Here is a 106939-nt window from a genome sequence, read left to right on the forward strand (position 1 = left end):
TGTCAGTTCCTACGTGGGCGAAAACAAGGAATTTGCACGGCAGTACCTTTCCGGCGAGCTTGAAGTGGTCCTTACCCCGCAGGGGACACTCGCGGAAAAGCTCAGGGCCGGGGGAGCAGGAATCCCGGCTTTTTATACTCCCGCGGGCGTTGGTACCCAGGTGGCCGACGGCGGGCTGCCGCAGAAACATGCCAGCGACGGGACGGTGCAGATCGCCTCTGCGGCCAAGGAAATCCGGTCATTTGCTGGAGTCGACTACGTCCTGGAAGAAGCAATAGCTCCCGACTACGGGCTTGTGCATGCTTGGAAGGGGGACAGACACGGCAACCTGGTCTTCCACGCCACAGCTATGAACTTTAATCCGCTGTGCGCCATGGCCGGCGGCATCACCATCGCAGAAGTTGAGGAACTGGTGGAACCTGGCGATCTTGATCCCAACCACATCCATGTACCAGGGATTTTTGTCCAACGCGTCGTTCTTGTTGACACAGTGGAGAAACGGATCGAGAAACGGACAGTGTCGGCGGTGGGCGCGGATTCTGGTGGGCCTGGGCTGCGCGAAAACATGGGAGGGCGGCCATGAGCCAGGGATGGGACAGGAACCGGTTGGCTGCGAGGGTGGCCCGCGAGCTGGAGAACGGCCAGTACGTGAATCTTGGTATTGGCATGCCAACGTTGATTCCCAATCACATTCCTGCTGGCGTGGAAGTGGTCCTTCACTCCGAGAATGGAATGCTCGGCGTGGGTCCCTACCCGCATGAAGACGAGGTCGATCCGGACGTGATCAACGCCGGTAAGGAAACCGTCACGATCGCCACTGGCGCTGCATTCTTCGACTCAGCACTGTCCTTCGGGATGATCCGTGGCGGGCACGTTGACGTCGCAGTCCTGGGCGCCATGGAGGTTGCTGCCAACGGCGACCTCGCCAACTGGATGATCCCAGGGAAGATGGTCAAGGGTATGGGCGGTGCCATGGACCTGGTTTTTGGCGCCCGGCGGGTGATTGTCATGATGGACCATGTGGACCGCAATGGGCGGCCAAAGATCGTGGCGGACTGTACGCTGCCCCTCACGGGAAAAGCCTGCGTGGACCGGATCATCACAGATCTGGCAGTGATCGACGTCACCCCCGCAGGCCTGGTGCTTCGGGAGTTGGCACCCGGCGTCAGCACAGCGGATGTGGTGGCGGCCACCGGCGTCGAACTTCATGTCGATCTGCTGGCCAACAGGGCGGACGGGGTGAGCGAAGCATGAAAGATGGTAGGCCGGAGGGTGACCAGGGCAGGACGCGAGTGGTGGAGCAGCGCGGGCTTTACTTTGATGAACTCGAAAAGCAGGTCACGTATGCCCACCGCCCGGGTCGGACCATCACCGAAGCGGACAACGTCCTTTTCACCACCATGACAATGAATACCCAGGCCTTGCACCTGGACGCTGCGTGGAGCTCTGGCCAGCCCTTTGGGCAACGCCTGGTCAATTCAATGCTGACCCTCGCCACCATGGTGGGACAGTCTGTCGCCCAGCTCACGCAAGGGACGATCGTGGCCCAGCTGGGCCTTACTGGTGTGTCGTTTCCGCACCCGATGTTCCATGGCGACACGCTCTATACGGAGACAGTTATTACCGACCTGCGACTTTCCGCCAGCCGCCCCGGCCAGGGCGTGGTGACCATGACGCATACCGGCCGCAACCAGGATGGCGTGGTGGTGGCCCTGGCACAGAGAAGTGCCCTGATGTGGACCCGTGAGGCCCATTCCGCCGAACATGGCCACAACGGAGATCACCGGTTGGCTGACTCCTCCGGTCTTGGGAAAGGCAGAATGGAATCATGACCTTCGCCCTGGGCCCTGCGCTCCTTTTCTGTCCTGCCGACCGTCCGGATCGTTTTGCAAAAGCTGCCGAGCGCGCTGATGCAGTGATCCTTGACCTGGAAGACGCTGTGGCTGCAGAAAACAAGCAGCGGGCCAGGGACGCAATCCTGGCGCAACTGGATGGGGCGCCAGCGGTGCCAACCCTTGACCCAGCCCGGACGATCATCCGCATCAACCCGCCCGGCACATCGGATTACGAACAGGACCTGCGTCTCCTCGCCCAGACCCCGTATCGAACTGTGATGCTCGCGAAGGCAGGGCACGCGGATCATGTCCGGTCACTGGCGGATTTTTCGGTGATTGCCCTGTGCGAGACGGCAGCTGGCGTCGTTAATGCCGCAGCCATCGCCGCCGAACCCAACGTGAGTGCACTCATGTGGGGTGCCGAGGATCTGCTTGCGTCGTTGGGCGGTACCTCCAGCAGGAGACCGGATGGTTCCTACCGCGCAGTGGCCAGCCACGCCCGGTCCACTGTTCTCCTGGCGGCTGGCGCCGCGGGGAAAAAGTCCATTGACTCCGTCTACGTGGACATTGCGGATTTGGACGGGCTGGGCGAGGAAGCGCTCGACGCCGTAGCATCCGGTTTTGTGGCCAAGGCCTGTATCCACCCCGGTCAGGTCGCCGCTGTCCGCGCAGCGTTTGCGCCCTCGCAGGAAGAGGTGGCCCATGCCCGCGAGGTGCTGGCCGCTGCGGAATCATCCGGTTCTGGGGTGTTTAGGCATCGCGGGAAAATGATTGACGGACCCATCCTGCGCCATGCGGAAGAGCTGCTCCGCAGGGCAGGCCAGCCCTAGCTGTCCCCAGGCAACCAGGGGCAGTAGGACGGACGCGGCTGCGCCTGGAGTGCGGGATACTTGAGGAATGCAGCAACGGAAAATCGTTCTTCTTGGCTCCACCGGCTCTATCGGCACCCAGGCGCTGGACGTCGTCGACGGCGCCCCGCACCTGTTCGAGGTCGTGGCCCTGAGTGCAGGGGGTGGGAACCTGGGTCTGCTGGCGCAACAGGCTGTGCATACGCGGGCACTTGCCGTGGGCACAGCCGAGGGGGATGCCTCCCTGCTCCGGGAACTCATCCGCGATGCAGCGTCGGCAGCTGGAGTGGCTGGCTATGATCCGCAGCTTTTTGCAGGGCCGGATGCCGCCACCGCGATCGCCAGTATTCCCGCCGACGTTGTCCTCAATGGCATCACTGGCTCCATTGGCCTGGCCCCGACCCTCGCAGCACTCGCATCTGGTTCCGTGCTGGCGCTGGCGAACAAGGAATCCCTGATTGTGGGCGGTTCCCTCGTGAAAGCTGCGGCAGCACCGGGCCAGCTGGTACCCGTGGATTCGGAGCATTCGGCTATTGCCCAGTGCCTGCGCGCGGGATCCCGCAGTGAGGTCCAGAAACTTATTTTGACGGCCTCTGGTGGGCCGTTCCGTGGCCGGACCCTCGCGGAACTTGCACACGTGACGCCCGCACAAGCACTGGCCCATCCGACCTGGGCCATGGGTCCCATGGTCACGACGAACTCGGCCACATTGGTCAATAAGGGCCTTGAAGTCATAGAGGCGCATCTGCTTTTTGATGTTCCACTGGACCAGATCGACGTGGTGGTGCATCCGCAGTCGGTGGTGCACTCCATGGTGCAGTTTGTGGACGGCTCGATTATTGCGCAGGCGTCGCCGCCGGATATGAAGCTGCCTATTGCACTGGGGCTGGGTTGGCCGGACAGGGTGGCGCAGGCTGCGGATCCCTGCGACTGGAGTTCTGCTGTGAGCTGGACCTTCGAACCGCTGGATTCGTCCGCATTCCCGGCCGTGGGGCTCGCCAAGGATGCAGCCAAGCAGGGCAGCACGTTCCCAGCAGTGTTTAACGCTGCCAACGAAGAAGCCGTCCATGCCTTCCATGCCGGGCGGATCGGTTTCACTGCGATTGTGGAGACCATCGAGTCAGTTCTCAGTGAACACCCAGGCTCCTCGGAGCTGAGCATAGAGTCAGTGTTGGATGCTGAACAGTGGGCACGCGCGCGGGCCCAGGAATGTTTGGCCAACAGCGCGCAGAAAGCAGCGCATCGTCCATGAGCCCCGTTGTCCTCTTTATCCTAGGCGTCGTTTTTGTCGCCATTGGTGTTGCTGTTTCCATTGCCCTGCACGAGGTAGGGCACCTGTTGCCCGCAAAGCTCTTCCGGGTCCGGGTCACCAAATACATGGTGGGTTTCGGTCCGACGCTCTGGTCCCGCCGTAAGGGTGAGACAGAATATGGTGTGAAAGCCATTCCCCTGGGCGGCTACGTTGCCATGATCGGCATGTACCCGCCCAATGCTGAAGGCGGGACAGTCCGGGCCTCAAGTACGGGAATGTTCCAGACGCTGGCCAGTGATGCGCGGTCAATGGCCCATGAGGAAGTCCGGCCTGAGGATAAGGACCGGGTCTTCTACCGGCTTGCTGCCTGGAAAAAAATCATCATCATGTTGGGCGGTCCCGCCATGAACTTGTTGATAGGCCTGATTCTGACGGCAGTCCTGCTGATGGGTTTTGGGGTGGCTACCTCAACCACCACGCTGGCGGACGTTTCCAAATGCCAGGTGGCGGCAGGTGAGACAGTGGATCCCAACTCAGCTGATTGCCAGCTCACGCCCGCGGCCGCCGCCGGCCTGCAGCCGGGGGATACCATCGTGTCCTTCGATGGTACGGGTGTCACGCAATGGGATTACCTGAGCCAGCGGATCAGGGAGTCCGCGGGCCGTGAAGTTGGTATCACTGTGGAACGCAACGGTGCTGAGGTGAGCACCAGCGTCACCCCGGTCCTGACTTCGCGTCCGGTCATTGGTCCGGATGGTCGCCAGGCGAGCGACGATACCGGGTCGCTCCTCTACCAGGACGTCGGTTTCCTCGGCATTGGTGCGCAGACCGCACTGGAACCACAGCCGGCGTCGGCCGTGCTGCCTGCGGCTGGCGATAATATCCGCCAGGTAGCTGGCGTGGTGCTGAACCTGCCAGCCCGCGTGGTGGGTGTTGCCCAGGCGGCCTTCAGTGACGAGCCGCGCGATCCCAACGGTCCGATTAGCGTTGTCGGTGTGGGGCGGGTGGCAGGCGAGGTGGCCGCCATGGAGCAGGTGCCCGTTGCGTCGAGGATCTCGGCCCTGGTGGGCCTGCTGGCTGGACTGAACTTCGCGCTGGCTGTGTTCAACCTGATCCCATTGCTTCCCCTTGATGGGGGGCATGTTGCGGGGGCGCTCTACGAGGCCGTTCGGCGCCGGATCGCCAGACTCTTCGGCAGGCCTGATCCTGGTGCCTTCGACATTGCTAAGCTGCTGCCCCTGACATATGCCATGGCGGTCCTCCTGCTGAGCATGAGCGTACTGCTGATCTACGCTGACATTGTCAAGCCGGTTAATCTCTTCTGATGGGGAAACCGTTTATGGCTGATTTTCCAAAGTCAGCCATAAACGATTGATTATTGATCATCTGCCACTTATGGTTGACCCATGTTTGTTCTCACGATTGACCAAAGAGGCAGTACAAACGACATTGACCGTGTCCCCGATCTCCTGCGGGCATGTGCGGCGCTTGGAGCGCCAGGATTCGAACGTTCCGTCGGGGATGAAGTCCAGGGTGTCATCAGCAGGGCGGATCAGGTCGTGGATATCTCGCTGGCCGTTCTCCGGACGGGGAATTGGTACGTGGGAATTGGGGTCGGGTCCGTCGACCTCACCGAAGGGCAAAGCCCCCGAGAAGGCTCTGGCACTGCCTTCCTTGCTGCCCGCAAGGCAGTCGAGTCAGCGAAGACGGCGAGTGGAAACGTTCCACTGTCGGTGGTCGCTGGAACACTGGATCCCACGGTAAAAACGCCGAGCGCTGCGACAGTATCAGGCGCCAACGCGCAGGCGGTCCTCCGCCTGCTTGGGCGGTTGGTCCAGGAACGTACCCAATCACAATGGAAAGTGGTGGACACCCTGCTTGCACTCCAAAAAGAAGCGTTGGCTCCAGAGATACCCTTGCCGTCTGGCTCAGCGACCAGCATGCTGGCGGTCCACGGAACACAAAAGATGGCTGCGGTGGAACTGGGCGTCACGGAACAAAGCATCAGTCGGTCCATCAGCCGGTCCGGATGGCCGGATGAGGCAGCCGGGCGGCCCGCAGCGGCACAGCTGTTGAACATCACGGACCAGCAGGTCCTCGGCGGCGCAGCTGCACACCTGGAGGGGAATTCATGATTCAAACCCTGTGGATTTTCCTGGCCCTGGTTGTGTCTGGTGGCGTCGGATGGCCGGTCACCAGCATGGTTCTGCACATTGCCCGAAGCATCGATGACAAGGACGACGCCGGCCAGGTCGCGGGTGAGGACATCACCGATCCAGCGGCGGACGTTACGGTGGACCTGCCGCCACGGGCTGACGGCCGTGTCATCCCGGGGCACGTGGACAGTGAGCCTGCTTCTCCTTCAGGAGTGCGCATAACCACCACAAGAATCCTTCGCGGAGGTGCCATCATTGGCATCCTTGAGCGATTGGGCGTCTGCCTGGCCATCCTGACCGGCCAGCCGGTGGCTATTGCCTACATTGTGGCCATCAAGGGTCTTGGCCGGTTCGCCGAGCTGAAGGAAACACCCGCGGCCGCGGAACGTTTCATCATAGGAACCCTGGCTTCCATGCTCTGGGCTGCAGGTACGGCAGCACTCATCAGAGTGCTCTTCCTCACGTGAAAATAGCTCTCCGCCGTGGGCGTAGCGGAGCGCACGGGACCGCTATGGGATGGTACGGGGGTTAGGGTATTCGTATGATTGTTTTTGCTGTTGAGTACGTCTACGTAGCCGATTCCACTGCCGCCAGAGACGAACACCGTCTCCGGCACCGTGAATGGACGGCGAACCTCGTCGCGGAGGGCGCCCTGCTCGCCAGCGGTCCCTACGGAGATGGAACGGGTGCGCTGCTGATCTTCCGCGCGACGGATGAAACCGCCCTCAATGAACTCCTCAAACAGGACCCCTTCGCTATCGAGGGCGTCATTGCAGGCATTCGGAGTACTGAATGGACGCCTATCTCCGGTGCCCTTGCGGCGCATGCATCCTGAATTTCAGGAACTCAACCTTCTCATTTCTACCAAGGAGTCCTAAGTGACCTCGATCAGCCTGGGAATGCCGTCAGCCCCACCCCCCGTCTTGGCTCCGCGCCGCAAAACCCGGCAGATCAAGGTGGGCTCCGTGGGTGTCGGCTCGGATTCGCCCATCAGCATCCAGTCGATGACAACAACGCCCACCACGGACATCAACGCAACTCTGCAGCAGATCGCCGAACTGACCGCGACAGGCTGCGATATTGTGCGGGTGGCATGTCCCACATCCGATGACGCAGACGTTCTCCCCATCATTGCCCGCAAGTCACAGATTCCTGTGATCGCAGATATCCACTTCCAGCCCAAGTATGTTTTCGCGGCCATTGAAGCCGGTTGTGCTGCGGTCCGCGTGAACCCGGGCAACATCCGGAAATTCGATGACCAGATCAAGGAAATCGCTGCAGCAGCGCGCGATCATGGCACCTCCATACGGATCGGCGTCAATGCTGGCTCGCTGGAACCCTCCATCCTGAAAAAGTACGGAAAGGCGACGCCTGAAGCGCTGGTGGAGTCGGCAGTCTGGGAAGCTTCGCTGTTCGAAGAGCATGGTTTCCATGACTTCAAGATCTCCGTCAAGCACAATGACCCGGTGATCATGGTGGCGGCCTACGAGATGCTCGCCGAAAAGGGCGACTGGCCCTTGCACCTTGGCGTCACCGAGGCTGGCCCCGCATTCCAGGGCACAATCAAATCTGCAACGGCCTTCGGCGCTCTTCTTTCCCGTGGCATCGGTGACACCATCCGCGTGTCCCTCTCGGCTCCTCCCATTGAGGAGGTCAAGGTGGGCAACCAGATTCTGCAGTCGCTGAACCTGCGCCCACGCAAACTGGAAATCGTTTCCTGTCCTTCCTGTGGCCGTGCCCAGGTTGACGTGTACACGCTCGCAGAGCAGGTCACGGCAGGCCTTGAAGGTATGGAAGTGCCGCTTCGCGTGGCAGTCATGGGCTGCGTTGTTAATGGTCCGGGTGAGGCTCGTGAGGCGGACCTCGGAGTAGCTTCCGGAAATGGCAAGGGCCAGATTTTTGTGCGCGGTGAAGTCATCAAGACCGTGCCCGAGGATCAGATCGTTGAGACACTGATCGAAGAAGCAATGCGCATAGCCGAGGAGATGGGGGAGGCCGATGGCGAAGATGCTGTCAAGGGTGGCCCCGTGGTTAGCGTCTCATAAGGAAGGGACGGCTACGTCGGGCATCTCGGTCCGGGTCCTTGGCGGGGCGGACACCAAAGCACTGACGGAACTGGCTCACCAGGATCCAGTGACAAACGTGTTTATCCTGGCTCATCTGGAAGCTACCGGATCGGCTGCCGTGACGTCTGCGGGCGCTGGGGTGTTTGGTATTTTTGACAATGCCACCCTCATTGCTGCCTGCTGGTGCGGTGCCAATCTTGTGCCGGTCCAGCTGCCGCCCGAGCTCACGGGAATGGTAGCCGGAGCCATCCACGCTTCCGGGCGCCGTTATGCATCGGCCTTTGGGCCGGCAGATACTGTCCTGGCGCTGTATGGCCACCTTGAGCGACTGGGCCACCAGGCACACGAAGTCCGGGAGGACCAGCCACTGATGACGATCAGTGGCCCGCCGCTGATCGAGGCCAATGCGTTGCTTGCCACGGGCAGGATGGCGGATTTCAACCAGATATTGCCGGCCTGCGTTGCGATGTTCGAGGAAGAAGTTGGCTACTCGCCGTATCTTGGGGGGCGGGAATTCTACAACCGCAGGGTCGAGGGGCTCATCCGTGAGGGCCACTCATTGGCCTATGTCACGGAAGCGGGCGACGTCATCTTCAAAGCTGAATTGGGTGCCGTGACGCAGTGTGTCACGCAGGTCCAGGGTGTCTGGATGAACCCGGAGCATCGCGGACTCGGGCTCAGCGCCGGCTACATGGCGGGCGTTGTCCGCCATGCCCAAGCATTTGCACCCATCACCAGCCTGTACGTCAATTCGTACAACACCAGGGCCAAAGCCAGCTATGAGCGAGTAGGTTTCACAACGGTGAACACGTTCGCCACAGTGCTTTTTTAGCTGCACAGTTCGGCACGGGATGGGGACGTGATCAGCATTGCATCGGGATGTGAAGCGTCCTGGTCGTCTCGACGGCTGGCAGCTGCACCGCGAAGGCGCAGCCCAGTGGTCTGGGGGGACCCTCCGGAGCAAAGTTAGGCGCTGGGCTTTGATTCCAGTCCTGGAAACTGGGCGAAAACCTGGGCCATAACTGTGGAATGGCATGAGGATTTTTCTTCACCTCTAGCCAGCATGAAATCAAGCGCATATATTGCAATAAGCTGCGCCGTTGGGGCGGCGCATGCACGGAAAGGAAAGATCCCCTGGCCGTCGGCAATGACCTTGTCAGAGCATCGTGAAAGAAATTCGACGAGAAGTCAGCGATTCAGAGTTTTGCTTCCAGAGCGTTCGCGCATGCGGGCGATGTGGAAGCTGAAACGTGGGCATCGTTACTGTCCTCAGCTGGGGAGCGCTGAGGTCTTGGCCTCGACTGGATCCGGGTGAACCTCGAAGAACGGATGCTCTTCATCATTGAGCCGGCTGGGAGCCGTGCCTGCCACACCATGACCAGCCTTCAGGGGCCAGGGGCTCGGTGCGGGGGGCGCGGCTTCTTCCAACTCCTGGCCCGTCACGGAAGTTGGTCACCCAGCCGGTAGATTGGTATGAGCAGAATTACCGGCGCCGCTTTCCGGCGGCCTTTTTACCAGGAACGGATTCCTACCCGTGGTCACAAGAATGTCCAAGCTTTTCCTGCGCACTCTGCGCGAAGACCCCGTCGATGCAGAGGTGGCCAGTCACCGGTTGCTGGTCCGCGCCGGGTATATCCGCCGTGCGGCGCCAGGAATTTACACCTGGTTGCCGCTGGGCCTCAAGGTCCTGCGCAAAGTCGAGGGGATCATTCGGGAAGAAATGGATGCCATGGGCGCCCAGGAAGTTCATTTTCCCGCATTGCTGCCACGCGAACCCTACGAGGCAACCAACCGGTGGACCGAATACGGCGAGGGGCTTTTCCGGCTGCAGGACCGCAAAGGCGCGGACTATCTGCTTGCCCCCACGCACGAGGAAATGTTTACCCTGCTGGTCAAGGATCTTTTTTCGTCCTACAAGGACCTGCCCCTGAGCCTTTACCAGATCCAGAACAAGTACCGCGATGAGGCACGTCCCCGGGCTGGATTGCTCCGCGGCCGGGAATTCATCATGAAGGACTCCTACTCGTTCGACGTCGACGATGCCGGCCTGGAAGCCAGCTACGCCGCGCACCGGGCCGCCTACCTCAAGATCTTTGCGCGATTGGGTCTTGAAGTGGTCCCTGTCTCGGCGACAGCCGGGGCAATGGGCGGTTCCCGCAGCGAGGAGTTCCTGCACCCTACTGACATTGGTGAGGACACCTTTGTCCGTTCAGCGGGCGGCTATGCCGCCAACGTGGAAGCGGTCACCACTGTGGTTCCTGCAGACATCGACTTCACTGACGCACCGCCAGCGCGTGTGCTGGACACCCCCGACACTCCCACGATCGATACGCTGGTTGCCGCAGCGAATGCCGTTGCAGCCCGTGGAGAGGCCGACGGCGGGCCCTGGACTGCGTCTGACACGCTCAAGAATGTTGTTCTTGTTGTCACCCTGCCCACCCTTGAGCGGCAGGTGGTTGTCATCGGCGTCCCAGGCGACAGGGCTATCGACCTGAAGCGTGTCGAGGCCACCATCGGTGAATTTTTGCCCATCGGCGGTGAACTCCGGATTGAGGCTGCAGGCGAATCCGACCTGGCCAAGCACCCGCTTCTGGTTAAAGGCTATATTGGTCCGGGCCTCACGACCGAGCACGCTGTTTTGGGCCTTGAGGGGTCCACGAAGCTGATGTACCTGGTAGATCCCCGCGTCGTGGCTGGCAGTAGCTGGATCACCGGCGCAAACACGGCCGGAAAGCACGTTTTCGGCTTGGTAGCTGGCCGTGACTTTGGCTGGGACGGCGTCATCGAGAGCACCGAGGTACGAGCAGGCGACCCCGCCCCTGACGGGTCAGGGCCGCTGGAAACTGCACGGGGTATCGAGATGGGGCACATTTTTGCCCTTGGCCGCAAATACGCTGCTGCCCTTGACCTGAAAGTCTTGGACCAGAACGGCAAGCAGGTTGTTGTGACAATGGGTTCGTACGGCGTTGGGGTAACGCGTGCTGTGGCTGCCTTGGCTGAGTCGAACCACGATGACAAGGGCCTTATCTGGCCGCGGACAGTGGCGCCAGCAGATGTCCATGTCGTGGCAGTAGGGCGCGGCGAGGAGATCTTCGAGACGGCGGAGAGGATTGCCGCTGAACTGGAAGCTGCTGGTCTGGATGTCATCCTTGATGACCGGCCCAAGGTTTCTCCAGGCGTCAAGTTTGGAGATGCGGAGCTCCTTGGTGTCCCGACCATTGTTGCTGTTGGTCGCGGACTGGTGGACGGTGTTGTCGAGATCAAGGATCGCCGCAGCGGTGTCGCAGAGAATGTCGCCGTTGATGCTGCTGTCACTTATGTGGTGACGGCGAGCCGCTCACAGTGATCTCCGGGCTCGAGCTCGTCGAGCCCGGAACGCTGGTCCTTATTGTCGTCGCGGGATTTGCTGCGGGCTGGATTGACGCGGTGGTGGGTGGCGGAGGGCTGTTGCAGCTGCCTGCCTTGCTCTTGGTGCCCGGGATTACGCCCCTGCAGGCTCTTGCGACGAATAAGATGGGATCTATTTTCGGGACGACCACCAGTGCCGTCACGTTTTACCGTCGGGTCAAACCGGACCTCACGACCGCGCTGCCCATGGCGATCATTGCCCTGGCGGGAAGCTTTGGGGGCGCAATCCTGGCAGCACAGTTGCCCTCCAGTGTCTTTAAACCGATCATCGTGGTTGCACTCGTCGCCGTGGCAATCTTCACTGCCGTTAAGCCGAATATCGGGGGTCTTACAGCCCTGCGCCATGAAGGCCGTCGTCACTATGTCGTGGCGTGTCTGATTGGTGGAATTATCGGGTTTTACGATGGGCTGATCGGGCCGGGGACGGGATCATTTCTTATCATCGCCCTCGTGTCGGCGATGGGTTATGCGTTCCTGGAGGCCAGTGCAAAGGCGAAGATTGTCAACATGGCAACCAACGTTGGTGCCCTGCTGTTCTTCCTCCCGAACGGTTCCCTGTTGTGGGGACTGGGACTTATCCTCGGCGGTGCCAACATGGCCGGCGGCTATCTCGGCGCAAGGACAGCGGTAAAACAGGGCAGTGGATTCATTCGGGTGGTGTTCCTCATTGTGGTGGGAGCGCTGATCATCAAACTCGGGTATGACGTCTGGTCAGAGAACTTCAGGTAGCACTGGCGCGCGGGTCGCCGGAGCCCGACCCATCCACCCGCAGCGTCAGCACCCACGGCCGTTGTGAGCGCCTCAGCGGCGTGCGGTCGACGAGCCGGGTGCCGACAGCTGATGAGGGTGGGGGAGCCCGGGAAGCGCCCGCCCGGCCAGCGTGCTGGCAACCCAGAGTGAACGCTGCAAATCCGACGACAAAGCGGGATCGGCTGCGTAGCTGAGTGCGTTGTCCACTTCCCGAACTATTGACCAGGCCCGGGCACGATCCGCATCGAGTCCTGCCGCGGCACAGAAAACGGTCACGCGGTCGAGGACGGCACGCTCCGGATTCCGCGCCGGGTAGTCCTGGAGCCTGTTCCACAGCACGGGGGCGACAGCGAATTCAGCCTCACCAATCATGGGCTGCGGATCTATTGCAAGCGCTTTATCCCAACCATCGCCCAAGGGCGCAACAATGTTGCGGAAGTGCAGGTCCGTATGCACCAGAACGTCCCGACCCGAACGCCTCCCGACGGCTCCGCGTGTCTGGCAGACCTCCAGCGCCGCCTCCAGGAGCCACCGCGGGAACGGGCGTCCCAAGTCCTCCCACGATGCTGGTAACTCATCGGTCCATTGTTCGGCCCGGGCCGCAATATGTTCAAAGTCCGCCCATTCGGGACGTTCGCCTTGTTCAATGCTGATCCGGCGCACTACTGAGCCCCACACCTCTATGGCAGTAGGGAATGGCGCCTCCTGCAGGGACCGATCTCCGTCGAGTCGTTCCAGCAGTAGCGTTGCCGATTGTGGATCAGCAGCAAGCAGCCGGACTGCTCCGAGGCCGTCCCAGAGCGCCAGGGCGTGATGTTCAAGAAGGACCTCCGGGTAGGGGTAGGCGATCTTGAGCGCTGTTCGGATTCCGTTGTGCAGCACCGGAAAGACCAGGGCGCAGTGCCCGCTCCAGGGTTCAGCGCCGCGGGGAAGATCTAGGTCGAGTGACCAGCGGTCCATAGCGACAGAGAGTAGCGCCGGGAGGGAATCCAACCAGGCTCGGTGTGGTGCCGTTCGTGAGTAACGATGACGGAACGCGGCTGGGATTGGCACCCGGAGCCCCGCCCTCATGTGGTCAGCAACCCGACGTCGGACGATCCACTGCATAGCAGGCGCCCGGTCCGCTTGGCGGCCGGTGGCAACGCTGACAAAACCCTCCCGCAGGACCTCATTTGCGCCCCACATCGCGGCGGATGGAATCCTGAGCGTCGCCGGTAAAACCGGGAAGTTCCTCAGGTGTCGAACCCCAGGACTGCGCCCTGTCTGCAGCGGCGAAGAGCGCCGCGGTGGCCCATTGACGCAATGGAGCCTCACTTGTTCCGATCAGATCCCCCAGTGCAGGCAAGCCCGCATTTTCCATTGCACCAAGGCTTGCCGCGGGAACGGCAATGGCGCTCGGGTCCAGGGCATATCCGGCCCTTGGGGCCGGCAGGGATACACAGTGCGCTGATCCCAGGCCGGTGGCATCCTGAAGCAATGCCTCATGACTGCCCAGATAGCTTTCGGCAATAGCAGCGATGGGAACCGGCAGACGTGGCAAGGCGACCTGATAGGTGTAGACAGCGGCCTGAGCCTGTTCCACAACGGCGGCCAGGGAGGTGCTCAGCGTCGCTCCGGGGGCGGCGCCATCGGCAGTCTCCTCCGCTGCCGAACTGGCGCTGGATTCCCCGGATGCAGGGCAGGAACTAGGGCTATCGAGTTCCTGGCCGATAGGAGATGCTGCTGGCGAGACAGCAGCGGGGCGTCCGGGAGCAGTCGCTCCGGAGCTTCGAGCCAGCGATTCCGCAGCCAGCTGCTGGGCCACCCCGGCTGCTGCGAGCATTCTGGCAGTTCCGGGATCTGCGCGAACAGCATCGTCCAGTCTCCTGTTGGCACTTTGGGTGAGTGCCGTCACCAGCGACTCAGTGCTAGCACCCGAATCGGCAGCAGTGACCGCCCCGGGAGCATCAGCCAGCGGTACGGGACCGGACGGCGCGGCAGTAGCTGTTGGCGCCCCCGACGGGCCAGTGGGCACCGGGACACTGGCGGTAGTAACCGGCGCAGGTTCTCCGTCGCGTCGCAGCGCGCCAACGTGGAGAGTCAGCAACGTCACAAGGGCTTCTGCCCGGCCGTTCTCAGCGTCATCTCCGTGCTTGGCGCCCTGCACCCGGATGGCCAATTCCAAAAGGTCCTGTGCGTCTGTGGCGGCATCGAGTCTGGCCAGCTCGGAACCTGTTGGCACGGGCGGCGGCGGGGGATTCCGCACAGTTACTGTGGCGCCCAAGAGCAGCACCGAAACGGTAAGCAGAGCGGCGCTGACGCCCCGAAAAATTGCCACCGAACCCCGATCTCCTCCGCGCTTGTCATTCACAACACACCATGCTGCCATGCACAACGGCCCGTTTTGTGCACCAGGTGGCCAGGAAAATCGTTACGCTAGTAGCTACAACAACATCTAGCGGAAGGCGGCCGGCATCGTGAACAATGCAGAAGCCACGGCTTCATCGGAACCTACCGGAACGGGTGGGGCAGACGCCGCACCCGCTGATACCCAGAATGCCTTACGGCTCCGGTCACTCCTTGAGCCCCCAGTCAGTGCCAACGGGCTATACCTCGAGGACATCAGCCTTCACGTTTCTGGCAGCAGCAAGGTCGTCCACGTCGTGGTGGACCTTCCCCAGGAAGAAACAGGCGGCGTAAGCCTCGATCAAATTGCCGAGATCTCGCGCGTCCTGGGTGACGTCCTGGACGAGGATCCGGTCTCGGCCAGTCAACCCTACGACCTTGAGGTCTCCTCCCCGGGAGTCTCTCGACTCCTGACCGAGCCTCGGCACTGGTACCGGGCACGGGGGCGCATGGTCAGGGTCAATGTCATGGAGGGCGAAAAATTCACAGGGCGGCTTACCGATGTCACGGACACCAGCGTCACGCTGACCCCTGAGATTCCGGTTAAAAAAGGCATGAAGCCCAAGCAGGGCAGCCCTGTCACACTCCCCTTCGGCGGGATCCGTAATGGAAAAGTCGAGATCGAATTCAGCCACCTCCCTGAGGCCGGTCTGGAAAATGAGCACAACGGACCCTCTGAGGAGGCCTGATGGATATTGACATGAGCGCGCTGAGAATTCTGGAGCGCGAACGCGAGATTCCACTGGATCTCCTGATTCCGGCCATCGAGCAGGCCTTGTTGGTGGCGTACCACAAGTCGCCCGGTGCCTTCGAGAGCGCGCGCGCCGAACTGGACCGCAAGACAGGTCATGTGACCATCTGGGCAGTCGAGATTGACGACGACGGCGCCCCGATCGGTGAGTTCGAGGACACGCCCACAGGATTTGGGCGCATTGCGGCAAGCACGGCACGCCAGATCATCCTGCAGCGCCTCCGCGATGTTGAGGACGACAACGTCATTGGCGAGTTCAAAGGTCGCGAGGGTGAGCTTGTCGCGGGTCAGATCCAACAGGGCACCAACCCCTACATGATCCAGGTAAACCTGGGAGCCGTGGAGGCACTCCTGCCGCCGCCCGAACAGGTTCCGGGCGAAAAGTACCTTCACGGACACCGCCTTCGCGCATTCGTCGTGGATGTCCGCCGCGGTACCAAGGGCCCGTCCATCACACTGTCTAGGTCGCACCCCGGGCTGGTCCGGAAACTCTTCGAACTGGAGGTTCCAGAAATTGCCGATAACTCCGTCGAAATTGTGGCGCTGGCCCGTGAGGCCGGACACCGCACCAAGATGGCAGTCAAGGCAAACATCCCCGGGGTCAATGCCAAGGGTGCCTGCATCGGCGAGATGGGCAGCCGTGTGCGCGCCGTCATGACCGAGCTGAACGACGAGAAGATCGACATCGTTGATTTCAGCGAGGATCCAGCGGCGTTTATTGCCAGCGCGCTCTCGCCCTCACGCGTGAACTCAGTCACGATTGTCGACGAAGCCGCACGCTCCGCCCGCGTTGTTGTTCCCGACTACCAGCTGTCACTGGCCATCGGAAAAGAGGGCCAGAACGCCCGGCTTGCCGCAAAGCTGACCGGCTGGCGAATCGACATTGTCTCGGATGCCGCACCGGCTCGCGAGTCCTGACAGCCGCTGGAGTCCATCCTGTTCACGGCCGGTTGCGGAACCTTCCGCAACCGGCCGTGCCACGCTCCATGGTTCGGCCACACCGCCCCCCAGGGGCTAGAATGGAATATGACCGTGCCCCCGGGCCGGTGTCCGCGTGCCTGCCGCACGTCGTCCAGGGTGTGACTACCGTGGTTCAGATGGTGGCATGCACCCGCTGTGTACGTAGGAAGTTGATGAACGTGGTCCCACTGAGTGCGGATGCCCATCAGCCCCAGCGCACCTGCATCGGATGCCGTAAGCAGGGGTACCGGTCAGAGCTGGTCCGGCTGGTGGCCTCAGGCAGTGATTTGCACACTGTACTGGTGGACACACGTCGCCGGATGGCCGGCAGGGGTGCATGGCTGCACCTCAACGCATCGTGTCTGTCGCTGGCGGTAAAGCGTCGCGCTTTCGGAAGGGCCCTGCGGGGTGCCTCTGAGATCACCGACGTTGAACGCCATTTCGTGGCAGGCATCGACTCTGCGGACGTTTCGACGCCCGCGGTTCACAATCGTCCAACCTGAAAGCGGGTCAGAAATCTGATGGAAACCCGATGAGTTCCCACCGATGAGCGCGTAACGATGACAACTTTGTTGCGCTCTGCAATGGGCCTGTACGCTGCATCCGCAGCGGGGGCCCGTATCAAGAAGTAGACGGTTCGTGCCTGGCTCGGTGCGGACCGAGACAGGAGAAATGTGGCCAAGGTCCGCGTACACGAGCTCGCCAAAGAGCTCGGTATCACTTCCAAAGATGCAGTGTCCAAACTGCAGGAACTGGGCGAATTCGTTCGTTCCGCGTCCTCAACAATTGAGGCGCCCGTTGTGCGCAAGCTGCGCAACGCCTATCCAGATGCAGCCCCAGCGAAGGCAGCCCCGGCCGCCGCGCCCAAGGCTCCAGCGCCCGCATCAGAGACCAAGCGTGCACCCGCACCCGGTCCGGCGGCGCCCAAGGCACCGGCTCCCGCTGCTAAGGCAGAAGCCCCTGCTGCTCCGGTAGCGCCGGCTGCTACCACCCCCCAGGCCGAGGCACCGGCTGCCCCAGCTGCACCCTCACCAGGTGCCAAGCCAGGCGCACGTCCGGCACCCAAGGCTGAAACGCCTGCTGCTCCGGCGCGCTCCGGCGCGTCGGCACCCCGACCGGGCGGCCCCCGCCCCGGCAACAATCCCTTTGCTACGTCACAGGGCATGCCCCGTGGCCGTGGGGGCGATGGCGACCGCGCTTCCCGCCCTGGAAATAACCCGTTTGCACCTTCCCAGGGCATGCCCCGCTCCGGCGGACGTCCCGAAGGGGATCGTCCAGGTGGCCCCCGTCCGGCAGCAGGCACTGGCGGGCCGCGTCCAGGCGCACCCCGTCCGGCCGCTGCAGGAGCCGGTGGACCCCGTCCTGGCGCTCCTCGCCCCGCAGGGCCTCGCCCGGCAGGTGCTGGCGGCAACCGCCCCACGCCAGGAATGATGCCAAACCGTACTGAGCGTCCCGCGCCTGCAAGCGCTGGGCGTCCGGGTGGCGGCGCACGTGGGCCAGGGCGCCCAGGTGCTCCCGGAACCGGCGGACCAGGTGCCGGTGGCGGCGCTCCCGCAGGCGGCGGGTTCGGCAAGGGTGGCCGCGGTCGCGGTGGCACCCAGGGTGCCTTCGGTAAGGGCGGTGCAGGCCGCGGAAAGCAGCGAAAGTCCAAGCGCGCAAAGCGTCAGGAACTCGAGCAGATGAGTGCTCCGTCGTTGGGTGGCGTTAGCGTACCCCGCGGTGATGGCAACACCATTGTGCGACTCCGTCGCGGTTCATCCATCACGGACTTCGCCGACAAGATCGAGGCGAACCCGGCAGCGCTTGTGACAGTTCTCTTCCACCTCGGTGAGATGGCGACTGCCACCCAGTCCTTGGATGAAGAAACGTTCGCACTACTTGGCGAAGAGCTGGGATACAAGCTCCAGGTTGTTTCCCCCGAGGATGAAGAGCGTGAACTGCTCTCCACCTTCGATATTGACTTCGATGCAGAACTTGAGGCCGAAGGCGACGACGACCTTGAGGCCCGGCCTCCAGTTGTCACTGTCATGGGCCACGTGGACCACGGTAAAACCCGCCTCCTTGATGCCATCCGCAAGTCGGATGTCATGGCTGGCGAACACGGTGGCATCACGCAGCACATTGGTGCGTACCAGGTCTCGCACATGCACGAAGACATTGACCGGAAGATTACCTTCATTGATACCCCGGGTCACGAGGCGTTCACCGCCATGCGTGCACGTGGTGCGAAGGTCACTGACATCGCCATCCTGGTTGTCGCAGCAGATGACGGGGTTATGCCCCAGACCGTTGAGGCGCTCAACCACGCACAGGCAGCCAATGTCCCGATCGTCGTTGCAGTGAACAAGATCGACAAGGAAGGCGCCAATCCTGAAAAGGTTCGCGGCCAGCTCACTGAGTACGGCCTTGTTCCTGAGGAATACGGCGGCGACACAATGTTTGTCGAGGTTTCTGCCCGCCAGAACCTCAACATCGATGAACTACTTGAGGCTGTTCTGCTCACCGCAGACGCTGCCCTCGACATGCGTGCCAACCCGAACAAGGACGCCCGCGGTATCGCCATCGAAGCAAACCTGGACAAGGGCCGCGGTTCCGTGGCCACGGTCCTGGTACAGTCCGGCTCCCTGCGGGTGGGCGATACCATCGTCGCTGGCACGGCGCACGGCCGCGTCCGTGCAATGTTCGACGACGACGGCAGCGCGCTGACCGAGGCTGGCCCGTCCCGCCCCGTCCAGGTGCTGGGTCTTTCCAACGTCCCACGTGCAGGCGATACGTTCTTCGTGACGGCTGACGAGCGCACAGCCCGCCAGATCGCCGAGAAGCGCGAAGCAGCAGACCGCAACGCTGCGCTGGCCAAGCGACGCAAGCGCATCAGCCTGGAAGACTTCGACCAGGCCGTTGCCGACGGCAAGATCGACACCCTTAACCTCATCCTCAAGGGTGATGTATCAGGTGCCGTGGAAGCTCTTGAGGATGCACTCCTCAAGATCGACGTCGGTGAAGGCGTGCAGTTGCGGGTCATCCACCGCGGCGTGGGTGCCATCACCCAGAACGACGTCAACCTGGCAACAGTGGACAGCGCCGTCATCATCGGCTTCAACGTCAAGCCCGCCGAGCGAGTTGCTGAACTGGCAGACCGCGAAGGCGTGGACATGCGCTTCTACTCCGTCATCTACGCAGCAATTGATGACATTGAGCTGGCCCTCAAGGGCATGCTCAAGCCGGAGTACGAGGAAGTCCAGCTGGGCACCGCAGAGGTCCGTGAAGTGTTCAGGTCTTCCAAGTTCGGCAACATTGCTGGCTCGATCGTTCGCTCCGGTATCATCCGGCGTAACGCGAAGGCACGCATCAGCCGAGACGGCAAGATCATCGGCGAGAACCTCACCGTTGAGACGCTCAAGCGTTTCAAGGACGACGCAACCGAGGTCCGGACGGACTTCGAGTGTGGTATCGGCCTTGGTTCGTTCAACGACATCAACGAGGGTGACACCATCGAGACCTTCGAGATGCGCGAAAAGCCGCGCGTCTAAGGTGTTGTCCAGGGGCGGGGCCGTCGGATTTTTCGGCGGTCCCGCCCCTACGCCGGGCGGCAATGGATCTTGGATCCAGTGCCGCCCGGCTTCGGCAGGCCCGATGCCACTCCCAGGCCGCCGGCGAAATCCCAGTGGAGTCCGTCGTTGACTCCCCGTAGTGCGTGGCAGAAAACTGAAACGATCGACCCCGCCCACCAGGCGCCGTCGTACATCCAAATTTTTAGGAGTGGAAATGGCTGATCCCGCACGGGCTGCCAAGTTGGCGCAGCGTATCAAGGTTGTTGTTGCCGAAGCCCTAGGCCGGAGGGTCAAGGATCCCCGGCTCGAGGGAATCACCATCACTGATGCCCGCGTGACGAACGACCTCCAGCACGCCACGCTGTACTACACGGTGCTGGGCGACCAGGAGCTCCAGGACGATGCTGCCAAGGGGCTTGAGAAGGCCAAGGGCGTGCTGCGTCAGGAAGTGGGCCGCAACGTGACTGTCCGCCTCACTCCGACCCTGGAGTTCGTCGCTGACCGGATCCCTGAAGTTGCGTCCAACCTTGAGGAACTGCTCCGTGAGGCCCGACGTCGGGATGCGGAAGTAGCCGCCCTGGCCGAAACAGCCAAGCACGCGGGTGACGCCGACCCATACAAGAGCGCTGACGAAGAAGACGACGAGAAATAGGACGTCCGCTGGGAGGGAAGCCCGGATGGCCAGAAGATTTTCTGGCCATCCGGGCTTTGCCTTATGTCCAGCCTGACTTTTCAACCCACCAGCGTTCAGCCCGTCAGCTCGCGGGTAGGCGTTGTGGCAGGCGGGAAAGACCCTCGAGAAGGTCCCGGGTGGGACCGCACAAGGCAATCCGGACCCAGCCTTCGCCAATGGAACCGAAAGCAGTTCCCGGGGCGAGCGCGACCTTCGATTCCGCAAGGAAAGTCCTGGTCCAGGTCCGGACATCGCCACCGCTGACATGGGAGACGTCCGCCCAGAGATAGAAGGCTCCCTGGGCATCGAGGAACTGGATGCCCAAAGAACGCAGGACTGCCGAAGCAGCGTCCCGGTTGGTGCGGTAGTGTTCACGCGCCTGGACGACGTAGTCCTGGGAACCCGTCAGGGCTGCCAGTGCAGCGTACTGCGAGGGAGACGCGACGCAGGACACTGTTGCCTCCATGATGTTGTTGGTCAGTTGTTCCAGTCCTGGCGGACAGATCAGGGCACCAATACGAAGGCCTGTCAGTCCGTAGGTCTTCGACAGCGTCAGTGAGGTGAATACCCGGGCTTCCCCGGGTACGTCGCTGTCGAACGCGGCTGGGCTTACATGGGGCACATCAAACGTGAAAGCTTCATAGCAGTCATCCGCGATGATCCAGAGGTCATGACGACGCGCAAGATCTACCAGTTCCTCAGTTCGTTGTGCGCTGAGGACCGCACCCAGGGGATTGGATGGGGAGTTCAGCACCAGCACTCGGGTGCGGTCGCCGATGAGTCTCTCCACATCCTCTATCTGGGGCTCGAAGTCCTGTTCCGGGTAGAGCGGATACTCCACCGGAACTGCCTGCAGCAGTCGCCCAGTCATGGCAAAGGTCGGGTACCCCGGATTGGGGATCAGGATTTCGTCGCCTGGCCCGAGCAGCAGGCTCATGGCCAGATGCAGTCCCTGTTGGGCTCCAGCAACAATATGGACCCTGTCCGCAGCCACAGCGGGCGCCCCCGGACCGCTGCGCTCCCGCTGCCTCGCTGCGAAGGCCTCCCGCAGGGCAGGTAGTCCGGCGTTGGGCGTGTAGTTCGTCTCATCGCGGTCCAGGCACGCAATTCCGGCATCCAGGATGTGCCGGGGGAGCGGGAAGCCCGGTTCGCCAATCGACAGGACGATGGCACCAGGGGTATTCCAGGCTGCTTCGGTGATCTCCCGGATCTGATTCGCGGGAACTGAACTGATATGTGCGGCGAGCTCTGGCATGACAGCCATCCTAACTGTCACCGTCTCAACTACCTGAGCTCTCCAGATATACTCGGAAGCGTGCTTTCTGGACTGGTGATAGTGGACAAACCGCAAGGATGGACCAGCCATGATGTGGTGGGTCGGATGCGGCGGCTCTCGGGCACCCGAAAAGTGGGTCATGCAGGGACGTTGGATCCCATGGCAACCGGTGTCCTGGTCATTGGTATCAACAAGGCCACACGCCTCCTGACCTATATTGTGGGTACCTCCAAGACCTACACGGCCACGATTCGCCTTGGCCAGTCCACCATTACCGATGACGCTGAGGGTGAGGTCACCTCAACCCTGAGTGTGGGGGGAGTGCTGGACAAGGCAATCCACGATGGTGTCGCAGTCCTCCGGGGCCCCATCTTGCAGGTGCCCAGCAGCGTCAGCGCTATAAAAGTCAACGGTGAACGCGCCTACGCCCGCGTGCGATCGGGTGAGGACGTTAAGTTGGCGCCGCGCCCCGTCACGATCCATCGCTTCGACGTGCATGACATCCGCCGCGACGCTGGCCTGGATGTGGTCGATCTTGATGTCACAGTCGAGTGCTCCTCAGGAACCTATATCCGCGCGCTTGCCCGTGATCTTGGGACGGCACTTGGCGTAGGGGGTCATCTAACTGCGCTCCGCCGGACCCGGGTGGGACCCTATTCCCTTGATCAGGCCCGAACGCTGGAGCAGTTGGCCGAGGAACTCACTGTCCTTGATATCTCCGACGCTGCCCGTGCCCTGATGCCAAACCGCGAACTGACGGAGGAGGAATCCACGGAAATTTCCTTTGGGAGGCGGATTGCTGCTGGCCCTACCGAGGTTCAGGCCACCGCGGAGGCGCCGGCAGCAGCCTTTGGTCCCGATGGGAACCTGGTGGCACTCCTTGCTGACAGCGGTAACTCCGCAAAGCCCGTGCTGGTCTTCGCACCCGACAACGAACGGCGCACCAGCTAGGTATGGACGCATATTTTTACATCATCCTTGGTGTTGGGCTGCTCTCGACGATCATCTGCCTTACTGCTGGGCTGCTGAAAAAAGCTCCCAATGACACCACAATCCTCTCCGTTGCGGCGGTGGAAGTTGCTCTGCTTGTTTATCTTGTGGGGTCAGTTATCCGTGTCATTGCTGGTGAGAATATTGCGGGGGAGGCATGGGAGTTCTGGGGTTACTTGGCAACAGCTTTGCTGCTGCCTCCCATTGCTGTGTACTGGTCCATTCTGGAACGGACACGGTGGAGCAATTTTGTCCTGGCCGCCGTCGGGGTTACCGCTGTGGTCATGGCCGCGCGGATGAATCAAATCTGGTACTGAAGTGGAAGAAGGTCCTCGCATGAGCCCACGGCCCATTGATCCGGCCAGCGACGCTACCGCTGACAAGCCTCGTAACACCCGCAATACGGGCCCCGGCAGGCTTCTCATCGCCGTCTATGCCGTTTTTGCGATTTCCGCCACAGCACGCGCCGGGTACCAGATCCTTACCAAGTTCGGCGAGGCGCCGCTGGCGTATACCCTTTCGGCCTTCGCCGCTGTGGTCTACATTATTGCGACGGTCTCACTGTCCAAACCTGGCGTTACCTGGTTCAAAGTCTCCGTAGCGGCACTCGTGGTGGAACTTGTTGGCGTACTGGTGGTGGGTGCCCTCAGTGTGTTCGATGCGGTGAACTTCCCGCACCAAACCGTCTGGTCACTGTTCGGGCGAGGCTACGGTTTCATTCCACTGCTGCTTCCCATCCTGGGACTGATTTGGCTCTACCGGCGTCGTCCCAGTGCCGTCCACCGGGCGCCCGCAGGAACCCAGGACACTGCGCCGTAGACAATTCTGGCTGCTGCGTGAATGCGGGTAACCTTAGATAGTCCCGGAACCGGTTGGCTTCCAGGGGCACGTCAAAAAAGTCGTTAGAGGCGAGGGTGATGGTCCACATCTGGAACGATCCGTCTGAGGTCCCAGTGGACTTTGGGCCATCGGTTGTGACATTCGGAAACTTCGATGGTGTCCACAGGGGACACCAGCAGGTGCTTTCCCAAGTCATCCGGACTGCCAAACGCAACCGCGCCAAAGCCGTGGCAGTGACATTCGATCCGCATCCGTCAGTGATTCATCGACCGGACTCGGCTCCGGAACTCATCATGGGCCAGCAGGATAAGCTCCAGGCAATGTCGGCCCTGGGTATCGACGGCATCTTGGTGCTCAGATATTCGCTGGATCTGGCGCAGCTCACCCCTGAGGAATTTGTTGACAGTATCCTTGTTGGTTCCCTGCATGCCGAGCATGTCGTGGTGGGCCATGATGCGCGGTTCGGTCGGAACAATAGCGGCGACCTCGACACCATGAAAGAGCTAGGACTGCGCCTCGGATTCGAAGTCCAGGTGATCAGCGAGTTTGGTTCAGAGGGGTACCCGCTGCACGCCGGGGGTGGGGATAGTCGTCGATGTTCCTCCACCTGGATCCGTGAAGCCTTGCAAGACGGCGACGTTGCCACTGCCGCGTCTGTCCTTGGCAGGTCCCATCACATGCGCGGGGAAGTCGTCCACGGTGCGGCACGCGGCCGGGAACTGGGCTTTCCTACGGCGAACCTATCGGCCGGTGCTACCGGGCTGATCCCAGCTGATGGTATCTATGCCGGCTGGCTTGTAGACCAGGCGGGTACACGCTGGCCTGCTGCGATATCCGTTGGATCGAATCCCACGTTTGAGGGCGTCAGTCGACAGGTCGAAGCCCATGTGATTGACAGGCCGGACGAGGCCGTGGAGGAGTTTGACCTCTATGGGCAGAACGTGTTGGTGGAGTTCGTGGCACGGCTCCGAGGCATGGTTGCCTACACCGGTCCCGAGGCGTTGATTGAGCAGATGAGACTTGATGTGGCACAAACGCGCGAGTTGTTGCTCACTGCAGCGACCTAAGCGCTTCTCGACGCGACTCAACTCCCTGGCTTGACGGGCTGAGGGTCCGATCACACTGGCAGGGCGTGTTTCGACAAGATCACGGGCGTGCCGGTAAGCTCGGGAGTGGAATCGGCTGCAGTCCGTGGTGGCTGGTTCCTGTTGTGCAGCACGAATCCGATGATTTGGCAGCCAACGCACCCGGCAGTGACCTACTGAATCGGGCCTCACGGCACATCTCAAGGAGTTATTGTGGCACTTGACGCCGCTGTAAAGCAGTCCATCATCAAGGATTTCGCAACATCCGAGGGCGACACTGGTTCACCCGAGGTCCAGGTTGCAGTCCTGACCCAGCGGATCAAGGATCTGACTGAGCACATGAAGGAGCACAAGCACGATTACCACACCCAGCGCGGTCTGCTGGGCATGGTTGGTCGTCGTAAGCGCATGCTTGGCTACCTCAAGAACACTGACATTGCCCGCTACCGTGCGCTCATCGAGCGCCTCGGCCTGCGCCGCTAGTCAGACTTTCGGAAACGGCCCGTCCTCTCTGGGGCCGGGTCGTTTCCTGTACTGAAAATTCCATAGGAGGATCAACCGCATCACGCATTCGCGGTCCTCGGTAGTGATTCCCGGGAACGGTGTCGACGGTCTTCGAGGACCGTGCACGCCGGCCCGTGGGTCTCGATCGATGACCGGGTGCAGTGCAGGACAGTAGACAGATGCTGGCCTGGGTTGATGCGGCTGGACTCCCGTTACCCAAAGGAAACGGAGGTGACTCTCTTGGAGGGTCCCGAAATCCAGTTCTCAGAAGCCGTCATTGACAATGGCCGCTTCGGCAAGCGTGTAATCCGCTTTGAAACAGGCCGTCTTGCCAAGCAGGCAGCCGGCGCCGCCATGGTCTACATTGACGATGACACAGCACTTCTCTCCGCCACCACCGCAGGCAAGCACCCGCGCGAAGGCTTCGACTTCTTCCCCCTGACGGTGGATGTTGAAGAGCGCATGTACGCCGCAGGCCGTATCCCGGGCTCGTTCTTCCGTCGCGAGGGCCGTCCCTCCACCGAAGCAATCCTTGCCTGCCGCCTCATGGACCGCCCGCTGCGCCCAGCCTTTGTCAAGGGCCTGCGCAACGAAGTCCAGATTGTGGTGACAGTTCTCGCCATCAATCCTGACGAGCTCTACGACGTTGTGGCAATCAATGCTTCGTCCATGTCCACCCAGCTCTCCGGCCTCCCGTTCTCCGGCCCCATCGGTGGCGTGCGCGTGGCACTGGTCGCAGATGAGCACGGTTCCCAGTGGGTTGCTTTCCCGAAGCACTCACAGCTGGAAAACTCCGTGTTCAACATGGTCGTTGCCGGCCGCGTTGCAGGCGATGACGTCGCCATCATGATGGTTGAGGCGGAAGCGACTGACAACTCCTGGAACCTCATCAAGGAGCAGGGCGCCACCGCTCCCACGGAAGAAGTTGTTTCTGAGGGCCTGGAAGCTGCCAAGCCGTTCATCAAGGCACTCTGCGACGCGCAGGCTGACTTGGCTGCACGGGCTGCAAAGCCCACTGTCGAGTTCCCCGTCTTCCTTGACTACCAGGACGACGTCTACTCGGCCGTTGAGTCCGCCGCAGCTGACAAGCTGGCCGCGGTCTTCCAGATCTCGGACAAGCAGGACCGTGACAACGCTTCTGACCAGCTCAAGGATGAGGTCACCTCATCACTGGCCGGGCAGTTTGAAGGCCGCGAAAAGGAACTTTCTGCTGCTTTCCGCGCGGTCACCAAGCACGTCGTGCGCCAGCGCATCCTGAAGGACCAGGTCCGCATTGACGGCCGCGGCCTGACCGACATCCGCCAGCTCACCGCCGAGGTCGAGGTTCTTCCTCGCGTCCACGGATCGGCGATCTTCGAGCGCGGCGAGACCCAGATCATGGGTGTCACCACGCTGAACATGCTCAAGATGGAACAGCAGATCGACTCGCTGTCACCCGTCACGCGCAAGCGCTACATGCACAACTACAATTTCCCGCCCTACTCAACCGGTGAGACCGGTCGCGTCGGTTCGCCCAAGCGCCGTGAAATTGGCCACGGCGCCCTGGCAGAACGTGCACTCGTGCCCGTGTTGCCCTCACGCGAGGAATTCCCCTACGCCATCCGTCAGGTATCTGAGGCACTCAGCTCGAACGGTTCCACGTCGATGGGTTCAGTCTGCGCATCGACGCTGTCGATGCTCAACGCTGGCGTTCCGCTCAAGGCGCCCGTCGCGGGTATCGCCATGGGCCTCGTTTCCGATGAGGTAGACGGCCAGACCCGCTACGCGGCCCTCACCGATATCCTTGGAGCCGAAGACGCTTTTGGTGACATGGACTTCAAGGTTGCAGGTACTTCTGAGTTCGTCACAGCCATCCAGCTGGACACCAAGCTCGATGGGATTCCGGCTTCAGTCCTGGCAGCAGCACTGAAGCAGGCGCGCGAAGCCCGCCTGCATATCCTCGAGGTTCTCAACTCTGCAATCGATACACCGGACGAGCTCTCAGAGTTCGCCCCGCGGGTCATTGCCGTGAAGATCCCCGTAGACAAGATCGGCGAGGTCATTGGGCCAAAGGGCAAAATGATCAACCAGATCCAGGAAGACACAGGTGCTGACATCTCCATCGAAGATGACGGCACTGTCTACATTGGTGCAACCAACGGACCATCTGCCGACGCAGCCCGGTCCGCCATCAACGCCATAGCGAACCCGCAGGTTCCGGAAATCGGCGAGCGTTACCTTGGTACGGTCGTCAAGACCACTACGTTCGGTGCGTTTGTGTCGTTGACCCCGGGCAAGGACGGCCTCCTGCACATCTCGGAGCTGCGCAAGCTCGCCAATGGTAAGCGCGTGGACAACGTTGATGATGTTGTCTCGGTGGGCCAGAAGGTCCAGGTCGAGATCACCAAGATCGATGACCGCGGAAAGCTCTCGCTTTCGCCAGTGGTTGCTGACGAGGATGGCGCTTCCGACGCCGCCGCGCCGGCTGAAGGTGCTGATTCCTAGGAGTCGCACCGGGACAGTGACTATCGCTGCCCTCTGAAATGGCGGGACCGGTGGATCATCCACCGGTCCCGCCGCTGTCACCAAGGCATCCGTCACCGGCTGCCGCTCTGAAAGGCCCCAATGACTGTCGTGCCCCTGCCCCTCGCGCAAACCCGGACTGACGAAACGCTGGTCCACGGTGTTGACGGCGGCGCCCAGGTGAGGCGTTCCGTCCTCCCCGGCGGCGTGCGTGTTTTGACTGAATCAATGCCCGGGCAACGCTCGGCGACGATCGGTTTTTGGGTGGGAGTAGGTTCCCGCGACGAGGCGGATGGTCAGCACGGTTCAACACACTTCCTGGAACATCTGCTTTTTAAGGGCACCCAAAAGCGAACAGCACTCGACATTGCGTCAGCCTTTGACGAGGTCGGTGGTGAGTCCAATGCGGCTACAGCGAAAGAGAGCACGTGCTACTTCGCCCGGGTCCTCGACACAGATCTCCCTATGGCAATCGACGTCATTGCCGACATGGTCTCCGGTGCTGTCCTCGATCAGGAGGAGCTGGAGCAGGAACGTGATGTGATCCTCGAGGAAATCGCAATGGACAGCGATGACCCCACGGATGTAGCCCATGAGCACTTTGTCGCATCGGTCCTGGGCCGTCACCCCCTGGGACGTCCCATCGGCGGTACGCCGGATGCCATCATGGCCGTGTCGCGCGAGTCTGTGCAGGACCATTACCGGCGCTACTATCGCCCCGAGGAATTGGTCGTCACCGCGGCTGGTGGCCTCGACCACAACGTTGTCTGTGGCCTTGTCATGAATGCCCTGCAGGCCGCCGGCTGGGAACTTTCGCCCGAGGCCGCTCCGGTACCACGCCGTTCCACCGACCCTGCTGTCATCACTGGTACCGCCGGCCTGCACGTCGTGAAGCGAGCAGTGGAGCAGGCCAACATCATTATGGGCTGCCCATCAATCGTTGCCACCGACGGCAGGCGTTTTGTCATGAGCGTCCTGAATGCGGTCCTTGGCGGTGGCATGTCCTCCCGGCTCTTCCAGGAGATTCGGGAAAAGCGCGGCCTCGTGTATTCGACCTACTCTTTCGCCTCTTCCTATGCTGACGCCGGGTACTTTGGAATGTACGCTGGCTGCTCACCGTCAAAGGTTCCCCAGGTCCTAGCGCTGCTGGGTGCCGAGCTGGACAAGCTTGCCGACCAGGGAATCAGCGACGAGGAACTGCGGAAAGCTGTTGGTCAGCTCAGTGGTGGAATAGTCCTGGCGCTGGAGGACACCGGGTCGCGCATGTCCCGACTGGGCCGGGCGGAGCTCGTTGCGGGGGAGTACCAGGACATCGATGAGACGCTTCGCCTCATCAACGCTGTGACGGCCGCCGAGGTTCAAGAGCTCGCCCGGGAGCTCGCTGCGGCACCGCGCACGGTAACGGTGGTTGGGCCGTTCGACGAGACTGAGACGTTCGCCCTCTAAGGCATTCCTACCGGACAGCCGGCGGCCGGTGGTCCCAACGCCGGTGGCTGTCCGGGACTGCGTGGCTCAGCCGCCGGCGAAGGGCGGCAGCACGTCCACTACGTCAGCGGGGCCAACAAGGGCTGAGTGATCTCTGATTGCCACGCCATTGAGCAGGAAGCTGCTCCTTGAAAAGACGCGCTCTAGCGGCGGAGTGCCGGCTGGAACCGCCGAGCGCGACACCGACAGGGCCGCGGAGATCACATCGGCTAGGGTGGCGGGTTCAGCGAGCGTGAGGGTTTCTTCCTCGGAACCAGCTGCAGCCTTCGCGGCAGCGAAGTAACGCACCATCATTGCTCAGCCGCCAATCGCGCTCATGCTGCGCTCTGGCTGCACGAAGTCCGGCGCATCCAGGCCCACGTGGTCCATGCCGTGCGCTTTCGGCTTGATCCACATCGCATCCTGCCACCGACCTGCCAGCTCCTCGTCGCTTGCGCCGGAGCGCAGGAGGCCCAGGAGGTCAAACTCTTCGCGGGAGAAAAGGCAGCTCATGATTTTTCCCTCTGCCGTGATGCGGGTGCGCCGGCAATCGGCACAGAACGGTTCCGTCACGGAGGCGATAATCCCGACGGTACCCAGCAGTTCGCCCGTGGCGGATTCCGTTCCGTGCCCCGTTGTTCCTGCCACCCGGCGGCGAACCTCAAACCGTTCAGCGGGTGCTCCGTCGCGCGCCCGCGGGTCGGAGCTTAGGACGTATTCGGTGCTGAGGAGCTTTCTAATGTCTGCTGCAGTGATCATGTCGCTACGCGTCCAACCGTGATCGGCGTCGAGCGGCATCTGTTCAATGAACCGCAGTTCATAGCTTTTTGACAGCGCCCACGTCAGGAGGTCGACGGCGGAGGTGTCGTTGATTCCTCGCATCAGGACAGCGTTGATTTTTACTGGTCCCAGCCCGGCATCCCACGCAGCATCAATTCCGGTCAGGACCCGGTTGAGGAACGGGCGCCGGGTCAGCTTGGTAAAGGTTTCTTCGTGCAGCGAGTCGAGTGAGACATTGATCCGTGTCAGGCCGGCGGCCTTGAGCGCTGCCGCTTTCTTGTCGAGTCCTACACCGTTGGTGGTCATGGAGATCGGGAGGTCAGGATGGTTGCGGCGAATGGCACCAACGATGTCCAGGAGGTCCGCACGCACAAGGGGTTCGCCACCCGTGAGTCGAAGTTCCCGCACCCCAAGGTGGTCAACGCCGATCCTGACTATTCGCTCAATCTCTGCAGCATTCATCACGGCCTGCTTTGAAAGCCATTCAAGTCCTTCTGCAGGCATGCAGTAGGTACAGCGGAGGTTGCACTTGTCAGTCAGGGAGAGTCGCATGTCCGTGGCGCGGCGGCCGTACCTGTCAGCCAGCCCGGCAGGCGCATACGATGGTCGTGCTGGTGGAACTCCTGGTGTGGTGGCCGCTTCAGCAGCCCCCGCGGTGTCCCGGGGTTTGGGCATGCCCAATTCAACGCTCATACCCTCAGGCTACGCCACCCCACCTCGGCAAACAGCGGTGGCCGGACTCTTCCCAGACAACGAACCTATGCTTGAGGGGTGAATATAGCGCAGCAGGACAGGCCAGGTCGCGGGCAAAGATGGGCGGCGGCTTCAGGTATTGTCGCGGCGGGTTTCGCTGCAGGCGCAGGGGAACTCCTCGCCGGGATCGTCAGCCCATCCGTTTCGCCCGTGACAGCTGTGGGCGGGGCGGTGATCGATGCTGTCCCCGGGCCCGTCAAAGACTGGGCAATCTCCTTGTTCGGCACCGGCGACAAGGCTGCGCTGTTGGTGAGCATGGGACTTGTCATGGCTGCCGTGGCAGCGAGTGCCGGTGTTCTGGAATATCGGCGCCGGTTTGTCGGGTTCGCCATTTTTGCGGCCATGGGGCTGATTGGGTTCTTCAGTGTCCTCACCCGGGCACAGATGACGGTCGGTGCCACCTTTGTTCCGCTGATGGCCGCCGCCGTGGGCATTGCCATCCTGCGGATGCTCCTTTTGCTGCTGAAGAAAAAGGAGGCCGACGCCGCTGCTCCTGCACGTGCGGCGGACGCACAGGTCGCGGTCGATGCTGTCCGTCCACCAGCGTCCCGGCGACGGTTCCTGCAGGCTTTCTGGATTACCACCGCTGTCACTGCCGTTGGTGGAACGTTCGCTGCCCTCTGGCGCGGAGCCTCAGCAGCCGTCGCCGAACGTCGTGCGGGCATCACGCTCCCTGTACCGGCGTCACCCGCCCCCGCAATCCCGACGGGTGCAGCGCTCACTGTGCCCGGTATCACCCCGCTTGTGGTGCCAAACGATGATTTTTACCGGATTGACACGGCGCTCTCTGTTCCGGCGCTCGACCCCGATACGTGGCGGCTCCGGGTGACAGGCATGGTTGAACGTGAGGTGGAAGTGGATCTGGCGACCATTCTCGCCAAGCCCCTGCTGGAACGCCATGTCACTATAGCCTGCGTGTCCAACAACGTCGGTGGTGACCTGATTGGCAATGCCAAGTGGTTGGGCTGGCCCATCAGGGAATTGCTGGCCGAAGCCGGACCACTGGACGGCGCTGACATGGTGCTTTCCCGTAGTTCCGACGGCTGGACCGCTGGCACGCCGCTGAGCTCGCTCACAGATGACCGCGATGCCCTCCTGGCCGTGGGCATGAACGGCGAGCCGTTGCCACTGGAGCATGGGTTCCCTGCACGCCTCATTGTGCCAGGGCTGTTTGGTTACGTGTCCGCTACCAAATGGGTTGTGGAACTCAAAGTCACCAGGTTCAGTGACGATGTCGCCTACTGGACCACCCGAGGCTGGTCCGAGCGCGGCCCGGTCAAGCTCTCGTCCAGGATTGACGTTCCAGCACTCCGCAAGAGTGTCTCCGCCGGGACTGTGGCCGTGGCGGGCGTGGCCTGGTCACAGCACACGGGCGTCAGTGCCGTGGACGTGCGGATCAATCGAGGAGACTGGCAGCCGGCAGAGCTGGCTCCGGCGATTTCCAAAGACACGTGGGTTCAGTGGCAGGCGTCCCTCGACCTCTCGCCCGGCAGCTACGAGCTGCAGGTGCGCGCCACGGACCGCAACGGAGTCCAACAGGTGGAGGAAACAGCGCCTGTGGTTCCGGACGGCTCCACTGGATTCCACACCATTACAGTGGACGTACAGCAGTAGCCCACTGACGGAAGGCCACCATGGCGCAGCACTCTCACCAGCACGCATCGGCAGCGGCCGTGGTGGACCACCGAGCCCGAGTGAGGGCCATGCTGGAGCCGCTCCTCAGACGACAACCCGAGACGGTTTCCCTCACTGATGCGCTGGGTCGTGGGCTAGCTGAAGACGTCCAAGCGCCGCTGAGCCTGCCGCCGTTTGCCAACTCGCAGATGGATGGGTTTGCCGTACGGAGCGCTGACCTGGCAGACGGCGGTGCGGAACTGGAGGTGGCCGCGCCGATCCCGGCGGGTGCCATGCCAGCGAGGCTACTGGCCGGGACTGCGGCGCCCATCATGACAGGCGCGGTGCTTCCGGAAGGTGCTGACGCCGTCGTCCCGATTGAACGCGCTACCCCGGATTCCTTCCCTGCCCCTGGCAGTGCTGTGACAGTCAGGCTTCCGGCTACGCCGGTGGGCATGTACGTCCGTCATGCGGGCAGCGATATTCCAGAGGGGGCCACAGGGCTGGTATCCGGTACGTTCCTGGGGGCCCGCCAACTCGGACTTCTGGCAGCCCTTGGAATACCGAGCGTCCCAGTGCACCGGCGGGTCAGGGTTCTTTTGGTCACGACGGGGGATGAAGTTGTGGCCCCAGGAGACATCTTGCCGCCGGGGAAGATCTATGACGCCAACGCCACGCTCCTCGCTGCAGCTATGCGGGAGGCGGGGCTCGATGTGCTCTCCACCGGGATTTCTAGCGATAATCCGGAACACCTGGCGCATCTGTTGAGGAGCCACCAGGACGACGTTGACCTGGTGGTGACCACCGGCGGTGTCAGCAAGGGAGCCTACGAGGTTGTCAGGCAAGCGCTTGCAGATGAGCCCGTGGAATTCCTGCACGTTGCCATGCAGCCGGGCGGTCCCCAGGGTGTTGGAACGGTGTACGGACTGCCGTTCCTTGGTTTTCCCGGAAATCCCGTCAGCTGCCTGATTTCATTTGAAATGCTCCTCCGCCCTGTCCTTGCCGACCTTTTCGGGTCTCCCCAGCCCAGGACCAGCCTGCGGGCCACACTCTCAGAGGACCTGGTCTCGCCAGACGCCAAGCATCAAATCAGGCGGGGCATTCTCAGCTCGGACGGAACCATAGCCCTTGAGGGTGGCCAGGAATCACACCTGGTCAGTGCCCTCGCCAGATCCAACGCCCTGGTCCATATCCCGGTTGGGACTGCTGTCCTGCGCCGTGGCGAGGAGGTGGAAGTATGGATGCTGTGACGACTGAGGAGAATTTTCATGGCTTGACCCACCTACGGACCGACGGGACGGCCCATATGGTCGATGTCTCGGGGAAAGCTGAGACGTCGCGGGAGGCTTCTGCTGTGGCCACGGTCCGCAGTACGGTAGAAGTCGTGTCCCTCCTTGGATCGGGAGACCTACCCAAGGGTGACGCGTTGGCTGTTGCCCGCGTAGCAGGCATCATGGCGGCAAAAAAAACTCCTGAGCTGATACCTCTGTGCCACCCCCTCCCGCTTTCGAAAGTCAGTATCGACTTCGATGTGGCTGGCGATTCCGTCACGGTTTTGGCAACCGTCCGCACGCGCGGTGTCACAGGTGTGGAGATGGAGGCGCTGACAGCTGTGAGCGTTGCTGCCCTGAGTGTTTACGACATGATCAAAGCTGTTGACAAGCATGCAGTTATTACAGATATCAAGGTCGTGGCCAAGAGCGGCGGCAAGAGCGGAGACTGGGCACTGTGAGCCACCAGCACGATTCCACCCCATCAGCAGATGCCGGCAAGAAAGCGGCGGACAAGGAATTTACTGACGACGGCGGTGCGGCGACTGCCGCAGTCCATGCGCCAGGCGCGCACAAAGCCGCTGGGCATTCGCACGGCCCCGTCGGTGGCAGGGCAGGCATTGTCATTGCGTCCACCCGGGCCGCCGCAGGGATCTACCCTGACGAAACGGGGCCCGTCATCGAGGACTGGTTGACGGAGCACGGCTTTGACCCGCAGCCGGTTGTTGTTGTGCCCGACGGAGGTGCTGTCGGCGCCGCGATCCGGGGCCTGCTGATGCTGGACCCAGCTGTCATCATCACCAGCGGCGGAACGGGCCTTAGTCCTGACGATGCCACACCTGAAATGACAGCGCCTTTCTTGGATCGGGAGATCCCGGGGATCATGGAGGAAATCCGGCGGGTAGGGGCTACCAAAACTCCCACGGCCGTGCTGAGCCGTGGCCATGCCGGAGCGGCAGGTACGACGTTCATCATCAACCTTCCCGGTTCGCCCAAGGGGGTCATGGATGGTCTCGCGGTCCTGGACCCCATCATTGACCACCTCTGCGGTCAACTGCGGGGTGGACATGGGCACTGAGCAGCCCATCAGCGTCCTGCACGCTGTGTTGAGCGCAACTGAAATTTCCGTTCAGACTGCCACTGAAGCTGTCGATTCCGCCACTGCGGGTGCGGTGGTCAGTTTCAGCGGTGTTGTGCGCAATCACGACGGCGGCAGGTCGGTGGAGCGCCTCAGCTACACGGCACATCCCTCGGCGGAGCATGTCCTTGCCGAGGTTGTGGCTGAGGTTGTGGCACGCCACAGCGACAGCTCCGGTGCGGCCGGCTCACCATCCGGGGCAGGTGGGAAGATCCGCATTTGGGCCGCCCACCGGGTCGGTCCGCTGCAGATTGGCGATGCCGCACTGGTGTGTGCGGTATCTGCTGCCCATCGTGGCCAGGCCTTTGCTGTCTGCTCCGAGCTGGTGGATCTGATCAAGGAGCGGGTTCCCATCTGGAAGGAGCAGTTTTTCACTGACGGCTCCGTCGAATGGGTTGGCGCCGGGTAAGAGCTCCCCGGCCCGCTCGGCTTGGGGTTCACTGCGCGCTCGGCATGGGTTCAGCCGGCATGGATCTGCGCATGGCCAGTGCAGGACTCAGACGTGCGCCCGGTAGGGTTGATGGCATGACTGAACAACTTCCCGTAGCCATCCTCGGTGCCGGAGGCCGCATGGGGACCGAGGCCGCAAAGGCCGTCGAAGCCGCAGCGGATCTTCGGCTCGTAGCGGCACTGGGCAGGGGAGACTCCCTGCAGATGCTAGCTGACTCAGGGGCCGCCGTCGTCGTGGATCTTACCGTTCCGGACAGCACCGAGGAGAATGTGCGCTTTGCCGTGGAACATGGGATCCACGCAGTTGTCGGAACTACAGGATGGGATACCCATAGGTTGGGGCGGCTGGACGCCCTACTCGCGGATCATCCTGGAATCGGTGTCCTCATTGCCCCCAATTTTGCGCTTGGATCGGTCTTGGCTTCGGCTTTTGCCGCGAAAGCAGCCGAATACTTTGAGTCGGTAGAGATCATTGAGTTGCACCACCCGAAGAAGGTGGACGCGCCGTCGGGCACAGCTGTCCGTACGGCGCAGCTGATCGCAGCCGCTCGATCGGCTGCCAACATCCCGGCAGGTCCTGACGGCACCCAGACAGCACTTGATGGTGCCCGTGGAAGCGATGTTGATGGCGTCAGGGTGCACAGCGTCAGGCTGCGCGGCCTTGTGGCCCACCAGGAAGTCCTCCTTGGCTCCGCTGGCGAGCAGTTGACCATCCGCCATGACTCTTTTGACCGGGCTTCCTTCATGCCTGGTGTCCTCCTGGGCGTTCGGCAGGTCATGGCGAATCCAGGGCTGACCGTTGGGCTCGACGGCTATCTGGATCTGGGGCTCTAGGGGTGGCAAACTTCCGGGACATTTTTGTTGCCAACCGGACCAAGATCTGGGTTGGTGCCGTCACCCTGCTCCTGGTGTTCTATCTGGTGGTGACACTCCAGCGTGCAGTTCTTCTGCTGTGGGACCCTGAACCGGCAGCCAGGGCAATCGGTGCGGCATACCTGGTATTGCCCGTCATCGGCGCCTGGGCTCTGATTCGCGAACTCCTGTTCGGGGCCCGGACAGAACGCATGGCGAAAATCCTAGAAGCCGAAGGCGGTTTGCCGGTGGATGATCTACCGCGCACCCCGGCTGGGCGCATTGTTCGAGAGGCTGCCGATGCGGCTTTCGGGAAATACCGCGAGGAAGCCGAGGCTGCGCCGGAGGACTGGCGTTCGTGGTTCCGCCTGAGCTGCGCCTACGACGTCGCCGGTGACCGGAAACGGGCAAGGGCCGCCATGCGTGACGCGGGCAGGATGTTTGCTGCGAAGCGCTAGGCGTTCCTGTTCCGAAGTTACTGGGCCTTGCCGCACCTGCTACTTGCGGACTGCCGCGGGTTCCTGCCCGCCAAGGTTGCGGGCTGCGTGGGCCAGCCATTCCAGGGGGCCCCGCCAATTGAGTGCAATAAATATCATTCCCACCAGGACTGCTGTTGCTGCGTGGGCAAAGTACACCCCATCGTCGGTCCAGCCCGGTGGCAGCGGCTGCCGGTAGGCGGCTGCCGCTGCCCATACGTGGGCGGTATAGAGGGTCAGCGTCATGGCACCAGCGCCACGCAAGGGCAGCAGAAGGTCCAGGTTGAGCCAGCGGGCCAGAACGCCAATCAGCAGAAACACTCCGAGGACGGCTACGGCTGTAGAAGCTGTATGGAGCAGATCAAGGGTTGTTCCGGAGTGCGGCGCCGCTGAGGCAAGCCACCACCACGAGCCCTGCTGATCTACCCCCGTCATATTGACCTGCAGCAAGCTTTCGACCGGGTAGCGGGGATCGGCGAGGACGGCTTCCACCGCCTGCCGCCCGCCTGCATCCTCCATCAGGAACGTACCCAACGCTTTGGCAGCGATGGCTACGACGGCTCCTGATGCCAGCAGAATCACGGGCATCGCCTTGCTGGCCAGGGAGAGCCTTCCTACTGCCAGACCCACCAAGAAATAGCTGATCCACTGCAGCACCGGGTAGTAGCCGGTGAAGAAGACGTCTGCCAGCAGTGCTCCGGGAGTCGCCAGGTCATCCCACACCGGGTTATGTCCGAGTTGCAGGGGAGGGTCAGCGGCGAGCAGCCAGGGCCTTGTCAGATAGGCCAGGACGGGGGACACCAGGATCCAGCCGAGGGCCCACCCGAAGAGCGGCTTGGCGCGCAGTCCAAGGAAGGGCAAGGCACAGAGGAACAGAAAAGCGTAGTTGACCAGAATAATGGCGAGGTTCACCTCCAGCGACCCCAGCGTCAGGCCGATGACAGCGATGACGAGGGCCCGCATGGCAACGCCACGGCGCGCAGTGCCGAGAGCGGATCCCTGCCTGGGTATCTCCCGACCCGTGGATAGCGCCAGTCCCACGCCGGCAAGAACCGCAAAGAGCGCCGATGCCCGGCCCGAGAACACAAGACCTATCCATGTAGGAGTCAGGGTACTGTCCGATTCGAAGATAGGGAGGAGATGGGTGGCCATCATTCCCAGCAGCGCAAGCCCACGTGCAGCGTCCACTCCGTGCAGGCGTCCGCCAGAAGAACTGCCGGACGTGGCTTTGGGTTTGCGGGGAGTGCTTCTGGCAGTCATGAGGTGATGCTCTCACACACAGCTGCCTCGGTTCATATGGTGGTGCGTCCTGGCCGAAAAAAGATCGACCGGCAGCTGGTATTCGAATATATGTTCGAATACACTGGGGGCATGGAAGCTTACAGGCGGCAGGTCCGTGACTCGCACGGTTCAGGGGAATATGGTGCCAGGCGGGATGTTCACCCCGCGCAAGGTGCGCCACCCACGCGTCGGGTGGTGGCTCCGAATGGCCAAGAGAGGTCCCGGGAACGAGAGGGTGGCTTGTTGCATGCCATGAGTCCTGGCGTTGTGGACTTCCTTTTCCGTCAGCTCATCGGTGGCGGAACTGAGGAAGACTCTGTGTGGCTTGAGGAGGGATCGTCGCTGGATTCACAGCAGCCCGGTCCCGAGCTGGCCAGGCGGCTCGCGGAGACGGACGTTGAAGCGCTCACGCCCACGGAACTCTTCATCTATGTCAGGGCGGCACAGCGTCTTGCGGACTGGTCAGCGTCCCTGCGTGCCGCGGCGCAGCTCCGATACTGTGCCCAGCCGGCAGAACCCGGCGCTAGCTCACAGGACCTTCGGTAGGTGGGGAGACTGTGGGGCAGGGCTGTAGATTGATCCTTCTCACTGTGTGCCCATTGTCCTAACCAGCCACGGACAGGGTAACGTTTTTCACATGGCTGACACTGACCTTCGCACGCACGCCCTTGGCACCCTCGTAACTGCGATGGTTACCCCCTTCACTGACGCTGGCGAAGTGGACTACAACCAGGCCGCAGAGCTTGCCAACAAGCTGGTCGACGATGGCTGCGACGGTCTGGTCGTGACAGGTACCACCGGCGAGACGTCTACGCTGACTGACCAGGAAAATGTGGGAATGTTCCGGGCCGTCAAGGAAGCGGTGGGCGACCGCGCGGCCATTATTGCCGGAACGGGCACGAATGACACCGCCCACTCTGTCCAGCTATCGCAGAAGGCTGCGGCACTGGGCGTGGACGGACTCTTGCTGGTCACCCCCTATTACAACAAGCCAAGCCAGGCTGGTCTTTACGCCCACTTCAACACCGTGGCCTCGGCTGTGGACGTTCCCGTCATGCTGTACGACATTCCCGGTCGATCCTCGATCGAGATAGCGCCGGATACCATGATTCGCCTGGCGCAGCACCCAAACATCATTGCGGTCAAAGACGCCAAGGCTGACTTCGTTTCCGCAGCCCGTGTCATGGCCGAAACCGATCTTGCTTTTTACTCAGGAGACGACGGGCTGACGTTACCCTGGATGGCTCTTGGTGCCGTTGGCCTGGTTGGCGTAACCACCCACGTAGCAACGCGCCGCTTCCGGGACCTGATTGACGCCGTTAACGCCAACGATTTTGACCTTGCACGGAAGATCAACGCGGAGCTGCTGCCCGTGGTCCGGGCAACCATGACCCGGGTCCAGGGCGCCGTCGCAGCAAAACAGATTCTTAAATGGCAGGGAGTCCTGCCCAACTCGATTGTCCGTTTGCCCCTCGTGGAGCCGGATGAAACCGAGATCACAATCATCCGCGAGGATTTGGCTGAAGCCGGGCTGGTGTTCCCCTGAAGGAAGCATTGGCACCGTTCGGCCGAGAAAGTAGAACACTATGACCCAAACAGCCCTCCCAGGCCTCACCACTCCGCCGCGACTGCCCAAGGGAACGCTGAGGATTGTCCCGCTTGGCGGCCTCGGTGAAATCGGCCGCAACATGGCGGTCTTTGAGATCGATGGCAAGCTTCTAATTGTCGACTGCGGCGTCCTCTTTCCGGAGGAGACCCAGCCGGGTGTCGATCTGATCCTCCCTGATTTTTCTTACATTGAAGATCGTATGGATGACATCGTTGCTGTGGTTCTCACACACGGCCACGAAGACCACATCGGGGCGGTTCCTTATTTGCTGCGCCGCCGTGCGAATATCCCGCTCATTGGTTCGCAGCTGACGCTGGCGCTGATTGAAGCCAAGCTACAGGAACACCGGATCCGACCCGTGACGCAGGTTGTCGTCGAGGGCCAGGTGGAGAAGTTCGGTCCGTTTGAGTGTGAATTCGTTGCAGTCAACCACTCCATCCCCGATGCGCTTGCAGTGTTCATCCGCACGGCGGGTGGAACTGTTCTGCACACCGGTGACTTCAAGATGGACCAGTTGCCACTGGATGGCCGGATCACCGATCTTCGTCACTTCTCGAAGCTGGGAGAGGAAGGCGTGGATCTCTTCATGTCTGACTCCACTAACGCCGATGTTCCTGGCTTCACCACTGCTGAGAAGGAAATTGGCCCCACGCTGGAACGCCTTTTCGGACAGGCCAGTAAGCGCATCATCGTTGCGTCCTTCTCTTCCCATGTACACCGCGTGCAGCAGGTCCTCGACGCCGCCGTCAAGCACAACCGAAAAGTGGCCTTCGTGGGCCGCTCGATGGTCCGCAACATGGCCATTGCAGAGAAACTTGGTTATCTCGATGTGCCGCAGGGGCTCGTCGTCGACATCAAAAACATCGACAACCTTCCGGACAACCGCATTGTCATGATGTCTACCGGTTCACAGGGCGAACCGATGGCTGCGCTCTCACGCATGGCCAACGGCGATCACCGTGTTGTTGTCGGCGAAGGCGACACAGTCATCCTGGCTTCGAGCCTGATTCCGGGCAACGAAAATGCTGTGTACCGCATCATCAACGGATTGCTGAAGCTCGGTGCAGACGTCATTCACAAGGGCAATGCGAAAGTGCACGTCTCGGGACACGCAGCCGCAGGCGAACTCCTGTACTGCTACAACATTCTCGAACCGCTCAACGCCATGCCCGTGCACGGAGAGACTCGGCACCTTATCGCCAACGGCAAGATCGCCATTGAATCCGGGGTTCCGGAAGCAAGTGTGATCCTTGCGGACAATGGAACAGTCATTGATCTCCGTGACCACCAGGCCGACATTGTGGGCCAGGTTGAAGTTGGCTTCGTCTACGTGGATGGGTCAAGTGTTGGTGAGGTCACTGACGCTGACCTCAAGGATCGTCGCATCCTGGGTGATGAAGGGTTCATTTCCATCATCACCGTTATCAACCGCACCACCGGCAAGGTGGTCTCCGGACCGGAGATCCACGCCCGCGGTGTTGCTGAGGACGATGCAGTCTTTGACGAGATCATTCCGAAGATCAACGCGGCCCTCGAAGAGGCAGTGCTGAGCAGCCCCGATCACACGGCCACCCAGCTGCAGCAGGTAGTCCGTCGCGTCATGGGCACATGGGTCAACCGCAAGTTGCGCCGCAAGCCCATGATCATCCCGGTCGTTCTGGAAGCCTAGGAAGCAACTGAGGAATTCCCGGGGCTGTCGCAACGCCAGCCCCGGGGCCTCAATCCGACAATCCTCTACCCTCCTCCGGTACCGTGGGAGGTATGGCAACTCGTACCACCCCCGCGCCCAAGGGCAGCACAAGCAGTAAATCCGGCGGCGCGGGCCGTAGCTCTGGCCCCTCGCGTTCCCCCCGCAGCGGAGGAACGGGTGGCACCTCACGAACCAAAGCGTTGCCGGTCACCGTGGAACGCCAACCGTGGCCCATCCGGGTGATCGGTGGCGCCTGGCAGGGCTTGGCCCATCTGGTGGGCGGGGGAGTCCGGCGGATTGGCCATGACGTCAGTGGGCTGCCTCCCGAGGAACGCCGGGATGGGGCCGCTCTCTTCAACCTGGTCTTGGCTGTATTTATCGCCACGTTTGCCTGGTGGGGATTGACTGGCTGGTTCCCTGACGCGGTCTACAGCGTGGTCAACGGAACTTTCGGATGGATCTCCCTTCTCCTGCCCCTCATGCTGGCAATCTGCGCAGTGCGCCTGTTCCGCCAGCCCGTGGATGGCCGGTCGAACAACAGGGTAGGCATCGGCTTCCTTATGATGGCGTTCGCGGGAACCGGGCTGGCCCACATCATCGGCGGCCAGCCTTCCGCCGTAGATGGTTTTGACGGCCTCCGGCAGGCAGGGGGAATGCTGGGTTTCCTGGCTGCCTCGCCCCTGGCCGCAATCCATCCTGCTGTCGCAGTCCTGGTGTATTCAGCACTCGCTTTTGTGTCTCTCCTGGTCCTGACCGCAACACCGTTCGGGTCTATACCGCGCCGAATCCGCGAGGGCTACGAGCACCTGATGGGACTCGACCTCCAGGACCCCATGGACGCCAGTTCCGGCCATGACCGCAGCTATCTTGAAGAGGAAGCTGGTCAGGCTGCGGTAAAGAAGAAGCGCCGCAGGCTCTTTGCCAAGGATGACAGTTCCGAAGCAGAACTTGATGGATACGTAGGGGACGAAGCCTTTGAACGTGCCCTCGTGGAGGACGAGGCCAAAGCAGCAGCCGCGGCAGCACTGGCTCCAGGAGTCAAGCGTCCCACTCAGGCCGAGATTGCGGTGGAGAAGATCAAGGCTGCACAGGGTCTGGGAAGCGCCGCGGGTGTTGCAGAAGGTGCCACCGAAGCGATCCCCTTGGTTCGCCAGGCGGCTCTGGCTCCGGCCCCGGCTGCTCCCGTTCCAGCCAACCCGGTCTCGCCAGCGCCTCCCCCCACTCCCATTCCACAGCGTACTGAGCAGCTTTCCCTTGCCGGCGACGTGACGTACACGCTGCCGGCGTCGGACTTCTTGACTCCAGGATCGATTCCCAAGGAACGTACGGAAGCCAATGACGCCATTGTGGCTGCCCTCACTGACACCCTGCAGCAGTTCAATGTTGATGCCACTGTCACAGGTTTCAGCCGCGGGCCTACCGTAACCCGCTATGAAATCGAGCTCTCGCCAGGGACCAAGGTGGAGCGCGTCACGGCCCTCTCCAAGAATATTTCCTATGCCGTTGCATCAAGTGACGTCCGCATCCTGAGCCCCATTCCCGGCAAGTCAGCCATCGGTATCGAGATCCCCAACACGGATCGCGAAACTGTGTCACTCGGAGACGTGCTGCGCAGCCATAATGCGCGCCGCACGGAGCACCCCATGGTGATGGGTGTGGGCAAGGACGTTGAAGGCGGCTACGTGGTCGCAAACCTAGCCAAGATGCCGCACCTGTTGGTGGCGGGTGCCACGGGAGCCGGTAAATCCAGCTTCGTTAACTCCATGATCACGTCCATCCTGATGCGATCCACCCCGGACGAAGTGCGGATGGTCATGGTTGACCCCAAACGGGTGGAACTTACTGCCTACGAGGGTGTTCCGCACCTGATCACCCCCATCATCACGAATCCCAAGAAGGCTGCGGAAGCACTGCAGTGGGTGGTCCGTGAAATGGATGCCCGGTACGACGACCTCGCCAACTACGGCTTCAAGCACATTGACGACTTCAACAAAGCGGTCCGCGCGGGCAAAGTGGTGCCCCCGTTAGACTCCAAACGTGTCATCAAGCCCTACCCCTACCTGCTCGTCATTGTGGACGAGCTTGCGGACCTGATGATGGTTGCACCGCGCGATGTGGAGGATTCCATTGTGCGAATCACCCAGCTTGCCCGCGCCGCTGGCATCCACCTGGTCCTGGCAACGCAGCGACCTTCCGTAGACGTCGTAACGGGTCTGATCAAGGCGAACGTGCCGTCCAGGATGGCCTTTGCGACATCCTCCGTCACAGACTCCCGTGTTGTCCTCGACCAGCCTGGCGCCGAGAAGCTGATCGGCCAGGGTGACGCACTCTTCCTTCCCATGGGCGCATCAAAGGCCATGCGAGTGCAGGGTGCCTGGGTTACTGAATCCGAGATCCATCGGGTAGTGGAACACGTCAAGGGCCAGCTGGCGGCTACGTACCGGACCGACGTTGCAGCAGAAGCGCCAAAGAAGCAGATTGATGATGACATCGGGGATGACCTTGAGGTCCTGCTGCAGGCCACTGAGCTTGTGGTCACCACGCAGTTCGGCTCGACATCCATGCTGCAGCGTAAATTGCGGGTGGGTTTTGCGAAGGCTGGCCGCCTCATGGACCTGCTGGAATCCAGGGGAGTGGTGGGCCCATCCGAAGGGTCCAAGGCCAGGGATGTATTGGTTAAACCCGATGACCTCGCAGCGGTCCTTGCGGCCATGAAGGGGCAGTCTGGTCCGGTAGCGGCAGATTCCACCACAGCCGCTCTCAGCGAGAACGCCAACGCCAACATTGCCAGAGGCGGCTACGCAGAGGATCTCGTGGCCGCGGATCTAGATAATCGATCCCAATCTGTTGAGTATTTTGACGGCGCTGATTCCAGCAGCGAAAACGACGATGGTCAGGAAGATGCTTGGTCGCTGACCGGGCGGTAGCCTTGAACAGTGACTAGCACTGAAGCTCCCGCAGGATCGAGCAGCTCCAACATCTGGAACCTTCCGAACATTCTGACGATGGTCCGCATCGTTATGGTGCCGTTTTTTGTCTGGTTCCTGCTTCTGGATGCTCCTGACCTCGCTCCACAGTCGGGGCCATGGCGATGGATTGCGGTCGCGGCGTTCATGGTTGCGATCTACACGGACAAGCTCGACGGCGACATCGCCAGGAGCCGCGGACTGGTCACGGACTTTGGTAAGATCGCCGATCCCATCGCTGACAAGCTCCTGATCGGTTCGGCACTGGTCATGCTCTCGGTTCTGGGTGAGTTGCCCTGGTGGGTGACAGTTGCCATCCTGGTCCGTGAGTGGGGCATTACGGCACTGCGGTTCTTCGTGATCCGCTACGGGGTAATGCCTGCTTCCAGGGGCGGGAAGCTCAAGACGGTCGTTCAGACTGCAGCTATTTTCTTCTACCTGCTTCCCCTAGGGTCGTTTGCCCCGTGGCTAGTCTGGGTGGCCTTTGCCATCATGATGATTGCCTTGGCTATTACTCTTTGGACCGGCATGGAATACGTAGTAGCGGCATTAAAGTTGCGGCGGGAAGGTCGCCGCGCGCCGTCGGCAACACCCGAATGAATCAGCCAGTGAAGCCGGAGCGTCAGGACGGTGGGCAGGGCGAAACCCTTGAGGCGGTGCTGGTTCGACGTGCTGCAACAGCGCATCTCACTCTTGCCACTGCCGAATCCCTCACTGCTGGGCTGATCGCTGCGACCATCGCCAACGTTCCTGGCTCATCGGCGGTCCTTACCGGCGGAGTTATTTCCTATGCCAGCACCGTCAAAGCTGCCCTGCTCGGAGTGCCACAGGACCTGTTGGACCGGGTCGGTTCGGTGGATGCAGCGGTGGCCCGTTCCATGGCGGACGGTGCCCGCAGCGCCTGCGCGGCGAATATCGGCGTTTCGGCTACGGGTGTCGCGGGCCCTGAGCCGCACGACGGGAAGCCTGTAGGTACCGTCTTTATTGGCATCGCCACACCCAAAAAAACAACAGCCCGAGAGTTCAATTTTTCAGGCGACCGGCATCAGATCAGGGAACAGTCAGTGCAGGTCGCTTTGGAACTGGTTGTGGATTTCCTGAAGGACCAGCTCAGCGCAGACCAGAAGGCGGGAACAAATCCCGGTGACCGGTAGTTGTTATATTGTGTCGCCTCGGAGCACCGAAGGCGCCTAGGATGTTAATTGCCCGGCCCACCATATGGTGAGCCGGACCTATGAGGGAGCAAAGGCATACAAATGGTAAAGCAGCCCGTATCCGTTAACGGCGTTGTCCGCTGGAAGGATGTGGGCCTCGCCGATCATGGCAAGACTGAACCCAAGGAGCGCAAGATGGTTGTCCTTCGCCACGAAATTGGTGATGTACTGCGCGATGTACGCCAACGTCAGGGACGCACTCTTCGTGAAGTCTCGCACAGCGCCAGGGTTTCGCTGGGCTACCTGAGCGAGGTGGAGCGTGGTCAGAAGGAGGCATCGTCTGAGCTGCTGTCCTCGATCTGCACGGCTCTCGAGATCCCGCTGTCGCACATGTTGCGTGAGGTAAGCGACCGTGTGGCCGTTGCAGAGGGCGTTGCAGTGCCGGACACCGTTCCCCAGGAATTCTCTCAGCGCTACGGCCAGGACCTCGACACCGAATTTTCAAAGGAAATGCTCTCGGGAGCACACTAGTTCCGAATCAGCTCCTTGCGCGGAGGCCTCCACTTAGTAACCCTTGGTTACTGGCTGGAGGCCTTTTTGCTGAGTACCCCGTTGGTCCTTATGGCTCTTCGCACCGCGTCAGTTGGGCGAATCGCTCGGAAAACCATCGCGCTCGTAGGTTGCATTGAGCTTGGCCATCGCCTCAGCAAAGTCCCTGAGCTCAGCCAGCGGCCACTCGTGCAGGCGTTCCCTGAAGACTTGTTGCCGAGCATCTTGGACATCATGCATCTTGGCCTCGCCTTCTGTGGTCAGTGTAAGGATCTGGGCGCGACCGTCCTTGGGATCGGCTTCCTTGGCGATGAGTCCAATCTGTTCGAGGAACGCAATCTGACGGCTCACGGAGGGCTTTCCGACGCCGATGAACTGGGCCAAGTCCGTCAGGCGCATGGGACCCTCCCGGCGGAGCACAGCGAGCAGTCCGTAGGCGGCGGGTTCCATGTCGGGATGGACTTGGCGTGATAGTTGCTGTGAGACTGCACGGGCCCTGCGCCAGAGCACGCTGAGTTGATGTTCCACAGAGTTCACTGCACCGTCTACGGCGTCCTGCGCGGACCCAGGAGCTGGCAGAGGGGCGTTGTCAGAAGGGTTGCTCATGGCAACCAGTCTAGAGTCGGCCGCTCGTGAGAGACTCATCAGGTGAAAATCAGTGACTTCTGGCGTCTGATGGATGACGAATTCGGGCCGGCGTACTCCCGCGTGCTTGGCGGCTCCCTTGTACTTGCTGGAGTGGGCGGCCGCACAGCGCAGCAAGCGTTGTCTGCTGGAGTAAGTCCCAGGTCCATCTGGCTTGCCGTATGCGATGTCCAGGATGTTCCAGCGGAACGTCGGTTGGGCCGGGACGTTAGGCCGAGCTCGTCCTGACCGAGCGTCCATGTCCTGCCAGCCGCCGGGCAGACACGCCGCAAATCTGTTCGAATATTTGTTCGGATAAAGCTATTCTTTTAACACGGGTTATCCACACGCGGATTAGACCGGGTCCAGACTGTCGGACCCTGGCAGTACCGTCGTAGGTAACCAAGAAGCAGGCCGAAATGGCCGCTCCACAGCGATACAGCATGAGAGGTGCCAACCATGGCCGCAGCCCCGGATCGTCAGAAAGCGCTGGACGCCGCACTGGCCCAGATCGACAAGCAGTTTGGCAAGGGGTCGGTAATGCGCCTCGGTGACGAGGTGCGTGCACCCATCGAGGTCATCCCGACCGGCTCGATCGCCCTGGACATTGCTCTGGGCATCGGTGGGCTGCCCCGCGGTCGTGTCGTGGAAATCTATGGCCCGGAGTCCTCAGGTAAGACGACTGTTGCACTGCACGCGGTAGCCAGTGCCCAGCGGCTCGGTGGAATCGCGGCCTTCATCGATGCCGAGCACGCGCTCGACCCCGAATATGCAGCCAAGCTCGGCGTTGATACTGACGCACTCCTGGTCTCCCAGCCGGACACCGGTGAGCAGGCGTTGGAGATCATGGACATGCTGGTGGGCTCTGGCTCCATTGACATCGTCGTCATTGACTCGGTTGCAGCACTTGTTCCCCGTGCGGAAATCGAAGGCGACATGGGCGACAGTCACGTCGGCCTCCAGGCACGGCTTATGAGCCAGGCGCTCCGTAAAATCACTGGCCGTCTGAGCCAGACGAAGACGACTGCGATCTTTATCAACCAGCTCCGCGAGAAAATCGGCGTCTTTTTCGGATCTCCAGAGACAACCACGGGTGGCAAGGCGCTGAAGTTTTATGCGTCCATCCGGATCGACGTTCGTCGCATCCAGACCCTCAAGGAGGGGACGGACTCTGTTGGCAACCGGACGAAAGCCAAGATCGTCAAGAACAAAATGGCGCCGCCCTTCAAGATCGCCGAATTCGACATCATCTACGGTCAGGGCATTTCCCGTGAGGGTGGCATCATCGACATGGGCGTGGAACACGGCATCATCAAGAAGTCCGGTTCGTGGTTCACCTACGACGGAGATCAGCTGGGCCAGGGCATGGAAAACTCTCGTCGTTTCCTGCGAGACAACCCCGAGCTTGCCGATGAGCTGGAACGTCTCATCAAGGAGAAGCTCGGCGTTGGCACCAAAGCGGCCGAGGTAGAAGAATCACCGAAGCTGAAGGCAGTTGACGGCTTCTAGGCGCGGGGGCGTAGAGCGTGCGGGGTCAGGAGCCACGGCGATGGATCCAGACCCCGCAGCCACGGCGCGCGCCATTGTTCTCCGGCAGCTCACAGCGTCAGCCAAAAGCAGGCAGCAGCTGACACGCAAGCTGCTTGAACGTGAAATCCCTGAGGATGTCGTTGAAGCTGTCCTTGACAGGTTTGAGGAAGTTCGGCTCGTCGATGATGCCGACTTTGCCGAAACCTGGGTGCGCAGCCGGTTTGCTGGACGTAAATTGGCTCGGAGTGCGCTCCAGCGGGAGTTGCAGGAGAAGGGGATCGCTGAAGACACCGCAGCAGCCGCGCTTGAGCAGGTATCGGATGTTGATGAAGACGCTGCCGCCAGGATATTGGTAGGCCGCAAGCTCAAGGTCCCGGTCCCCGATGACCGGGCGGAGCGGGAGAAAGTCACGCGACGGCTAGTTGCCATGCTGGCGCGCAAAGGGTACAGCCCGTCCATGGGATTTCGGATTGTGAATGAATCCATTGCTGCTGTCACCGACGCGGAGAATCCCGAAACCTGAAGAGAAGCAGCTGGGACGAGTCGCTTAGTATAGGACGCCGGTCTCTGCGCCCTTGTGCCGAAACGTCACCAGGGGTGCTGGCTTGCGGGCGTACGGAGCGCCCGTGACTGTCCTGGGTGTGGTCAACCATGCTGGCACTGCTTAACAGTGGTGCCGGGGGTTGCCCCCGCCCGTGCCCGGTCCATCAGCTTCACCCGGTAACCTAGATAGGTGAGTTTGACCATTCCTGCCCCAGTTGACAATACATTCCCGCTTTCTACAGAAACTGGTGAACCGCCCCGGACGTACCAGGTCCGAACGTTCGGCTGTCAAATGAACGTCCATGATTCGGAGCGGATGTCCGGACTGTTGGAAGAAGCAGGGTATGTGCCGGCGGGTGACGGATTCGCCGATGTCGTCGTCTTCAACACCTGTGCTGTCCGTGAAAACGCCGACAACAAGCTCTACGGCAACCTCGGAATGCTTTCCTCCGTCAAAGAAGCCAATCCCGGTATGCAGATTGCCGTTGGCGGGTGCCTGGCGCAAAAGGACAGGGAGACCATCCTTCGGAAGGCCCCATACGTCGATGCTGTGTTCGGGACCCATAATGTGGGGGCGTTGCCCGCACTCCTGGAACGTGCGCGACACAACAACGAGGCGCAGCTTGAGATTCTTGAAAGCCTGGATGTCTTTCCCTCGACACTGCCCACCAAACGGGACTCGGTTTACGCCGGGTGGGTCTCGATCTCGGTGGGGTGCAACAATACCTGTACCTTCTGTATTGTCCCGGCGCTGCGTGGCAAGGAAAAAGACCGCAGGCCTGGCGATATCCTCGCCGAAATTGAGGCTCTGGTGGCTGACGGCGCCATTGAAGTAACGCTACTGGGCCAGAACGTGAATTCCTACGGCGTGGAGTTTGGCGATCGGCAAGCTTTTTCTAAACTCCTGCGGGCCTGCGGACAAATTGAGGGATTGGAGCGAGTCCGCTTCACCAGCCCTCACCCAGCGGCATTCACGGATGACGTCATCAGCGCGATGGCTGATACACCTAATGTCATGCCCCAGCTTCACATGCCGCTCCAATCCGGATCGGACTCGGTTCTCAAAGCCATGAAGCGGTCCTATCGATCCACGAAGTTCCTTGGCATCTTGGACAGGGTCCGTGAACAGATTCCACATGCAGCTATCTCCACCGACATTATTGTGGGATTCCCCGGTGAAACGGAGGAGGATTTCCAGGCAACACTTGACGTGGTGGAGGCATCCCGGTTTGCCACGGCGTTTACCTTCCAGTACTCCAAGAGGGCTGGTACTCCCGCAGCAGACCTTCCAGACCAGATCACAAAAGAAGTGGTCCAGGAACGTTTCGAACGACTGACAGCTCTCCAGGATCGCATCGCTGCGGAGGAGAATGCCAAGCAGGTGGGTCAACGCGTAGAGGTCATGGTCACTGCCCAGCAGGGCCGGAAGGCCGAAGAAACCCACCGGCTCTCCGGCCGTTCCCGGGATCAGAGGCTGGTGCATTTCTCCGTTCCTCGTGGTGCCACGGTTCCGCGTCCTGGAGACTTGGTCAGCGTGACGATCACAGGTGCAGCAGCGTTCCACCTAGTGGCGGATCCGGAGCTTGCAGACTATTCCCTGCGGAAGTCAAGGGCTGGGGACGCCTGGGATCGGTCCCAGGCCGATTCCTGCGGCGCACCTGCCCCTGGACAGTCCGCTTCTGCAGGGGGAGTATCCCTAGGAATGCCAACGCTGCCTCCCCGCGCAGGCTGAGTGAAGGGCGCAGCGCCAATGAATTCGGCATCGGTGATATCGGTCGTCGGGCCCACGGGAACCGGTAAGTCAGCATTGGCACTGTCATTGGCTGAGATCCTTGACGGGGAAATCGTCAACGCGGACTCCATGCAGTTCTACCGCGGAATGGATATTGGTACAGCCAAGGTCAGCGTTGCTGAACGCAGGGGCATAGCTCATCACCTCCTGGATATCCTTGACGTCACGGAAGAAGCCAGCGTGTCGGACTTCCAGCGCCAGGCACGCCAGGCCATTGCAGAAATACAAGGGCGGGGTAAACGGGCCATCCTCGTGGGCGGCTCTGGTCTGTATGTTCGTGCAGTGTTGGATGTCCTGGAATTCCCAGGCACGGATCCACGTATTCGGCAGCGGCTGGAGGTCGAGGCAGAGGCTCATGGAATGGCTGAATTGCGTGCGAGGCTACAAAGAGTGGACCCCGCGTCTGCGGAGCGCGTGGCAGATGACAGGCGTGTGATCCGCGCCCTTGAAGTCCATGAGGTGACAGGCAAGCCATTCAGTTCCTTCATGCCGGTCCGGGAGTACATCCAGCCCACAGTCCAGATAGGGCTGGATATTCCGCGGCCTGTCCTGCACGAGAGGCTGTCTACCCGGGTAAACCAGATGGTGGACCAAGGTCTTGCCGACGAGGTGGAGCGGCTGGACCAAAGGGGCCTGAGGACGGGAAAGACGGCTGGACGTGCGCTAGGTTATGCACAGTTCCTGCGGGTGCTCGACGGTGAGGCTACCGTCGCAGCAGCCGCTGAGGAGACAATCATCGCCACGCGACAGTTTGCCCGCAGGCAGTCCACCTGGTTCCGGGCAGATCCTCGCATCCGGTGGTTGGATCCCCGTGAGGACGATGTAGTGGATCAAGCGGCAGCTCTGTGCTTGTAGGCTTGGGCCATGGATTCGATCGCCACTTCCACACTCAATCATTCCACCGCAGGACTCTCCGGGCTCGCCTTCTCCAAGGGCCACGGAACCGGCAATGATTTTGTCCTGATAGCCGATCCCGAGGGGATCCAGGCTCTTCAGCCCGAGCACGTCGCAGTGATCTGTGACAGGCACCGCGGGATAGGTGCCGATGGCCTGATCCGCGCCGTGCCATCCGCGTTGCTGCCCGAGGGCCGGGGCCTGCTGGAGTCTACTCCGGAAGCTGAATGGTTTATGGACTATCGCAACGGTGATGGCTCCCTGTCAGAGATGTGCGGCAATGGTGTGCGTGTATTTGTCCATTTCCTGCGCGAGGAAGGACTCATCACGCTGGAGGATGGGGATTCACTGGTGATTGGAACACGCGGTGGTGCCAAGACAGTGGTGCGGACCGGGGACCACTACGCGGTGGACATGGGGCCGTGGGAATTCATTTTTCCCGGTGACGCCGCGGCCAAGGCCATGGATTCAACGGTGAGTGCAGAAGGTCTCGACGTTGCCCGTCCGGCGCTGTCGATCAGCATGGGCAATCCACATACGGTCGTGGCTTTGGCTGAACTCGCCGAGCTGGAGGCAACCAAACTGTTTACTGCACCGATGGTGGATCCGTTGCCTGTAGACGGCACGAACGTGGAGTTCGTAGTGCCGGCGGACCCTCTGGTGGAACACGGTGTCGGGGCGATCACCATGCGTGTGCACGAACGCGGCGTTGGAGAGACGCAGTCCTGCGGAACCGGCGCGTGTGCTGCAGCTGTCGCAATCCGGCACTGGGCCGGGCCAGGCGCACCCGAGGCTTGGACGGTGGCGGTACCCGGCGGTCAGGTCGGTGTGAAGTTCTTTGCTGGCCCTGGGGGCCACGAGCACGTGGAGCTCAGTGGCCCAGCCGTTATTGTTGCTCGGGGAACTCTTTCCTGACACGCAGGATCCTGAACGATTTTGCTGTGCTATCGCGTGTAACGCCGTAGCCGGAGCCCAGCGTCTGGGCGAGCCACTTCTGCAGGGAATCTGCGCCGAGGTTCTTTTGGACAACCAGCCAAGCATTCCCGCCCGGGCTCAGTCGCGGCAACCACATGAGCAATAGTTCATGGAGGCCTTCCTTGCCAATCCGAATGGGTGGGTTGGACCAGATCGTGTCAAACGTCAGGGTCGGGTCGATCGATTCGGGGGTCCCGGTGATGACATTGGGCAATCCCAGCGCCGCGGCGTTGTCCTTCGTCAAGGTGAGGCAGCGTTCGTTGACGTCGACCGCATAGACCCGGCTTTCGGGCGAGTGCAAGGCCATGGTCAGCGCTAGGGGCCCCCACCCGCAGCCAATGTCGAGAAGATTCCCTGACGGGGCCGGCGCGGGTACATCAGCCAAAAGAATGGCTGTTCCCTTGTCGATCGCGTCCGGGCTGAAGATACCTCCAGAGGTCTGCAACGATCGTGGTTTGCCGCCGAGTTCAACTGTCAGGGGTTTACGGGTGAAGGGACCGGCTGGCGAGCTTGTAAAATAATGTGCTGACTCCATAATTGGTCAGAATAGTTTGCCCACGACCCCCTTGGGAAACGCCAGGCACCAAGGTGACATTCGCCACGTCTGCTAGGCTGGGCATCATGTTCATCATTCTTGTATAGCTGACGTGGGCCCTGCCCTCCAGTAGCGACGCAGGCAGACGCCTTCCGCAGCCACATTGAAGAACCCCTCCCCTCAGGGCCACCAAGCCTCTAGGACACCTGACGCGTCCTTTGCTGAATCGCTCTCAGCCTTCCTCGCATCCGCTTCCGCTGGACCCGATGCTGAGTCCTCCAATTCGCCGTGTTCCTGCATCTGCGTGGCCTACGTCCCCAGACAGGAGTTACTCCAAGGGAGTTCCATGCCCCCTCGTCCTCAGCCCAGCGCGAATTCTGCCTCGCATGAACCAAAAGCGCACTATTCTGGAATAGCTAACCCTTCTAAGGAGACCATGAGCAGTCAGAACAACACCGGGTCCGATTCCTCCGATCAGGACATGAGTCCGCAGGAGATCCAGGAAGTCATTGACCGGATCCTGTCCAAAGACACGCCAGCGGCCGCAGTGACGCGATCAGTTGACGGACGGGAAGGTCTCCTGGGTAAGGCCCAGGCCATATCGCACCGTGGCGACGGCCATAACGAATACGACGGCGACCAGCAGGATCGCGACGAGCGTCGAGCCCTTCGACGAACCGCCGGGCTCTCCACGGAGCTTGAGGACGTCACGGAGGTTGAGTACCGCCAACTTCGCCTGGAGCGCGTGGTGCTAGCTGGACTGTGGACTGAAGGCACCCTTGCGGATGCGGAAAATTCGCTCCGGGAACTCGCAGCCCTCGCAGAAACTGCGGGCTCCGAGGTCCTTGATGGGTTGGTGCAGCGTCGCGCAAAGCCCGATCCGGGGACCTTCCTGGGCTCGGGCAAGGCGCAGGAACTCAAGGACGTCGTCATGGCAACTGGTGCCGATACCGTGGTCGTTGATGCCGAGCTTGCACCATCTCAGCGCCGCGGACTTGAGGACATTGTCAAGGTCAAGGTCATTGACCGGACAGCACTGATCCTAGACATTTTCGCGCAGCACGCCAAGAGCCGTGAGGGCAAGGCCCAGGTTGAGCTGGCCCAGCTCGAATACCTCCTGCCGCGACTCCGTGGCTGGGGAGATTCAATGTCTCGGCAAGCGGGCGGGCAGGTGGGCGGCGCCGGTGCTGGTATGGGCTCGCGTGGTCCGGGTGAGACAAAGATCGAACTAGACCGTCGGCGGATCCGCACCCGGATGGCCAAACTTCGGCGGGAAATCACCGCGATGAAGCCGGCCCGCGAGACCAAGCGCGCCAACCGCCGTCGCAATGCTGTTCCCTCCGTTGCAATCGCCGGTTACACCAACGCCGGTAAATCGTCGCTTCTGAACAGGCTGACCGATGCCGGGGTACTGGTGGAAAATGCGCTGTTTGCAACACTTGACCCCACTGTCCGCAAGGCTGAAACTGCTGACGGCCTGAACTACACACTGGCTGACACAGTGGGTTTTGTCCGCTCCCTCCCCACGCAGCTGGTCGAAGCGTTCCGTTCCACCCTTGAGGAAGTTGCCGACTCAGACCTGATCCTGCACGTTGTTGATGTCTCGCACCCAGATCCGGAAGGCCAGGTGGCGGCAGTTCGCGCTGTCTTTAGCGAAGTGGATGCCCGCAAGGTCCAGGAGATCATTGTCCTGAACAAAGCGGACGCGGCAGATCCGTTTGTGGTGGAACGCATGAAGCAGCGTGAGCCGCGCCATGTCGTGGTTTCTGCACGTACTGGAGAGGGTATTGCCGAGCTGCTGCAGCTCATCAGTGAGTCGATTCCGCGGCCCACCGTCCGGATGGATCTCCTCATTCCCTATGACCGGGGAGACCTGATCAGTAAACTCCACGTGGCGGATGCTGAGATTCTCAGCATTGATCACATCGAGGCCGGAACTCACGTCCTTGTCATGGTGCGTGAGGGGTTGGCAGCGGAGCTCGACTCTTTTGCTACCCATGCCTGAATCCGCAATGACGTCATCTCCGACACCCGGCGAGAAAGTCGTTCTTGATCTTCTCGACCGGGCTGTCGAGGCGATGGGGGGCCAGAGCCGCCCTGGCCAGCACGAGATGGCACGGCAGGTGGCCAGGTCTATCAACACTGGGGATCACCTGTTGGTCCAGGCCGGGACAGGGACAGGGAAATCTCTTGCGTACTTGATTCCCCTCATTGCCCACTCGCTGGTCAGCAGCAAGCCAACACTCGTTTCCACAGCTACGCTGGCCCTGCAGACGCAGATCGTGGGACGGGATCTTCCACGGCTACTCAAGGCCATCACCCCAGCGCTTGAGCGGCCCGTCAAGGTTGCCCTGGTTAAGGGACGTGCCAACTATGCCTGCCGGCACAAGCTGGAGGGTGGATTTCCCTCCGAAGAACCTGCCGAGGGGCAGCTTTTTTCGCTCGGTGAAGACACCAGCGTTCCACATTTTGCTGCCGCAGCGAGCGGTCCCGCTTCCCAACTTGGCAAGGAAGTGGCTCGGCTGCGCGAATGGGCCCAGAAAAGTCCCACGGGGGATCGGGACGAGCTTTTGCCTGGTGTGACGGACAAGGCCTGGCGGCAGGTGTCCGTGACCTCCATGGAGTGTCTAGGCGCACAGAAGTGCCCTCTCGCGGCCGAATGTTTCAGCGAGATAGCCCGCCAGGATGCAGCAGAGGCCGACGTCGTCGTGACCAACCATGCCATGTTGGCTGTGAGTGCCTTCGAAGGCTTGGCCGTGCTGCCGGAATACGATGTCGTGGTAGTCGATGAGGCCCACGAACTTCAGGACCGCGTTACCGGCGCCGTCACAGGTCAGCTCTCTGTTGCGATGGTCCATGCCGCAGCCTCAGGGGCCCGGAAACACACGGCCATTACCGTTGATGCCCTCAACGCGACAGCCCTTCAGCTGGAGCTGGCACTTGCCGGCGCCCCCAACGGCCTTCTACCCAATGGCCTTAATTCGGAACAGCTGGATGCAGTTGACCAGCTTCGTGATGCAACAAGGGCTGCACTCTCTGACTCCAAGGGAGACAGCTCGGTCACTGCTGACGGTGGCAGGCAGCTGGCCCGTTCCCGTTTGATGGTTATCCTCGAACTTTGCGAACGGTTGCTTGCCGCAGTGGAGAACCGTGAGGTGGTTTGGTTGTCCAGGGCCTCAAGTTTTGAGCCCCAGCAAGGGTATGCACAGCCCGACGATTCAGCTCCGGCGCTGGTCAACGTGGCGCCCCTTAGCGTGGCCGGCAGGCTCAGGGAAGGACTCTTTGCTGATCACACAGTGGTGCTGACATCCGCAACCCTGGCAATTGGCTCAGCCTTTGAACCAGCAGCAGGTGGGCTTGGACTGGTCGGTTCCGGCGCACCGTCATGGACAGGAATAGATGTCGGTTCCCCCTTCGACTATCCTCGCCAGGGGATACTCTACGTCGCGGGTCACCTTCCCAAACCTGGGCGGGGCACGTCCCCAGAGGCACTTGATGAGTTGGAGGCACTCATCCGAGCATCCAACGGCGGGGCGCTTTGCCTGTTCTCATCACGCCGTGCAGCGGAGGAGGCTGCCGAGGAAATCAGGCTCCGGCTCAAGGTCAAGATTCTCTGTCAGGGCGAGACCTCCATGGCTGCACTGGTCAAGCAATTCGCTGACGAGGACGACACCTGCCTGTTCGGCACCATGTCCCTATGGCAGGGTGTGGACGTCCCAGGAGTCTCGTGCCGCCTAGTGGTGATTGACCGAATTCCCTTCCCGCGGCCGGATGATCCCCTCATGACAGCGAGGTCGCGTTCCGTGGCACAAGCCGGCGGTAACGGCTTCATGGCAGTTTCTGCAACGCACGCCGCGGTGCGGCTGGCCCAGGGGGCTGGTCGACTGATTCGATCAACAGGAGACAGGGGAGTCGTGGCAGTGTTGGACCCGCGGCTCTCCACCGAACGCTACGGTGCATTCCTGCGAGCTGCACTTCCGCCGTTCTGGAGCACCACAGACCCCGAAACGGCGTACTCTGCCTTGGCGCGGTTGTCTGATTCCAAAGATGCACCAAAGCCCTAGCACGACCCTACGGCCCTGCCTGGGCGTTGGCGGTGGGCTGTGCATCTTGCGTGCTGCCGCACCTGAGGACTTTGGCCCGAAGAGCCCCAGTTTCTAGAGTGAACGAAGTACCGAGACAACTTTCCCCATAATGCTGGCGTGGTCGCCGAGGATGGGTTCGTACTGGGTGTTCTGTGGCAGCAGCCAGGTGTGTCCATCGCGCTGGCGGAACGTTTTTACAGTGGCCTCATCATCCAAGAGGGCCGCGACAATATCGCCGTTGATGGCGTCGCTCTGACGTCGGACCACAACCCAGTCGCCGTCGCAGATAGCCGCGTCCACCATCGAGTCACCAGCAACGCGGAGCATGAACAATTCGCCCTGGCCAACGAGCTGACGTGGAAGTGCCATAACGTCCTCCACGGATTGTTCCGCCAAGATGGGCCCACCGGCGGCGATGCGTCCAACCAGCGGCACCATGGCCGTATCAAAGGAGCTTGGCAACTGTGTCACTGAGGCGGCATGTCCCTTCTCAGCCCCGGCTGCCGCGTCCGTTACGCCTCCAGCAATCGATTCGAGGGTCAGTGGCATCAGGATTTCCATGGCCCGAGGCCGTTTGGGATCCCGGCGAAGGTAGCCGAGCTTCTCCAATTGTGAGAGTTGATGCGTGACGCTGGAGAGGCTGGCAAGACCCACAGTGTCACCGATTTCGCGCATAGACGGTGGGTAGCCATTGTCATTGACGGATCGTTGGATTGTCTCCAGGATTTTCTTCTGCCGGGGAGTCAGGCCTTTGGACGGCCGGGGGCCCTCCGGGCCTCGAGCTGCCGGGCGTCCGCCGGTGGACTGTGCTGCTGCCATCTGGCCAGTGCCCTTTCTTGCGTCTGGTCCACAACAGGAAGTTATCTGGCCGGAGGTGACGCTGGGGCCCGCGGGCCCCAGTCAAAATGTCATACCCCGGTGATCAACTGCTGTTGCGGTTGTTCTTGACTCCCAACGTAGGTCAGGTAGCAGCTGTTTTCAAACATTTGTTCTAGCGAGTCTCGACAATGTTCGTCTATAGATGCTAAAAATAAGTATGCAAGGTTCGAATATGTGTTCGAATGATTGAGTGTGGACTGATCGAAGGTGTTCGTCCCGGTGTTCTAAGATCGCAGGCCAACGTCACCGATTTGAACGCGCGGGCAAGCGGACGTCCAAGTGCATCAGCACGTGATGCTGCCGGAAAGGGCAACTCCGTCATCCTACTGAACACATCGGGCAGCACCTACGGTCCAGGAGGACTCAGAACATGTCAGTAGTAACAGTGATCCACCGATCCGGCTCTCCATTGTCAGCGCGGCACCATTCGTTCAGTCAGGCGAGCACATCACTGAGCTTTGGCGCGCACCGCCCGGGGCGGGCCACTGCCGCATTGCGGCTTACCCGGCGAGGAAGGCTGGTCTTCATCGGCCTGCCCCTGATGCTCCTCGCTGCTGGCATGATGATGCTGGCCGTATTTCTCAACGCACCGGCTCAGGCATCGAGCAGTGTTAGCGACCTCGGCGTCACTGCAACAGTTCCGGTTACGGTCCAGTCCGGTCAGTCTCTGTGGAGCATTGCCGCGGCAGTTGTTCCAGAGCGGGATACCCGTGACGTGATAGCTGACATTGTCCAGCTCAATAACCTGTCAGCTGCCGATGTTCACCCGGGGCAGGAACTCTTCGTCCCAGCGAATTAGGCATCGTTCCGGCAGCTGGTTTCCTGCGGGCGGTCATGCTGTCTTAAACTAAGTAAGTGAATGACCAGCTTGAACGACTCAATCGACTTCCACTTCGTGCCAATCTCCGGGGTATCAGCCCTTACGGGGCTCCCCAGCTCGACGTTCCCATCCTGCTCAACGTCAACGAGAACACCCACGGAGTGCCCCTCAACGTCAGGGAAGCAATCACGGCTGCAGTCACTGAAGCGGCCACTGGCCTCAACCGTTACCCGGACCGGGAATTCACAACGCTTCGCCAGGATCTCGCAGACTACCTGGGACACGGTCTAGGCGCGGAGAATATCTGGGCAGCCAATGGCTCCAACGAAGTGCTTCAGCAGATCCTCCAGGCATTTGGTGGTCCCGGCAGAAGCGTCCTTGGGTTCCCGCCGACGTATTCCATGTACCCCCTCCTAGCGAGTGGCACGGACACGGAGTACCTGCGCGGGGTCCGTGCGGATGACTACGGGCTCAGTGCAGAAGACGCTGCCCGTCAGGTCCGCGAGCTCAAGCCCAACATTGTCTTCCTCTGTTCGCCAAACAATCCCACCGGGACTGGGCTTGGCCTCGATGTTGTCGAACAGGTCTACGCCGCTGGTGCAGAAAGCCAGACAATAGTTATTGTCGATGAGGCCTACCATGAGTTCGCCCACGACGGAACGCCCAGTGCGCTCACGCTCCTAGAGGGCCGGGAACGTTTGATTGTCAGCCGTACCATGAGCAAGGCTTTCGCCCTAGCCGGTGCACGTGTGGGTTACATGGCGGCCGCTCCTGAAGTCACTGACGCCCTCCGCCTTGTCCGGCTCCCGTATCACCTGTCAGCAATTACGCAGGCAACGGCGATAGCTGCACTCACCCATCGTGAGGCCCTGATGGCTGATGTCGAAGACATCAAAGTTCAGCGGGACAGAATTGTTTCAGAGTTGACCAGGCTCGGGCTGAAGCCTGCAGCCTCTGACTCCAACTACGTGTTCTTCGGTGGACTTGCGGACCCCGGGACCGTCTGGCAGCAGCTATTGGACGCCGGAGTGCTCATCCGCGACGTAGGTATTCCAGGTCATCTGCGAGTAACTGCAGGCACGGAGCCCGAGACGACGGCGTTCCTTGCCGCACTGGCTGAGATTTTGGACCACGCCCCGGAGCTTCGGTCCTAGACTTGAAGGTACCGCCCACGCCCACCAGCTTTCCCCCTCCCGCTAAAGGACAACCCGCCATGAGCAACAATGGTCAGGCCGCAGCGCGTTCGGCGCGCCTGGAACGAAGCACCAGTGAATCTTCGGTACTTGTGGAGATCAACCTCGACGGATCGGGGATCTCCGACATCAATACGTCGGTCCCGTTTTACGATCACATGCTGACGGCCCTCTGCAAGCACTCATTGATTGATCTGACGGTCAGGGCGACAGGCGATACCCACATCGACGTCCACCACACCGTCGAGGACGTCGCCATCACGCTGGGGGAAGTACTGCGGACGGCGTTGGGAAACAAGGCGGGGATTCGTCGTTTTGGTGAAGCAACCGTGCCGCTCGACGAAGCCTTGGCCCATGCGGTCGTGGACGTCTCGGGACGCCCCTACCTAGTGCACGGTGGGGAACCAGCGGGGCAGGAGTACCACCTGATCGGTGGCCACTTCACCGGGTCCCTGACGCGACACGTTTTTGAAGCCATTACACTCCACGCCGGCATCTGCCTCCACATGAAAGTCCTGGCTGGCCGGGATCCGCACCACATTGTGGAGGCTCAGTTCAAGGCATTTGCCCGTGCCCTCCGGGCTGCTGTGGAATCCGACCCACGGGTGGACGGAATTCCTTCAACAAAGGGTGCACTGTGACCGGCAAAATTCTCCAAGACGGCGCAATCCTTGATCCTAGTGCGACAGTGCGGCAGGTATCTCCAGACGGAAAACCGACTGTGACAGTTCTGGACTACGGCTCCGGCAATGTTCGTTCAGCTGTCCGGGCACTGGAACGCGCTGGTGCACAGGTACTCCTGAGCTCGCGGGCAGAGGATGTTCTCAGCGCAGACGGTCTGGTTGTGCCGGGCGTCGGTGCCTTTGAAACAGTCATGAACGAGCTCACCTCAGTGGACGCAATCAGGCTCATTGGGCGAAGGGTGGCAGGTGGCCGCCCTGTACTGGCAATATGCGTTGGTCTTCAGGTTCTCTTTGAGGCCGGCGTGGAACATGGTACTGAGGTTCCCGGTTTTGGCGAATGGCCAGGGAAGGTGGAACATCTTCCTGCGGAGGTGGTTCCGCACATGGGCTGGAATACCGTCTCGGTCCCGGAAGGATCGCGACTTTTCGCCGGTGTGGAAGATGAGCGGTTCTACTTTGTCCACTCCTATGGAGTACAGACGTGGGATTTCGACGTGATAGCTCCTTCTATGGCACCTCCCCTTGTGACGTGGTCCGAGCATGGCGCGCCCTTCATCGCGGCCGTCGAAAATGGCCCGCTGTGTGCCACTCAGTTCCACCCGGAAAAGTCCGGTGATGCTGGTGCCCGACTCCTGCGCAACTGGGTGGAGTCGCTGCAACGCCCCACTGCGTCCGCAAAGGGTGATTCCTGAATGTGGTCGATCGTCCTCATGGGACTTGCAGGCCTCCTGGTAGGAGGGGCGCTGTCGTTCCGACAGCAGGCACGCCCCCTGTGGACGCAGGTTTCTTTTTTTGTGTTGGCAGGAATGGCGCTGTTGGCTGCCTACCTCCTGACGCTGCCCGCCGCATGAGGGCAGAACGACCATTTCCCCAAGATGAGAGGACGTACCCAATGAGTACCCCCACCGAACTCCCGGTTCTTGAGCTCCTGCCCGCCGTCGACGTCGTTGACGGTCAGGCCGTCCGACTTGTCCAAGGCGAGGCCGGTAGTGAAACATCCTATGGAACGCCCCTCGACGCCGCGCTCAACTGGCAGCGCCAGGGCGCAGAATGGGTCCACCTGGTGGACCTGGATGCAGCCTTTGGCCGTGGTTCCAACTCAGAACTCCTGCGGGACGTAGTCAATAGCCTTGACATAAAGGTAGAGCTCTCCGGCGGTCTGCGGGATGATGCCAGCCTTGAAGCTGCCCTTGAGTTGGGGGTGGAGCGGGTAAACCTTGGGACCGCAGCCCTTGAGGACCCGGAGTGGACCGCCCGGGTCATCACAAAATTCGGTGACAGGATCGCCGTCGGACTTGATGTTCGGGGAACCACGCTCGCGGGGCGTGGCTGGACCCGGGAAGGCGGTGACCTCTGGGACGTTCTGGCACGCCTAGAAGATGCTGGGTGCGCACGGTATGTAGTCACTGACGTCACCAAGGATGGCACCCTGAAAGGTCCGAACGTGGACCTGTTGCGCCAGATGGTGGAGAAGACGGGCAAGCCTGTCGTTGCGTCGGGAGGTATCTCCAGCCTTGCCGACCTGGTGGCACTCCGGGCCCTTGTGCCCCTGGGCGTGGAAGGTGCAATTGTGGGCAAGGCCCTCTACTCCGGCGCGTTCACGCTGCCACAGGCCCTAGATGTTGCCGGACGCCGTTGAGAGTCCGGAGACCGTGACATCGATGCCATCTGAATTTCCCCCAGGCCAGGGGAGCAGTGGCAGGCATCTGCCCGGCCACATCGCAGCGGCACTCGCCGGAGCAGGCGGCCGCACTGATTCAGCAGGCCAGCCCTGGGCTGGTCGAAGTCTTGAGGGTTCCGACGGCGCCATCCATAATTTTGAGGACGACGACGGCACCCCGGATCCGGGATACTCCACGGCCGTAGCTTCGCTGATCGCCGGAACGGGATCGGAATCGAAAGTGGTGGAGGCCTTGTCCACGGCTCGCGTGTTTGTCCCTATCGTGGCGCAGTTGGCCGAAGAAGCAGTTGGCCAACACCATCTGAGCGTGGACAAGCAGGCAGATATGGCGCTCGTGACCCTGACTGCCGCCGATGGCCGGCGGGCCCTGCCGGTCTTTACATCAACGGCGGCCTTGGCAGCGTGGTCTTCTGAGGCTAGGCCGGTAGCTGTCTACGCGGCGCGGGCAGCCCTCTCGGCCGTTGCTGAGGGAGCCGAGTTGCTGGTCGTAGATCCAGGAGCCGAACTGACTTTCGTGGTCCGTCGGCCGGCAGTGTGGGCTCTGGCCCAGCAGCATCCATGGGTGCCTGCCTACGAGGATCCGAACCTGGCCACCATAATGGAAGAGGGACTTTCCCAGGCCAGGGCCGTCCGTCGGATGGAGTTGCGGCCCGGCAATGGAATCGCCGCGCAGACGAAGTCCGGGATTTCCGTGGGTGGTGGGGGAGCGGGCCCGGAGCTCTCGATCGTTCTCTACCTTGAGGAAGGACTGGACGCATCCGCGGTCCAGGCGCTCGTGGCTGGGCTGAACACAGCGTGGTCAGAGAATGTAATGTTTGGTGAGCGTGTGGACTCGATTGACCTCAAGCTCAGGCGCGCAGCCCCGTAGCTGCCCACCGGATCGGGCGATCTGCCACCGGGGGCGGCGGATATAAAGGACCATCCGTGAATTTTGCCCTCTACCGCGACATCCTGTCCATCAAGCCCATCCGACGGTTGATCACCGTTGGCATGATTGCGCGTATTCCCCATTCGGCGGCAGGGGTCATGCTGACGCTGCACATTGTTTTGGCCCTCGGCCAAGGTTATGCCGCGGCAGGCGCCGCGGCTGCAGTGATGACAATCGGAATCGCCGTGGGTGCGCCATGGCGTGGACGCCGCGTCGATACGGTGGGGTTGCGGAGGGCGCTGATTCCTTCGGTTGTCTCCGAAGCCGTCATCTGGTCGATCGTTCCGCACGTCTCATACCAGGTGTTACTGCCCCTGGTCTTCGTCGGTGGGTTGCTGACGCTTCCCATCTTCAGTGTGGTCCGTCAGTCACTGGGCGTTCTCGCCACAGGTGATCAACGCCGGACAGCTTTTACGCTGGACTCCATCAGCACGGAATTGGTTTTCATGGTGGGCCCAGCAGTTGGAGCCGTCGTGGCTACGAGCGGACTGACAGTCGTGGGGCTCACTGTGGTTGGGGTTTCGACATCGCTGGCAGGAATCTTTCTTATGTGGTTCAACCCACCCACTCGGTCAGTTCGCCCTGCAGGAATGAAAGACGTCGGCCTCAGCGAACGTGAGGAGCTCGCGGCCGCTGAGCTCGCAGTTGTTTCTTCTCCGGCGCATCCACAGGAAGCTGCCGCGGAGTTCGGGCCGGTGGGTCGCAGAGCACGGCTGCGCTCTCGGGTCGTTGGAAACTTCTCCTGGTTTACCTCAGCAGTGGCCGTGGTGTTCACCGTGGCGGCTGGCACGGGAATGGTCCTCAGTGGAAGTGACGTTGGGATTGTTGCCGCACTGGAGCTAGGGGGGCATCAGGGTGAAATTGGAATTGTTTTCCTCTTCTGGTGCGCTGCTTCAGTGGTAGGCGGGCTGCTGTACGGTGCCATGCACCGTCCGCTGCCCCCCATTCTCCTCCTCCTGGGAATGGCGGGATTCACCATTCCCATGGGGCTTGCGCAGGACACGTGGACGCTGGCACTCTTGGCGATACTTCCAGGCCTGCTCTGCGCGCCAGTCCTCTCCGCGGCCTCGGAAAAAGTGGCTGACCTGGTGGCAGAGGATCGACGGGGTGAAGCGATGGGCTGGTATGGTTCCGCACTCACTGGCGGGGTGGCTTTCGGAGCGCCCCTGGCTGGCATCTTCATCGACTGGATCGGCCCTGGCGGGGGGTTCTATTCAGTAGGTGTTGCCGGTGTCCTGCTGTGTCTGGTCGGGTTGGCCCTCCAGGCGAGGCGGCGCCGGAGGGCCACCTTGCCACACAGCGGCTAGCAGTCGGGCCCTGGACGATCCCTAGTTGACTGCTCCGGTGAACTTTTCGCCCGGACCCTTGCCCGGAGCATCCTGGATGCTGGACTCCTCGCGGAAGGCGAGCTGGAGTGAACGGAGCCCGTCGCGCAAAGGACCGGCGTGCTGTGAGCCAATTTCCGGTGCAGCTGCTGTGACGAGGCCTGCCAGTGCAGTGATCAGTTTGCGGGCCTCGTCGAGGTCCTTCAGCTCAGCTGCATTGACGTCATCGGCCAGGCCCAACTTAACCGCAGCAGCGCTCATCAGGTGAACGGCTGCGGTTGTGATGACCTCGATGGCCGGAACCTCGGCGATATCGCGGATCTGGGAAGCAACGGTCTGCTCTTCTGCTGGCTGGTACACATGCGAATTGCTGTCTTGGCTACTCATACTGGTAAGCTTGTCACAGACCGACTGAATGTCGTTACTTCGCGCTCTTGCTTCCTCGCCCACAAGTGTGGCTGCTGGACAGGGGCCAGGGAAACGTTTTTCAGTTAGCAAGCGGAGTTCTCTCCCACCCGCGTCAACCGATTTACCTGGAGTCCAGGAAGCAAGGTTGCCGGGTACGGTCGGGCATCGGTTCATTGTGAACTGGTCTACGCGCAGTACTCTTGCCGCGTTCCCGATCTTCGAGGCCTTCTATTGCTCCGGCAATAGGGGGCCTTCTCTTATTTCCGGTGGGATACCCACAACGAACACAGGAGCTTTAACATTAGCGAGCCAAGAATCAATGAGCGTATCCGCGTCCCCGAGGTGCGGCTGGTCGGTCCTGCAGGTGAACAGGTAGGAATCGTCCGAATCGATGATGCCCTGCGCTTGGCTGCCGAGTCCGATCTTGATCTCGTTGAAGTTGCCCCGCAGGCGAAGCCTCCGGTGTGCAAGCTGATGGACTTCGGCAAGTACAAGTACGAGGCCGCTGTCAAGGCACGTGAAGCCCGGAAGAACCAGACCAACACGGTCCTGAAGGAAATCCGCTTCCGACTCAAGATTGACACTCACGACTACGAGACCAAGCGCGGTCATGCCCTTCGCTTCCTCGGAGCAGGAGACAAGGTCAAGGCAATGATCCAGTTCCGTGGCCGTGAGCAGCAGCGTCCAGAGATGGGCATCCGCCTGCTCCAGCGCTTCGCGGACGACGTTGCTGAAGTAGGCGTTGTTGAGTCAAGTCCCCGCATTGATGGCCGCAACATGGTCATGGTTGTAGGACCGTTGAAAAACAAGGCCGAAGCAAAGGCAGAGGCTCGTCGCGCCACCCAGCGTGCCGAAGCCAAGGCTGAGAACGAAACCAAGTCTTCTGGTCGGGTGGACACTAGCGGCTCGGATAATGCGCCGTTTACCCAGTCTCTTGCCGACCTTCTTCCTGAAGGCTACGAGGTCAACACTGAGCCTGCTCCGGTTGCTCCTCCCGTGAAGGAAACGCCAGCTCCGGCTGCCGAGTCCGTCCCCGCTGAAGAGGGCGCTGCTGCGGCCACGGAAGAAAAGCCGAAGCCGGAGACTGCGAAAGTCGCTCCCAAGGCAACGGTCGCTCCCAAGGCGGCAGCTCCCAAGGCTGCAGCCGCAAAAACGGGTGCACCCAAGGCCGCCGCGCCCAAGGCGGCTGCACCGAGGGTTGCTGCCTCGCCGGCTGCCCCAAAAGCTGCTGCACCTAAGTCAGCTGAAGCTCCGGCTGCAGCACCCAAGCCTGCAGCAACTCCCAAGCCGGTGCCGCGTCCAGCTGCGCCGAAGCCCATGGGTAAGCCTGCGGCGCCCAAGCCGGCGGCGAAGAAGACCACCTAGCTCACAGCCGGAGGGGGCCTTCCCCGTCCGGCATGAAACCAGCGTGTCTGCCTCCAGGGGCAGTATGCGCGATAGAACTGCAGGCAACGCCTGCGGACATGTAAGGAGATCGGTTCCCATGCCGAAGATGAAGACCCACAGTGGTGCCAAGAAGCGGTTTAAGCTGACAGGCAGCGGCAAGCTGCGTCGCCAGCAGGCAAACCGTCGTCACTACCTGGAACACAAGTCGAGCCGACTGACCCGCCGTCTCGCTGGCGACAAGATCGTCTTCAAGGGTGACGCCAAGGTCATCCGCAAGATGCTCGGCATCTGATTCCACGTTCCTGATGGGCTGCTGATCGGCAGCCGTCACCTCACCACCCTTCTCAGGCAGGCCGGGAAACAGTCCACGCAGCCTGGGATAAGAATTTTGAAGGAGTACGCACGTGGCACGTGTGAAGAGGGCGGTAAACGCCCACAAGAAGCGCCGGGTTATTCTCGAGCGGGCAAAGGGTTACCGCGGACAGCGGTCACGTCTCTACCGCAAGGCCAAAGAGCAGCTGCTGCACTCGTTTGTGTACAGCTATGGTGACCGCAAGAAGAAGAAGGGTGACTTCCGTCGTCTTTGGATCCAGCGCATCAACGCTGCATCCCGCGCCAACGGCCTCACCTACAACCGTCTGATCCAGGGCTTGAAGGCCGCTGAGGTTGAGGTTGACCGCCGCATGCTCGCTGAATTGGCCGTTTCTGATGCCAATGCCTTCGCTGCGCTGGTTAAGATCGCCAAGGATTCGCTGCCGTCGGACACATCTGCGCCCGCAGTGGCTGCAGCTCCGGTTGCCGCCCCCAAGGCAAAGGCAACAAAGGCCCCCAAGGCTGCTGCTGAAAAAGCTCCCGCTGCTAAGGCTCCCAAGGCCAAGGCCGCCAAGAAGCCTGCTGCCGACGCCGCTGAGTAGGACTTCCGTTCTGGAACCTGGGCCTTGAGCCACTAAGGTTCTTATATGAACGAAACCGGGCGCCCGCAAGACTTTCCACTCACCAACCCTCGAGCTGATCGAGTAAGGGATGTGGCAAGTCTTACCGGGCGCCCATCCCGTTTAAGGCAGGGCCGGTTCCTGGCTGAAGGCCCCCAGGCCGTGCGCGAGGCACTCCGGCTTCATCAGCAACGCCTTGATGCGGGGCTTCCCGGTGTTGTCCACGAGGTCTACGCGAGCGAGGGATGCCTTGAAAAACATCCTGAGTTTGAGGATCTGGCCGCCGACACCGACGCCCGTATTGCCACCAATGAAGTTCTTGCAGCCATGTCCGACACTGTGACCCCGCAGGGAATCGTCGCCGTCTGTGAATTCGTTGATGTATCGCTCGAGTCAGTTCTTGACGCAGGACCAACTCTAATCGCTGTTCTCTGCCAAGTGCGTGATCCTGGAAACGCGGGAACAGTCCTTCGTGCGGCTGACGCAGCAGGAGCCGATGCAGTGATCCTCACGGGAGCGAGCGTTGACATCTACAACCCCAAAGCTGTTCGTTCCACCGCGGGTTCACTGTTTCACCTGCCCGTAGTCCTGAACGCTGATGTAGAAGCTGTCGCCGCCGCATGTCGGTCGCGGGGCATTGGTGTCCTGGCAGCTGATGGTCAGGGGCAACTTGATCTCGATCAACTGCAGGACCAGAGTGCGCGCCGGAGGCTCTCTGATGCTGACGTGGTTGCCGCATTCTCCCTCGAGAAGCCCACTGCCTGGCTGTTCGGCAACGAAGCCAAGGGACTCACGGACGACGAGTTGGCTCTGGCGGATCACGGTGTAGCCGTACCCGTGTACGGAGCTGCTGAAAGCCTGAACCTCGGGACTGCAGCCACTGTCTGCCTCTACGCAAGTGCCCGCGCGCAACGGCGTGTCTGACGCGCATCGGCTGCGCGTCGGCTGTAGCCCATTGTGAACTGTAGCTCCGCCGGGGATGTGGGCTGGAACGCGCAGGCAGGCCGGGCGTATGCGGGAAGACAAAGCCAACCTCCGCTGGGTTTAGCAGTGGGGGCTGGCCTTGTGTTGCGCGGGCAGCGCGGTGCGAAACCGCAGATGCTTCAGGCGGACGACTTGCTCCGACCGGTAATGGCGCCATAGGCACCGGCTACAACGAGGCCGCCGACAATGGCCAAAATCCACGTGCCGATATTGAAAAAGCCCATGTCACCGCTGTTGAACAGTAGGCTGCCAATCCAGCCGCCGACTATCGCGCCAACGACGCCAAGCACCAGGCTGGTAACCCAGCCTCCACCGACTTTGCCGGGCATGATGTTTTTGACGATGGCCCCTACGATCAGGCCAAGAATAATCCAAGCAAGAAAACCCATGTCTCCTCCTAGTTATTCGTCGGGATAATCTCCCGATGGTGGCTTCAAACTAGCACGGTGCAAAGAAACTGTCAGTACCCTTAGTGAATTGTTCTTTCATTGACGGTTGCCGGGCCTGTTTTTGGCAAAATTTTGCGTATCAAGGAAGCTGACCACTGGGTGATGCACCCTTTTCCTGGTTGTCCTGCACTATTCCCACCACAAGAAGAAGGAGTCATCAGTGGCTGCTAATGGCGGTACCAAAGCGATCGTGGCGGCACTGACCGCGAACATCACCATCGCTGTTCTCAAGTTTGTGGCTTTTCTGCTGACGGCGTCGTCCTCGATGCTGGCGGAAGCAATTCACTCTTTGGCAGACTCTGGGAACCAGGTCCTGCTCCTGATCGGGGGCAAAAAGTCCAAGAAAGCGGCCGACGAGGAGCACCCTTTTGGGTTTGGACGGGAGCGCTACATCTACGCGTTCATTGTCTCTATAGTTCTTTTCAGCGTCGGTGGGCTGTTCGCTCTGTACGAGGCATGGGAGAAATTCAAGGATCCGCACCCCATTGAGGGTGCGTTCTGGTGGGTACCGCTTGCTGTTCTCTTTGGTGCAATTATCGCCGAATCGTTCTCGCTGCGGACAGCCATCCGAGAATCCAACCACACTCGAGGCAAGCAGAGCTGGGTCAGTTTTGTCCGAACAGCCAAGCAACCTGAACTTCCAGTGATTCTGCTCGAAGACTTAGGTGCGCTGGTGGGACTTGCCTTTGCACTGTTCGGGGTCAGTATGACCCTGGTAACCGAAAATGGTGTCTGGGATGCTCTGGGGACTGCCATGATCGGAATCTTGCTGGTGGCTATTGCCATCATTCTCGCCCTTGAAACAAAGTCGCTCCTGCTGGGCGAGTCCGCTACCAAGGCCGACGTGCTTGCGATCCGGAAGGCCATCGAGACTGGAGGTCCGCAGATCATCCACCTTAAGACCCTTCATCTTGGCCCGGAGGAACTTCTTGTGGCCGCCAAGATCAGTGTGGGTGAAGCGGAATCGGGAGCGGAAATTGCTGCTGCAATTGACGACGCCGAGCAGAGGATCAGGGGTGCGGTACCGATCGCCCGGGTCATCTACCTGGAGCCGGACCTGAAGCGGGCCCCGGCAGTAGCCCCGCCTTTGCCTTAGGAACTCGCGCAGGAGTCATGAAGTCCTGAGCCGTTGGAGTCCTGAGCCGTTGGCGTCCTGCCCCCCCCGTGGGTCAGGACACCAACGGCTTTTTGCGTTCCACCAGTCCGCTGATGATCGCAACCCCAAGCCCCAGAAGTGCAAGGACGGCTCCCACAAGCGCCGGTGCGACGTACCCCCATCCCCAGGCTATGACGAGGCCGCCTAGAAAGGCACCCAGGGCGTTCGCGACGTTGAGGGCCGCATGATTCAGCGACGAGGCAAGGGACGGCGCATCGGGTGAAGCGTCCAGGAGGCGCGTCTGCAGGGCAGGGATCAGCAAGGACCCGGCAGCGCCCACGACGAAGACCATCAGGAGAGCAGACCAGGCCCAGTTCACGGCCACAGCATAGATGACCAATGCTGCAGCAATCCCTGGCAGCACCCAATAGATGGTTCCCATGACCGATCTGTCAGCAAGGCGTCCCCCAAAGATGTTGCCTGCGACCATGCCGAGTCCATAGAGGGCCACCACTACCGGCAGAACGGCGGGTGAGAGTCCTGTTACGGAGGTCATGGTGTAGGAGATATAGGTGTAGGTGGCGAAAAATCCGCCAAAACCCACGATTCCAATTAGGATCGCCAGCCAGACCTGCAGACGCTTGAGGGCGCCGAGCTCGCGGCGGATGCTCGCATCCGGGTGTGCAGCCTGGAAGGGCACAAACTTCCAGATCATGATCAAAGTGATGATGCCGATGCCGCCCACTATGACGAACAGCAGCCGCCAGCCGAAGTTTTGGCCAACCCACGTTGCAGCCGGTACGCCCACCACGTTGGAGACAGACAGGCCAACCATCACCATGGAGATGGCCCAACCGCGCTTGGTAGCCGGAACAAGCGACGCGGCAATGACTGCTGTTACTCCGAAAAAGGCACCGTGCGGCAGGCCGGCGGCAAAGCGCGAGACCAGCATGCTGGCGTAATCGGGCGCGACATAGGAAGAGAGATTAGCGAGAACGAAAAACGCCATGAGGCCCAGCGCCAACCACTTGCGGGGCAACTTTGCTCCGACCGCAGCAAGCAGCGGGGCGCCCACCACGACGCCCAGTGCGTAAGCAGAAATCAGGTGTCCTGCCTCGGGTGTGCTAATACCCAGCCCCACCTCAACTTCCTTGAGAAGTCCCATCATGGTGAATTCGGTGACACCGATGCCGACGCCGCCGGTGGCAAGCGCAATGATTGCCCATGCCAGGACGGAAGAGGGTACAGGCAGCGCTGGGGCAGTGACAGTGGGGGTGTGGCTCGACATGTTCCCGCATTTCGTTCTCTTGCTCCAGCCACACTGCAGTATCCGAACCCAAAAAGAGCGGAACAGCGGCGCCGCTGGAAATGGATGGATTGGCCCGGCAATGCGACCTGGAGCACTGCCCGGGGGTGGGGGAGGACTATGGAGTCAAACGGACAGCAGATCTGCTGTATTCCTTCATGCTCATTCTCACGTCCACTTTACGGGCCCTCGAGGTTTGGTCCACTACTACACTGAACCAATGACTGATCGAATACTGGTTGTGGGCGCCGCGGTAGTGGACGATCTGGAACGACCGACATTCTTACTGGTGGCGCGGAGGACAGCGCCCGAGAAGTTTGCTGGGCTTTGGGAATTTCCCGGTGGCAAAGTTGAGATCGGGGAGAGGGCCCAGGACGCCCTGCATCGTGAACTTAGAGAAGAACTGGGTGTTGAAGTGGTTCTGGGAGCGGAACTGGCAGGGCCCAGTCACAACGGATGGCCGCTTGACGGCAAAGCTGACATGCGGGTCTGGTTCGCGGAGATTTCAGCAGGGGCTCCCGAACCGCTGGAAGACCACGACGTGCTTGAATGGATGCCATTGGACGAGCGAAGCAGCGTGCTCGCCCTTGCCTGGATCCCAGCCGACGTACCCATTGTCCACGCGCTCTTGGAAAAAACCGGATTGCGGTCCCCTGGAAGCCCTGGTAGCAGCGTCAGCCATGGATCATGTGGGCAAGCATAGGCCGTGTCAGAAGAGGGTCGGCTGGCTTTGACGCACTGCTCCGCGGGGGCCTTTTGCGGAACCAGTTTGCTGTGTGGGCCTAGCCGTCGGCATGATCCCGGGGGGATACTCCGCCTCTTCAGCCCTTGGGTCCTCGGCAATCCGTCGATGGCTGAAGCCATGTGTGTCCTGAAAGCCGTGCCGTGCTTTGAAAAACCTGATACGGCTCGCTAGCCACTCCCTGTAATCACGTGATGCGTAGTGACCATCGCCGTAAAGCCGTCGATATTTTCCTGCCAGGTGAGGGTGGTGAGCGGCCAACCAGCCCATGAACCAGTCTTTTGTTCCCGGCTTCAGGTACAGCGCCCCGGCACTGACACCTGTTGCCCCAGCAGCGGCGAGTGCGCCGAACAGTGCGTCTAGGTCTTCGTCGCTGTCGGAGAGCCACGGCAGGATCGGCATCGCCATGACACCGCAGGGGAGGCCGGCCTCCCGCAGCCGGCTGATGAGTCGAAGGCGGGCACGGGGGCTGGGTGTACCAGGCTCCACCGCGGCCGCGAGTTCTTCGTTGGTCATGGCCAAGGAAATCCCGACGCCCACCGGGACCTGGGTAGCAGCACGTTTGAGCAGGGGAATGTCGCGGGCCAGCAGTGTTCCCTTGGTCAGGATGGAGAGTGGAGTTCCCGATTCAGCCAAGGCGTTGATGATGCCAGGCATCAGTGCGTAGCGGCCTTCTGCTCGCTGGTACGGGTCCGTGTTGGTTCCTAGTGCCACAGGAGGCCTTGTCCAGCTTGGCTTTGCCAGCTCCTTCCGCAGGACTTCGGCGATGTTGACCTTGACCACCACTTGGCTGTCGAAGTCGAGGCCTGCGTCAAAGTCGAGATAGGTATGGCTCTTGCGGGCAAAACAGTAAACGCACGCGTGGCTGCATCCACGGTAGGGGTTGATGGTCCATCCGAAGGGCATTTTTGACCCCGGTGGCACTTTGTTGAGCACCGATTTTGCGGTGACCTCGTGAAAAGTGACACCGGAGAACTCTGGGGTACTCACCGAGCGGAGAAGTCCTGCTATGGGTAGGAGCGCGGGGACTGCCGGTCTTGGGGCTGGCCCGGAAGCCGCAGCAGTGTTGGCACCCGCTGGTGTGTCCTGCGGAACGTCGGCTGTGAGCGACTGGGCATCCCATCTCATAGCTTCATTCGAATATATGTTCGACTAAAAGTCAAGGTGCCAGACCGGGCCGATAGGATGGCTCGATGATCCTCCTCACAGGTTTTGAACCATTTGGCGGCCAATCGACGAATCCCAGCTGGCCTGCGGCCCGGCAGGCTGCACGCGCCCTGCGGGCCAAGGGAATCGAGGCCATAGCCGTGGAGCTTCCCTGCGTTTTCGGTGAATCCCAGGCGGCACTGTATGCCGCGGTGGATGAGTACGAGCCGGACGTGGTCCTATGCGTTGGCCAGGCCTCGGGCAGGAGTGCCGTGTCCTTGGAGCGCGTGGCCATCAACTGTGACGACGCACGAATTGCTGACAACAGGGGAAATAGCCCAGTAGACAGCCCTGTGGTGAACGGCGGACCGACTGCCTACTTCAGTTCCCTGCCCATCAAGGCTGCCCTAGGATCGGTAAAGCAGGCCGGCATAGCCGTGGAGATCTCGCAGACAGCCGGGACATTCGTCTGTAACCACATTTTTTACTCCCTGATGCATCTTCTTGCAGCCAGGGATGGCGTCCGTGGTGGCTTCATCCATATACCCAGTGACCCGGGTCATGTGGCCGCGGGCAGCACAGTCCCCACGATGACCGTTGATATGGCTTCGGATGCGCTCGTGATCATCGCATTGACCACTCTGGGGACGACTGTGGATGTTCGGATATCGGCAGGTGCAACGCATTAGCAAGTGGCAGGGATGGCCTGCAACCTGAGTCAGGCAGCGGCCGGATCCACGCCCCAGGAGGCAGCGAGGCTGCAGGTAATGCCGACAGATCCAGCCTCGATGGAGAGTGGTTCGATGGCGGCCGCGCGCTGCATTGTGGCCATAGGGCCCGGGGCGTTGCCGCGCTCAACTTCAGACAGGGATGTGACAGGTCCCAAGCTCACACCTGCAAGCTGGGCCAACTGCTGGGCGGCGGAAAGTGCGTCCTCCCACGCCAGCGCCCTGGCCCGCGCCCGGAGTGCGGCCGGATCGGCAAATCCCAGGTCCAGTCCATTCAGCCGGACATCGTTCCCACCTGCCTGGACGGCAGCTGCAAGCGCCGCCGACGAACCGTCAAGGTTCCGCAGTTGGACGGTGACCGTGGCGGAGGCGACATAGCCGGTGACTTTTTGTCCCACTCCGTCCTGCCAGAGGACGTCGGCACGCACGTTGAGGCCGGACGTCCTCATGTCCTCGTTCTGCGCGCCGTGTTCCCGGAGCGCAGAGGATATTGCGCCAGATCTCTCTCCGGCCGCGGCATACGCTGCAGCAACGTCATCACGGCGGCATTCAACTCCGATGCTCATGGTCAGCAGATCCGGCACTGCCTCTGCTGTTCCTGTTCCTGTGACACTGATGTGTTCGCTCACGGTCATGCCTCGCTTTCCTGGAGAGGGTTTGTCCTGGCGACTGTACGGCGTCGCCGCAGGGAAAAGGGACGGGTTGGCGCCTGCCGGTAACCCCCAGCTTCCAAACCTGCCGACACTTCAAAAAAATTCGCTGACGCCGGATCCCCAGTGCGCAGCAGAGACCAGCCTGCCGCAGCGAAATAGAGTGGCAGGAAGGGAAGCCCCAAACATAGGGCGTACTGGGTGGCATGCCTGCCCTCGTGGAACAGGAGTGCCGGTGTGGCGTTCCGCGGGTCTGGCAGCGGCCGTCCCGTCTGGGATCGGAATACCACGACGTTACCCACGGTGAAAGCGCCGGCGACAGGCAGTTTCAATGACCATCCCGCGGCAAGGAGCAAACCTTCTGGTCCACTGACAATCTTTGTTCCTGCCCAGCGGGCCAGCCCAAGACCCAAGAGGGTGGAACCATTGACCAGGTTGGCCACGCGACGGAGTTGCTGGCCCGCTGTAAGGTCCGGGGTGTTGCTTGCCGTTCCGCGATGCCCTGTCATAGGAACATGCTAGTCACAGGTGAGGTGCGGCGGGTGATTTCACCTAGACTGGTAGGCAACGCCCGCCGGTCACCCTGGCGGGCTCGGACCATGCTCTTCGCCAGACTCTGCGGTAGTTCACCGATAGATTCAGGCACCAGAGCGCCCCCAGTTCCGTCAACGATGGACGTTTGCGCCGCAGATGTCCGCCGCGTCGGAACGGGAGCTCCACCAACTCACAGCTAAGAACAGTAGATGACTGAAACTTTGCCGGGCGCTGACGTCCCGAACCCACTGGACGAAGCCGCCATCACCGCTGCCGTCGATACAGCCGTTGCCGCGATTGACGGCGCCTCAACACTTGATGAACTCAAGGCTGTCAGACTGGCCCACGCGGGGGAGAAGTCCCCGCTGAGCCTGGCCAACCGTGAGATCGGCAAGCTGGACAAAGCAGACAAAGCGGCCGCCGGAAAGCTCATGGGAAGTTCACGCGGCCGGATCAATAAGGCGCTCGCCGCGCGGACTGTTGTCCTTGAGGCAGAAAATGACGCGCGGATCCTGGTCGAGGAAACAGTGGACGTCACGGCAGCCCCTTGCCGTCGTAGGGCTGGCGCCAGACACCCACTCTCCACGCTGCAGGACCGCGTAAGTGACATTTTTGTCGGGATGGGTTGGGAAATTGCGGAAGGTCCAGAAGTCGAATCCGAATGGTTCAACTTCGATGCCCTGAACTTCAAGCCTGACCACCCGGCCCGAGAAATGCAGGACACCTTTTTTGTCGAGCCCCCCGAGGCCCACCTGCTGATGCGGACCCACACGTCACCCGTGCAGGTACGGTCCATGCTTGAGCGCGCGGTACCGATCTACGTGCTCTGCCCGGGCAAGGTGTTTCGCACCGATGAGCTCGACTCTACCCACACGCCGGTGTTCCACCAGTTCGAGGGCCTGGCCATCGACAGGAACCTGAGCATGGCCGACCTCCGCGGAACGCTGGAGCACTTCGCCCGTCAGATGTTCGGCGAGGCTGCTCAGATCCGTCTGCGGCCCAACTACTTCCCTTTCACGGAACCCTCCGCAGAGCTGGATATCTGGCACCCCGGTGCAAAGGGGGGCCCACGCTGGATCGAATGGGGCGGCTGCGGCATGGTCAATCCCAATGTGCTCCGCGCTGCGGGCATCGATCCAGACATCTATTCAGGTTTTGCCTTCGGCATGGGAATTGAGCGGACGCTCATGTTCCGCAACGAGGTCGCGGACATGCGCGACATGATCGAAGGCGACGTACGTTTCAGCGAGCACTTCGGGATGGAGATCTAACAGTGCGTATTCCCCTTTCCTGGCTGCGCGAATTTGCCCAGGTACCGGCCGGTTCATCGGCCGAAGACGTCATGGAAGAACTGGTCAAGGTGGGCTTCGAGGAAGAAGACGTCCACCGTCCCACAGATACGCTGCAGGGCCCCGTAGTTGTGGGGCAGGTTCTCAGCCTGGTCAAGGAACCCCAGACCAATGGAAAGACCATTAACTGGTGCCAGGTCCGGGTTGTTCCAGAGGGCCAGGAGCAGAGCCTCACTGGCGATGGCATTGACCCTTCTGGCGTTCAGGGCATCATCTGTGGAGCCCACAATTTTGTGGAGGGCGACAAGGTGGTGGTGACCCTGCCCGGAGCTGTCCTGCCAGGGGATTTTAGGATTTCTGCCCGAAAGACCTATGGCCATCTCTCCGCCGGCATGATTGCTTCGGTCCGGGAACTGGGGATCGGCGATGACCACGACGGCATTTTGGTGCTCTCCCGAATCGGACTGGACCCTGAGATCGGATCCGACGCTCTGGAACTGCTGGGCCTCTACGATCAGGCTGCCGAAATCAATGTCACGCCTGATCGCAGCTACGCATTTTCCCTGCGGGGCGTCGCACGCGAGTATGCGCACGCGACCGGCACCTCGTTCACGGATCCGGCGTCGTTGGTCTCTGCTCCCAGTACCCTCACTGGCGGCTTCGACGTTGAGCTCCATGATGATGCACCGATCTACGGAATCCCTGGCTGCGACAGGTTCGTTGCCCGCACAGTAACGGGAGTGGACGCGACGCGTCCCACCCCGCAGTGGATGGTGTCCCGGCTGCGGCTTGCAGGTATCAGGTCCATTTCCCTTCCTGTGGACATCTCCAACTACGTCATGCTGGAGTTGGGACAGCCCAATCACTGTTATGACCTGGACAGGCTCACAGGCTCAATCGTGGTACGTCGAGCAACAGCTGGCGAGAAACTCACCACCCTTGACGGCAGGGAACGGACACTCAACACAGAAGACCTGCTGATCACCGATGCCTCAGGCGCTATTGGAATTGCTGGCGTCATGGGCGGTGCCCACACTGAAGTCTCTGGTGGGACCACGTCCATCCTGATCGAGGCTGCCCATTTCGACGCCGTTTCGGTGGCCCGGTCGCGTCGTCGCCACAAGCTCCCCTCCGAGGCATCCAAACGCTTCGAGCGGGGCGTTGACTGGAACCTGGCCGGTATTGCCGCTCAGCGCGTCGTTGACCTGCTCGTCGAGTTGGCCGGTGCTACCGCCGAGGCGACAGGAACTGATGTTGGAAAGGCTCCTGAGCCAGTCGTGATCGACCTTCCGGAGGCTTTCGCAGCTGCCCGGATTGGTATCGAGTTCACCGAACAGCAGATCACACAGGCGCTTGAAGACATCGGAGCCCAGGTTGAGCGGACCGCCACGGGATATTCCGTCACGGCGCCTTCCTGGCGGCACGACCTGGAGACTCGTGAGGATCTCTCTGAGGAAATTGCCCGGTTGGTGGGCTACGACCAGATTCCGGCGACTCTGCCAGTTGCTCCTCCAGGGCGTGGCCTATCCCGCACCCAGCAGCAGAAGCGGAGGCTTTTGCAGGCCCTGGCCGATTCTGGGCTGACGGAAATTCTTGCGTACCCCTTTGTCTCCAGCGCGGCCAATGCAACGTTTGGCACTGCTGCGGGTGAGGCTCCGCGTGCCCTGAAACTCGCGAATCCCATCAGCGAGGAACAGGGCTGGCTGCGGACCTCCCTGCTGCCAGGCTTGTTGGAGGTTGCGCGTCGCAACCACTCCCGTGGATTCCGTGACCTTGCACTCTTCGAAGCTGGCGCAGTGTTCCTGCCCGGCGCCCGCTTGGGCACCGCCGCGATCCCGCCGCTGGGGATCAGGCCGGAGGAAGAGGTCCTTGACGGGCTGTACGACGGCGTTCCGCACCAGCCGCTGCATGTTGCCGCAGTTCTCACTGGCGTCGACTCGCCCGCTGGTGCCGGGCACCAGCCCCGTCCCTGGGACTGGGCTGACGGCGTCGACGTCGCCCGTCTTGCTGCCGACATTCTCGGTGTGGAACTGGTCGTTACCCAGGGTGCCCACCAGGCGTTCCACCCTGGCCGGACAGCGCAGCTGTCGCTGCGTAGCGGCGAGGTCGTTGGCTATGCGGGGGAGCTGCACCCGAAGCTGCTGGCATCGTCCGACATGCCAGCCCGAAGTGTGGCCGTGGAGTTCGACGCCGATCAGTTGTTCGCAGCCACTGCTGACGTGATTGTGGCCAAACCACTTTCTACTTTCCCGGTGGCAACTCAGGACGTAGCGCTTGTGGTGGCGCAGGAGATTCCTGCTGATGAGGTGTTGGCTGCGCTCCGCGAAGGTGCTGGGGAATTGCTAGAAGATGTTGCGCTCTTTGATGTGTATGCGGGGGAGCGCATTGGGGAGGGCCTGAAATCCCTGGCGTTCGGTCTTCGGTTCCGGGCCCCTGACCGGACCCTCACGGCGGATGAGGCATCAGCGGCCCGTGAGGGTGCTGTTGCCCTGGCTGCGGAACGCTGTGGTGCTGTCCAGCGCTAAATGTCCGTTTGCTGGTGTTCCGGTGACGGCCGGAGAATCCTTGTAACCCCAGTGGTTGCAGGGATTCTCCCTTGCCTGGCCGAAATGCCCATTCGCGTGGGCGCCCTGACAGGAAAAGCAGTGTGGCCAACATCGGGCTAGTGGATGAGGGCCTTGAGCAGGACGATGCCCACGCCCAGCAACGCCGTCGCGCTCCCCATGGTCAGACGCTGCGAGAGTTTTTGGGTCCAGGAGCCGGCGGACACGTATCCGAGCACTCCCAGCAGAACCACGTCCACCCAGAGCGCGGTCCACAGGGCTATCTCATCGCCAATCAGGTTGATTACTCCGAGCAACACGATGGCCAGGGGAAGCACCGCTGCAATAAGCATCCCTAGGGAATGCACCAGTGCGTACTGCATCGATTCGTGGATCGGGGATTTCCTGTCGGGCACGTGGCTCAGGCGCGCAACACCAGTAGCAAAAAGGTGGGCAAGCCAAAAAACTGCAACCGTGATGAGAACTTTGATGAACACATCCCGGGACGTCACGTCGTAGCGGTCCGTGACCATCAACAGTGCCGAGACCATGATCAGCCCGTACACCGCTGACTCGGAAAAGAAGTCTGCTTTGCGAAGCTTGTAGCCCACAACGCCCCCTGATCGGAAGTCTCCCTGCCTTAACCCAGCAACAGATGTCCATGAGCATATCGAGAAAATGTGCGGGCGATGGATCGGTAACCATATTGCTGGGTGTTGGTGTGCCCTTCTTTTCGCCACCGTTGTGCCCTACGGTGCGGTCCGCTTCCTGTCTCCCGGTGTTCCTGTCGCGGTTGGCAGATGGATTTTGATGCGCAGGCCGCCGGCGGGACGGGGTGAGAGAGTGAGCGTCCCGTTGTGTGCATGGGCAATACTCTTCACAATTGCCAACCCGAGACCGACGCCGGGATGGTCACCGGTCCGCGTGCGGTCCGAGCCGCGCCGAAATCTTTCGGTGAGAGTCGCAGCCAGTTTTTCTGTGACTATCTCACCTGTGTTCTCGACAATGAGGGTGGTGGTATCGGCGCTGTTCGTGGTGCTCAACCACATCACTCCGTGCAGCGGGATGTTGTGCACGATTGCGTTGTGTAGGAGATTTGTCACCATGTGAAGCAGGAGTGGGTGTGAGCCAAACGTTGGGGTAAAGGTGATGGCAGTTTTTATGGCGACACCGCGTTTTTCCGCAAGAGGAAAGAGTGTTTCGATGGCTTCTTCCACGAGTAGGGAAAGGTCCACCTGTTCTCTCGCAAAGGTTTTTTGGTCCGCCCGCGTCAGGAGCAGAAGTGCTTCAGTGAGGTCGATGGCACGGGCGTTGACGGTCCCGAGACGTGCGATGAGTTCGGTGGCGTCGCGGTGGGGGTCGTTTGCTGCCACGTTGAGCAAAGCCTGTGTTATTGCCAGCGGTGTACGGAGTTCGTGGGAAGCATTGGCCGCGAACCGCTGTTGTTCGGCCACTTGCACTTCAAGCTGTTCCAGCATCGCGTCGAAAGAATCTGCAAGTTCGCGGAACTCGTCCCTGCGGCCTTCCAATCTGATCCGGTGAGAAAGCGACCCCCTCGCGGCGATACGGGTTGCACTGGTGATTCTGGACAGTGGCGCGAGCATGCGGCCGGCGAGGAGCCAGCCTCCCAGAAATCCGAAAATGAGCAGGACGGCCAGTACGGTGACAGCTGCTGGCCCGAAGGCGCGTTGAAGGTCAGAGCGGTTGGGGACGAAGCCAAGAGGGCTGTCAATCGCACCGGCAGGGACGTATCGCAAAAGGAAGACCCAGACGACAGTGAGCAGCAAACCGCCCGCGACCATGAGGAATCCGACGTAACTAAGGGTGAGTTTGAGCCGAACGCTCATCCCTGGGGCTCTATGCACGTCAGTGCCCGTTCATTCCCGGCGCCGGTGTCGATGCGGTACCCGACACCCGAAACCGTAGCGATGACCCAGGGCTCGCCGAGGCGTTTGCGCAGTGCCGAGACAGTGATGCGGACGGCATTGGTGAAGGGATCGGCATTCTCGTCCCAGGCTCGTTCTAGGAGTTCTTCGGCGCTGACAATACCGCCTCCGGCTGCGACAAGTACTTCCAGGACAGCGAACTGCTTCCTTGTGAGGCCAACATAGCTACCGTCTCGGTACACTTCACGACGGAAGGGATCCAGCCGAAGCCCGGCAATTTCCTGGACGGGCGGTCTGTGGTGTGCCCGCCGACGGTTCAGGGCGCGGAGCCTGAGGACTAGTTCTTGAAGTTCGAATGGCTTGGTGAGGTAGTCATCGGCGCCGAGTCCGAATCCGGATGCTTTCTCATCAAGGCGGTCCGCGGCAGTGAGCATGAGGATGGGCATACCACTGCCTGAAGCCACAATGCCGCGGGCAATCTCGTCCCCCGATGGCCCCGGGATGTCGCGGTCGAGGATCGCGATGTCGTAGCTGGTGACGCTCAGTAGTTCTTGGGCGATATGTCCATCGCTGGCGATGTCGGCCGCAATCGCTTCCAGCCTTAGCCCGTCGCGAATAGCTTCTGCCATATAGGGCTCGTCTTCGACGATTAACACACGCATGCTCCCATGCTATGAGGTGTGACATGTCGTTGGCGTATGGAAAACCTCATACGCTCTGGCATCACCGCAAAGACTTGACTGGCGGCATGTCACATCACGAACCACTAAGAACAAAACGCCGACGGAATCTCTTGACGATCTTCACCATCTTGACTGCCATCGCTGCTCTGGTGGCTGTCCATTCAGTAATCGGGGGAGGAAGATTCTTCTCTGGCGGCGACGTTCCAACGGAAACAACTGTCGTCTCCGATGTCCCGGCAGTTTCCAACCTGGACCCGGCCCTGCGCGCTGCCCTGGGCCGGGCCTCTACTGAAGCATCTAGGGCCGGAATTACGCTTTACATCACAAGTGGGTGGCGTTCGGCGGATTTCCAGCGCAAACTTCTCCAGGAAGCTGTCGCCACCTATGGTTCCAAAGAAGAAGCTTCCCGTTGGGTGGCAACCGCAAAAACATCCGCTCATGTGTCTGGCGAAGCGGTTGATATTGGGTCCTGGGACGCGAGCGCCTGGCTCGCCACACATGGGGCGAAATACGGCTTGTGCCAGATCTACGACAACGAGGCCTGGCACTTTGAACTACGGTCCGACGCGCCAGTCGAGGGGTGTCCAGCCACGTACTTCGATCCCACCTACGATCCAAGGATGAAGTGACCATCGCCGTCGGCAGAAACGACGTTAACCACGTCCTGGGCATCGTTGAGGATTCCAGCAGCAGTCTTCTCCGGGGGACCTGTGCTGTACGGCGGCGCCACTAGGTGCTGGAGCGTGCCTGGTTGAGACAGACGTTTTTCCGTCGCGGTGCAGCAGTAGGTTCTGTAGAACACGCCTCAGGACATGCCAGCACGGGACAGTACCGCAGCAGCCGCGCGAGAGGCGAGGTGTCCCAGGATCATGGACACATTTCCTTCGATGTCCACGCTTGACTGTTGGTGAATCCGCGATCCTGGTAGTCTGCACCGTCATGGAACTCGCTGCTGACGCCTTGGAGAATTACGTTGCTGTACTTTTTTCGTGAAGCACTGGAGGTCAAGGATTCCACGGTGGGACGTCGCATCTACGGTTACGTTTCGGCGATCATTGTTCTCGCTGTAGCCGTCGGTAGCATTCTCGTGGGCACCTCCCCATGGTTTTTTGTCGTCATTGGCATGGCGGGCCTGTCACTCGATTTCTTTCTGGTTCGATCGTGGATCAACAAGAAATTACTGCTTGATGCGACAGAATCACTCTAATCGGCATCGGCGCAGGACATGGAAAGCGATGCGAGCCATGACATCAACATCGTCCGCTGGAGGGCGGTGCCTGCGAGCCCGTGGAGCCTCGGGATGCCCAGCCCAGGCCCCGGCCCGAAAATAGCTCTCAGACGGTCCGTCGTGCTCATGAACCTGACGACAGACCTCTGTTTCTCTGCCATTGCACTGCCCCTTTTTCCGCGGTGCCCGCCACGCCGACTATAGGGTGCGGGGGCGGCCGGGACGATAGGGGCATTGGACCTGAATGGTCCATGGATCTGGCGCAGCAATGCTCACCACCGGAACAGGGGGCCACGCAACCGCTTAGTCCAGGGGTCTCTTCATGGCAGTGCAGGCAGTTCCTCCTGGAACAACCACGGGTGCAGCAGCGCTTCGACGTCAAGCCCGGTGACGCGCTTACCCGTCAGCAGGAATTCAGCCGTCGAAACGGAACCGTGCGACCGTGTCCGCGTCCACTCGTGGAGGAGCGCAAAAAAAGCGATATCCCCACAGGCCTGCCTGAGCACGTGGAGCGCAAGCGCACCGCGCTTGTAGACCCGGTCGTCAAACATCAGTTCCGGTCCGGGGTCTCCGATTATCAGGTCTTCCTCGTCTTCGGCCAGGCCCTTCCAGGCAGACCGTGCACGCTGGACAACGCTGTGGGATCCACTTTCCTCTGACCACAGCCATTCCGCGTAGCAGGCGAAACCTTCATGGAGCCAGATATCTCGCCATGCAGCCAGGGTCAGGGAGTTGCCGAACCATTGGTGCGAGAGTTCGTGGGCAATGAGTCGCTGCGATTCCCAATCAGGTGTGAGGTGGTTCCGTCCAATGATTGACAGGGATTGCGCTTCCAACGGGATTTCCAGATCGTCGTCTGCCACCACCACCGTGTAGTCCTCAAAGGGATAGGGACCGAAGCTGCGCACAAAGAGGCGCATCATTTCAGGCTGGCGACGCAGTCCCGCAAGCGCCGCCGTCGAGAGTTCAGCACTGACGGCTACCTTCTGTGGAACTCCTGGCCCGTTGTCGGACATGCTGATCAGGGCGTAGCGGCCAATCTGGACCGTGGCCAGGTAGGTGGCCATCGGTTCGTCCTGTTCGTACACCCAGGTCTCACGGCTGGACTTTCGCGTGTGGCTGGTGAGGCGACCATTGCTGACAGCACGGTAGTCGGCGTCGGTGGTCACAGCGATCCGGTAACTGGACTTGTGGCGGGGGTGGTCATTGCAGGGAAACCACGACGGCGCGCCGTTAGGCTGCCCGGCAACCAGCACACCGTCAGTCAGTTCCTCCCACCCCACGTCGCCCCACAGCCCCCTGCGTGGCTCCGGGTTTCCTTCGTAGCGGATCTCCAGCCTGGACGTCTTACCGGGGACCAACGCGGTTTCCGGGGTTACAACCAGCTGTTCGGCCCGCTGGTTGAATCGACGGACTTTCTTGCCGTCCAGCAGGACTTTCACAACGCGTAGCCCAGCAAGGTCAAGGACGACGGCGGCCATCTCGCATTGCGCCGTCACGTCCAGGACAGCGCGACCGGAGAGGCGGTTGCTGGCGAGCTTGTAGTCCAGCTCAAGATCGTAGTGAAGGACACGGTACGCCTCGGTGCCCTGATCTGGCATGTAGGGATCCGCTGGTGCGAGGGAAACGTTGGAAGAACTCATGGAAGCCTTAGTGTTCTGGGCGGGTTGCTTTTTCTGCTGACGCGGCGGATGGGCCGGTCCACGGACTGACCGGGTTGCCCATCCAGTAGGTTCCGGCAGGAATGTGTTCACCGCGCATCACCAGCGATGCTGGTCCCACGGTACCGCCGGCGCCAATGGCTGCCTGGGGCAGGATGACTCCATGCGGGCCCATCGTTGCCCCGTCCTGAAGCGTAACAGTGTCGATGCTCATGATTCTGTCGTGGAAGAGGTGGGTCTGGACCACACAGCCCCGGTTGACGGTGGAATTCGCCCCGAGGGTCACAAGATCCGCCTCGGGCAACCAATAGCTCTCGCACCACACACCGCTGCCAATTTTTGCCCCGAGGCCCCGCAGCCACCAAACCAGGGCAGGCGTTCCGGAAGCTGCGCGGGCAAACCAGGGTGCAGTGACAAGCTCAACGAAAGTATCAACTACCTCGTTGCGCCAGATGAAGGAGCTCCAGAGGGCATGCTCACCAGGGTCGATCCGGCCCACCAGAACCCACTTGGCCACCAGCGCCGAAAGTGCGGCCACAGCACCAGCGGCCAGCATCACCAACCCACCCAGGGCAGCTGCTGCGCCATATCCAAGCCACTGCGAAAGGGCGTCGAAGGCCAGCAGCACGCCTGCGGCAATGCCCACAGTGAGGATTACTGGGATGAACCGGCACAGTTCCCAGCAGGCGCGTGCAACCTTGAGCTTTCGGGTGGGCGTATAGGTAACGGAATCGTCCGAGGCAATGGCCGTCCGGCGGAGGCGCACCGGGGGGCTACCGAGCCAGGAGGTACCCGATTTTGCCTTGGCGGGAGTTGCGGAGAGGACAGCCACCAGTGAGTTCTTGGGGACGCTGCGCCCAGCAGCCGTCATGCCTGAGTTGCCCAAAAACGATCGCTTCCCTATTTTGGCCGGTGCAATCCTCAGCCAGCCACCACCTAGTTCGTAGGAGGCCACCATGGTGTCGTCGGCCAGGAACGCGCCCTCGCCCACGGTGGTCATCTTCGGGAGCAGCAGAACCGTGGAGGCCTCCACATTTTTGCCGATTTTTGCCCCCAGCAGCCTGAGCCATACCGGCGTGAACAAGCTGGCGTAAATCGGGAAGAGGAGCTCGCGGGCCAGGTCTAGAACCCGTTCCGTGGCCCACACCTGCCACCCGATCCGGCTCCGTACCCGGTAGCGGCCTTCGGTCAGTCCAAGTCCGAGCAGCCTGGTGACGGCCAGGATCAGCAACAGTGTTCCCATGAACCAGACCAGTGCAGCCAAGGGGAGTGCGGCGAATACCTGTGGCCAGGCCGAGCTGAGTGAGGTGCTGTTCCGCAGGAACGGGAGGACAACTGAAGCGGCAGCCAACGCTGCCACGATGGGGATCAATGCCAAGAAAGCTGAGGCTGCAGCGAAGGCGGCAGACCATAACCAGCTGTGCAACGGGCCCTCTGTGGAATGCTCTGGCCAATCATTTTTGGCCTTTCCTGTCCGGCGGGCAGGGGATCCCGCCACGCTCTGACCCGCCTTGACCTTGCCCAGGACCGCCGATCCTGCCTCCACGCGAGCGCCCGCACCGACTCTGGCGCCCGGCATCAGGGTGCTTCGGGCGCCCACTGTGGCACCCGCGCCAATCCGGACAGAACCGATCAGGACAGAATCCCCGTCGATCCACCAGCCGGATAGATCAACTTCGGGCTCCACATTAGCCCCGCTGCCCAGTGCGAGCATTCCGGTCACGGGCGGGAGGGAGTGCAGGTGGACATCGCGGCCAATGCTGGCACCCAGGGCCCTGGCATAGTAGGGAACCCAGGGAGCGCTGGCGAGGCTGACGGCCCCTGCAAGGTCCTGGATCTGCTCGGCCAGCCAAAGGCGCAGGTGGACGCGGCCGGACCGTGGATACCGTCCGGGTGCAACTCCGCGCAGCAGGACCCTGGCAGCCACCACGGCAATGGCCATCCGGCCAGCTGGGCTAACAAAGACGAGCCATGAGGCAATGACCCACCACCAAGAAACGGTTGCCGCTGCACTGAAACCCGCAAACGTGGCGAGGAGATTGTTGCCAGCCATCAAATAGGTCAGCCACCGCATACCCACCAGGACGTGCAGTGGGATGCCCATCAGGGTCTGGAAAATTTGGGACTTCAGAGTAGTGGGACGTACTCGGCGGATTGCCGCCGGAACGGCTGCCACGCCGCCGGGCAGGGACAGCCGGGCGACGTCGATCAGGGCGCCAATGCGTGGGGTCGCGTAAATGTCAGCGACTGTGATGCTTGGGTAGCGTACGCGGAGGGCGGATACCAGTTGCGCCGCCGCGAGGGAGCCGCCGCCGAAAGCGAAAAAATCGGCGTCGAGGGTTGCTACGGGGCTGCCCAGTACGGCTGACCACTGCTCGGTTATCCACTGGGAATCATCGGGCAGGTTCAGGGGGGCAGCATCGACGTCGGCGCCACGTGCACCGGCCAGTGGCCAGGGCAGCGCATGGCGGTCGACTTTGCCGCTGGTTTTCGTGGGAAGCGAATCCACCAGCGTCAGGAGGGGGATCAATGCAGCTGGCAGTGCCTCACCCAGCAACGTCCGCAGGTGGGACAGATCCGGTGGGACGGCCGTTTCTGCAGCAAGGTAACCCACCAGTATCTGATTTCCGGCAGCTGTGGTCTGTACGGCCGCTGCAGCTCCCCGGACCCCGGGCAACGACTGGAGCGCTGCGTCGACTTCGCCAAGTTCAATCCGGCGACCACCAAGCTTGACCTGTTCGTCTGCCCGGCCCATGAAGATCAGGCCCAGTGCCTCAAACCGGACCAGGTCACCGGACCGGTACGCCCGGTCCCACCCCAGGGTCTCCATGGGCGCATACTTCTCCGCATCCTTGGCGGGATCAAGATATCTGGCAAGTCCCACGCCACCGATAATCAGCTCGCCGATCTCTCCCTCAGCCACGGGTATACCGTCCCCGTTCACAATGGCCAGGTCCCAGCCGTCCAGTGGTAGCCCGATCCTCACGGGGTCCATGCCTGTGAGCGGTGCTGCGCAGGCCACGACAGTTGCCTCCGTAGGTCCGTATGTGTTCCACACTTCGCGGCCCTCCACTGCGAGGCGTGCTGCAAGTTCGGGCGGGCAGGCTTCTCCGCCAAAAATCAGCAGGCGCACGTTCTCCAAGGCCTCGGCAGGCCACAACGCCGCCAGGGTTGGCACCGTCGACACCACGGTGATGCCGTGGCTGATGAGCCAGGGACCGAGATCCATCCCGGTACGGACCAGTGCGCGGGGTGCAGGCACCAGGCAGGCGCCGTGCCGCCAGGCAAGCCACATTTCTTCGCAGGAAGCATCAAAAGCTACCGAGAGTCCGGCAAGGACGCGGTCGTGGACGCCAATTGGTTCTTCCTGCAGGAAGAGCCGGGCCTCGGCATCAACAAAGGCAGCGGAGGACCTATGTGGAACCGCAACCCCCTTGGGAGTCCCGGTAGAGCCGGAGGTGAAGATGACCCAGGCATCGTCGTCCGGCTCTGCAGGTCGGGGTGTCGGAAAAGGAGTAGGTCTGGTTCCCACCCTGCTGATGGCTCCGTCTGCGCCGAGGACGGCTGCCACCTGCGCCTCACCGAAGACCAGGCGCGCGCGTTCCTCGGGGTCGTCGGCATCCACTGGTACGTAGGCGCCGCCAATCAGCAGGACAGCCAAAATCGAGACATACAGTTCGTTGCTTCCGGACGGGATCCGGATGCCAATACGGTCCCCGGCCCCGAGGCCTGCGTGGTGCAGGCGCCGTCCCTTGGCTTTGACGGCTGCCATCAATTGCGCATAACTGAGCGAGGCGGTGCCGTCATCGAGTGCTGAGGCATCGGGGTGGAGCCTGAGTGTCTCGTCCAGGATGTCGATCAGCGTTCGGACGGGCGGGGCGGCAACGGCCCCTGGCAGCTGCGGGAAATGGCGCTCCCGTTGCGACGGCTGGACAGCCTGAATTTTCTCAGTCACTGATGCAGTGTTCCCCGGGAACATGAACGGAAAGTGTCGGAGGGCAATGGAGCATCAGCGTGCCGGAGCTTAGTTTTCATGGGCCGGTACCAGCAGGAGTTTGCCGGTGGTCCGGCGGGCGGCCAGGTCCTCATGGGCCTGCGCGGCATCGGACAGTGGGTAGCTCCCACCAATCCGCACTGCCAGGCTGCCCTCTGCGGCCGCGGCGAAAATTTCCGCAGAACGCCAGCGTCGTTCCTGGGCATTAAGTAGGTGATCGGCCAGCGTGGGACGGGTCAGGAAGAGACTGCCGCCGGTATTGAGCCGCTGTGGATCGAAGGGAGGGACGGGTCCTGAAGCGCCACCAAAGAGAACCATTGTTCCCCTGGTGCGAAGGCTTTTCAGTGAATCGTCGAACGTGTCTTTGCCGACGCCGTCGTACACCACATCAACGCCCACCCCATCGGTAATGTCCAGCACAGTCGTTGCAAAATTGGTGTAGCGGAGCACCTCGTCAGCGCCTGCGGAACGGGCCAGGGTTTCCTTAACATCGGTGGATACGGTGGTAAGGACCCGGGCGCCGCGCGTCTTGAGCAGCTGAATCAAGAGCAGGCCCACACCGCCGGCACCGGCGTGTGTCAGGACTGTCTGACCAGGCTCCACGCGGTAGGTGGAGTTGATGAGGTAGTGGGCCGTCATGCCCTGGAGGGGGAGTGCGGCTGCTGATGCGTCGTCCAGCCCGTCCGGGACCGGAAGTGCTTTGTCCTGGTCCAGGAGCGTGTACTCGGCGTAGCAGTTTGTGCCCTCGGCCGTTGCCACCCGGTCGCCAGGTGAGTAGTCCTTGACGCCGGGTCCAACCGCCTCCACGGTTCCAGCCATTTCCGAGCCGGGGATGAACGGGTACTGCACGGTGTAGACGCCGCTGCGCTGGTACGTGTCAATGAAGTTCACTCCGGCCGCGGCTACTTTCACCAGGAGTTGGCCCGGTCCGGGGCTGGGGCGCTCAGTTTCAACAGACTTCAGGACATCCGGGCCACCGGCCTGTGCCGCGCGTAGTGCTTGCATCATGGGGTTCTCCTTCGCTGGACAGGTTGCTGGCTGCGCTCGCGTTCTCCAGCAATCCTAGGTAGGGATGGACCGCTCGTGAAGCGACGGGCGTCCGAGGCCTTGAGTGTGACAGGTTGCGACGGGCCCGGATTCCATGCCGCGAGTGCATAAATATCGGGACAAGTGAATATGTTTGCTGTACGATGAGGCAATGACTATTTCTGTAGCCGTCTCCGGTGCCAGTGGCTATGCCGGGGGCGAAGTCCTCCGCCTGCTGGTTGGACACCCCGACGTGACAATCGGCGCCATCACCGCCCACAGTAGCGCAGGCTCCAGGCTGGGAGAGCTGCAGCCACACCTCCACGACCTCGCAGACCGGATCCTTGAAGAGACCACTGTTGAGAATTTGGCAGGCCACGACGTCGTCTTCCTGGCGCTGCCACACGGAGCCTCCGCGGCGATTGCTGCGCAGTTGCCCGCCGGGACACTGGTGATTGACGCTGGAGCAGACCACCGGTTGCAGGACCCTGCAGCCTGGGAGAAGTTCTACGGTTCCCCGCACGCCGGGACCTGGCCCTATGGCCTTCCGGAGCTCCCAGGGCATCGCGAGCAACTTCGTGGTGCACGCCGCATCGCAGTCCCTGGCTGCTACCCGACATCGACGCTGCTGGCCCTCGCCCCGGGTTTTACCGCAGGGCTACTGGAGCACGACGACGTCGTGGTCGTTGCGGCGTCCGGCACCTCCGGCGCGGGCAAGGCCGCGAAAGTGAACCTGATCGGTTCCGAGGTCATGGGGTCCATGAGTCCCTATGGGGTAGGCGGGGGGCATCGGCATACGCCGGAAATCGAGCAGGGCCTCAGCGCCGCCGCTGGAGCACCCGTGACCATCTCCTTCACACCCACCCTCGCTCCCATGAGCCGGGGAATCCTCACCACTGCGACGGCAAAGGTCAAGGCTGGGGTGAGTGCAGAGGATCTTCGGCAGGCCTGGAGTGACGCCTACGGCGAGGAACCCTTCATCCATCTGCTCCCCGAGGGGCAGTGGCCAGCGACGAAGTCGGTCCAAGGGTCCAACCATGCGGTACTCCAGCTGGTCTTTGACCCACATGTGGGACGTGTCATTGTCAGCTGCGCTATCGACAACCTCACCAAGGGAACTGCCGGCGGCGCCGTCCAGTCCATGAACATAGCACTAGGCCTGCCTGAATCGGCTGGCCTCCACCTGCAGGGAGTAGCACCATGAGTATCACAGCACCTCGGGGCTTCCGAGCCTCAGGAATAACAGCCGGCCTCAAGGCCTCAGGCAAGCCCGACATGGCGTTGGTGGTCAATGATGGTCCCGCAAAGGCCGCTGCTGCCGTGTTTACAGCCAACCGGGTGGCAGCCGCCCCCGTGCACTGGTCACGCCAGGTGGTATCGGATGGACGCGTTGACGCGGTGGTCCTGAACTCCGGTGGTGCCAACGCATGCACCGGGCCGCAGGGCTTCCAGAACACGCACAGCACTGCAGAAAAGGTAGCCGCGGCCCTGGGGATCTCCGCTACGGATGTTTTTGTCTGCTCTACGGGCTTGATTGGTGAACAGCTGCCCATGGACAAGGTCCTTCCTGGTGTTGAGGCCGCCACGGCAGCGCTCGCCGTTACGGGTGGCCCGGACGCGGCCGCTGCCATTATGACCACCGACACTGTGGCCAAGGAGGCGCTCTACATCGGCACTGATGCGTCAGGTCGAGAATTCAGCATCGGTGGCATGGCCAAGGGCGCCGGAATGCTCGCACCCGGACTGGCCACCATGCTGGTGGTCCTGACCACGGATGCGGACGTGGGACCGGACCTGCTGGAGGTTGCCCTGCGCGATGCCACACGGGTGACTTTTGACCGGACCGATTCTGATGGTTGCATGTCCACCAACGACACAGTGGTGCTGCTTGCCTCCGGTGCGTCCGGTGCTGTTCCGTCCGCTGACATTTTTGGTGCGGGACTGACCCAAGTCTGCGCCGATCTGGCACGCAAGCTCATTGGCGACGCCGAGGGCGCCAGCCACGACATAGCTATCCGAACAGTCAACGCCGCCTCGGAGAAGGATGCGGAAACCGTCAGCCGTTCCGTAGCACGGTCCAACCTGTTCAAGGCCGCAATCTTCGGGAAAGATCCAAACTGGGGCCGGGTGCTGTCCGCCGTGGGCACCACCGATGCAGCCTTCGACCCAGACCAGCTCAACGTGGCCATGAACGGCGTCCAGATCTGCCGGAATGGCTGCATTGGCGATGACAGGTCCCTGGTGGACCTGGAATCCCGTGAGGTCACGGTAGAGATTGATCTGCAGGCTGGAACCGCCGAAGCGACGATATGGACCAATGACCTCACGCACGACTACGTCCATGAAAACAGCGCCTACTCCAGCTGAGCATGCCCAGCCGTACAACTCCTGAGAGGATATCCACCCATGACCGCGCAAGCCCGCGAGAGCACGTCCATGCGTGCGGCCCAGAACAAGGCTGCAACGCTGATCGAGGCACTGCCTTGGATTCAGCGATTCGCGGGGACCACCATGGTGATCAAATATGGCGGCAACGCCATGGTCAACGACGACCTCCGAAGGGCTTTTGCCGAGGACATCGTGTTCTTGCACCATGTGGGAATCCGACCAGTGGTGGTGCACGGAGGCGGCCCGCAGATCAACGCCATGCTCAGCCGCTTGGGCATCGAGTCCGAGTTCAAGGGCGGCCTGCGGGTTACAACGCCGGAGGCAATGGATGTGGTCCGCATGGTGCTCACGGGCCAGGTAGGCCGCGAGCTGGTGGGGCTCATTAATTCCCACGGTCCCTACGCCGTGGGCATGTCAGGCGAAGACGGCGGGCTGCTGCGTGCAGTCCGGACCGGAACCACTGTCAACGGCGAAGAGATAGACCTGGGCCTGGTCGGTGAAGTGGTGGGCGTCAACCCGGCGGGAATACTCGATATCCTCGCCGCTGGCCGCATCCCCGTCATCTCCACAGTGGCTCCAGAGATTGCTCCGGCTGTGGGCGATCCGGAAGCAACGCGCCACCAGACCACCGGCCAGGTCCTCAACGTCAACGCCGATACGGCAGCTGCTGCGCTGGCAGAAGCGCTCGGTGCCTCCAAGCTGGTAATACTTACCGACGTCGAGGGTCTCTTCGCCAATTGGCCAGACCGATCATCGCTGGTTTCCTCGCTGACTGCCTCCGAGCTGCGGACGCTGCTTCCCTCGCTGGAATCGGGAATGATCCCCAAGATGCAGGCCTGCCTCAAAGCTGTGGACGGGGGTGTGGAGCGCGCGCATATTGTTGATGGCCGCCTTGCCCACTCCATGCTTTTGGAAACTTTCACCACCGCGGGCATCGGTACCCAGGTAGTCCCCGACCAGGAGTCAATGGCATGAGCGAGATCGACAAAACGCCCGTCACGGAATTGGTCGACGGCAGCCACCCCACCAGCGGCTCCGAATGGCTGGAACGCTACTCGGGGTCCCTTCTCGGGGTATTTGGCACGCCGCAGCGTGTGCTGGTCCGCGGGGCTGGCGCGTTGGTCTGGGACGCTGACGGACGTCAGTACCTGGACCTGCTGGGCGGAATCGCCGTTAATGCGCTGGGCCACGCGCACCCGTTTGTCACATCCGTGATCTCCAGCCAGTTGGCGACGCTGGGCCATGTGTCAAACTTTTTCACCAGCCCCACCCAGGTGGCCCTCGCAGAAAAGCTTCTCGAGCTGACGGGCGCGCCAACGGGGTCCAAGGTCTTTTTCAGCAATTCCGGAGCGGAGGCCAACGAGGCAGCTTTTAAGCTGGCACGGCTGAACAGCTCCCCGGGCGAGGGCACATCGCGAACCCGCATTGTGGCACTGGAAGGCGCTTTTCACGGACGCACCATGGGCGCCCTGGCCCTGACAGCAAAAAAAGCGTACAGGGAACCCTTCGAGCCCATGCCCGGCGGTGTCGAGCACGTTGCATTCGGAGACATCAACGCGCTCCGTTCGGCGGTGGACACCAGCGTCGCTGCGGTCTTCCTCGAACCGATCCAGGGCGAGGCCGGGGTCCGGCCACTGAGCGCCGAATACTTGCAGGCTGCACGCCAGATCACTCGTGAGGCCGGGGCCCTGCTGATTCTTGACGAGGTCCAGAGCGGCATGGGCCGCACCGGATCCTGGCTTGCCAGTTCCGCTGCGGGAATTACCCCGGATGCCGTGACCCTGGCCAAGGGGCTTGGCGGCGGCTTCCCGATCGGTGCGATGATCACCTTCGGTGAGCATGCATCATCGCTGATGTCTGCTGGACAGCACGGCACCACTTTTGGCGGAAACCCGGTAGCCACAGCCGCAGCACTGGCCACCCTGCATGTCCTGGAATCCCAGGGAATCCTCCGTGAGGCCCGCCACGTTGGCGATTATCTGCGTGCCGGGCTCGCTGCCATCGATGGGGTGACGGAGGTGCGCGGCGCGGGACTTCTGATTGGTTTCGACTTGGCTGCCGCCGTCGCGCCCGCCGTTGTTGTTGCCGCGCTGGAGGCTGGATTCATTGTTAACAGTCCCGCCCCGCACACCATCCGGCTGGCCCCGCCCCTGATCCTCACCACGGACCAGGCGGACCAATTCCTCACTGCATTCCCTGCCATTCTCCAGAGCGCGAAGGACACCCTGTGACCACAACAGCAACACGCCACTTTCTCAAGGACACTGATCTCACGGGTGCGGAGCAGGCGGAAGTCCTGGACCTTGCGCTGCGCATGAAGGCTGCCCCGTACAGTGTCCAGCCGTTCGCCGCGGAGGGAGCTGGCCGAAAAACAGTGGCGGTCATCTTCGACAAGACCTCCACCCGCACCAGGGTTTCTTTTGCCACCGGCATCGCAGACATGGGTGGCAACGCCTTGATCATCAACCCCGGCGAAGCGCAGATTGGGCATAAGGAATCCGTCACGGATACCGCCAAGGTCTTGGAGCGCATGGTCACCAGCATTGTATGGCGTACTGGAGCTCATGCAGGATTGGTGGAGATGGCGGAGAACGCCGCTGTTCCGGTCATCAACGCCCTCTGCGATGACTACCACCCGTGCCAACTCCTGGCCGATCTCCTCACGGTTCGTGAACACAAGGGTGAGCTCAAGGGCTTGACCATGGTCTATCTGGGGGATGCGGCCAACAACATGGCCAACTCCTACCTGCTGGCTGGGGTCACTGCAGGAATGCACGTCCGGATTGCCGGGCCTGAAGGGTATCTTCCTGACCCAGCAATAGTTGCCGCTGCCGAAGAGCGCGCCGCTGAAACCGGCGGCTCGGTCCTCATCACCACAGACGCCACCGAAGCGCTTACCGGGGCGGACGTTGTTGCCACTGACACGTGGGTCTCCATGGGGCAGGAGGCGGAAAAGGAACAGCGTATGCGGCTGTTCCAGGAGTATTCGGTGGACGATTCCGCCATGGCCAAAGCATCCCAGGGTGCCGTTGTGCTGCATTGCCTTCCGGCGTACCGGGGCTACGAGATTTCCGCCTCAGTTATTGACGGTCCGCAGTCAGTGGTCTGGGACGAGGCGGAGAACCGGCTGCATGCGCAGAAGGCTCTTATGGCCTGGCTGCTGCATCAGTCCGGCCTTGCCGTAGTGGCTGGTCTTCCCGCCCTTGGCGCCGCGACGGAGGCGGCTCAGGCGTGAGCGTTACCCCTTCCGGCACAGGCATCAGCCCGGCCACCAAGACGGCCAGGCAGGCGCGCATCACGGCCATCCTGACCGGGGAATCCGTTCGTTCGCAGGCTGAGCTGGCGGCGAGGCTGGCGGACGACGGCGTGCAGGTCACCCAGGCAACGCTCTCCCGTGACCTGGTGGAACTTGGTGCGGTACGGGTGCGCGGCACGGAAGGTGTACTTGTTTATGCCGTTCCTGGTGAGGGCGGTGAACGGGGGGCCAGAAGCGGTGTGGGCCAGGAGATCCTCGACGCCAGGCTGGAACGGCTGTGTGGTGAATTGCTGGTCAGCGCCGAAGCATCGGCAAACCTTGTTGTCCTCAGGACGCCGCCTGGAGCCGCCAACTTCCTTGCCCTAGCCATTGACCACTCGGTCATTCCTTCGGTGCTCGGCACCATTGCGGGCGATGACACCATTGTGCTGGTGGCACGCGATCCTGATGGTGGAACGGCGCTTGCCGCCAAGTTCCTGTCCATGGCCGAGACTACGCTGGGCTAGTCCGAAAAGGCGCTACTCGCTGGAGGCTCGGGCACGGGGGATCTGGCTGCACTGTCTAGAATGAGATGTCGGCCCCACGCGCCCGGCAGCTCAGCGCTCGGTCCCTGATCGACGCATCAGATCCTGGGATAGGAATCCTCATCAACACCCCCACAGGCCACGAACCGGACTGCTCCGGGCTGTCAGCCGTGTCCACCGAAGCCACGGAAGATTTCACAGCTCCATCCACCCGGGCGGACATGACACAGCCTGCCGCTGCGGGGCCGCTTGTGACCTGGGCCGTGGATGGGGAGAGCCGTTCTGCCCGGTGGCGTACGGCCAACGAGCGGCCAATGCCTGTCCGTGTGGAGGTTGTTGACGATTCCCTGACAGCAGATGACGCCAACCGGATGGCTTCCCAGGGAGTTGCCATGCTCTGGCTCGGTGACTTCCACAATGCCCGCCAGATCCTCAACGCACTGGACCGCAGGCTTGGTGGCGGAAAACGGAAAACTGCTGCGTCTCCTGCGGATGGGTTCTACCGTCACCGGCAATCGCGTTCACACCGGGCGCGAATCCTGGGGATGCTGCTTGTTCCGCTGAACCCCGGCCCAGTAGTGCCGCTGCGGCGTTCTCCGGACCTCCGCGCAGCCGCGCAGGAAGCGTACGGTGAGATCAGCGAACCGTCAGTGGTTTCGCTCCACGAGCTGGTGGGGGCTATTGGTGCACACGAATGGCGCAGGAACGGTGTTCCTGTTGCGGCACTGCAAGCCCGGATCCATCCGCACTACGGGACTTTTTTCCCCACCCGTAGCGAGTATGTGGATCTTGTGGCCCTTGCGCCGCTGCCGGCAACCACAGTGGCGTTCGACATTGGCACCGGAACCGGCGTGCTGGCAGCCGTATTGGCCCGCCGTGGCGTGCAGCGGGTGATAGCAACCGACAATGAGCCCAGGGCAATTTCCTGCGCTGCCGCGAACTTCACCACGCTGGGTGTTCAGGAGCAGGCAGAAGCGATCCTTGGTGATATGTTTCCAGCTGGCCGCGCGCCGCTGGTGGTCTGCAACCCGCCCTGGATTCCAGCCACGCCCCACTCGTCACTGGACAGCGCCGTTTATGATCCAGGGAGCCGGATGCTGCACCGTTTCCTGAGCGAGCTACCGGACCACCTGGATCCCGGGGGTGAAGGCTGGCTGGTGCTCTCGGACCTGGCGGAGCATCTTGGCCTGCGGACGCGCCTGGAACTCCTCGAAGCCATCAGTGCGGCCGGGCTCACCGTTCTGGACAGGCTGGATACCAAGCCCACGCACGCCAAGGCGTCGGACCCCAATGACCCACTCTTTGCTGCCAGGTCCGCAGAGGTTACGTCGCTGTGGAGGCTCGCAGCTACCTAGGATTCTGGCCTTGCACTGTATGTATATCTATGTAGACTTATGAATAATAATTAGTAAACGGTGTGCGTCATTGCGACGCGGCCCAGATCGAGGAGATTTTCCATGACTGAACGCATTGTTCTGGCCTACTCCGGTGGCCTTGATACGTCCGTAGCCATCGGTTGGATTGCCGAGGCAACAGGGGCAGAAGTCATTGCTGTCGCCGTCGATGTCGGGCAGGGCGGCGAGTCCTTGGAGACCATCCGCCAGCGCGCACTTGGATGCGGCGCCGTCGAGGCCTACGTTGCGGATGCCAGCGACGAGTTCGCCAACGACTACTGCATGCCGACCTTGAAGGCCAACGGCCTCTACATGGGCCACTACCCGCTGGTCTCCGCTATTTCCCGACCGGTAATTGTCAAGCACCTGGTCAAGGCTGCCCGCGAGTTCGGCGCCACCACCGTGGCCCACGGATGCACGGGAAAGGGGAACGACCAGGTCCGTTTCGAGGTGGGCATCCAGACACTCGGGCCGGACCTCAAGTGCATCGCCCCCGTTCGCGACCTCGCCCTGACCCGCGACAAGGCCATTGCCTACGCCGAGGAGAAGGGACTTCCCATTGAAACCACCAAGAAGAACCCGTACTCCATCGACCAGAACGTCTGGGGCCGCGCAGTAGAGACCGGCTACCTAGAAGACATCTGGAACGGTCCCACCAAGGATATTTACGATTACACAGCTACACCGGAATTCCCGCCTGCGCCGGATGAAGTCATCATCTCCTTTGAGGCTGGCATCCCGGTTGCGCTCGACGGCGTCAAGGTCACCCCGCTGCAGGCAATTCAGGAACTGAACCGACGGGCCGGCGCCCAGGGTGTAGGCCGGATCGACGTTGTGGAAGACCGTCTGGTGGGGATCAAGTCCCGCGAGATTTACGAAGCTCCCGGCGCCATGGCCCTGATCACCGCACACAAGCACCTTGAAGACATCACCGTTGAGCGCGAACAGGCACGCTTCAAGGCCACTGTGGGCCAGCGCTGGTCCGAACTCGTCTATGACGGACAGTGGTTCTCGCCGCTCAAGCGTTCGCTGGATGCCTTCATTGACGAAACCCAGAAGTACGTCACGGGAGATATCCGGATGACCCTCCACGGCGGTCAGGCAGTCGTCTCCGGCCGCCGCTCCGGTACCTCGCTGTACGACTTCGACCTGGCAACCTACGACACCGGCGACACCTTCGACCAGTCAATGGCCAAGGGATTCATTGAACTGTGGGGCATGTCCGCCAAGGTAGCGTCCGGTCGCGATATCCGCGTCGCGGGACAGTAGCCCCATGGCTGACCACAAGGGAACCAACCAGGGCGCGCTGTGGGGTGCCCGGTTTGCCGGTGCACCTGCCGACGCCCTTGCCGCCCTGAGCAAGTCAACGCACTTCGACTGGCGTCTGGCACGCTACGACATCGCTGGCTCCAAGGCCCACGCGCGGGTCCTCCACACCGCAGGTCTGCTGGACGCCGGTGAGCTGGAAGGTATGCTGGCCGCCTTGTCCGCGTTGGACCAGGACGTGGCCTCCGGCGCCTACCTGCCAGCTGAATCCGATGAGGATGTCCACGGCTCCCTTGAACGCGGCCTGATTGAGCGGGCCGGGTCCGAATTGGGCGGGCGGCTCCGTGCTGGCAGGTCCCGCAATGATCAGGTGGCAACACTGGGCCGCATGTTCCTCCGCGACCATGCCCGAATTGTGGCCCGCGGCGTCCTTGCGACAATTGATGCACTGGTGGACCAAGCCAGGGCCCACCAGGGTGTCGCCATGCCTGGCCGCACCCACCTGCAGCACGCCCAGCCGGTCCTGCTGAGCCATCACCTTTTGGCCCACGCCTGGGCCCTGCTGCGAGATGTCCAGCGGCTCCAGGACTGGGACAAGCGCGCAGGTGTCTCGCCCTACGGTTCGGGAGCCCTTGCCGGCTCCTCGTTGGGACTGGACCCGGAGGCCGTGGCTGCTGAACTTGGGTTCTTTTCCGCGACGCACAACTCGATTGACGGCACGGCATCGCGTGATGTTTTTGCCGAGTTCGCGTGGGTCTGCTCGATGATTGGCGTGGACCTTTCCAGGGTGTCGGAGGAAGTGATCCTGTGGGCCACCAAGGAATTCTCCTTTGTTACCCTGCACGATTCCTACTCCACGGGTTCATCGATCATGCCGCAAAAGAAAAACCCGGACGTTGCTGAACTGGCCCGCGGCAAGGCTGGTCGACTGATCGGAAATCTCACAGGACTGCTGGCGACCCTGAAAGGCCTTCCGCTGGCCTACAACCGCGACCTCCAGGAAGACAAAGAGCCAGTTTTTGATGCTGCGGACACCCTTGAGGTGCTCCTGCCCGCCGTATCAGGGATGATTGCCACCCTCACCTTCAATACTGAGCGGATGGCCGCACTTGCGCCGCAGGGCTTCGCGCTGGCGACGGACGTTGCCGAGTGGCTGGTCCGCCAGGGTGTGCCGTTCCGTGACGCACATGAGCTCTCCGGTGCAGCAGTCAAGCAGGCCGAATCCCGAGGTGTTGAACTGTGGGACCTGACGGATGCGGAGTACGCGGCAATTTCCCCGCACCTGACGCCGGACGTTCGGACGGTCCTCTCCACTGAGGGTTCCCTGAACAGCCGGAACTCCCAGGGTGGTACTGCTCCAGCCGCCGTCGTCCGTCAGTTTGCCGCATTGGAAGCTGAGCTGGCGGAAGTGCGCGGGTACGCCGGCTGACCAGACTTTCGCGGACCCCGCAGCTGTCCTCCAGGGCAGTTGCGGGGTTTTTGCGTCTTCACTGTGTCCGCCTCGAAGGCCTGGGCACCAGAAGCATGTGCGGGTGCCCTAGGGTGGTGCCATGAGTGAAACGTTCCGCCAGCGACTCCGTGCCCTCCCCGATTTTCCCGCAGACCTTCCTACCTTTGATCCCGGCAGCGCGCCAGCGGATCCTGCCGAACTTTTCAGGTCCTGGCTGGATGAGGCTCTCGCCGCGGGGGAGCGGCAGCCGCACGCGTGTAGCTTTGCCACGGTGGGGCCGGACAGCCAGCCGTCGTCAAGGATGCTGATCTTGAAGGACATCGATGAGTCCGGTTGGCAGGTGGCATCTGCCCGTACGTCGCGCAAGGGTAGGGAACTGAGTGCCACGCCTTGCGGCGCACTGAACTTCTATTGGCCCTCGCAGGGACGCCAAGTGCGCGTTGTTGGCTCTGTGGCGGAACTCTCAGCCGAAGCCTCTGCAGAGGATTGGGCGCAGCGGCCCGGCGCAGACGGCAAGACCAACCCGCAGTGGCAGGTCTACGCCGTGATCCCGGCCGAGATCGAATTCTGGCAGGCAAGCCATGACAGGCATCACATCCGGCACCGCTACGGCGCCGCAACCTAAGCGAGGTTCCCAGGTGAACAGGCATTGGTAGTTCACTAGGGTTAATAACGCCGGCTTTCATCACGCGCGTTCGCGTGCAAGAAGACTTTCCTTGATTCGCAGGCCCCACCGGAAACCGCCCAGTGTCCCATCTGTCCTGATCACGCGATGACACGGAACGAAGAGTGCTGCGGCGTTAAAAGCGCAGGCGCTGGCTGCCGCGCGCACTGCAGCGGGACGGCCCGCCAGAGCCGCGTATTGAGTGTAGGTCACGGGCTGACCTGGTGGCACCATCCTGAGTGCGTCCCATGCAGCAACCCGAAACGGTCCTGAATACTGCCGGACGGGAACCATCATGGCAGGTGAGGGATCGCCGTCATAAAAGCGTTCGACTGCTGTGGAAATGGGTCCCAGCTCCTCCACAAAGATCAGCTGGGCCGGCAGTAATACCCGGTGAATCTGTCCGGTCAGGTCAGCGGGGTCGGCAGTCCAGCCGGAAGCCAGAACAGCCTGATTTTCCGCAATGATGGTGAACGGACCGTCAGGGGTAGACATGGTCATGACATGTGCAGTCACTGTGCTGCTTTCTCTCGGGTTCGCGTGGTTGCGGGTTGTGGCGGTGCGCTTGGCGCGCAGGGGGCTGCTGCTGCCCGCCACAGATGCAGGGTGGCATAGGATCGCCACGGGCTCACGAGCCTGAATTCTGGATCGGCGCCTGCTGGCCTGCCAGAAGTCACCTCGGTGGAGAGTGCCTTGATGCCGTTGCGGACGGCGGCATCGTTGGCCAAGAATACGTCCGGTGCGCCCAGGATCCGCATGGCGGCGTACCCCACAGTCCAAGGCCCCACGCCAGGCAGCGGCAGGAGCTTCTGTTCCAGGGTCTCAACAGTGTCGCCATAGCCGAATGCCAGATCGCCGGAAGCCATCATGGCTGCGGCATTCCTGATCGAGTCAATCCGACGTTGGGGGCCGCGGATTGCCTCCCACCCGGTCTCGGCGATCTGGTGCGGTGTCGGGAACAGCCTGTCCAACCCCGGGGCCGCCTCCTTGATGGACTGACCACAGACTGCCACCGCCGTCAGGGATGTTCGGGCGGCAGCGACGGTGATCTGCTGCCCGATCATGGCACGCACCAACAGCTCAGCGGGATCCACGGCACCGGGCATGCGAATACCGGGAGTGCCCCCGACTGTCCCGGCCAAGCGGGCGTCTATGCTGAGCGCAGCGTCAATGGCGACGGGGTCGGCATCGAGGTCCAGCAGCCGTCGGACCCGGCTCAGCAGGGACGAAAGATCGCGAAGATCCACTGTGTGAATGGCAAGCTGCAGTGGTGCGCTGGCCCGCTGCGGATCAAGGCTGACGGTGAATGCTGCGGGTCCATTGCGCATTCCCAGTGCCCGGGAGTAGGAGGTTGATGTCCCTACTTCGATGCCGGGGACGCACCGTGCCGCGAGGAAGCTGAAGATTCCGGGATCAAAGGGTGCCCGAAATGGCAGGGCGAGGCGCAGCGCGGTTCCGGTGGTCCCACCACGGTCCCGTGTTGTAGCCCGAAGTGCCGTGGGCGTCAGCGCAAAAACTTCCTGCATGGTGTCGTTGAACTGTCGGACGCTGCTGAAGCCCGCGGCGAAGGCCACGTCGGCAAAGCGTAGCTGGGTGGACACCAGCAGTGTCCGCGCCGTTTGGGCGCGGGCGGCACGTGCCAGGGATAAGGGCCCGGCGCCGAGCTCCGCGGTCAGGATCCGGTTCAGTTGCCTGGCCGAATACCCCAGGGTCTTCGCCAGTGTGCCGACTCCCTCATGGTTCAGTGCACCGTCGCTGATCAGCCGCATGGCACGTGCGGCGGTGTCGGATCGAAGATTCCAGGCGGGGGTTCCCGGTACGGCCTCCGGGAGGCAGCGTTTGCAGGCCCGGTAGCCAGCATCGTGGGCGGCGGCTGATGTTTCGTAGAACCTAACATTCGAGGCCTTGGGCGTTCGGGCCGGGCAGGACGGCCTGCAGTAGATCCCCGTCGTGCGCACTGCCGTAAAGAACTGGCCGTCAAATCGGGGATCACGCGTGTCGATCGCCCGGTAGCGCTGCAGGAAGTCCATGTAGCCATCCTTGCAGCCCGGCAAGGCCTCCGCTAGCGGAAATCGGACATGACCGTGGCAGCATGGATCCCTCTTGGGAACCGCTGATTCCACCGCGGCCACGTAGTGTCGGGGCCATGGCTACCGAGGAACAGTTCCCCCACGCCGAATCGCCAGCCGAAGGGTTGCGTTCGCTACTGTCGCAGAATCCACTGGTGACGGCCCCGCGGCTCCTGGGTGCGGTGTTCAGCCATGAGACCCCTGCTGGCCGCGTGAGCGTCCGGCTGACTGAACTTGAGGTCTACCTAGGTGAACGAGATTCCGCAGCGCCGGATCCTGGGTCCCACGCATTTCGAGGGTCAACCACCCGCAACCTTCCGATGTACGGTCCCCCTGGCATGCTGTACGTCTACTTCACCTATGGTTTGCACCACTGCGCCAATATTGCGTGCGGCCCGGAGGGGCAGGCAGCGGCAGTCCTTCTACGTGCGGGCGAGGTGGTCACCGGTCACCACCTCGCCCGCAGCCGACGATTGGCCGCACGTACTGACCGCGATCTGGCGCGGGGACCCGCCCGCCTTGCGCAAGCGTTGGCACTGACCACCGAGGACAGCGGTAAGGACGCACTGTCCGGCCGCTACTCGTTGGAGCTGGCGCCGCCGTCGGACATTTCCGTCCATTCCGGACCCAGAACGGGAGTTTCGGGTCCTGGTGGATCGGGGGCCTATCCCTGGCGTTTCTGGATTGCCGCGGACCCAACAGTGTCCGCTTACCGCGCCGCGAAAGACAGAACGAGATCGGAGAGGGGTAGTACTGCCCGCTGAACCCGGAGTTTGGGCCACGTTCACCGAATTGGGAGTAGAATAAACGGTCCGTAAATTGCGATAGGGGAACGCCTCGATGCACGATGCCGATCTGGCCCAAGAGCAGGACTATGTTGCGGGCCTATACACCCGATTGGATGAGCTGCGCGCCGAAAAGCGCTTCCAGCTTGCGCAGGTCCGACGTTCTGGTGCCGTGGGCACCATGCAGAACGTTTCCGAACGTGACGCTTTTGCTGCGCTATACGAGGACCGCCTTGCGCAGCTTGATGCCGTGGATGACAGGCTGGTTTTTGGCCGGCTTGATCTGGACTCCGGCGAGGCCCAATACATTGGGCGAATTGGGCTCAGTACCGAGGACCTGCAGCGCCTCATGATCGACTGGCGCGCTCCGGAAGCAGGCCACTTCTACCAGGCGACCGCTTTCGACAGGCAGGGCGTGCGCCGGCGCCGGCACCTGATCCTGCAGGGTAGGGACGTCAAGGCAATCGAAGACGACGTCCTTGATTCGGAGCTGCTGCTCGACCAGGAAGCGCTGCAGGGTGAAGGTGCGCTGCTGGCGGCGCTGAATTCGCGGCGCACCGGTCGCATGTCTGACATTGTAGGCACCATCCAGTCGGAGCAGGACCGTATCATCAGGTCACCCATGTCAGGGGCACTGGTGGTGCAGGGTGGTCCCGGTACAGGCAAGACGGCCGTGGCGCTGCACCGTGCCGCATACCTTCTTTACTCGCATCGAGAGCGACTCAAGACGGCCGGTGTGCTGTTGGTGGGTCCATCGTCATCGTTCATGAGGTACATCGAACGGGTCCTTCCTTCGCTCGGTGAGACGGGCGTGGTCATGGCCAGCGTTGGCCGCCTGATGCCCGGCATCACGGCCATCCCGGAGGCCGAATCCGACGTCGCTGCCATCAAGGGACGCCTCAGCATGGCGAAGGTAGTGGCCAATGCCGTAGCCAACAGGCAACGTATCCCGGCTGCCACGCGATACCTCGAGGTGGATGGTCGCAAGCTTCTGTTGACACCGCGCCAAGTCCGGCGCGCCCTTGACCGGGCTCGCAACACCGGAAAGCCGCATAACGAGGCGCGCCTGACCTTCATCAAGATCATGCTCCGTGAGCTGACGGAACAGATGACGGAGCTGGTTGAGGAGAACAACCTCGGCAACAACGCCGACCGTTCCTATCTTGCGGAAGATGTCCGCAGTGCACGTGATGTCCGCACGGTCCTGAACCTGTGCTGGATGCCCATGACTCCGGAGAAGCTGATTTCCGAGCTCTTCAGCAAGCCTGCAATTCTTGACGCCTGTGCTCCGGGACTGACGGCCGTGGAGCGTGATGCCCTGCGGCGGCCCGTTGATGCGCCCTGGACTGAATCCGATGTACCGCTGCTGGACGAGGCGGCGGAACTGCTGGGGGAGTTGGACCCACTTGCGGGACGCGCCATGGCGCAGCAGGAAAATGACAGAGCTCGGGACTTGGCCAATGCCAAGCAGACACTTGTCAACATGGAGGCTGCAGGTGTGGATGTCCTTGTCTCGGCTGAGGAATTGATGGACGGCAACCAGGAGCGCGAGACCAGACTGACCGCTGCCGAGCGCGCCACGACGGACCGGACCTGGGCGTTTGGTCACATTGTGGTTGATGAGGCGCAGGAACTCTCACCCATGCAATGGCGACTCCTCGTTCGGCGGTGCCCGCTGAAGTCATTCACCATTGTGGGCGATATTGCCCAGACAAGCTCCATTGCTGGGGCCAACTCCTGGCAGTCAGCACTGTCGCCGCTCTTTGGTGACAGGTGGCAACTTGAGGAACTCACTGTCAATTACCGCACGCCCGCCCAAATTGCCGAGGCGGCGGTCCGCATGGCCAATGCGGCTGGCCTGGTGGTCTCAGCACCCAAGGCAGTCCGGGAAGGTAAATGGTTCCCTGAGGTTGATCGAGTCCCCGTTGGCGGCGTGATTGACAGGCTTCTGGACGTCGTCCCCCATGAGCTGGAAGCGCTCGACGGCGGATTGCTGGCCGTGATTGCCGACGGTGACCTGCTGCCTGAGGCAACGGCAGCCCTGCGTAGTGTCTACGGTAAACGCATTGGCAATGGTGCAGGGAGCTACGAACAGGACATCGTTGTCATCAGCCCCCGGGATGCCAAGGGTCTCGAATTTGACGGCGTGGTGATTTTGGAGCCGGGGGACATGCTGAGCCAGAAGCACGGTCGTGTGGGAGACCTCTATGTCGCGATGACCCGCGCAACCCAGAAGCTCCACCTGATTGCTTCCGGTCCGGTCCCAGCCGGAATTGAACCCTGATGGATGTGTCCGCGTGGCGCTGCGTCCTGCGCCACGCGGACAGTCGTAGCTGCTAACTTAGAGTCGTGCCTGACATCGACTCACTCAAGACGCAACAGAATGATTCCAGCTTTGACAACGTGTGGCAGGAGCTGAGGTGGCGTGGCCTGGTCCACGTATCCACTGACGAAGCAGCTCTGGAGACACTTCTCGGTGGGGATCCCATCACCTATTACTGCGGCTTTGACCCGACAGCGCCGAGCCTGCACCTTGGGAACCTTGTCCAGCTGCTGTTGATGCGGCGCATCCAGCTTGCGGGGCATAAGCCGCTTGGCCTCGTCGGCGGATCTACCGGGCTCATCGGAGATCCGCGCCAGACGGCTGAACGAGTCCTCAACACCCCTGAAACTGTTGCCGAGTGGGTGGGCAGCCTCCAGGTCCAGGTTCAGCGTTTCCTTTCCTTCGAGGGGGTCAACGCAGCCCGGATGGTTAACAATCTTGACTGGACCGGCCCCATGAGCGCCATCGATTTCCTGCGTGGCATCGGCAAATACTTCCGCGTCGGCACCATGGTGAAAAAAGACATCGTTGCAACCCGTCTGAATTCCGACGAAGGTATCAGCTACACCGAATTCAGCTACCAGGTGCTCCAGGGGATGGATTACCTGCAGTTGTTCCGAGACTACAACTGCGTTCTACAGACCGGTGGTTCAGATCAGTGGGGCAACCTCACGAGCGGGACGGACCTGATCCGAAAAGTTGAGGGGAGCCACGTGCACGCCCTGGGCACGCCGCTGATCACCAATGCCGATGGCACTAAGTTTGGCAAGAGCGAGGGTAATGCCATCTGGCTGGACCCACAGATGTGTAGCCCGTACGCGTTCTACCAATTCTGGTTGAACACAGCTGACAGTGATGTTGTTGACCGGCTCAAGGTTTTCACGTTCCTGAGTCGCAGCGAGATTGAGGAAATCGCAACAGAAACAGCTGACCGTCCCTTTGCCCGGACCGGACAGCGCCGGCTTGCTTACGAGGTCACGTCGCTGGTGCATGGAGTCGACGCGACAGAGAAGGTCATTGCCGCGTCGGCCGCGCTCTTCGGTAACGGCAATCTTTCAGACCTTGATGAAGCCACGCTGACGGCCGCTACCACTGAATTGCCCTCGGTCAGTGTCGCGCGGGAAGGGCTGGGTATCGTCGACCTCCTGGTCGCATCAGGCCTTTCCGAAAGTCGTTCGGCGGCACGCCGCACAGTCGGCGAAGGCGGGGCCTACGTCAACAACTCCAAGATTTCGGACCCTGAGGCAATTGTTGCCGAATCCGATCTCCTCTACGGCCAGATCCTGGTCCTGAGGCGCGGCAAAAAAAATCTGGCGAAAGTTAAGGTGTCAGCGCCCTAGGGCGCTCTCAACGCCCGCCAACCGTTCGCCACCGCCCGATTTGCACGGCCGGTGGCGAACGTGTAATGTCATTCGAGTCGCCGCCGCAGAGTGGCGACAAACCCCCACAAAATGAGCAGTAATACTTCATGTGCAAGGCACATAAAATGAAGAATTACGGTGAATTATCGTGGGGAAATTCTTTTGAACGATGAAATCCAGATGAAAACATGGATTTGCAAAGTTCAAATGAATGAAATAAGATTGAAACATCGCAGCGAAGAAAAAGCGAGAAAAACAATTAGTTACTAAAATAATTGTTTCGTAAATATTCGAATGTGTCTGTTGTTTGAGAACTCAATAGTGTGCCAAGTTTATTGATACCAATTTTTTATATGAATTGGTTGAATTATGCCAGGTTGTGCCGCCCCTGTGGTGCGGTCTGGTTATTTTTTGGCTGGTTT

Annotated in this window: 103 protein-coding genes; 79 read left to right on the plus strand and 24 right to left on the minus strand. The window is 61.5% G+C overall.

The window, feature by feature from the left end; translation table 11 throughout:
• From QMG79_RS15075 to QMG79_RS15135, 13 genes are all read left to right on the plus strand, one after another.
• Positions 1–583: CoA transferase subunit A (locus tag QMG79_RS15075; RefSeq protein WP_283539443.1), on the plus strand; the 583-nt coding region annotated here is incomplete at its 5' end.
• Positions 580–1254 (plus strand): CoA transferase subunit B, encoded by a 675-nt coding sequence (locus QMG79_RS15080; RefSeq protein ID WP_283539444.1) that lies wholly within the window; start codon positions 580–582, stop codon positions 1252–1254. The genes QMG79_RS15075 and QMG79_RS15080, both read left to right, overlap by 4 nt.
• Positions 1251–1832 (plus strand): MaoC family dehydratase, encoded by a 582-nt coding sequence (locus QMG79_RS15085; protein WP_283539445.1) that lies wholly within the window; start codon positions 1251–1253, stop codon positions 1830–1832. The genes QMG79_RS15080 and QMG79_RS15085 overlap by 4 nt, the downstream gene beginning before the upstream one ends.
• A complete protein-coding gene (locus tag QMG79_RS15090; protein WP_283539446.1) occupies positions 1829–2665 on the plus strand; it encodes an HpcH/HpaI aldolase/citrate lyase family protein in 837 nt (278 codons plus the stop codon). The genes QMG79_RS15085 and QMG79_RS15090 overlap by 4 nt, the downstream gene beginning before the upstream one ends.
• A gap of 67 nt (positions 2666–2732) precedes the next feature.
• On the plus strand, positions 2733–3935 hold the full coding sequence (dxr, locus tag QMG79_RS15095) for a 1-deoxy-D-xylulose-5-phosphate reductoisomerase (protein WP_283539447.1): 1203 nt from the start codon (positions 2733–2735) through the stop codon (positions 3933–3935).
• The gene (locus tag QMG79_RS15100) at positions 3932–5260 is read left to right on the plus strand and encodes a M50 family metallopeptidase (RefSeq protein WP_283539448.1); all 1329 of its coding nucleotides are present in this window, start codon (positions 3932–3934) and stop codon (positions 5258–5260) included. Before dxr ends, QMG79_RS15100 begins: the two co-directional genes overlap by 4 nt.
• Before the next feature lie 81 nt (positions 5261–5341).
• Positions 5342–6070 (plus strand): MarR family transcriptional regulator, encoded by a 729-nt coding sequence (locus QMG79_RS15105; RefSeq protein ID WP_283539449.1) that lies wholly within the window; start codon positions 5342–5344, stop codon positions 6068–6070.
• Positions 6070–6558, plus strand: coding sequence for a hypothetical protein (locus tag QMG79_RS15110; protein WP_283539537.1), 489 nt, complete (start codon positions 6070–6072; stop codon positions 6556–6558). Before QMG79_RS15105 ends, QMG79_RS15110 begins: the two co-directional genes overlap by 1 nt.
• Positions 6559–6632: 74 nt before the next feature.
• Positions 6633–6926 carry a YciI family protein gene (locus tag QMG79_RS15115; RefSeq protein ID WP_283539450.1) on the plus strand — a complete coding sequence of 98 codons (294 nt, stop codon included), beginning with the start codon at positions 6633–6635 and terminating at the stop codon, positions 6924–6926.
• Positions 6927–6969: 43 nt separating this feature from the next.
• Positions 6970–8136, plus strand: coding sequence for a flavodoxin-dependent (E)-4-hydroxy-3-methylbut-2-enyl-diphosphate synthase (gene ispG / locus QMG79_RS15120; RefSeq protein WP_283539451.1), 1167 nt, complete (start codon positions 6970–6972; stop codon positions 8134–8136).
• A complete protein-coding gene (locus QMG79_RS15125) occupies positions 8099–8989 on the plus strand; it encodes a GNAT family N-acetyltransferase (RefSeq protein ID WP_283539538.1) in 891 nt (296 codons plus the stop codon). Before ispG ends, QMG79_RS15125 begins: the two co-directional genes overlap by 38 nt.
• 702 nt (positions 8990–9691) lie before the next feature.
• The gene (locus QMG79_RS15130) at positions 9692–11503 is read left to right on the plus strand and encodes a proline--tRNA ligase (protein WP_283539452.1); all 1812 of its coding nucleotides are present in this window, start codon (positions 9692–9694) and stop codon (positions 11501–11503) included.
• Complete coding sequence (locus QMG79_RS15135; RefSeq protein WP_283539453.1) at positions 11500–12294, plus strand: sulfite exporter TauE/SafE family protein; 795 nt, start codon at positions 11500–11502, stop codon at positions 12292–12294. Before QMG79_RS15130 ends, QMG79_RS15135 begins: the two co-directional genes overlap by 4 nt.
• 72 nt (positions 12295–12366) lie before the next feature.
• Here the strand turns inward: QMG79_RS15135 and QMG79_RS15140 are convergent, their stop codons facing one another.
• Both QMG79_RS15140 and QMG79_RS15145 read right to left on the minus strand, forming a co-directional pair.
• Complete coding sequence (locus tag QMG79_RS15140; RefSeq protein ID WP_283539539.1) at positions 12367–13386, minus strand: aminoglycoside phosphotransferase family protein; 1020 nt, start codon at positions 13384–13386, stop codon at positions 12367–12369.
• 97 nt (positions 13387–13483) lie between these two features.
• The gene (locus QMG79_RS15145) at positions 13484–14632 is read right to left on the minus strand and encodes a DUF4439 domain-containing protein (protein WP_283539454.1); all 1149 of its coding nucleotides are present in this window, start codon (positions 14630–14632) and stop codon (positions 13484–13486) included.
• A 139-nt stretch (positions 14633–14771) separates the two neighbouring features.
• Here QMG79_RS15145 and rimP point away from each other — a divergent pair, with 139 nt between their 5' ends.
• From rimP to rbfA, 5 genes are all read left to right on the plus strand, one after another.
• Positions 14772–15389: a ribosome maturation factor RimP gene (rimP, locus tag QMG79_RS15150; RefSeq protein WP_283539455.1), complete on the plus strand. Its 618-nt coding sequence runs from the start codon at positions 14772–14774 to the stop codon at positions 15387–15389.
• Positions 15389–16369, plus strand: coding sequence for a transcription termination factor NusA (nusA, locus tag QMG79_RS15155; RefSeq protein WP_283539456.1), 981 nt, complete (start codon positions 15389–15391; stop codon positions 16367–16369). Before rimP ends, nusA begins: the two co-directional genes overlap by 1 nt.
• Before the next feature lie 215 nt (positions 16370–16584).
• Complete coding sequence (locus tag QMG79_RS15160; protein ID WP_283539457.1) at positions 16585–16914, plus strand: YlxR family protein; 330 nt, start codon at positions 16585–16587, stop codon at positions 16912–16914.
• A 171-nt stretch (positions 16915–17085) separates the two neighbouring features.
• Positions 17086–19941 carry a translation initiation factor IF-2 gene (gene infB, locus QMG79_RS15165; protein WP_283539458.1) on the plus strand — a complete coding sequence of 952 codons (2856 nt, stop codon included), beginning with the start codon at positions 17086–17088 and terminating at the stop codon, positions 19939–19941.
• A 235-nt stretch (positions 19942–20176) separates the two neighbouring features.
• The gene (gene rbfA, locus QMG79_RS15170; RefSeq protein ID WP_283539459.1) at positions 20177–20614 is read left to right on the plus strand and encodes a 30S ribosome-binding factor RbfA; all 438 of its coding nucleotides are present in this window, start codon (positions 20177–20179) and stop codon (positions 20612–20614) included.
• 103 nt (positions 20615–20717) lie between these two features.
• Here the strand turns inward: rbfA and QMG79_RS15175 are convergent, their stop codons facing one another.
• Positions 20718–21890, minus strand: a complete 1173-nt coding sequence (locus QMG79_RS15175) for a pyridoxal phosphate-dependent aminotransferase (RefSeq protein ID WP_283539460.1) — start codon at positions 21888–21890, stop codon at positions 20718–20720.
• A 60-nt stretch (positions 21891–21950) separates the two neighbouring features.
• On the opposite strand from QMG79_RS15175, the gene truB reads away from it, so the two are divergent.
• The 7 genes from truB (at position 21951) to QMG79_RS15210 (ending at position 29278) form a co-directional block, all read left to right on the plus strand.
• Complete coding sequence (truB, locus tag QMG79_RS15180; RefSeq protein ID WP_283539461.1) at positions 21951–22862, plus strand: tRNA pseudouridine(55) synthase TruB; 912 nt, start codon at positions 21951–21953, stop codon at positions 22860–22862.
• 2 nt (positions 22863–22864) lie between these two features.
• Entirely contained in the window at positions 22865–23218 is a 354-nt protein-coding gene (locus QMG79_RS15185; RefSeq protein ID WP_283539462.1) for a hypothetical protein, read from the plus strand.
• Positions 23219–23237: 19 nt separating this feature from the next.
• Positions 23238–23720, plus strand: coding sequence for a hypothetical protein (locus QMG79_RS15190; protein ID WP_283539463.1), 483 nt, complete (start codon positions 23238–23240; stop codon positions 23718–23720).
• 98 nt (positions 23721–23818) lie between these two features.
• Complete coding sequence (locus QMG79_RS15195; protein WP_283539464.1) at positions 23819–24808, plus strand: bifunctional riboflavin kinase/FAD synthetase; 990 nt, start codon at positions 23819–23821, stop codon at positions 24806–24808.
• Between the two features lie 231 nt (positions 24809–25039).
• Positions 25040–25309: a 30S ribosomal protein S15 gene (rpsO, locus tag QMG79_RS15200; protein WP_283539465.1), complete on the plus strand. Its 270-nt coding sequence runs from the start codon at positions 25040–25042 to the stop codon at positions 25307–25309.
• A 261-nt stretch (positions 25310–25570) separates the two neighbouring features.
• Positions 25571–27814 carry a polyribonucleotide nucleotidyltransferase gene (locus QMG79_RS15205; protein ID WP_283539540.1) on the plus strand — a complete coding sequence of 748 codons (2244 nt, stop codon included), beginning with the start codon at positions 25571–25573 and terminating at the stop codon, positions 27812–27814.
• Positions 27815–27934: 120 nt separating this feature from the next.
• The gene (locus tag QMG79_RS15210) at positions 27935–29278 is read left to right on the plus strand and encodes a M16 family metallopeptidase (RefSeq protein ID WP_283539466.1); all 1344 of its coding nucleotides are present in this window, start codon (positions 27935–27937) and stop codon (positions 29276–29278) included.
• A gap of 66 nt (positions 29279–29344) precedes the next feature.
• On the opposite strand, the gene QMG79_RS15215 is transcribed toward QMG79_RS15210, so the two are convergent.
• Positions 29345–29611, minus strand: coding sequence for a MoaD/ThiS family protein (locus tag QMG79_RS15215; protein WP_283539467.1), 267 nt, complete (start codon positions 29609–29611; stop codon positions 29345–29347).
• Positions 29612–29614: 3 nt separating this feature from the next.
• Positions 29615–30769 (minus strand): GTP 3',8-cyclase MoaA, encoded by a 1155-nt coding sequence (moaA, locus tag QMG79_RS15220; RefSeq protein ID WP_283539468.1) that lies wholly within the window; start codon positions 30767–30769, stop codon positions 29615–29617.
• A 78-nt stretch (positions 30770–30847) separates the two neighbouring features.
• Between moaA and QMG79_RS15225 the strand changes: the two genes are divergently transcribed.
• The 7 genes from QMG79_RS15225 to QMG79_RS15255 all read left to right on the plus strand — a co-directional run bounded on the left by QMG79_RS15225 (position 30848) and on the right by QMG79_RS15255 (position 36612).
• Positions 30848–32443 (plus strand): molybdopterin-dependent oxidoreductase, encoded by a 1596-nt coding sequence (locus QMG79_RS15225; RefSeq protein WP_283539469.1) that lies wholly within the window; start codon positions 30848–30850, stop codon positions 32441–32443.
• A 20-nt stretch (positions 32444–32463) separates the two neighbouring features.
• The gene (locus QMG79_RS15230) at positions 32464–33693 is read left to right on the plus strand and encodes a molybdopterin molybdotransferase MoeA (RefSeq protein WP_283539470.1); all 1230 of its coding nucleotides are present in this window, start codon (positions 32464–32466) and stop codon (positions 33691–33693) included.
• On the plus strand, positions 33681–34175 hold the full coding sequence (gene moaC / locus QMG79_RS15235) for a cyclic pyranopterin monophosphate synthase MoaC (protein ID WP_283539471.1): 495 nt from the start codon (positions 33681–33683) through the stop codon (positions 34173–34175). Before QMG79_RS15230 ends, moaC begins: the two co-directional genes overlap by 13 nt.
• Positions 34176–34333: 158 nt before the next feature.
• On the plus strand, positions 34334–34792 hold the full coding sequence (locus QMG79_RS15240; RefSeq protein ID WP_283539541.1) for a MogA/MoaB family molybdenum cofactor biosynthesis protein: 459 nt from the start codon (positions 34334–34336) through the stop codon (positions 34790–34792).
• Entirely contained in the window at positions 34782–35261 is a 480-nt protein-coding gene (locus tag QMG79_RS15245; RefSeq protein WP_283539472.1) for a molybdenum cofactor biosynthesis protein MoaE, read from the plus strand. The genes QMG79_RS15240 and QMG79_RS15245 overlap by 11 nt, the downstream gene beginning before the upstream one ends.
• Before the next feature lie 116 nt (positions 35262–35377).
• Positions 35378–36136 (plus strand): 4-hydroxy-tetrahydrodipicolinate reductase, encoded by a 759-nt coding sequence (gene dapB, locus QMG79_RS15250; protein WP_283539473.1) that lies wholly within the window; start codon positions 35378–35380, stop codon positions 36134–36136.
• 2 nt (positions 36137–36138) lie between these two features.
• Positions 36139–36612, plus strand: a complete 474-nt coding sequence (locus tag QMG79_RS15255) for a hypothetical protein (RefSeq protein ID WP_283539474.1) — start codon at positions 36139–36141, stop codon at positions 36610–36612.
• Positions 36613–36651: 39 nt separating this feature from the next.
• On the opposite strand, the gene QMG79_RS15260 is transcribed toward QMG79_RS15255, so the two are convergent.
• Positions 36652–37890, minus strand: a complete 1239-nt coding sequence (locus QMG79_RS15260) for a heparan-alpha-glucosaminide N-acetyltransferase domain-containing protein (RefSeq protein WP_283539475.1) — start codon at positions 37888–37890, stop codon at positions 36652–36654.
• Positions 37891–38001: 111 nt separating this feature from the next.
• On the opposite strand from QMG79_RS15260, the gene QMG79_RS15265 reads away from it, so the two are divergent.
• The 7 genes from QMG79_RS15265 (at position 38002) to QMG79_RS15295 (ending at position 45861) form a co-directional block, all read left to right on the plus strand.
• Positions 38002–38457, plus strand: a complete 456-nt coding sequence (locus QMG79_RS15265; RefSeq protein WP_283539476.1) for a hypothetical protein — start codon at positions 38002–38004, stop codon at positions 38455–38457.
• A gap of 91 nt (positions 38458–38548) precedes the next feature.
• Complete coding sequence (dapA, locus tag QMG79_RS15270; RefSeq protein WP_283539477.1) at positions 38549–39457, plus strand: 4-hydroxy-tetrahydrodipicolinate synthase; 909 nt, start codon at positions 38549–38551, stop codon at positions 39455–39457.
• 40 nt (positions 39458–39497) lie between these two features.
• The gene (locus tag QMG79_RS15275) at positions 39498–41189 is read left to right on the plus strand and encodes a ribonuclease J (protein ID WP_283539478.1); all 1692 of its coding nucleotides are present in this window, start codon (positions 39498–39500) and stop codon (positions 41187–41189) included.
• Positions 41190–41281: 92 nt separating this feature from the next.
• Complete coding sequence (locus QMG79_RS15280) at positions 41282–44137, plus strand: FtsK/SpoIIIE family DNA translocase (protein WP_283539479.1); 2856 nt, start codon at positions 41282–41284, stop codon at positions 44135–44137.
• A gap of 9 nt (positions 44138–44146) precedes the next feature.
• Positions 44147–44776, plus strand: a complete 630-nt coding sequence (pgsA, locus tag QMG79_RS15285; RefSeq protein WP_283539480.1) for a CDP-diacylglycerol--glycerol-3-phosphate 3-phosphatidyltransferase — start codon at positions 44147–44149, stop codon at positions 44774–44776.
• Between the two features lie 8 nt (positions 44777–44784).
• Entirely contained in the window at positions 44785–45330 is a 546-nt protein-coding gene (locus tag QMG79_RS15290; RefSeq protein WP_283539481.1) for a CinA family protein, read from the plus strand.
• 102 nt (positions 45331–45432) lie between these two features.
• Complete coding sequence (locus QMG79_RS15295; protein WP_283539482.1) at positions 45433–45861, plus strand: helix-turn-helix domain-containing protein; 429 nt, start codon at positions 45433–45435, stop codon at positions 45859–45861.
• Between the two features lie 108 nt (positions 45862–45969).
• Here the strand turns inward: QMG79_RS15295 and QMG79_RS15300 are convergent, their stop codons facing one another.
• The gene (locus QMG79_RS15300; protein WP_283539483.1) at positions 45970–46485 is read right to left on the minus strand and encodes a MarR family winged helix-turn-helix transcriptional regulator; all 516 of its coding nucleotides are present in this window, start codon (positions 46483–46485) and stop codon (positions 45970–45972) included.
• 42 nt (positions 46486–46527) lie between these two features.
• On the opposite strand from QMG79_RS15300, the gene QMG79_RS15305 reads away from it, so the two are divergent.
• The 6 genes from QMG79_RS15305 to dapF all read left to right on the plus strand — a co-directional run bounded on the left by QMG79_RS15305 (position 46528) and on the right by dapF (position 52177).
• The gene (locus QMG79_RS15305; protein ID WP_283539484.1) at positions 46528–46752 is read left to right on the plus strand and encodes a DUF3046 domain-containing protein; all 225 of its coding nucleotides are present in this window, start codon (positions 46528–46530) and stop codon (positions 46750–46752) included.
• A 210-nt stretch (positions 46753–46962) separates the two neighbouring features.
• The gene (recA, locus tag QMG79_RS15310) at positions 46963–48012 is read left to right on the plus strand and encodes a recombinase RecA (RefSeq protein WP_283539485.1); all 1050 of its coding nucleotides are present in this window, start codon (positions 46963–46965) and stop codon (positions 48010–48012) included.
• Positions 48013–48052: 40 nt separating this feature from the next.
• Positions 48053–48556 carry a regulatory protein RecX gene (locus tag QMG79_RS15315; protein ID WP_283539486.1) on the plus strand — a complete coding sequence of 168 codons (504 nt, stop codon included), beginning with the start codon at positions 48053–48055 and terminating at the stop codon, positions 48554–48556.
• Positions 48557–48766: 210 nt separating this feature from the next.
• A complete protein-coding gene (gene miaB / locus QMG79_RS15320) occupies positions 48767–50308 on the plus strand; it encodes a tRNA (N6-isopentenyl adenosine(37)-C2)-methylthiotransferase MiaB (protein WP_502934757.1) in 1542 nt (513 codons plus the stop codon).
• An 18-nt stretch (positions 50309–50326) separates the two neighbouring features.
• Complete coding sequence (gene miaA / locus QMG79_RS15325) at positions 50327–51223, plus strand: tRNA (adenosine(37)-N6)-dimethylallyltransferase MiaA (RefSeq protein WP_283539487.1); 897 nt, start codon at positions 50327–50329, stop codon at positions 51221–51223.
• Between the two features lie 9 nt (positions 51224–51232).
• Positions 51233–52177, plus strand: a complete 945-nt coding sequence (dapF, locus tag QMG79_RS15330; protein ID WP_283539488.1) for a diaminopimelate epimerase — start codon at positions 51233–51235, stop codon at positions 52175–52177.
• Here the strand turns inward: dapF and QMG79_RS15335 are convergent.
• Entirely contained in the window at positions 52149–52772 is a 624-nt protein-coding gene (locus QMG79_RS15335; RefSeq protein WP_283539489.1) for a class I SAM-dependent methyltransferase, read from the minus strand. The genes dapF and QMG79_RS15335 overlap by 29 nt on opposite strands.
• Before the next feature lie 436 nt (positions 52773–53208).
• Here QMG79_RS15335 and hflX point away from each other — a divergent pair, with 436 nt between their 5' ends.
• Together hflX and QMG79_RS15345 are read left to right on the plus strand one after the other, a co-directional pair.
• Complete coding sequence (hflX, locus tag QMG79_RS15340) at positions 53209–54777, plus strand: GTPase HflX (RefSeq protein ID WP_283539490.1); 1569 nt, start codon at positions 53209–53211, stop codon at positions 54775–54777.
• Positions 54770–56836, plus strand: coding sequence for an ATP-dependent DNA helicase (locus tag QMG79_RS15345; RefSeq protein ID WP_283539491.1), 2067 nt, complete (start codon positions 54770–54772; stop codon positions 56834–56836). Before hflX ends, QMG79_RS15345 begins: the two co-directional genes overlap by 8 nt.
• A gap of 93 nt (positions 56837–56929) precedes the next feature.
• Here QMG79_RS15345 and lexA read toward each other — a convergent pair whose 3' ends face one another.
• Positions 56930–57676: a transcriptional repressor LexA gene (lexA, locus tag QMG79_RS15350; protein ID WP_283539492.1), complete on the minus strand. Its 747-nt coding sequence runs from the start codon at positions 57674–57676 to the stop codon at positions 56930–56932.
• 430 nt (positions 57677–58106) lie between these two features.
• On the opposite strand from lexA, the gene QMG79_RS15355 reads away from it, so the two are divergent.
• The 8 genes from QMG79_RS15355 to QMG79_RS15390 are packed head-to-tail and all read left to right on the plus strand — an operon-like array spanning position 58107 to position 64348.
• Positions 58107–58535: a LysM peptidoglycan-binding domain-containing protein gene (locus tag QMG79_RS15355; RefSeq protein ID WP_283539493.1), complete on the plus strand. Its 429-nt coding sequence runs from the start codon at positions 58107–58109 to the stop codon at positions 58533–58535.
• A 56-nt stretch (positions 58536–58591) separates the two neighbouring features.
• Positions 58592–59710 (plus strand): histidinol-phosphate transaminase, encoded by a 1119-nt coding sequence (locus QMG79_RS15360; protein WP_283539494.1) that lies wholly within the window; start codon positions 58592–58594, stop codon positions 59708–59710.
• Positions 59711–59769: 59 nt separating this feature from the next.
• On the plus strand, positions 59770–60390 hold the full coding sequence (hisB, locus tag QMG79_RS15365; protein ID WP_283539495.1) for an imidazoleglycerol-phosphate dehydratase HisB: 621 nt from the start codon (positions 59770–59772) through the stop codon (positions 60388–60390).
• The gene (gene hisH / locus QMG79_RS15370) at positions 60387–61124 is read left to right on the plus strand and encodes an imidazole glycerol phosphate synthase subunit HisH (RefSeq protein WP_283539496.1); all 738 of its coding nucleotides are present in this window, start codon (positions 60387–60389) and stop codon (positions 61122–61124) included. The genes hisB and hisH overlap by 4 nt, the downstream gene beginning before the upstream one ends.
• Positions 61125–61283 (plus strand): CG2302 family histidine operon protein, encoded by a 159-nt coding sequence (locus tag QMG79_RS15375; protein ID WP_283539497.1) that lies wholly within the window; start codon positions 61125–61127, stop codon positions 61281–61283.
• A gap of 41 nt (positions 61284–61324) precedes the next feature.
• Entirely contained in the window at positions 61325–62071 is a 747-nt protein-coding gene (priA, locus tag QMG79_RS15380; RefSeq protein ID WP_283539498.1) for a bifunctional 1-(5-phosphoribosyl)-5-((5-phosphoribosylamino)methylideneamino)imidazole-4-carboxamide isomerase/phosphoribosylanthranilate isomerase PriA, read from the plus strand.
• Positions 62072–62093: 22 nt separating this feature from the next.
• Complete coding sequence (locus QMG79_RS15385; RefSeq protein WP_283539499.1) at positions 62094–62981, plus strand: SseB family protein; 888 nt, start codon at positions 62094–62096, stop codon at positions 62979–62981.
• Positions 62982–63037: 56 nt separating this feature from the next.
• Positions 63038–64348: an MFS transporter gene (locus tag QMG79_RS15390; protein ID WP_283539500.1), complete on the plus strand. Its 1311-nt coding sequence runs from the start codon at positions 63038–63040 to the stop codon at positions 64346–64348.
• A 21-nt stretch (positions 64349–64369) separates the two neighbouring features.
• On the opposite strand, the gene QMG79_RS15395 is transcribed toward QMG79_RS15390, so the two are convergent.
• Positions 64370–64753, minus strand: a complete 384-nt coding sequence (locus tag QMG79_RS15395) for a DUF1844 domain-containing protein (protein WP_283539501.1) — start codon at positions 64751–64753, stop codon at positions 64370–64372.
• Positions 64754–65116: 363 nt separating this feature from the next.
• On the opposite strand from QMG79_RS15395, the gene infC reads away from it, so the two are divergent.
• The 4 genes from infC to QMG79_RS15415 all read left to right on the plus strand — a co-directional run bounded on the left by infC (position 65117) and on the right by QMG79_RS15415 (position 68016).
• Positions 65117–66139, plus strand: coding sequence for a translation initiation factor IF-3 (gene infC / locus QMG79_RS15400; RefSeq protein WP_502934758.1), 1023 nt, complete (start codon positions 65117–65119; stop codon positions 66137–66139).
• Positions 66140–66257: 118 nt separating this feature from the next.
• Positions 66258–66452 carry a 50S ribosomal protein L35 gene (rpmI, locus tag QMG79_RS15405; RefSeq protein ID WP_009358635.1) on the plus strand — a complete coding sequence of 65 codons (195 nt, stop codon included), beginning with the start codon at positions 66258–66260 and terminating at the stop codon, positions 66450–66452.
• Between the two features lie 112 nt (positions 66453–66564).
• Positions 66565–67074 carry a 50S ribosomal protein L20 gene (gene rplT, locus QMG79_RS15410; RefSeq protein ID WP_283539502.1) on the plus strand — a complete coding sequence of 170 codons (510 nt, stop codon included), beginning with the start codon at positions 66565–66567 and terminating at the stop codon, positions 67072–67074.
• A gap of 45 nt (positions 67075–67119) precedes the next feature.
• Positions 67120–68016 (plus strand): TrmH family RNA methyltransferase, encoded by an 897-nt coding sequence (locus tag QMG79_RS15415; protein ID WP_283539503.1) that lies wholly within the window; start codon positions 67120–67122, stop codon positions 68014–68016.
• Positions 68017–68195: 179 nt separating this feature from the next.
• Here the strand turns inward: QMG79_RS15415 and QMG79_RS15420 are convergent, their stop codons facing one another.
• A complete protein-coding gene (locus QMG79_RS15420) occupies positions 68196–68465 on the minus strand; it encodes a GlsB/YeaQ/YmgE family stress response membrane protein (RefSeq protein WP_283539504.1) in 270 nt (89 codons plus the stop codon).
• A 220-nt stretch (positions 68466–68685) separates the two neighbouring features.
• On the opposite strand from QMG79_RS15420, the gene QMG79_RS15425 reads away from it, so the two are divergent.
• Entirely contained in the window at positions 68686–69621 is a 936-nt protein-coding gene (locus QMG79_RS15425; RefSeq protein ID WP_283539505.1) for a cation diffusion facilitator family transporter, read from the plus strand.
• Between the two features lie 73 nt (positions 69622–69694).
• Here QMG79_RS15425 and QMG79_RS15430 read toward each other — a convergent pair whose 3' ends face one another.
• Positions 69695–70909, minus strand: coding sequence for an MFS transporter (locus tag QMG79_RS15430; RefSeq protein ID WP_283539506.1), 1215 nt, complete (start codon positions 70907–70909; stop codon positions 69695–69697).
• A 238-nt stretch (positions 70910–71147) separates the two neighbouring features.
• On the opposite strand from QMG79_RS15430, the gene QMG79_RS15435 reads away from it, so the two are divergent.
• Positions 71148–71630 (plus strand): (deoxy)nucleoside triphosphate pyrophosphohydrolase, encoded by a 483-nt coding sequence (locus QMG79_RS15435; protein WP_283539507.1) that lies wholly within the window; start codon positions 71148–71150, stop codon positions 71628–71630.
• Positions 71631–71636: 6 nt separating this feature from the next.
• Here QMG79_RS15435 and QMG79_RS15440 read toward each other — a convergent pair whose 3' ends face one another.
• Positions 71637–72797, minus strand: coding sequence for an Rv2578c family radical SAM protein (locus tag QMG79_RS15440; RefSeq protein ID WP_283539508.1), 1161 nt, complete (start codon positions 72795–72797; stop codon positions 71637–71639).
• Positions 72798–72862: 65 nt separating this feature from the next.
• On the opposite strand from QMG79_RS15440, the gene pcp reads away from it, so the two are divergent.
• Positions 72863–73504 carry a pyroglutamyl-peptidase I gene (gene pcp, locus QMG79_RS15445; RefSeq protein ID WP_283539509.1) on the plus strand — a complete coding sequence of 214 codons (642 nt, stop codon included), beginning with the start codon at positions 72863–72865 and terminating at the stop codon, positions 73502–73504.
• Between the two features lie 29 nt (positions 73505–73533).
• On the opposite strand, the gene QMG79_RS15450 is transcribed toward pcp, so the two are convergent.
• Together QMG79_RS15450 and QMG79_RS15455 are read right to left on the minus strand one after the other, a co-directional pair.
• On the minus strand, positions 73534–74178 hold the full coding sequence (locus tag QMG79_RS15450) for an SIMPL domain-containing protein (protein WP_283539510.1): 645 nt from the start codon (positions 74176–74178) through the stop codon (positions 73534–73536).
• Positions 74175–74702: a hypothetical protein gene (locus QMG79_RS15455; RefSeq protein WP_283539511.1), complete on the minus strand. Its 528-nt coding sequence runs from the start codon at positions 74700–74702 to the stop codon at positions 74175–74177. Before QMG79_RS15455 ends, QMG79_RS15450 begins: the two co-directional genes overlap by 4 nt.
• Before the next feature lie 234 nt (positions 74703–74936).
• On the opposite strand from QMG79_RS15455, the gene pheS reads away from it, so the two are divergent.
• Both pheS and pheT read left to right on the plus strand, forming a co-directional pair.
• Positions 74937–75998: a phenylalanine--tRNA ligase subunit alpha gene (pheS, locus tag QMG79_RS15460; protein ID WP_283539512.1), complete on the plus strand. Its 1062-nt coding sequence runs from the start codon at positions 74937–74939 to the stop codon at positions 75996–75998.
• 2 nt (positions 75999–76000) lie between these two features.
• The gene (pheT, locus tag QMG79_RS15465) at positions 76001–78541 is read left to right on the plus strand and encodes a phenylalanine--tRNA ligase subunit beta (protein ID WP_283539513.1); all 2541 of its coding nucleotides are present in this window, start codon (positions 76001–76003) and stop codon (positions 78539–78541) included.
• 137 nt (positions 78542–78678) lie between these two features.
• Here pheT and QMG79_RS15470 read toward each other — a convergent pair whose 3' ends face one another.
• The 3 genes from QMG79_RS15470 to QMG79_RS15480 all read right to left on the minus strand — a co-directional run bounded on the left by QMG79_RS15470 (position 78679) and on the right by QMG79_RS15480 (position 81107).
• Complete coding sequence (locus QMG79_RS15470; RefSeq protein ID WP_283539514.1) at positions 78679–79170, minus strand: hypothetical protein; 492 nt, start codon at positions 79168–79170, stop codon at positions 78679–78681.
• A 138-nt stretch (positions 79171–79308) separates the two neighbouring features.
• Complete coding sequence (locus tag QMG79_RS15475; protein WP_283539515.1) at positions 79309–80406, minus strand: sensor histidine kinase; 1098 nt, start codon at positions 80404–80406, stop codon at positions 79309–79311.
• A complete protein-coding gene (locus QMG79_RS15480) occupies positions 80403–81107 on the minus strand; it encodes a response regulator transcription factor (protein ID WP_283539516.1) in 705 nt (234 codons plus the stop codon). The genes QMG79_RS15475 and QMG79_RS15480 overlap by 4 nt, the downstream gene beginning before the upstream one ends.
• Before the next feature lie 86 nt (positions 81108–81193).
• Here QMG79_RS15480 and QMG79_RS15485 point away from each other — a divergent pair, with 86 nt between their 5' ends.
• Entirely contained in the window at positions 81194–81757 is a 564-nt protein-coding gene (locus QMG79_RS15485; protein ID WP_283539517.1) for a M15 family metallopeptidase, read from the plus strand.
• Between the two features lie 344 nt (positions 81758–82101).
• The gene (locus QMG79_RS15490; protein ID WP_283539518.1) at positions 82102–82335 is read left to right on the plus strand and encodes a hypothetical protein; all 234 of its coding nucleotides are present in this window, start codon (positions 82102–82104) and stop codon (positions 82333–82335) included.
• Here the strand turns inward: QMG79_RS15490 and QMG79_RS15495 are convergent.
• From QMG79_RS15495 to QMG79_RS15510, 4 genes are all read right to left on the minus strand, one after another.
• Complete coding sequence (locus QMG79_RS15495) at positions 82332–82517, minus strand: hypothetical protein (protein ID WP_283539519.1); 186 nt, start codon at positions 82515–82517, stop codon at positions 82332–82334. The two genes, QMG79_RS15490 and QMG79_RS15495, sit on opposite strands and share 4 nt — an antisense overlap.
• A gap of 159 nt (positions 82518–82676) precedes the next feature.
• A complete protein-coding gene (locus QMG79_RS15500; protein ID WP_283539520.1) occupies positions 82677–83999 on the minus strand; it encodes a M1 family metallopeptidase in 1323 nt (440 codons plus the stop codon).
• A 7-nt stretch (positions 84000–84006) separates the two neighbouring features.
• The gene (locus tag QMG79_RS15505) at positions 84007–87972 is read right to left on the minus strand and encodes a Pls/PosA family non-ribosomal peptide synthetase (RefSeq protein WP_283539521.1); all 3966 of its coding nucleotides are present in this window, start codon (positions 87970–87972) and stop codon (positions 84007–84009) included.
• A 69-nt stretch (positions 87973–88041) separates the two neighbouring features.
• A complete protein-coding gene (locus QMG79_RS15510; protein WP_283539522.1) occupies positions 88042–89019 on the minus strand; it encodes a quinone oxidoreductase family protein in 978 nt (325 codons plus the stop codon).
• A gap of 190 nt (positions 89020–89209) precedes the next feature.
• Here QMG79_RS15510 and argC point away from each other — a divergent pair, with 190 nt between their 5' ends.
• The 10 genes from argC (at position 89210) to QMG79_RS15560 (ending at position 99940) form a co-directional block, all read left to right on the plus strand.
• The gene (gene argC / locus QMG79_RS15515) at positions 89210–90241 is read left to right on the plus strand and encodes an N-acetyl-gamma-glutamyl-phosphate reductase (RefSeq protein WP_283539523.1); all 1032 of its coding nucleotides are present in this window, start codon (positions 89210–89212) and stop codon (positions 90239–90241) included.
• Complete coding sequence (argJ, locus tag QMG79_RS15520) at positions 90238–91404, plus strand: bifunctional glutamate N-acetyltransferase/amino-acid acetyltransferase ArgJ (protein ID WP_283539524.1); 1167 nt, start codon at positions 90238–90240, stop codon at positions 91402–91404. Before argC ends, argJ begins: the two co-directional genes overlap by 4 nt.
• A gap of 39 nt (positions 91405–91443) precedes the next feature.
• Positions 91444–92400, plus strand: coding sequence for an acetylglutamate kinase (gene argB, locus QMG79_RS15525; RefSeq protein WP_283539525.1), 957 nt, complete (start codon positions 91444–91446; stop codon positions 92398–92400).
• Entirely contained in the window at positions 92397–93656 is a 1260-nt protein-coding gene (locus QMG79_RS15530; protein WP_283539526.1) for an acetylornithine transaminase, read from the plus strand. Before argB ends, QMG79_RS15530 begins: the two co-directional genes overlap by 4 nt.
• Positions 93653–94660 (plus strand): ornithine carbamoyltransferase, encoded by a 1008-nt coding sequence (gene argF / locus QMG79_RS15535; RefSeq protein ID WP_283539527.1) that lies wholly within the window; start codon positions 93653–93655, stop codon positions 94658–94660. Before QMG79_RS15530 ends, argF begins: the two co-directional genes overlap by 4 nt.
• Entirely contained in the window at positions 94657–95187 is a 531-nt protein-coding gene (locus QMG79_RS15540; protein WP_283539528.1) for an arginine repressor, read from the plus strand. The genes argF and QMG79_RS15540 overlap by 4 nt, the downstream gene beginning before the upstream one ends.
• Positions 95188–95426: 239 nt before the next feature.
• The gene (locus QMG79_RS15545; protein ID WP_283539544.1) at positions 95427–96560 is read left to right on the plus strand and encodes a N5-glutamine methyltransferase family protein; all 1134 of its coding nucleotides are present in this window, start codon (positions 95427–95429) and stop codon (positions 96558–96560) included.
• A 102-nt stretch (positions 96561–96662) separates the two neighbouring features.
• Entirely contained in the window at positions 96663–97868 is a 1206-nt protein-coding gene (locus QMG79_RS15550; protein ID WP_283539529.1) for an argininosuccinate synthase, read from the plus strand.
• A 4-nt stretch (positions 97869–97872) separates the two neighbouring features.
• Positions 97873–99294 (plus strand): argininosuccinate lyase, encoded by a 1422-nt coding sequence (gene argH / locus QMG79_RS15555; protein ID WP_283539530.1) that lies wholly within the window; start codon positions 97873–97875, stop codon positions 99292–99294.
• Positions 99295–99415: 121 nt separating this feature from the next.
• Positions 99416–99940: a pyridoxine/pyridoxamine 5'-phosphate oxidase gene (locus tag QMG79_RS15560; protein ID WP_283539531.1), complete on the plus strand. Its 525-nt coding sequence runs from the start codon at positions 99416–99418 to the stop codon at positions 99938–99940.
• A 60-nt stretch (positions 99941–100000) separates the two neighbouring features.
• On the opposite strand, the gene QMG79_RS15565 is transcribed toward QMG79_RS15560, so the two are convergent.
• Together QMG79_RS15565 and QMG79_RS15570 are read right to left on the minus strand one after the other, a co-directional pair.
• Entirely contained in the window at positions 100001–100480 is a 480-nt protein-coding gene (locus QMG79_RS15565) for a methylated-DNA--[protein]-cysteine S-methyltransferase (RefSeq protein ID WP_502934759.1), read from the minus strand.
• A gap of 11 nt (positions 100481–100491) precedes the next feature.
• Positions 100492–102009 carry a DNA-3-methyladenine glycosylase 2 family protein gene (locus QMG79_RS15570; RefSeq protein ID WP_283539533.1) on the minus strand — a complete coding sequence of 506 codons (1518 nt, stop codon included), beginning with the start codon at positions 102007–102009 and terminating at the stop codon, positions 100492–100494.
• Positions 102010–102125: 116 nt separating this feature from the next.
• Here QMG79_RS15570 and QMG79_RS15575 point away from each other — a divergent pair, with 116 nt between their 5' ends.
• From QMG79_RS15575 to tyrS, 3 genes are all read left to right on the plus strand, one after another.
• Positions 102126–102812: a DNA-3-methyladenine glycosylase gene (locus QMG79_RS15575; RefSeq protein ID WP_283539534.1), complete on the plus strand. Its 687-nt coding sequence runs from the start codon at positions 102126–102128 to the stop codon at positions 102810–102812.
• Positions 102813–102888: 76 nt separating this feature from the next.
• Positions 102889–105117, plus strand: coding sequence for an ATP-binding domain-containing protein (locus QMG79_RS15580; protein WP_283539535.1), 2229 nt, complete (start codon positions 102889–102891; stop codon positions 105115–105117).
• Positions 105118–105182: 65 nt separating this feature from the next.
• On the plus strand, positions 105183–106496 hold the full coding sequence (tyrS, locus tag QMG79_RS15585) for a tyrosine--tRNA ligase (protein ID WP_283539536.1): 1314 nt from the start codon (positions 105183–105185) through the stop codon (positions 106494–106496).
• Positions 106497–106939 lie beyond the last annotated feature (443 nt).

The organism is Pseudarthrobacter sp. PS3-L1 (assembly GCF_030063285.1).
GTDB lineage: Bacteria > Actinomycetota > Actinomycetes > Actinomycetales > Micrococcaceae > Arthrobacter.

Bases quoted from the DNA above. Each gene is read 5' to 3' on its own strand.
- QMG79_RS15080 (WP_283539444.1), top strand. From the start codon at position 580: ATGAGCCAGGGATGGGACAGGAACCGGTTGGCTGCGAGGGTGGCCCGC.
- QMG79_RS15085 (WP_283539445.1), top strand. From the start codon at position 1,251: ATGAAAGATGGTAGGCCGGAGGGTGACCAGGGCAGGACGCGAGTGGTG.
- QMG79_RS15090 (WP_283539446.1), top strand. From the start codon at position 1,829: ATGACCTTCGCCCTGGGCCCTGCGCTCCTTTTCTGTCCTGCCGACCGT.
- dxr (WP_283539447.1), top strand. From the start codon at position 2,733: ATGCAGCAACGGAAAATCGTTCTTCTTGGCTCCACCGGCTCTATCGGC.
- QMG79_RS15100 (WP_283539448.1), top strand. From the start codon at position 3,932: ATGAGCCCCGTTGTCCTCTTTATCCTAGGCGTCGTTTTTGTCGCCATT.
- QMG79_RS15105 (WP_283539449.1), top strand. From the start codon at position 5,342: ATGTTTGTTCTCACGATTGACCAAAGAGGCAGTACAAACGACATTGAC.
- QMG79_RS15115 (WP_283539450.1), top strand. From the start codon at position 6,633: ATGATTGTTTTTGCTGTTGAGTACGTCTACGTAGCCGATTCCACTGCC.
- QMG79_RS15125 (WP_283539538.1), top strand. From the start codon at position 8,099: ATGCTGTCAAGGGTGGCCCCGTGGTTAGCGTCTCATAAGGAAGGGACG.
- QMG79_RS15140 (WP_283539539.1), bottom strand. From the start codon at position 13,386: ATGAGGGCGGGGCTCCGGGTGCCAATCCCAGCCGCGTTCCGTCATCGT.
- nusA (WP_283539456.1), top strand. From the start codon at position 15,389: ATGGATATTGACATGAGCGCGCTGAGAATTCTGGAGCGCGAACGCGAG.
- QMG79_RS15160 (WP_283539457.1), top strand. From the start codon at position 16,585: ATGAACGTGGTCCCACTGAGTGCGGATGCCCATCAGCCCCAGCGCACC.
- rbfA (WP_283539459.1), top strand. From the start codon at position 20,177: ATGGCTGATCCCGCACGGGCTGCCAAGTTGGCGCAGCGTATCAAGGTT.
- QMG79_RS15175 (WP_283539460.1), bottom strand. From the start codon at position 21,890: ATGCCAGAGCTCGCCGCACATATCAGTTCAGTTCCCGCGAATCAGATC.
- QMG79_RS15185 (WP_283539462.1), top strand. From the start codon at position 22,865: ATGGACGCATATTTTTACATCATCCTTGGTGTTGGGCTGCTCTCGACG.
- QMG79_RS15190 (WP_283539463.1), top strand. From the start codon at position 23,238: ATGAGCCCACGGCCCATTGATCCGGCCAGCGACGCTACCGCTGACAAG.
- QMG79_RS15195 (WP_283539464.1), top strand. From the start codon at position 23,819: ATGGTCCACATCTGGAACGATCCGTCTGAGGTCCCAGTGGACTTTGGG.
- QMG79_RS15210 (WP_283539466.1), top strand. From the start codon at position 27,935: ATGACTGTCGTGCCCCTGCCCCTCGCGCAAACCCGGACTGACGAAACG.
- QMG79_RS15215 (WP_283539467.1), bottom strand. From the start codon at position 29,611: ATGATGGTGCGTTACTTCGCTGCCGCGAAGGCTGCAGCTGGTTCCGAG.
- moaA (WP_283539468.1), bottom strand. From the start codon at position 30,769: ATGAGCGTTGAATTGGGCATGCCCAAACCCCGGGACACCGCGGGGGCT.
- QMG79_RS15230 (WP_283539470.1), top strand. From the start codon at position 32,464: ATGGCGCAGCACTCTCACCAGCACGCATCGGCAGCGGCCGTGGTGGAC.
- moaC (WP_283539471.1), top strand. From the start codon at position 33,681: ATGGATGCTGTGACGACTGAGGAGAATTTTCATGGCTTGACCCACCTA.
- QMG79_RS15245 (WP_283539472.1), top strand. From the start codon at position 34,782: ATGGGCACTGAGCAGCCCATCAGCGTCCTGCACGCTGTGTTGAGCGCA.
- dapB (WP_283539473.1), top strand. From the start codon at position 35,378: ATGACTGAACAACTTCCCGTAGCCATCCTCGGTGCCGGAGGCCGCATG.
- QMG79_RS15260 (WP_283539475.1), bottom strand. From the start codon at position 37,890: ATGACTGCCAGAAGCACTCCCCGCAAACCCAAAGCCACGTCCGGCAGT.
- QMG79_RS15265 (WP_283539476.1), top strand. From the start codon at position 38,002: ATGGAAGCTTACAGGCGGCAGGTCCGTGACTCGCACGGTTCAGGGGAA.
- dapA (WP_283539477.1), top strand. From the start codon at position 38,549: ATGGCTGACACTGACCTTCGCACGCACGCCCTTGGCACCCTCGTAACT.
- QMG79_RS15275 (WP_283539478.1), top strand. From the start codon at position 39,498: ATGACCCAAACAGCCCTCCCAGGCCTCACCACTCCGCCGCGACTGCCC.
- QMG79_RS15280 (WP_283539479.1), top strand. From the start codon at position 41,282: ATGGCAACTCGTACCACCCCCGCGCCCAAGGGCAGCACAAGCAGTAAA.
- QMG79_RS15295 (WP_283539482.1), top strand. From the start codon at position 45,433: ATGGTAAAGCAGCCCGTATCCGTTAACGGCGTTGTCCGCTGGAAGGAT.
- QMG79_RS15300 (WP_283539483.1), bottom strand. From the start codon at position 46,485: ATGAGCAACCCTTCTGACAACGCCCCTCTGCCAGCTCCTGGGTCCGCG.
- recA (WP_283539485.1), top strand. From the start codon at position 46,963: ATGGCCGCAGCCCCGGATCGTCAGAAAGCGCTGGACGCCGCACTGGCC.
- QMG79_RS15315 (WP_283539486.1), top strand. From the start codon at position 48,053: ATGGATCCAGACCCCGCAGCCACGGCGCGCGCCATTGTTCTCCGGCAG.
- miaA (WP_283539487.1), top strand. From the start codon at position 50,327: ATGAATTCGGCATCGGTGATATCGGTCGTCGGGCCCACGGGAACCGGT.
- dapF (WP_283539488.1), top strand. From the start codon at position 51,233: ATGGATTCGATCGCCACTTCCACACTCAATCATTCCACCGCAGGACTC.
- QMG79_RS15335 (WP_283539489.1), bottom strand. From the start codon at position 52,772: ATGGAGTCAGCACATTATTTTACAAGCTCGCCAGCCGGTCCCTTCACC.
- hflX (WP_283539490.1), top strand. From the start codon at position 53,209: ATGAGCAGTCAGAACAACACCGGGTCCGATTCCTCCGATCAGGACATG.
- QMG79_RS15345 (WP_283539491.1), top strand. From the start codon at position 54,770: ATGCCTGAATCCGCAATGACGTCATCTCCGACACCCGGCGAGAAAGTC.
- lexA (WP_283539492.1), bottom strand. From the start codon at position 57,676: ATGGCAGCAGCACAGTCCACCGGCGGACGCCCGGCAGCTCGAGGCCCG.
- QMG79_RS15355 (WP_283539493.1), top strand. From the start codon at position 58,107: ATGTCAGTAGTAACAGTGATCCACCGATCCGGCTCTCCATTGTCAGCG.
- hisB (WP_283539495.1), top strand. From the start codon at position 59,770: ATGAGCAACAATGGTCAGGCCGCAGCGCGTTCGGCGCGCCTGGAACGA.
- QMG79_RS15375 (WP_283539497.1), top strand. From the start codon at position 61,125: ATGTGGTCGATCGTCCTCATGGGACTTGCAGGCCTCCTGGTAGGAGGG.
- priA (WP_283539498.1), top strand. From the start codon at position 61,325: ATGAGTACCCCCACCGAACTCCCGGTTCTTGAGCTCCTGCCCGCCGTC.
- QMG79_RS15385 (WP_283539499.1), top strand. From the start codon at position 62,094: ATGCCATCTGAATTTCCCCCAGGCCAGGGGAGCAGTGGCAGGCATCTG.
- QMG79_RS15395 (WP_283539501.1), bottom strand. From the start codon at position 64,753: ATGAGTAGCCAAGACAGCAATTCGCATGTGTACCAGCCAGCAGAAGAG.
- rpmI (WP_009358635.1), top strand. From the start codon at position 66,258: ATGCCGAAGATGAAGACCCACAGTGGTGCCAAGAAGCGGTTTAAGCTG.
- QMG79_RS15415 (WP_283539503.1), top strand. From the start codon at position 67,120: ATGAACGAAACCGGGCGCCCGCAAGACTTTCCACTCACCAACCCTCGA.
- QMG79_RS15420 (WP_283539504.1), bottom strand. From the start codon at position 68,465: ATGGGTTTTCTTGCTTGGATTATTCTTGGCCTGATCGTAGGGGCCATC.
- QMG79_RS15430 (WP_283539506.1), bottom strand. From the start codon at position 70,909: ATGTCGAGCCACACCCCCACTGTCACTGCCCCAGCGCTGCCTGTACCC.
- QMG79_RS15435 (WP_283539507.1), top strand. From the start codon at position 71,148: ATGACTGATCGAATACTGGTTGTGGGCGCCGCGGTAGTGGACGATCTG.
- QMG79_RS15440 (WP_283539508.1), bottom strand. From the start codon at position 72,797: ATGAGATGGGATGCCCAGTCGCTCACAGCCGACGTTCCGCAGGACACA.
- pcp (WP_283539509.1), top strand. From the start codon at position 72,863: ATGATCCTCCTCACAGGTTTTGAACCATTTGGCGGCCAATCGACGAAT.
- QMG79_RS15450 (WP_283539510.1), bottom strand. From the start codon at position 74,178: ATGACCGTGAGCGAACACATCAGTGTCACAGGAACAGGAACAGCAGAG.
- QMG79_RS15455 (WP_283539511.1), bottom strand. From the start codon at position 74,702: ATGACAGGGCATCGCGGAACGGCAAGCAACACCCCGGACCTTACAGCG.
- pheS (WP_283539512.1), top strand. From the start codon at position 74,937: ATGACTGAAACTTTGCCGGGCGCTGACGTCCCGAACCCACTGGACGAA.
- QMG79_RS15475 (WP_283539515.1), bottom strand. From the start codon at position 80,406: ATGAGCGTTCGGCTCAAACTCACCCTTAGTTACGTCGGATTCCTCATG.
- QMG79_RS15480 (WP_283539516.1), bottom strand. From the start codon at position 81,107: ATGCGTGTGTTAATCGTCGAAGACGAGCCCTATATGGCAGAAGCTATT.
- QMG79_RS15485 (WP_283539517.1), top strand. From the start codon at position 81,194: ATGTCACATCACGAACCACTAAGAACAAAACGCCGACGGAATCTCTTG.
- QMG79_RS15495 (WP_283539519.1), bottom strand. From the start codon at position 82,517: ATGGCAGAGAAACAGAGGTCTGTCGTCAGGTTCATGAGCACGACGGAC.
- QMG79_RS15500 (WP_283539520.1), bottom strand. From the start codon at position 83,999: ATGAGTTCTTCCAACGTTTCCCTCGCACCAGCGGATCCCTACATGCCA.
- QMG79_RS15510 (WP_283539522.1), bottom strand. From the start codon at position 89,019: ATGATGCAAGCACTACGCGCGGCACAGGCCGGTGGCCCGGATGTCCTG.
- argC (WP_283539523.1), top strand. From the start codon at position 89,210: ATGACTATTTCTGTAGCCGTCTCCGGTGCCAGTGGCTATGCCGGGGGC.
- argJ (WP_283539524.1), top strand. From the start codon at position 90,238: ATGAGTATCACAGCACCTCGGGGCTTCCGAGCCTCAGGAATAACAGCC.
- argB (WP_283539525.1), top strand. From the start codon at position 91,444: ATGACCGCGCAAGCCCGCGAGAGCACGTCCATGCGTGCGGCCCAGAAC.
- QMG79_RS15530 (WP_283539526.1), top strand. From the start codon at position 92,397: ATGAGCGAGATCGACAAAACGCCCGTCACGGAATTGGTCGACGGCAGC.
- QMG79_RS15545 (WP_283539544.1), top strand. From the start codon at position 95,427: ATGACACAGCCTGCCGCTGCGGGGCCGCTTGTGACCTGGGCCGTGGAT.
- QMG79_RS15550 (WP_283539529.1), top strand. From the start codon at position 96,663: ATGACTGAACGCATTGTTCTGGCCTACTCCGGTGGCCTTGATACGTCC.
- argH (WP_283539530.1), top strand. From the start codon at position 97,873: ATGGCTGACCACAAGGGAACCAACCAGGGCGCGCTGTGGGGTGCCCGG.
- QMG79_RS15560 (WP_283539531.1), top strand. From the start codon at position 99,416: ATGAGTGAAACGTTCCGCCAGCGACTCCGTGCCCTCCCCGATTTTCCC.
- QMG79_RS15565 (WP_502934759.1), bottom strand. From the start codon at position 100,480: ATGACCATGTCTACCCCTGACGGTCCGTTCACCATCATTGCGGAAAAT.
- QMG79_RS15570 (WP_283539533.1), bottom strand. From the start codon at position 102,009: ATGGACTTCCTGCAGCGCTACCGGGCGATCGACACGCGTGATCCCCGA.
- QMG79_RS15575 (WP_283539534.1), top strand. From the start codon at position 102,126: ATGGCTACCGAGGAACAGTTCCCCCACGCCGAATCGCCAGCCGAAGGG.
- QMG79_RS15580 (WP_283539535.1), top strand. From the start codon at position 102,889: ATGCACGATGCCGATCTGGCCCAAGAGCAGGACTATGTTGCGGGCCTA.